Consider the following 115,343-nt stretch of genomic DNA (forward strand, 5'->3'; position numbering starts at 1 on the left):
TTGGCATAGGATCCGGCCGGCACGGCTTCAGGTGTTCCGATGGAAATCTTTTTTATGGAAGGCCTCGAAAGGTCGGTGAATGCCGAGATTTTTGTCTCTGAATCCTTGGGTACAACCAGTACAACTTCATTACCGACAAGGTTGACTCCTTCGCTCTTTTTAATCATTCCTTCCTTCACCAGCATATCAAACTTATCTTCTGCTGCGGAAAAGAATAAATCTGCAGGAGCACCTTGAGAAATCTGCTGCTGAAGGGTGCCGGAAGCTCCGAAATTAAAACGAAGCTTAACGTTTGGATGCTCTTTTTCATAGGTTTTCTGTATGCCGGTTAAGGCATCTTTAAGACTTGCGGCCGCAGAGATTGTCAGCTCTGTCGTTTTCTTGCTGCTTGCGTTTTTGTCGGGAGACTGATTCTCTCCGCAAGCAGACAAAATTGAAAATAAAAAGAGAAAGAGTACGAGATAAACCGTTTTTTTCAAATCTATGTCCCTCATTTCAACTAAAGTAGGTTTATTATAACTTATTATAATTAGTTATAATTAATTATAACTAAAATAATTAAGACGAGAGGGAATACATTTTTGTAAAAATTAGATACACTTATAACGTGGGGGGATCGTATGGATAAACCAGTATCATATACCATAGAAGAAGTAGCCGACCGCTTGCGAGTTTCAAAGCTTACCATTTATGATCTGATCAAAAAGGGCGAGCTGCCGGCTTATCGGGTCGGCAGACAGATGCGAATTGATGACCAAGATCTTGAAGCATATAAAAACAGCTCAAAGACCGTGCAGAAGCAGCAAAAAAGCAACGAGCCTCCACCAAAAAGGGAACAGCTGGTCATCAGCGGACAGGATATGGTGCTTGATTTTCTTGGAAAGCATTTAGAGCCGAAGCTTGGCACGTCTCCTTTAAGGTGGTATATGGGCAGTCTGAACAGCTTAATGGCCATGTACCAGGGACAGTGCGATATTGTGAGCGTCCATTTGTTTGATGGTGAAAGCGGGACCTATAATGTGCCTTATGTGAAGCGCATTTTAATCAGCGAACCATTTGCCTTAATCAACCTGGTATGCAGGACAGCGGGCATTTATGTAAAAAAAGGAAATCCGCTCCAGATCAAAACCTGGAGTGATCTCACAAAACCGGGTGTGACGATTGTTAACCGTGAAAAGGGAGCAGGCGCAAGGGTGTTGCTGGATGAACAGCTGAAGCTCGCCGGGCTTTCCCGTGAGAATATTTCAGGATACAGCACCGTACACACCAGTCATTTTTCGATTGCATCTGCCGTAGCAGGCGGACAGGCAGATGCCGGGATAGGAATCGAGAACGTAGCCAAAATGGCTGAAGTGGATTTTATCCCCCTGATCAAGGAACAATATGACCTGGTGGTGCTAAAAGACAACCGAAACCTTCTTCAGCACGTGAAGGATACCATCACTTCACCCGATTTTCAAACCCAGCTCAGCCAGTTAAAAGGCTACGACCTTCACCTCTCAGGAAAAATCGTATATGAATCCTAACCAAAACCAGATCTCCGTTCAACGGAATTCTGGTTTTTTTGTTTTGCTTAATGTTAAGGAAGAGTTAAGCTTGCTTCTCTAAACTGACCATAATGGTTGTTCGAGCAGGAATGAATTTCTTGGAAAGGATGGAGATGTGAATGGAAAGAGAGAGGAATTGTACCTATTCTGTTGTGGTTCCTGTGTTCAATGAGGAGGAAGTCATTGAACAAACGTATCGCAGGTTGACAGCTGTGATGGACACAACGAAAGAATCCTATGAACTTCTCTTTGTGAATGATGGCAGCAGAGATTCAACGGTTGAAAAGCTGTTGAGAATCCGGCAGAAGGATTACAATGTGAAGCTGATTGACTTTTCGAGGAACTTTGGCCATCAGGTAGCGATTTCTGCAGGAATGGATTATGCGAAGGGAAAAGCGGTCATTGTCATTGATGCAGATCTGCAAGACCCCCCGGAACTGATGTTGAACATGATTGAAAAATGGAAAGCCGGCTATGACGTGGTATATGCCAAGCGGACGGCAAGAAAGGGAGAGACCTTTTTTAAAAAACAGACGGCTTCCCTTTTTTACAGAACACTGCGCAGGATGACAGATATCGAAATTCCTGTGGATACGGGTGATTTTCGGCTCCTTGACCGAAAAGTCTGTGATGAGCTCAAGGGAATCCAGGAAAAAAACCGGTTCGTCCGCGGTTTAGTGAGCTGGGTGGGCTTCCGCCAAACCGCTATAGAGTACGGAAGGGACGAACGTGCAGCGGGTAAAACCAAATATCCATTAAAGAAAATGATCAAGCTTTCCGTTGACGGACTTACGTCGTTTTCCTACAAGCCGTTAAAGCTGGCGAGCTATGGTGGAATGGCGCTTTCGGTTGTCGGCTTTGTCTATATGCTCGCTGTTTTGTTTCAAACGTTTTGTACCAAGACAACTGTCCCGGGCTGGTCTTCTCTAGTTGTCATTCAGCTGCTGTTCAGCGGTTTTGTGCTCATGATCCTAGGCATGATGGGAGAGTACATCGGGCGTATTTATGATGAAACGAAAGACAGGCCGCTCTATATTGTGAAAGAAACCTACGGGTTATCTGCCCATGAAATGACAGGGCCCCGTTCTTTGCGCCATGGGTAAGAAAACATCAGAAATCGCCAAGTTTGGCAGTGTCGGTGCGCTGAACACGCTGCTGGATTACGGTCTTTTCAGCCTTCTTGCCTGGTCGGGGCTGGCGTATATGGTGGCACAATGCATTTCATATAGTGCGGGTGTCCTAAACAGTTATTTTTTTAACCGGACATGGACATTCAAGCAAACAGAAAAAGCTGATTTTGCTGAGTTTTTCCGGTTTGCGCTCACCAATGGAGTCACCTTCCTGGTCACCGCGCTCCTCCTTTGGCTGTTCCATGAGCAGGCAAGCCTTGGAGTCTACAGCAGCAAACTCGGAGCTACCGTTGTGGGAACACTGATTAATTTTGCAGGCACAAAGCTATTGGTTTTTCCTGAAAAAGAGTGGAAAAGAGGAGAACATACATGAAAATAAGAAAAGCAGTAATTCCTGTTGCGGGTCTTGGCACACGGTTTCTGCCGGCAACAAAAGCGCAGCCGAAAGAAATGCTGCCGATCGTGGATAAGCCCGCTGTACAATATATCGTTGAGGAAGCGGTACAATCTGGGATCGAAAGTATTTTGTTTGTCACAGGGAGAAACAAAAAAGGGATTGAGGACCATTTTGATAAGTCGGTTGAGCTTGAACAGCAGCTGTTGAAAAAAGAAAAATTTCGTGAACTGGGTGAGGTCCAGGCGATTTCCAACTTGGCCAACATCCATTTTATCCGGCAGAAGGAACCACTGGGACTGGGCCATGCTGTATTATGCGCCCGGGAATTTGTTGGAAATGAACCATTCGCAGTATTGCTCGGTGATGACATCATGATGTCCGAACCACCAGCTTTGCAGGAGTTGATTCAATGGCACAGGCAAACGGAAGCTTTTGCCATCGGTGTGCAGCCAGTGGAACGGGAGGTTCTTCACAAGTACGGGGTGATTCACCCAGCCAAAGGAAAAGGGTCCGTCAGAAAAGTCATTGACCTGATAGAAAAACCGGCAGAGCATGAAGCACCTTCCAACCTTGCTGTTATGGGCAGGTATATATTAAAACCGTCCATCTTTCCTTTGCTGGAAAAACTTGAAAGAGGAGCAGGCAATGAAATCCAACTCACTGATGCACTGAGGAAAATGTGCAGCACGGAGGACCTTTATGCCGTACAGCTTCAAGGAAGACGATTTGATATTGGAGACCATGTGGGTTATATGAAAGCGATGATCGAAATGGGTCTGCAGCGTGAACATATACGGAACGAGCTCTATCCGTTTCTGGAAACGATCATGCGTTCTGTGCCGGAAAGGAAGGGATCAGCGGTATGATGAAACAGATCGGAAAATGGAAGATTGATTATTTACTAATCTTAATTGTCCTGTTTTCTGCCGTACTGAACTTTTACAGCCTAGGAGATGCGGGCTCCAATACGTATTACACGGCCGCCGTGAAAAGCATGCTGCAGAACTTTCACGCCTTCTTTTATGGGTCACTTGATTCAGCCGGCTTTATTACAGTGGATAAACCGCCAGTGGCTTTGTGGATACAGGCATCCAGCGCTTACCTGTTAGGTGTCAGTGATTTTAGCGTCCTTCTGCCGGAAGCTTTGGCTGGTGTTATTTCAGTTACGTTGATGTATGTGTTGATCAAGCCCAAGTTTGGACGAAGTGCGGCTCTCCTATCCAGTCTTGTTCTTGCCTGTTCCCCCATTTTTGTCGGAGTGGTGCGTACAAACAACGTGGACAGTATTTTGATTTTAACATTGTTGATCGCCGCCTGGGCACTCATGAAATCGGTGGAGAAGCAGAAAGTTCGCTGGCTGATTCTGAGTGTGGTGCTCGTTGGAGTTGGCTTCAACATAAAGATGCTTCAGGCATACATGGTGTTACCGGCCTTTTATATATTTTACTTTTTAGCACGTAAAGTAAATTGGAAAAAGCGAATTCTTCATCTGGTTATGGCATCTGTTGTATTGGCGGGGGTGTCCCTGTCCTGGGCGGTTGTTGTGGACTCTGTTCCGAAAGGCGAACGGCCGTATATTGGAAGCAGCCAAACGAACTCCGTTCTTGAACTGGCTCTCGGATATAACGGACTATCGCGCCTTACAGGAAACCAAGGTCAAGGGGCAAGAGGTGGAATGCTACAAGGAAACACGAATCAATACCAGAAACCGGGCCAGCAAAGCCAATCGGGCCCGGTTGCAACAAATGGTACTCAGAATAATCCAGGAGCAGGAGCTCCTCCAAACATGAATGGCGAAATGAAAAAAATGACACAGAGTGGAGGAATGTTCGGTACAGGGACGCCTGGTATTCTGCGGCTTTTCTCCACTGAACTTTCGGGACAAATCAGCTGGCTCCTGCCATTTGTATTGTTCGGAGTCATTGGATCTCTCGTTCAGTTCAGGCGAACGATGGAATTTACGATACAGCACAAACTTACGCTGTTCTGGCTGGCCTGGCTTCTTCCCATGATGGTGTTCTTCAGCGTAGCCGGATTCTTTCATCAGTATTATTTAAGCATGATGGGGCCTGCCATTGCAGCGCTCGTCGGAACCGGCTGGGTCTTGTTATGGCAGCAATATAAAGAGGGGGAAGGAGCAGGGAAATGGCTTCTGCCTGTTGGAATCCTGATAACTTTCCTTTTTGAAGCATTGATTGTTTACCAGAATAAAGAATCGGTTTCTCTTGGTTGGGCAGGTGGTGCTGTCTTGGCGGGAATCCTGGCCGCCGTTGTGCTTATCTTACGAAAGATACCCACGTTTAAAGCCTCTCTTGCCGGATTGCTGCTCGCTTTGGTCTTACCGTTGTATTGGACTGTGCTGACGATTCAAGGCGGGAATTCGTCAATACCGGTTGCAGGACCTTCATCTCATGAAGTTGGCGGCAGTATGGGAGGGCCTCCAGGAATCTCAGCCAGAGGTGACTTGCCAGGCGGACCTTCAAACAGCAAAGGATCTGGAGTGAATGATGGGGGCAATACGGGAAGCAGTCAGAACATCCAGCGGTTCAATCGCGCGGCAATGCCTCAAATGAAAAAAGACAATCCCATGAATCAGCAAGTGAACAAAAAACTGATCAGCTATTTAAAGAAACATTATAACGGAGAAAAGTATTTGGTTGCCACAGAAAGTTCCCAATCCGCGGCTCCTATTATTTTAAACACAGATTATGCGGTAATGGCGATGGGGGGCTTTTCTGGAAGTGACCCTGCATTGACGGCACAAAAACTTGAGAAGCTGGTCAAGGGGGGAGAGATTAAATATTTCTTAATTTCAGGGAGCAGCGATGGCCGAATGGGAGGCAGAGGAAATCAGGAGGTCAACGAGTGGATCAAGAAGAATTGCGAAAAAGTACCTTCCAGTGAATGGAGCTCCAACGATAATGAGAAGAAGAGCACTATATCTTTTGGGCCATCACAAAATCAAACATTGTATGTCTATAAAGGTTGATCAATCAGTGGCCGTTTCCTGGGAAACGAGTGAAATGAACGATTAAACTGCTATCAAAAGCTGTTTTACAGCGAAGTTTTCATATAAAAATTTAATAATATCTATAGAATAAAGGAGAAAAACAAACCTGTTTTTCTCCTTTATTTTTTATACGGAAATGTTTGACTTTATGGTCCTTCTTTTTTTTCTCCGAAGGTGCCATTCCACCCATCCTAGATTAAGGGCCATTGAAAGATAGACTGACAGTGAGAACGATATAGAGAAAGGCAGGTTAGCCAGGGTAAGCAACGGAAGAAAAACACGGAATGTCACAAAGACAAGTGTGACTGCGTAACTGCGGAGCATCCATTCCTGATGGCTGGCCACCTTTTTTTCGCGGATACGCTTTAAGCCGATAAAAGCAGTCATGAACCAGGCCGCATCCAGAACAATAAATCCGATCGAAGAGGCAAGGCCACCTGTGGCATACAACGCCAGATAAATGCCAGCAGGGACACTGATGAAAATAGATATCCCATAGATTCTTCCAATGATTCTGTGGACGGAAATCACCTTCCGGCTGGACCTTAAGAATTGAAAGGGACCGGTAAGGAGAGCAATTGCGCCAGTGGCGATGTGTACAAAGAAAAAGACCTGCCACGTGCTGTATGGAAATCCCGGGATCGAGAGTTTCCCGGAAACAATCCCTGCCTGTTTTGGCCCAAAGACCAGATATTGAACTACGATATACGCAATAAATAGAGCAACGATTACATAACAACCTGCTACAGCATAATTCGTTCTCTTACGTCTAGCCACAATAGCCCTCCCTCTTTTTTGCTATAGATTACCATATAATGTATATAGGTGGAATATGCCAAAAAAAGAAAGCATTCAGCTTTGAATGCTTTCCATCGAATCAATCAACGACCAGGTAGGCGATCATAGGACCGTTGTGGGAAATATCTGGATGTGTTTTACAGATCAGCCGGTAGATGCCCTCCTTTTTAAAGCGGAGATGCAGAACCGTTTCCCTGCCTTTCACCACGTTGCCCTTCACATTCGTTCCTTCGATGTAGAAGGGGTGTGCTTTGCCATTTACACCATAAATGCTCAAGGTCACCGGCTGATCGTGCGGGATATAAATCGTTCCCGGATCCCAGCGGTAGGCTTCAATTTCTTTTCCATTATCCAGCGTGGATTTGAATTCCCCTGTGACCATGTTGATCGTCAGACGCTTTGCATTGGCCGGTGATCCTGTCGTTTCTACAGCATCGGGCTTTACAGCATACCATGTGCCGAGTCCAATACAAATACATAAAATAAACAATAAAATCCATTTTCTAGGAACAAACCATATTTTCAAAAGTTCCACCTCCATCAGCTTGTCTTTACACTATATGTGGACAGGGAGGATTTCTTGTTAAAAAAATAAAGGGTAAGAGAAAAGGACAACCTTTATAAAAGAAGAATAGTTAAAGGAATACAGAATAAAGGAATGGGATAAATGGAAGACGCGATGAAAGAACAGATGAGAGAGCTGGAGGAAAGCCATTTGCGGCCTGATGTGCGAACAACGACTGAAAAACTGGATGAGCAGCTTGCTGATGATTTCCTGGAATTCGGCAGTTCCGGTTATCCAATACGAAAAGAGGATTGCATGACAGGGGACCTTGACGTGGATGATTTATCGCTTTTAAATTTTGAAGTTCGGATGCTGGCATCTGACATCGTATTAACAACGTATATTATACGTAACCGGACAAAAGACCGAAACACATTGAGGAGTTCCATTTGGAAGCACATGGACGGGAGATGGCAGCTTTATTTTCACCAGGGGACCGTAACTCCGTTGGACCTTTCAGATTCAACTACCCATTCTCATTTAAGACCATAAAAAAAGGATGGACCTCCAGGAGGCCATCCTTTTGTCGTGCAGTTAAATTTTTACATCAATTTTGGCGTTCTTTTTCAGATCTTGAACTTTTTTAACGAGTTTTTCCTGTTGCTTTTGCTGTTCGAGCTGTTGTTTGATCTGAGGTTTTACTTCTTCAAGTTTTGGCGCTTTTTGATCTTTTCCTGTACTTTGTTTGGCATATTTGTTGTAGTAATCCTGAATTTCCTTGTCTGATACTTTGTCAGCAGGAACTTCTTTTTCAATGTATTTTTGGGAGGCAATACCATCGGCAATTTGTCCCTTAAGATCCGATTCGCTCAGGTTCGCTTGTTTAAGAGCGGCTGCGAATTTCTTTTCATCTTTATATTGCTTTTTGGTTTGAGACAGCTGATCGTTTACTTCTTTATCTGATGCTTTGTATCCTTTTTTCTCTGCATCCTGAAGGATAAGGGATTGTCCAATCAGGCTTTCAACGGTCTGATCTTTAATTTGCTTTGCAGCTTCTTTGGAGGAAGGGTCTTGTCCCATCTGCTGCATTTGCATTTGTGAAGAAGAAAGCGCCATGTTGTAATCCTTGCCGACGATTTTATCATTGTTTACCGTCGCCACTACTTTCTTTTCATCCACTTTTTGTGCATCCAGTTTCTTTTGCATATCTTTCATTTGCTCTTCTTGCTTTTTCTGATCGGCTTGAGAGGTTTTTGCTTTGTCGTTCGTATCAGAAGCCTTTTTGTCTTTATCATCTGAACCGCAAGCTGTCAAAGCGATAGCAAGCATTGCGACCATTAGTATTGAAATAATCTTTTTCATTATTTCACTCCTTTCAAAATTGCCCTTGGGGCGAATTATAACGGATTTGGAGTGAAAATGGAAATGAAACAGGAATTTGTTTTGTAAATGTAAAGAAGAAGGCTCATTCTTGGAGCCTTCTTCTTACCGTCAGATCAAGAACATGGCGACTATGGTGGTGACCACAAGCCCAATCGCAACAGGGAGCAGGTTTCTTCTGGCAAGTTCGAAAGGATTGACTCCGCAGATGGCTGCTGCAGGGATCAGGGCCCATGGCACCAGTGTGCCTCCGCCGACCCAAATGGCCGCGATTTGACCCAAGGCAGTCAAGGTCGCCGCTCCAGCACCTATAGCATGGGCAAACAATGCGGCAATCGACCCGGCAAGTGATATGCCGGAGAAACCCGAGCCGTCGAGACCGGTGATGGCACCTACACCCGTTAAGGTGATCGCGCCGATTTCCTTTGTCATTGGAACAACCGATGCGAGTGATACACCAAGGTCATTCACGATTCCGTGAGAGTGTTTGGGCAAAAGGTTCCCGATGATGGCGTTAAATCCGGCATCACCAAGGTAAAAGAAGGCAGCAATCGGGATAACGGGACCAAAGACTTTAAAACCGAACTGAAAGCCTTCAATAAGATAACTGGTGGTTTTCTCCAGCCCTTTTCCTTTATGCGCTGCCATTGAGATCAAAAGCAGAATGACAACAGAGGTTCCGCCAATCAGTGCGGTCGCATCGCCGCCCTGAAGATGAAACAAATACATAGAGACAACATCCAAGGCAAATAAAAAAGGAACGAGCAAGGCGAAAAAGCGTTTTTGGCTGGGGGAAAGAAAAGCGGTGTCACTATTTTGAAGAGTGTTTTCCTTGGTGGAAACTGCAGCTGTGGCTAATCCTGTGCTGCCTGTGAGCTTCCCGTTTTTTAAATCACGCTTTAAAAAGTAGAAGGCACACGCAGTTGTTACGACGCCCATGACAATCACAAGAGGAATGCTGGCATGGATGACCTGGTTGACGGAAAGGCCTGCAGCGTCTGCCGTCAGTTTAGGTGCGCCCTGAATGACGAAGTCGCCGGACAATGCAATCCCGTGACCAAAGAGGTTCATGGCCATGGCTACCCCGAGAGCAGGAAGGCCCGCCCGGATGGCAACCGGAAGCAGAACAGCTCCCATCAAAGCAACAGCGGGAGATGGCCAAAAGAAAAAAGAAATAACCATCATAAGGAGGCCGATCGTCCAGTAAGCGAGGGCCGGCGAGCGTATGAGTTTTGAGAAAGGAGAGATCATGACATCATTGATCCCTGTAACGGTCAGTGTTTTACTCATGGCCACAATAATCGAGATGACGAGTATCGTGGAGAGAAGTTCGGTAATAGCGTAGGCGAAGCTGTTGAAGATGCTGCTTACCGAGGCACTTAACGAGCCTGTGGCAGTGAGTGCAATCAAGAAAATTCCAAGAATACAGATGAGGGTCGTATCTCTCCTTGCGACCATAAAACCAATGATAAAAAAGATAAAAACTACATAAATCCAATGAAGCGCTGTGAGTTCAATGCCCATATCTTTTCTCTCCCTTCCGATTCGTGTACCGGGCCAATGGGCAGCCGCCCGGTGAGTACTAACAGAATATGTAGGGATGTAAAAGTGGTGAGATAAAAAGCTTTTCAAAGATAATGGAACCGATTATAATGGGCACCAAAGCGAGGTAGTTATGAAGACGAGTAAAGAAAAACGCTATGAAACTGATCTGTATGTACCTGTTCGGGGCTATTTTAGGGAAAAAGGATATGAGGTGTATGGTGAAGTCCATCATTGCGATATCGCCATGATGAAAGAAGACGAGCTCGTTATCGTAGAACTCAAGCTCACTTTAAATGTGGACCTGCTTGTACAGGCGACAAACCGGCAGCGGCTGACTGACTTTGTTTATATAGCGATTCCCAAGCCCAAATACAAAAGGAATTCGAAAAAATGGCATGATGTTTTGCACTTAATCAAACAGCTGGAGCTCGGGCTGCTGCATGTTTCTTTTACCAAAAAAGGTGCGACGGTGGAAACCATTCTTAATCCCGGGCCTTTTGACCGCAAGAAAAGCCAGCAGCGGTATAAGAAGAGACGGACGAAGCTGCTCGAAGAAATCAAAGGCCGGAATGGGGACTACAATGTCGGCGGAAGCAGCAAAACCAAACTGATCACAGCCTACATGGAAACTTGCATATACATCGCCTGCCTGCTTCAGGAATTCGGTCCACTGACTCCTAAGGCACTGCGGGGGTGGGGAACGGGAGACAAGACGCTATCCATTTTAAGCAAAAACTATTATGGATGGTTTGAAAAAATTTCCCGGGGCATCTATTCTATAAGTGATAAGGGAAAACAGGAATTGGGAATCTATCCGGATCAGGTAAGCTATTATCAAAACAAAATAATAGAGTTTCAGGAAGAAGCCGAAAAAAGCTGATCGTCTCTTTTCGGTTTTTCTATGCCTTTTTACCCATCTATTGTGCAAACGCTTTCACTTATTGCTTTATCATGGTAAAGTTGTGTTAGCAATCCAAAATTTTCATGTTCAAGGGAGGACTGGAATATGGCAGGGATCAAGATCAGACGGTTTGTGTCTCTTGTTTCCATTTTTACACTGCTGATAGGAATCTTTTTTTCATTCTATTCTGTGCAATCGTTTGCAGAAATGAATTCTGCAACTGGCAAAACAAAAGTAATCATTCATTACAAGCCATCAGATGGGAATATGAAGGACTGGAACGTATGGGTCTTTCCTGAAGGCGGAGAAGGGAAAGCCTATCCGTTTACTGGTGAGGACAAATTCGGAAAGATGGCTGAGATTGAGCTCGATGGTACATACAAAAAGGTGGGCTTTATTGTCCGTACTGACAGCTGGGAGAAAGACGGAGGCGACCGTTTCATTGATATTACTGGAGGGGAAGGGGAAGTCTGGGTCAAGTCAGGGGATGACAACACGTATACCGAGCCACCTGATGGCGAGTACCGTGATTTGCCTGCTTTTGAAAAGTTGAATGTGAAAGTGCACTATTTCCGTTACGACAATCAATACGATGGATGGAATCTGTGGACTTGGCCGGAGAACGGTGAAGGAAAAGCGGTTCAGTTTACAGAAGAAGATGAATTCGGCAAAGCAGCATCGATTCAAATGGAAAACCTGAAGGACGTTCACAAGCTTGGATTCATTGTAAGAAAGAGCATACCAGGTAATGATTGGGCAGAAAAAGAATTCAATGACCGTTATGTAACAAAGTTCAAGGAGGACGGTTCTGCAGAGGTATGGATTGCGCAGGGACAGCAGCGCATTTACTATGATAAAGATCTGGTGGATCGCACGCCGAAAATCGTAAAGGCATCCATCGATGGTTTTCGTGAGATTACATTCGAAACGAATTTTCCCTTTGATGTAAAAGAGCATGGCATCAGCCTTACCGGCGGTGCATCCATCAAACAAGTTGTTTCTGCTGACAACCAAGCGGGTGACTTTACAAACAAGGTGAAGATCATCACTGCCAATGATTTGGATCTCACAAATGTGTACAAGGTTTCCAAAAAAAACTTTGGAGAGGTTGTTGTACAAACAGGCAAGGTTGTCCGCACACCGGAATTTGACAATAAATTCTTTTACGGCGGAGATGATTTGGGCAACAGCTATTCCAAAAAAGAAACAAAGTTCCGGCTTTGGGCACCAACCGCCAGTGAGGCGAACCTTGTTATGTACAAATCATGGCAGGATGAAAAGGGCACAGAGCTTCCCTTGAAAAAAGGTAAAAGAGGAACGTGGAAAGGAACGTTAAAAGGCAATCATGAAGGGCTGATCTATACGTATAAGGTGAAAATCGGCGACCAATGGAACGAGGCGGTTGATCCTTATGCCCGTGCGGTAACCGTAAACGGGCAAAAAGGAGCCGTCATCAATTTGGACAAAACCGATCCAAAGCACTTCCATAAACGGATGAAAGCTTTCACTCCAGAAGATGCCATCATTTATGAGCTTCACGTCAGAGATCTTTCCATGCACCCGAAAAGCGGAATTAAGAATAAAGGAAAGTTCTTGGGAGTTGCCGAGGAAAACACAACTGGACCAGAAGGTGTCAAAACAGGATTAAGTCATATTAGGGATCTTGGAGTCACGCATGTCCAGCTTTTGCCGATCTATGATTACAAAACCGTAGATGAAACCAGACTCGATCAACCGCAGTTTAACTGGGGCTATGATCCGCAGAACTATAACGCACCTGAAGGATCTTACTCAACAGATCCCTATAGGCCGGCTGTCCGGATCAAAGAAATGAAGCAAATGGTGAACACCCTGCATCACAATAACCTGAGGGTGATTATGGATGTCGTGTATAATCATATGTTCTCGGCGGACGAATCGAATTTCCAAAAGCTCGTACCCGGTTATTACTTCCGGTATAACGAGGACGGAACACTGGCAAACGGTACGGGAGTCGGAAATGATACGGCTTCAGAACGCAAGATGATGAGAAAATTCATTGTGGAATCCGTCAGCTACTGGGCCAAGGAATATAATCTGGATGGCTTCCGATTCGACCTGATGGGCATTCATGATGTAGAAACAATGAACCAAGTCAGAAAGGCATTGAATAAGATTGATCCATCGATCATCGTCCTCGGTGAAGGATGGGATCTCAATACTCCGCTTGATCCGTCATTAAAAGCCAATCAAAAGAATGCCGGAAAAATGAATGGCATCGCCCATTTTAACGATGGAATCCGCGACAGTTTAAAGGGAAGCGTATTTGAAGATACGGACAAAGGATTTGTGAACGGAAAACCGGATACCGAAGAGGCGATCAAGGAAGGAATTAAAGCAGGAATCGATTATCCAAGCACAATGGCGACCTATAAAGATCCGGAACAGGTGATTACGTACGTCGAAGCTCACGATAATCATACCCTGTGGGACAAGCTTCAACTGACAAATCCTGAAAGCTCGGTCGATACCCGCAAAAAGATGCATAAGCTCGCGTCATCCATCATTCTGACATCACAGGGTATCTCTTTCCTTCATGCAGGACAGGAATTCATGAGAACGAAAGGCGGCGACCATAACAGCTACAAGTCACCTGACGCGGTCAACCAGCTCGACTGGCAGCGACGTGCCGATTTCAGTAAAGAGGTAGACTATATGAAAGGCTTGATCAAGCTCCGAAAAGGCCATCCTGCATTCCGGATGAGAACGGCTGCTGACATCCGAAGCCATATCGAGTTCCTGCCGGCACCCAAAAATACGGTTGCTTATGATCTGAAAGGCCACGCGAACAAAGACAGGTCAAAGGATCTGGTCGTATTATATAACGCCAACACAAGCGTTCAAACAATCTCTCTTCCAAAGCCCGGGCCATGGCGAGTTCTGGCGAATGGCGAAGAGGCCGGGAACAAACCCCTCGGAATCGTAATGGGCAAAACCGTTAAAGTACCTGCGCTCAGTACCATTGTTCTGGATGGGCGATAAAAGTAACTTAAAAAACCGCTGGAGAATTCCAGCGGTTTTTTATCATTCTGTAGTAAAAGATCTCCCTGTTCCTAGTCACTTTTCACAATAGATTGCAGAATATTGTTACTATATAATCCGAAGTAGAGATGGTTCTAAGAGGGAGGGACAAAATTGAAAGCGCTAAAAACGAATGTGACGATACAAAACGTATGGGAAGCAAGAAAGAGGATCCGGTCACTAATCAGCAAAACACCGGTTGTTGAATCTTTTATTCTATCAGAAAAGATGGGCCGCCCGGTCTACTTAAAACTGGAGACCGTGCATGATACAGGTGCTTTTAAGGTGAGAGGGGCCGCTAATAAAATCCTCAGCTTGAGTGAGGAGGAAAGAAAACGGGGTGTAGCGACGTATTCGACCGGAAATCATGGAATGGCAGTGGCCTATGTCGCCAAAAAGCTGGGAATAAAAGCGACCGTTTGCATCTCTAACCGGGTGCCGAAGGCAAAAGTAGATTCATTGAAGAGGCTGGGAGCTTTCATTGAATTTTGCGGCGAGAGCCAGGATGAAGCAGGCGAAAGGTGTGTGGTGCTTGAAGAGGAGCACGGTTTAACCGTTATTGAACCGTTTGATGATGTGGAGGTCATTGCCGGACAGGGAACCATCGGACTCGAGCTGCTGGAGGATATCCCTGAACTGAAGGACGTTATTGTCCCTCTTTCGGGCGGAGGATTGCTGTCAGGCATTGGAATGGCACTCAAGACAAATGACCCTTCGATCGGGGTGACCGGCGTTTCCATGATAGAATCAGCCGTGATGTATGAAAGTTTACGAGCTGGAAGACCGATAAAGATGCCGGAAAAGGATACGCTTGCCGACAGCCTGCTCGGCGGCATCGGGCTGGATAATCAGTACACCTTTAATATGGTCCAGAAATACATGGACCGGGCGGTGTTGATACCAGAAGAAGAAATCGCACAGAGTATGGCATTCATGATGGGCCACCACCGAATGATCATGGAGGGTGCAGCGGCGACCGGAATTGCAGCTTTACTGGGTCATCATGTTGAGGACAGAGATGGACCCATTGCCGTTATTATCACCGGACATAATGTGGATCTGTCTGTTGTTCAGCGGATATTGAATACGTATAATCCTTCATAATGCTCCCTGCCTGCTGCAAGTTTTGGTATAGTTTAACTATGTGAATATTTAGAAAATATATTGCAGCCAGAGGAGGAGAGCGGTTGAAGTTAGCGGTGAATGATCTATTAAGCTTAGAAATTATGGAAAATGCCAGGGTACGGACCGGGAGCTCTCATCTTAGAGAACGGCATGTCCAGTGGATTTCTGCCATTGAAATGCCCGTTGAAAATTTTGTGCGGAAGAATGAAGTCGTCCTGAGTACGGCCATTGGCTGCGGGCATGATGTTCAATTATTTAAAAAGTTTGTGGAGGATATTATCCATTCCGAAGCTTCTGCACTGATTATTGCGTTGGGGCGTTATATCTATGACGTTCCAAAAGAAGTGGTGGAGCTGGCTGAAAAATATCAGTTTATCATTATGGAAATCCCGTGGGAAGTCCGGTTTTCCACCATTATAGAAGAAGTGCTGAGGGAGCTTAACGACATTCAGTATAAAGAACGGGAGAAATCGGAAAAAGCCCAGCAGGAACTCCTCCAGCTGATTCTCAAGGAAACGAGCCTCAGGGAGATTTCCGATTATATTCAAAATCAGATCGGCTGCCCGATCATCATTACCGACCGTGCGGGAATCATCCAGGACCGTACGGAAGCGGGGGATCCGGACGACAAATGGAAGTACTATAACCTGAAGGATGGAATCTCCATAAAAAAAACATCATCCCCTTTGCCCCAGGATCCCATGTATCAAAAGTTTCAAATGATTGAGCTGGATGGTGAGACCATACTGCGGCTGCCGATCCTGAATGCTTCAGGAGATATTCAGGGATATTTATTTGTACTGTTCCCAAAGGATGGGGAGATTGAAGACTTCCTGAATCAATACCGGGTAAATGTGCTTGAGCATTCGGCTACCACGGTCGCGCTTTGGCTGTCTCGCCAAAATGCCATTGAAGAAACCGAGATGCGCCTGCGCAGCGATTTTATACAGGAATTGGCCAAAGGTGAATTTACTTCTGATGAACAAGCGGAATCCAGAGCCAAATTGCTTGGGTTCAATCTTAAGGTTCCTTATGTCTGTATTGCGGGATATCCCGAGAACATGGAGCTCTTGTTTAAAAAAAGAAAGCAGCATTACCTTTCGTACGAGCATTGGCTTGACAGTATGATCCGTTACATTGAAGAAGAAATTTATTATGCTGCGGGATCGCTTGAAAAAGAAGTAATGATGACGTATCAGGGAGATAAATTAACTCTATTTGTGCAGGCGAAAAACAATGAAAACCCAGCCCATCATTTTTTGGATCTGGTGGAAAGGCGGCTGCGGAATTTGCTGCCTGATGTGGTCATTTCATGGGGAATTGGAGGGGCACAGGAAACCATCGCAGGATTCAAAACAGGATTTGACCATGCACAAACTGCTCTTCAAATCGGCAGGAAGAAAAAAGGGGCCGGACACCGGGTATTGTATGAGAATACAAAGGTGGACCGGGTGCTGTTGACCCTGGCCCAAAACAAGGAAATGAAAGAAATCATCGTCTCTGCCATCGAACCGCTCATCCAATATGATCAGCAGCGCAACATGGACTTGATCGGAACCTTTAGTACCTACAATGAGTGCCACGGAAACGTCAGCCAGACCGCCCGCCTGCTTAACCTTCACAGACAGTCTCTATTGTACAGACTTCGCAAAATTGAAACGTTAACAGGCCTTTCTCTCATCGATACGGACGATTTATTTCTGCTCGATCTCAGCATTAAAACGTGGAAATTGGGACTCACTGAAACCGCCATTTATTCATAATGCAAAAAAGGCCTGAAAAGGTCTTTTTTTCTTAGTCATCTTTCTTCTTGTAAAAGACGTCAAACTGCTCCCAGACATCCTCCAATTTATTCAAGCGCTCCTGTGCGTCATTCATTTTTTCCCTTCCGATAAGCGCGATAAGGCTGTTAATCAGACTGAGCGGGCCTACAAACGAGTCAAAAAAAGTAGGAAGATGACTGGAAGCCAACAGAACAACATCCGCCTGCGGAACAAGCGGGGAGTAAGGGCTGTCAGTAATCACAATCGTTTTGGCCCCCTGTTTCTTCGCAAAAGAAACCATATCAATGGTGCTTTTGGTGTAACGGGCGAAGCTGATGCCTACTACGGTGTCTTTTTCACTCAATTGGTACAATTGTTCAGGAAGCAGTTCTTTGGAAGTCGCCATCTCGGCATGATCCAAAAGAAAATTTAAGTAGTAGTGAAGGAAGTTTCCAAGAGCAGCTGCACTGCGATTTGCACAGATATACACATGGTCACTTTCCATCAGATAGTCGGCCGCGTCTTTGAGCGATCGAATATCAAGACTTTCCATGGTCGCTTTAATGTTGGCAATATCGTCCTGGAAAATATCATAAGCCGCTTCATCTTCTTTTTTATATACCTCTGTCGACAGTTTAAGTCTTTCCATGGTGGTGAGCTGCTGCTGCACAGCGTTTTGCAAGTGCTGCTGAAAGTCAGGGAAACCGGAATACCCAAGAAAGACAGCAAATCGGACGACGGTTGCTTCACTGACCCCCGCTTCTTTTGCCAATTTTGAAACGGTAAAGAAGGGGACAGTGTTTGGATGATCCATTACATAATCTGCAATTTTAGAATGGGCTTTGCTCATCTTCGCCCTTTTGTTCGCCATAACATGATAAACGTGGTCTTGTTCCATACTTCATTTCCTTTTTTACAATGTAGTTGTGCAATTTCATTCTACTACCATCATAAACGAGTTGAAAAAACATTACATCCATACAAAGTTTTTGAAATAAATATTTCATTTACTGATAGTTTATTATATAATTTTTAAAAAATATAGAAAAAACGAAATGAATATTTCATATTGGAGATGAAAAGATGGATGCATTAATGGAATACACAAAAAGGACACCAAACTCCAGAGAATTTATGAACGAGGCGCGGCAGGTTATGCCCGGCGGAGTCACAGCCAATATTAAGGCCTATGATCCTTATCCGGTTATCATGGAAAAAGCAAGCGGGGCTTATTTATATGATGTGGACGGGAACAGGTATATCGATTATCTGCTTTCATACGGCGCTCTCATGCTTGGCCATGGGCACCCAGTAGTAAAAGCCGCCATTCAGCAGCAAATGGAGGAACACGGAACCTTCTTGTTTGGTACTCCGCATGAGTTGGAACTCCAAATGGGAAAAAAAATTATGGAGCTGTTTCCGAGTATGGAACGAATCCGGTATACCAATTCAGGAACGGAAGCAACGCTTTTGGCAATCCGTCTGGCTTATGCCTATACTGGCAAGAAAAAAATCGCAAAGTTTGAGGGGCATTATCATGGCGGATATGACCAGGTCCTCTTAAGTGTGAATCCGCCGATCACCGAAGCGGGACCGATTCATGAACCAAGATCAGTGATTGAGTCAAAAGGGGTAGATCCTTATCATCAAGAACATACCATTGTCCTTCCGTTTAATGATTTGGATGCCGTGTCAGACATATTGTATAAAAGAAAAGATGAGCTTGCAGCTGTCATGATGGAACCCATTCAGGGCGGATTTATTCCGGCAGAACCAGCCTTTATGGAAGGATTGCGGAAGATCACCGAGGAGCTCAGAATTCTTCTTATTTTTGATGAAGTAAAAACAGGGTTCAGGTTAGGAATGGGAGGCGCTCAATCGGTTTATGGAGTACACCCCGATTTGACGACGCTTGGGAAAGTATTGGGAGGCGGATTCCCGGTTGGAGTGGTCGGCGGAAAAAAAGACATTTTAATGTCCAGCGCTCCTTCCTCTTCATCGGATGTTTTTGACAGCAGCCAAAGCAAACATTCACGTGCAAGGGACGTGCTGTTTCACAGCGGAACGTATAATGGGCATCCAACGATATTAGCAGCAGGTCTGGCAACCATCAACGTTCTGCAGGATGAGATTGGGCACGTTCTGTCGGTGACAGATCAACTTAAATCCGGGATTCAAACGATTTTTGCTGAACGGGGAATTGCCATGAAGCCGATCGGAATGGGAACTATATTCAATGTGGTGATTACCGAACTGGAAGAAGTGAAAAATTACCGTGAGTTTCAGAAATCCAATTTTTCATTGAGAAGGGAATTGGATTTCTATCTGCTCTCACAGGGAATTTATACAAAACCTTTAAACCGTTACAGTTTGTCTGCCATGCACGGTGAGAAGGAGATCAATCATACGCTGGAAGCCTATGATTACGCACTATCCAAAATGACATAATTAAAAGAGAGGGGATCGTCTATCATGTAGACGGTCTCTTTTTATGTAATATGATAATTTGGCTAAAATTTTTACAAAAACTTCATACATTTTTGCAGATGAGAGAAAACCGTCTTTTCTTCTATACTAGAGCCATAGATTAATTATTCTTAAAATTCAAATAATAAATGCTTTGGGAGGGTGGGTCCGATGTCATTCGGAACAACTGAATATCAGGAGAGAATTTTGAAAACGAAACAAAGTATGGTGGAAAAAGGAATTGAGGTTCTGCTGATCACGGATCCCGCAAATATGAATTACTTGTCCGGCTATGATGGATGGTCCTTTTATGTTCATCAAATGCTGATCGTCATTGATGATGAAGACCAGCCAATCTGGATCGGCCGGAACCAGGACACAAATGGAGCCAAAGCCACATCCTGGCTTTATCATGAGAACCTGATTCCTTATCCGGATGATTACGTTCAATCCGATACGAAGCATCCGATGGATTTTGTTGCTGATATTTTAAAGCAGATCGGACAGGACAAACGCGCGGTCGGCGTAGAGATGGACAACTACTATTTTACTGCCAAATGCTATGAACAGCTGAGAAAGGGACTTCCGAACGCTGATTTCAAGGATGCAACGCTGCTCGTCAATTGGATCCGCCTGGTTAAATCCGATGCAGAAATTCAATATATGAAGCGGGCTGCAACCATCGTGGAAAAAGCCATGATGGACGGAATCGGGATGATCAACGAAGGAGTAAGGGAATGTGATGTCGCGGCCAAGATTTTTCATACCCAAATCACAGGAACCAAGGAATTCGGCGGCGATTACCCAGCTATCGTCCCCCTGTTGCCATCAGGGGAAAAAACATCCACACCCCACCTGACCTGGACCGATGACAGATATAAGAAAGGCGACTCAGTCATCCTGGAGCTGGCAGGCTGTTACAAACGGTATCATTCACCTCTTGCCAGAACGGTCAATATCGGACAGCCGTCTGAACGATTACAAAGCCTTTCCCAGATTGTGGTGGAAGGATTGAATGCGTGCCTGGAAATGATCAAGCCCGGCATTGCCTGTGAAGAAATCGAAGAAACGTGGAGAAAGACCATTCATAAAAGCGGGATCGTAAAAGAATCACGCCTCGGTTATGCAATGGGGCTGAACTATCCGCCTGACTGGGGCGAACATACAGCCAGCATCCGGAGGGGGGACAAAACGATCCTCCAGCCGAATATGACGTTCCATCTCATTCCGGGCATCTGGCTTGATCAGTACGGGTTTGAAGCGAGCGAAGCCCTCCGGGTAACGGCAACGGGCTGTGAAACATTCGCATCCTTGCCAAGACAGCTGGTGATTAAAGAAGGGGCCCTTGAAACCAACTTCAATTAAAGGGGAGCTGCAGATGTACATTTTTACAGAACAAGAGTTAAGGCAGCATATATCACTTAACCATGAAGCGCTATCTGTGGTGGAAGACGGATTTTCAAGCCTTGCTGAAAAGAAAGCGGTTATGCCTCCCATCATGCGGGTGGATGTTCACGACCAGAATGGTGAAGTGGATGTGAAAACGGCCTATATCAAAGGCAAAGACAAGTTTGCAATCAAAGTGTCTTCCGGCTTTTTTAACAACTATCAGCTTGGACTCCCGAGCGGAAGCGGGCTGATGATGCTTGTTAGTGCAACAACCGGAGTTCCGGAGGCTCTGTTGCTCGACAATGGATACCTCACAGACGTACGGACTGCGGCCGCCGGTGCCATCGCATCGAAATACCTGGCGAAGGAAAACATCCATACTGTCAGTGTGATCGGCTGTGGCAGCCAGGCCCGGTATCAGGTAAAAGCGCTTAAGTTGGTACGGAATTTCAAACGGGTGATCGTCTACGGAAGATCATCGGATCGAGTAGAAGCATATGTAAAGGAAATGACTAAAGAGCTTGGAGTGGAAGTTCAGGCGGCTGAAAGTGCAAAAGAGGCTGTCATCCAGAGCGATCTTATCATTACAACCACACCGGCAAGCGAACCAGTGATCAAAGCGGAGTGGCTTCATCCCGGGCACCATATCACGGCGATGGGTTCAGATGCAGAGCACAAACAGGAGCTTGAAGCCGGTGTTTTGGCGAAAGCGGATGTTCTGGTCTGTGATACGGTCGCTCAATGTGAGCGGCTGGGCGAGCTTCATCATGCGCTCTCTCAGGGTGTGATTTCAGAAACTATGTCCATAACCGAAATCGGTGAGCTCACCTCACAGCAGGCTGCAGGACGCCAAAATGATGACCAGATAACCGTGTGTGATCTGACAGGCACGGGTGTACAGGATACGGCGATTGCTCTGTTCGCTTTTCAAGAAATGGTGAACCGGGGAATGGGCCTGAAAATTGAAGATAAAAAACCAGCTCTAAAAAACTAAAGGAGGAGTCATCGTATGACACAGAATTCAAAAGCAGGAACACAATCTGTTTGGGCAGGGGAAAAAGACTATTTGGTGCACGGGGCAACTCAAGTGCCCGTGGTGTTAAGCGTAGCCTATGGCTATGACGATATGGATGAATGGTATGACGTGGCCATCGGCAAAAAAAAGGGACATATTTACGGAAGGAACACGAATCCCACCGTTCAGGCGTTTGAAGATAAGGTAAAGATTCTTGAGGGAGCGGAAGCCGCAACAAGTTTTTCAACCGGAATGGCTGCGATCAGCAACACGCTGTCTACATTCCTTGTACCAGGAGACCGAATTGTTTCCATCAAGGATACTTACGGGGGAACGAATAAAATTTTTACTGAATTCCTCCCCCGCCAGCAGGTAGAAGTGGTTCTGTGTGAAACAGGCAATCACGAGCAAATTGAAGAAGAAGTAGCCAAAGGATGCTCCATTCTTTATCTCGAGACACCAACGAATCCAACTGTGAAAATTACTGACATCGAACGAATGGCAAAAGCCGGCCGTGAAGCGGGAGCGCTCGTGGTGGTGGATAACACGTTTGGAACGCCAATTAATCAAAACCCGCTTGCTCTTGGTGCAGATTTGGTTATTCACAGTGCGACCAAGTTCCTTGGCGGACATGCAGATGCGCTTGGAGGTGTTGTATGCGGTTCTGCTGAACTGGTGGAAAAAATCTATCATTTCCGTGAGATTAACGGAGCGACCATGGATCCGATGGCAGCCTATCTTATCCTGCGGGGAATGAAGACACTCAAGCTTCGTGTCCGCCAGCAAAGTGAAAACGCAATGGCATTGGCCAAGTTCCTCGAAACACAAGAACTTGTGGAGGGCGTTTATTATCCCGGGCTTGAAACCCATCCAAACCATGAAATCGCAAAGAAACAGATGAGAGGGTTTGGCGGAATGCTAAGCTTTGCCGTAAAAGGCGGAGTGGAAACGGTACGGGACCTTCTTCCAAAGTTGCAATATGCCAACCGGGCGGCAAACCTTGGTGCTGTGGAAACAACAGTCGGGCCGGCACGGACCACAAGCCATGTGGAGTGTACACCGGAAGAGCGTGCAGCCATGGGCATCCCGGAAGGATTAATCCGGATCTCCTGCGGTATAGAAGATATTGAGGACATTATTGCCGATTTCGAACAAGCTTTTCAGTATGTGGAAAGCGGATTGAAAGTTTAAGACATTTTCCGGGTTTGAGGAGATGAGTGATCTATGAAACATCCGGAAGGTATAGGAAGCATGAAAGAAAAGCTTATGACCTGGCGGCGGCAGATCCATCAAAGGCCGGAACTCAGTTTTCAGGAGTTTGAAACGTCAAGCTATATAGCTGATGCTTTGAGAAAGATGCCGGGAATGAAGACAGAGACTGGAATAGGCTGGGCTACCGGGATAGTCGGCACACTCTCTTCCGGTGAAGGACCTGTAATCGCGATCAGGGCAGATATCGATGCCCTGCCGATTACGGAAGAAAACAAAGTGAGTTACTCTTCTGGAAACGAAGGGGTGATGCACGCCTGTGGCCATGATGCGCATACCTCGATTGTCCTCGGCGTCGCCTCATTGCTCTCGGAACAGTTTGAGCGCGGTGACATACAGGGAACCGTGAAATTTATTTTTCAGCCCGCAGAAGAAAGTATCGATGAAAACGGCCTTTCCGGCTCTCCGTATATGATCAGGGCCGGAGCCTATGATGGGGTAGATGCAGCAATTGCCCTTCACATGTGTCCGTGGCTGCCCGTCGGTTCCATGCAAGTGAACGACGGGTACAGCATGGCCAATGTCGACGTGTTTCAAGGAAGAATTACGGGGACCGGCGGACATGGGGCATATCCGGAGCAGGGTACAGACCCGATATGGATGCTGGGTCCGGTGCTGCAGGCGCTTCATGGCATCGTGGCAAGGAAACTATCGGCATTGGATTCCGCTGTTGTCAGTATTGGAGAGGTACACGCGGGTTCAGCAAGCAACATCATACCTACAGAAGTGGCGGTCACTGGAACCATGCGCAGCTATTCCCCGGAAGTGCGGGATACGCTGGCGGTGGAACTGCAACGAGCGTTTTCCATTGTTGAACCACTCGGCGGAGAGTATTCCTTTCGAATTGACCGCGGCGAGCCGGCATTGAAAAATGATCCAACAGTGAACCAGTGGTTTATCGAGGCGGCTCATCAGTTGTATCCTGACATCAGCATCACAAGCGGGCCTTTCGGAATGGGCGGGGAAGACTTTGGATACGTAACGGAACGGGTACCCGGTGCGTTGTTCTTTCTCGGATGTGCGAAACCAGGCGGTGAGCAAAGGGATTTGCACACCCCGGTATTTGACATCGATGAGGAGTGCCTGCCGATCGGTACGGCAATCCTGGCCCAAACAGCAATTAATTATTTAAATGGCGTGGCAGTTTTGCCAAGCCGCACAAAGGTGGAGGTCGACATTCATGGCACATAAACTTGCATTTATCGGGTTTGGAACGGTCGGTCAGGGGCTGGCTGAAATTTTAAAGAACAAGAAAGATCAGTTAAAGGTGAATGAACAATTTGAAGCAGAAATTGTTGCCATATCAGACTTTAATAAAGGTTCCATCTATCACCCCGGAGGACTTGATATCGAAACCGTGCTTCAAGTGCTCAAGGAAACTGGAAATCTCGAGAACTACCCTTCTGCACCGGGTCTCGTCCGGGGATGGGACAGCCTGACGACCATCCGTGAATCCAATGCGCATACAATTGTAGAAGTTTCCTATACGGATGTCCAAACCGGACAGCCTGCAATTGACCATTGCCGCACCGCGTTCCTGGCCAAAAAGAATGTGGTTATGACAAACAAGGGCCCGGTCGCCCTGGCCTATCAGGAGCTTTCACAGCTGGCTGAAAAGCAGGGCGTTCATTGGGGATTTGAAGGCACGGTGATGAGCGGGACTCCATCTTTGCGCATGCCAATTGCTGCTCTTGCCGGAAATGAAATCTATGAAATCCGCGGCATTCTGAACGGGACCACCAACTACATCCTGACAAAAATGGAGGATGAGGGCGTTACGTATGAGGAGGCACTAAAGGAAGCCCAGGCGCTTGGCTATGCGGAGGCCGATCCGTCCAGCGATGTGGAAGGATATGATGCGCGGTACAAGATTGCCATTCTAGCCAACTATGTCATGAAGGAGCCGCTTTCTGTAGAAGAAATCTCCTGTAGAGGAATCACGAATATTACCCGGCATGATATTGAATCGGCGAAAGCCGAGGGCAAGCGGTGGAAGCTTCTAGCAAAGGCACGAAAAGAAAATGGAAGAATCGTCGCTTCGATTGCTCCTGAAAAAGTGGAGGTAACCGATCCTCTCGCATCCATTAAGGGAGCGGTAAATGCAATAGCCTATGACTGTGACCTGTTAGGTACGGTAACACTGAGCGGAGCCGGTGCAGGCAAAGTGGAAACGGGATTCTCTCTGCTCATTGATTTGATCAACATTGACCGTGAACGGAAACTGGTAAACATCTAATCGAGAAAGGCGGGAAATTATGACCATTCAGCTTGCTGGCCAAAAGATGCTTTTAGGAGGCTCCTGGGTAAATCGCGAAAACGTCATTGAGGTAAGGGACCCGCAGGATAACACATTGATTGATACCGTTCCGGCGGCTTCTAAGGAAGATATGCTGTCCTGTATCGAACTGGCAAAAGAAGGAGCAAAGATCGCGGCGGCCATGCCGGTTTACGAACGGATGGCAGTCATTCACAGAGCCGCTGATTACATCGAAGAGAACAAGGAAAAGTACGCTTCAATTATCGCTCAAGAAGGTTCAAAAACCATTCGGGAAGCGGCAAAAGAGACGGCAAGATGCATTCAGACGCTCCGGATCAGTGCCGAAGAGGCAAGGCGTATCCAGGGAGAGACGATTCCGTTTGACCAGATGGAAGGCAGCCAAAACCGAGTGGGCTATTACCAGCGTTTTCCCATTGGCATCATCGGAGCGATCACTCCGTTTAATGATCCGTTGAACCTGGTGGCCCATAAAGTCGGACCTGCCATCGCGTCCGGTAATGCCATCATTGTAAAACCTGCTACTGTTACGCCGCTCAGTGCATTGCTGCTTGCCGAAGCTTTTTCACAAAGCGGGCTTCCGCCCAAGGTCCTGTCCGTGATTACAGGGCATGGCAGTGAAATTGGCGATGTGCTGGTTACACACCCGGCGATCCGCATGATTTCATTTACAGGCGGTGTAGAAGCCGGAGAAGAGATCGTAAAGAAAGCAGGATTGAAAAAAATCAGTATGGAGCTTGGTTCCAATTCCCCTGTTATCGTGCTTGATGATGCAGATATAGAAGAAGCCGTGGAATCGACGGTTTCAGGAGCGTTTTGGGCCGCAGGACAGAATTGCCTGAGCGTCCAGCGAATTTATGTCCAACGGGGTGTGATGAAGGAATTTGAAGAAGAATTCGTTCAACAGACCAACCAGTACCGTGTGGGGGACAAGTTGTCAGAACTCACGGATATGGGACCGCTCATTACAGAAAAAGAGGCCATACGTGTAGAAAACCTAGTGAATGAAGCCATTGAAAAAGGCGCTGAGGTGCTTACAGGCGGAGAAAGAAATGGTGCCTTCTATTTACCAACGGTATTAAAAAACGTTCCTGAGCATTGCTCCATTGCTAAGGAGGAAATTTTTGGCCCGGTCGTTCTTCTTTTTGAAGTGGAGAACGTAGACGAGGCGATTGAAAAAGCGAATGCTGTCAGTTATGGCCTGCAAGGAGGCATCTTTACAAAAAATATGGATCAAGCTCAAAAGGCCATTGCCCACATGGAAGTCGGAGGCATTATGATCAATGACAGCAGTGATTACCGGATTGACGCCATGCCGTTTGGCGGGGTGAAAAAGTCCGGTCTTGGAAGAGAAGGCATCAAGTTCGCCATCCAAGAAATGACAGAGCCAAAAGTCGTTTGCTACAAATTATCAAACTGATAAGTGAAAGAGGGTTTTTAAAAGAGGCAAGACTACGGTATTAAGAGGAGGTACGGTGTGGAAAGAGGACAAATCAATAAGCTGACCAAGGAAGATGTCACGGTTGTAGATACAAAAATAGCGAAGAAGTCCATATTTGGAACGTCTCTCGGTAATGCCATGGAATGGTTTGATTTTGGGATCTATTCTTATCTGGCAGTAACGATTGGCAAAGTGTTTTTCCCTGAAATCGACCCTTCTGTCCAGTTGATCTATGCTTTTGCAACGTTCGCTGTCGCATTTATTGCCCGGCCGATCGGCGGTCTGGTCTTTGGAATGCTGGGTGACCGTATAGGCCGAAAGAAAGTCCTTGCCATCACACTTATCATGATGGCCGTTGCCACCTTGAGCATCGGCCTCATCCCCGGCTATGCCACCATTGGCGCAGCCGCTCCGGTTTTACTGCTGATTGCCCGTCTGGTCCAAGGGTTTTCCACAGGAGGCGAGTATGCGGGTGCTATGACGTTTATTGCTGAATCCACCCCTGATAAAAAGCGGAGCTTTATGTCGAGCTTCCTTGAAGTAGGTACCCTTGTCGGCTTTATCGCCGGATCGGGCCTTGTAACATTGCTTACTTTTCTGCTGGGATCCGAAACCATGCTTGCATGGGGCTGGAGAATTCCATTCTTTATTGCAGCTCCGTTAGGCATGATTGGCTTGTATTTCCGTTCACATCTTGAAGAAACTCCTGCATTTAAAGAAATGAAGGAAACCACCAAAGAAAGAAAGGATCAAGCCTCCCTGAAGAAGATTTTTACAGACCATTGGCGGTCTCTGCTCATCTGCATTGGTGTGGTTTTCTTTTATAACACCGTTAACTATATGATTCTTACGTATATGCCATCCTACTTGTCAGAACAAATTGGCTTTGGGGAAATGAAAGGCCTCGTCCTTATCCTGTTTGTCATGATCGCGATGATTCCCTGTGTTTTGCTCATGGGACGCTGGGCTGACCGTATTGGGAGGAACCGGCTGATCATTGCAGGTTTAATCGGTACCATTGTTCTCAGCATTCCGGCATTCTACTTGATGGATACAGGTTCAAGCGTGGGAGCATTTATTGGTCTTTTGGTGCTGAGCTGTTTATTCACATCCTTCCAAGGGACATTGCCAGCCGCACTGCCATCTTTGTTTTTTACAGAGGTACGGTATGGTTCATTGGCACTTACCTATAATGTGTCCACCTCCATTTTCGGCGGCACCACGCCGCTAATGGTCGCATGGCTAGTGAAAGCCACTGGCGTAAATATGCTTCCTGCTTACTTTTTAATTGGTGTGTGTGTGATCGGTCTCTTTGTTGTCACTCTGTTTGTAAAAGAAACAGGGGGCCGGTCATTGAGGGGCTCCAAGCCTACAGTGGAGCACGAAAGCGAAGCAGCAGGACTTGATCCAAAAACAGCATTCTGGTGGAAAGAAGAACTGGTGAAAAGAGAAGAGCAAGCAGGTATTTCTCCTGGATTATTGGGATCTCAGCAGAAAAATGTAAGCAATCTTCAATAATGAAAAAGGCTGCCGGTACAACAGGCGGCCTTTCTGCTTTTGTTGATGGGTCATTAAGCTTGCTGAATGATTGGGTCATTAGGCTTGCCTAATGATTAATAAAGTTCGGTTTAGGGAAATGGTTTAGTAAAGTAACTAAAATTTCTATAAATTAAAAGGAGGCACGCCGTGGGTAAAGGAGTTAAAAGGAAATTAAAAAAAGGGGATATTACAGTAGTAGATAAGAAAATTGCGAAGCAGTCGATTTTGGGAACTTCACTTGGCAATGCGATGGAATGGTTTGATTTTGGTATTTATTCCTATTTGGCAGTGACTATCGGTAAAGTGTTTTTCCCGGAAGTTGACCCTTCCGCGCAGGTCATTTATGCGTTTGCGACCTTTGCTGTCGCATTTATTGCCAGACCGATCGGCGGAATTGTATTCGGAATACTGGGTGATCGTTTGGGAAGGAAAAAGGTGCTGGCCATTACATTGATCATGATGGCCATTGCCACATTGGCTCTCGGCCTGATTCCCGGATATTCGTCCATTGGTATAGCGGCACCCATTCTCTTGCTGGTTGCCCGCCTCGTTCAAGGATTTTCCACTGGTGGAGAATATGCAGGGGCGATGACGTTTATTGCAGAATCCACACCTGATAAAAAGCGAAGTGTGATGTCCAGTGTCCTGGAAGTCGGCACACTGGCCGGCTATATCGCGGGCTCAGGTCTGGTTACGTTGCTAACTTTCATTCTCGGTTCAGAAACGATGCTAGAATGGGGATGGAGAATACCATTCTTTATTGCAGCGCCACTGGGACTGATCGGGCTCTATTTCCGTTCCCATCTGGAAGAAACGCCAGCATTTAAGGCAATGGAGGAAGAAAAAGAGGAAAGCAAAAACAAGTCTTCCCTCAAAGAAATATTCATAAATCACTGGAGAGCACTATTAATCTGTGTGGGGGTTGTCCTCTTTTACAATACAATCGTTTACATGGTATTAACCTATATGCCGTCCTATCTGTCGGAGCAGCTTGGCTATGGCGAGACCAAAGGATTGCTGCTTATTCTTATCGTGATGGTCATCATGATACCGTTTGTTATTGGGATGGGTTATTTAGGGGACCGGATCGGGCGGAATAAGATCCTGATTTCAGCTCTGATTTTAACGATCATTCTCAGCATCCCGGCATTTATGCTGGCCGGAAACAGCAATGGTATCAATGCCTTTTGGGGAGTGCTGATCCTCGGCTGCCTGCTGACCGCCTTTCAAGGAACGCTTCCGGCGACACTGCCGTCTTTATTTTTCACAAATGTAAGGTATGGCTCGCTTGCGTTAACCTATAATGTGTCCACTTCTATATTTGGAGGAACCACACCGCTGATTGTCGCTTGGCTCGTTAAAGAAACGAACAATAATATGATTCCGGCCTATTACTTAATGGCTGTTTGTATCATCGGAATTATCGTCGTTGCTTTTTTCGTCAAGGAGACAGCTGGCCGATCACTTCGCGGTTCACTGCCAGTAGTGGAGGAGCCGGCCGAAGTAGAAGAAGTGTTAAAAAATCCGGAAGAAGCCCTATGGTGGGAGGAAGAAGTACCGGATCATGCTCCGAAACAAGTAAAAAGCATAATTAAATAGTGAGTAAAGGCTGCCGGCGAGTTCGGTCAGTCTTTTTTTGTCCTGATATTGGGATTTACAGACTCTTGTCCTCCTCCAAAATCCAAAAAAGGATTTACGGGAGGAAAGCAGAATACATACAAGGCTTAGAACGACTTGAAGAGAAAGGGAACTAAATCCATGAAGCTGGAAACAAAGCGATTAACCCTCATACCATGTACGCGTCCCTATGTGGCCTCATTGTCAGAGGATGAATATCCCCTGGGCGGACATATTGCTTCTCATTTGAAAAAGCTGGATCAGGATCCTGAGGAATACGGCTGGGGCGTTTGGCTGGTAGCGGAAAAAGAAACCGGCCGTATTGTTGGGGATATCGGATTTAAAGGAAAGCCGGATGCAGAAAAAAAGGTGGAAGTCGGGTACGGGTTTGAACCAGCTGCCCGTAATCAGGGATATGCGACCGAATCCGTTGAAAAACTGATCCAATGGGCGTTCACCAGAAATGGTGTCAAAAGGATTATTGCAGAATGCCTCAGTGACAATGGTCCATCGGTACGCGTATTGGAGAAGCTGGAGATGAAACGGACCGGACAAGAGGGAGATATGGTGTATTGGGAGTTAAAGGAGGAGAACAATGAGTAAATTTGAACTGTTAGTGCGTGAGATGGAGCACGCGTATGATCAAAGAGATTGGTATGCTCCCTTAAAGCCCGCTCTCGAAGGTTTGTCTGCCCAACAGGCAAGCTGGCGGCCGGAAGGGGAAGGGGTGAACACGATCTGGGAGACAGCCAATCATTTGCTGTATTACAAGCGACAGCTCCTGCATTATTTAAAAGATGAGGAGATGTCAGATTGCGTACAAACCAACAACGAAACGTTTAGAGTAGACTTTCCTCATGATGAGGAGGCCTGGCAGCGGACTGTTTCAAAGTTAGAAGACGTTCAGCAGGAATTGCTGAGTATTGTAGGAACCAAACATGACGAAGATTTTGATACCCTTCTTCCTGATGGTGAACCTATGGGAAATTATATCTCCAGCCTTATACGGCATGATTCGTTTCATACCGGACAGATTATCCAGCTTCGAAAACTCCAGGGTTCATGGCCTTCCAAACGATAAAGCGCCCGAGAAGTCTTTCTTACAGAAAGGCTTCTTTTTTTACAATATATAGGGAAATTTGTGGTAAAATGAGGAATGAAACAAGAGGACATGGGATTGTTTTGAATATTCATTCTTTGCACATCCAGTGACCGAAACGAGAAGGAGAAGTTGGTGTGAATGATAAATGGCTCATCATATTGCTTCTGGTTTTAGCTGTTCCTTCCCTTTATTTAGCTGTGGTACATTACGGATATCAGTCAAAAAGTGAGGCACTGAAAACGGCGATTAATAGGGAAGCAGAAGAACTCAACACACGAAACTATCAATCTGCACCTGGTGCAAACAGTCCATATTCGCTCGCCATCACAGGTTCCCCTCACCAAATTTATGTTTTTAAAATATCAAAGCATTTCAGCAGATATCATGCTGACCTGGCTCAAGTGAATAACCTGTATGAAAGCACCACTAAAGATTCGATGGTTTACGATAAAAATAAGCTGGAATTTGGTTTTGACAGTGAGAAACCGAGGGATAAGGATATTTGGATAGAAGGCGGGAAAATGAAAACAGTCCCGCTCCGTTCTTATTTTAAGAAAAGCCGTTATGCCTGGAACTATCGCAATCTATCATTTTATTATCCTGTACATCCGCTGCGGACCTCTGCGGATCAGCCGGAATACCATTAAAGCACATAACGGGAAATGACTTCATGTTCTTGTTCTTTTTTAAATGCATATCATGTAAACAATTGGATAAATCTAGTGCTTCTTACCTGTTTGTAATAAAGTTGTAACATTTCCGGGTGATATTCGTATGATTATCTATGAAAATAGTATAAAATTGGTGTTCAGGATAATATTAACTATTTCAGCATAGGAAATAACATGGAACAATTTAAGGAGAGTTATGATGGAAAAGAATAATTCAGCTTCAAGAATGGAAAGAAGAAAACAGAACAAAAAGCCACCAAAGCGTTTTCGAAAATTCCTAACATACACTGCAGTAACTTTTCTTGTTCTCTTTCTTGTCATAGTCGTTGGAGGCGGCATCACGGTCTTTTCAATGATCAAAAATGCCCCGGAATTGGATGCACAAAACTTAAAATATGCAAGCTCTTCTACCGTGTATGATATGAACAGCAAAAAGGTCATATCGATCAACGGCAAGGAAAAACGGGATTATGCATCAATCAAGGACATTCCACCCCGCGTGCGAAATGCCTTTATCGCGACAGAGGATGTCCGGTTTTATAAGCACTCGGGGATCGATCCAAAACGTGTAGCCGGTGCGATACTATCAAACATTACACACGGGTTTGGTTCAGAGGGAGCAAGTACCATTACCCAGCAGGTCATCAAGAACTCCTTCCTGTCACCGGAAAAAACGGTGACGAGGAAAATACAAGAAGCCTATCTCGCTCTGAAACTTGAGCGGGAATACTCCAAAGATCAAATTCTCGAATTCTATTTAAACAAGATTTATTTTGGCCACGGAGCGTATGGAGTAAAGACAGCGGCAAAAGTTTATTTTGATAAGTCACTCGATGAACTGACAACCAGCGAGATCGCGCTCCTAGCCGGGTTGCCGCAGCGACCGAACGGCTATGATCCCGTGAAGAATCCGGATCTGGCGGAAGAACGCAGAAATGTTGTTCTGTCACTAATGGAAAAAAACGGATACATTTCAGAGCAGGAAAAAGAGAAGGCGCAGGCTGAGTCAATTAAGAAGATGATTGTTAAACAAAAAGAGGAGTCAGGCCCGAGATATGAAGCGTTCCTACAGCAGGTAATTGATGACGCTGAAAAGGAAGGCATCTCTGAAAAAGATCTGTTTGAGGGCGGCCTGAAAATTTACACAACGCTGGACCCTGATGCCCAGTCACAGGCTGAAAAAATTCTGAGCACCGATGATTATGTCGTGTATCCAGACGATCAATTCCAGGCGGGTGTCGTACTTCTTGATACAAAAACCGGTGAGATCCGTGCGATCGGCGGAAACCGTCTGAGCGAAAAAGAACAAGTGTCCAGAGGATTTAACTATGCTACCGATACGCAGAGACAGCCGGGCTCGACCATTAAGCCTGTTTTGGATTACGGTCCTGCGATTGAATACTTGAAGTGGTCTACGAATACACCGATCAGGGATGAACCGCTTGAAATCAACGGCAAACAAGTGCAGAACTGGGATAAATCCTACCATGGTACGCTTACCATGAGAGAAGCGCTTGTTCAGTCCTACAATATCCCGGCCATTAAAGCCTTCCAGGCGGTTGGTGAAGATAATGCGAAGAAGTTTGCCAATAATCTGGGGCTTGGTTTGGATAAGATTTATCCATCATATGCGATCGGCGGATTTGAAACCGGTGTGTCGCCATTGAAAATGGCAGGCGCATTTTCTGCCTTTGGAAACCAAGGGGTTTATAATCAGCCGACAACTCTTCGAAAAATCGAATATCCAAACGGTAAAGTCCGCGAGATTAAACATAAACCGAAAAAAGCGATGAGCGACTATACCGCTTATATGGTAACCGATATGCTGAAGAGCGTAGTGAGCAGAGGAACAGGCCGGATGGCTCAGATCCCGGGACTTGATGTTGCCGGAAAAACAGGTACAACCAACCTGCCGCAAGGTGTGTATGGAAATGGTTCGAGTGACTCCTGGTTTGTCGGCTATACTACCCGCTATACGGCAGCCGTATGGACCGGGTATGACAAAACCGGGTCTAACACCTATGTGCGAAAAGATGATCAAGTGATTGCCAAGCTGATTTTCAAGCAGCTTGTGTCCCATGCTTCGCAAGGGAAAATGACAGCTGATTTTGAAAAACCGGGTTCAGTAGTAGCGCGAGGCTCAGAGCTGTATGTTCAGGGAACCTCGGTACCGGCTTTAGCACAGCCGAAGTACGCAAAAAGTGATGAGGATACATCGGATTCGAATGAATCTGAAGAGGCGAAAAAGGAAGAAGAGGCCGATAAGGAAAAAGATAAAAAAGAAGAAGAAAAGAAAACGGATCAAGAGAAGCCAAAAGATGATGAAACAACCACTGCTCCTGATACACCAGCTACACCGCCAAAAGATGATCAGGGAGGCAGCGATCAGGGAGGAAATGGTGACAACGGGCAAGGTGGCACCAATCAGGATGACGGCAACAACCAGGATGACGGCAACAACCAGGATGACGGAACCAATCAGGACGGAGGAACGGACCAGGGAGGAGATAACGGACAGGATGATGGCCAGCAGGATAAACCGGACACGCCAACCACTCCGCCAAAGGATGAAAACAAACCTGACAAACCCACTGAGCCAACCACACCTCCGAAAAAAGATACGATACAGTCAAATAGCGTAAACAGCAACCGCAATAAAGCCCAGTCAGATACGAGCAATTAAACGATAGAAGCAGATTTCCATTTACGGAAATCTGCTTTTTTTATAGGCTGAGCAGGGGATTAGCATGAAAAGGTTTGGGTATATACATAGAGTAGAGATGAACGATTAAAGGAGTGAGCATGTTGACAGAAAGCAGGACATTGGGATCGTATTTACTGGATTGTTTAAAGGAAGAAGGAATTCAAGAAATTTTCGGAGTACCGGGAGATTATAACTTTTCTTTGCTTGATACGCTGAAAGATTATGAAGGGATTCAGTTTGTCAACAATAGAAATGAATTGAACGCTGGCTATGCGGCAGATGCCTATGCCCGGCTGAACGGAATCTCAGCACTTATTACGACGTTTGGAGTGGGAGAAATGAGCGCATGCAATGCGATTGCGGGTTCATACAGTGAAAGCGTCCCGGTGATTCACATTGTAGGTTCTCCGAAGTCAGCCATGCAGGAGGAAAAGGCACTTGCTCACCATACGCTGATGGACAGGGACTTTGATGTCTTTCGGAAAGTATATGACAACCTCACTGCTTATACAGCGGTTTTGACACCGGAAAACGCCGCACGGGAAATACCGGCTGCCATTGAAGTGGCAAAGAAAAAGAAAAAACCGGTCTATCTAAGTGTTGCCATTGATCTGGTCACACAGCCCATCATCTCTTCTGAAAAACAAACCGTAGGTGAGAGCACAAAAGACTCTGCTTTAAAAGCGGCGATTGCACACGGCAAAACGTTACTGGCGGGCGCAAAAAATGCCGTTATTCTTACGGACATGAAAACGATTAGGTACGGCCTGCAGGATCAGGTGCAGCGGCTGGCTGAGCAATGGAACGTACCCGTCGCTTCTGCCATGCAGGGGAAAAGCGCATTTGATGAAAGCCATCCACAGTACATAGGGGTATATGGGGGGGCGTTTGGAGACCAGGAAGTTACAAAGATTGTTGAAGGTGCTGATGTAATCATCGCGGTCGGAGCATTATGGTCAGATGTGAATACATCAAAAAATACCATCAAGCTTGATCCGCTCAAAGTGGTGGAAATACAGCCGAACTCCGTTAAAGTGGGAGAAGCAAGCTACATGAAGATCCAGGCTGCTGATTTTATCCGGGAATTAAGCGATATAGGATTCAAGCAGGAAGGAAAGCTGCCTGAGACTTCGTTTCCGTATGACACCGTTACAGGAGGAGCAGAGGAACCAATCAGGGCAGCCTCCTATTATCCAAGGATTCAGCACATGCTGAAGGAGAATGATGTCATTGTAACGGAAACAGGCACCCTTTCTTATGGGATGTCACAGGTGAGGCTCCCAAAAGGGGCAACCTATATTGCTCAAGGAGGATGGCAAAGCATTGGATACGCCACACCGGCCGCTTTTGGGGCATGCATTGCGGCAAGGGACCGGCGAGTCCTTCTCTTTACTGGGGATGGTTCAATACAGCTGACGGTCCAGGAAATCAGCTCGATGCTTGAGAATGACTGTAAACCCATTATTTTTGTTTTGAACAATGACGGATATACCATCGAAAAATACCTGAATGTCCAGGTGAAAGTGGAAAAACAAACCTACAATGAAATTCCGATGTGGAAGTATACCAAACTGCCGGAGGTTTTTGGCAGAGACGTGTTTACCGCACAGGTAAAAACAAACGGAGAATTGGATGAAGTCATTTCGCAAGTGGAAAAGGTAAACGGTGAACAGCTCTGCCTGATTGAGCTCGTTGTGGACGACCCTATGGATGCGCCGGCCTATTTGCAAAAGATGCGGGAGAAGATGGAACAGTAACGCCTTGTTGGTTGCAAAATCAAAAACGAGGGTAACGTTTAAAGAGAAATTCAATGGAAAGGATGTGGAAGAATATGAGCGAACAGTCAAACATACCGAAGGAAGAAGGCTTGGACCACAGTCTGGCTCTTATACAGGAAGGGTATCAATATATTCCGAGTCGCCGGTCGAAATTTAAGTCGGACCTTTTCGAGACCCGCCTGCTGGGGCAGAAGGTCGTCTGCGTTGGCGGACAAGAGGGTGCGGCGACTTTTTATGACAAAGAAAGATTTGAAAGGAAAGGGGCTGTACCAAAACGAATTCAAAAATCCCTTTTTGGTGAAAATGCCATTCAAACGCTGGATGGAGAGGCGCATGAACACCGCAAGCAGCTATTTATGACCTTGATGACGGAAGAAAGGCTGCAGCAGCTTGCCGAGCTGACAAGAGAGGAATGGAGGCTCGCTGCTTCCGAGTGGGCGAAAATGAATCAGGTGGTTCTCTTTGAGGAAGCGCAGCAAATACTATGTCGTGTAGCCTGCCGATGGGCTGGTGTTCCGATTGATGCCATAGAGGTAAAGCCATTGGCCCGGGATTTTATGGCGATGGTTGAAGCGTTTGGTGCGGTTGGACCAAGGCATCAGAAAGGGCGCAAGGCAAGAAAAAAGATGGAAGATTATTTTAAAGGGCTGATCATTGAGATCCGCCACAGAAGAATGGAACCGATTGAAGGAACGGCGCTTCATAAAATGGCCTGGCATCGTGACCATAAGGAAAAACATCTGGATGAACATACTGCAGCTGTTGAACTGATTAATATATTGCGTCCAATTGTAGCGATCACGTACTACATTACGTTTGGTGCCCTTGCTTTGTTTGAGCATGATGTGTGGAAAGAAAAGCTGCAAAGCGGGGATGAAGAGAGCGTTCAGATGTTTGTACAGGAAGTGAGACGCTTTTACCCGTTTGCACCGTTCCTGGGTGCAAAAGTGAAGAATGAATTTGAATGGAAGGGCCATACGTTTGAAAAAGGGCAGCTTGTTCTACTGGATGTGTACGGGACCAATCACGATAACCGGCTTTGGGAAGAGCCTTATGCGTTTAATCCGGAACGATTCAGGAACTGGACCGGTGGTATGTTTGACCTGATTCCTCAGGGCGGGGGAGACTATTACAACGGGCACCGCTGTCCGGGTGAAATGGCAACGATTCAAGTCATGAAAACGAGCTTATCGTTCTTAACGAATGAAATGATCTATAACGTACCAATGGATCAGAATTTAAGCTATAGCCTTTCACGAATGCCTACTTATCCGGAGAGCGGATTCATCATTCAGGGAGTAAGTATAAAAAGCCAATCGACAGTATAAAAAAGAGGAAAAAGAGAAAACAGCCCATAGATGGGCTGTTTTCGTCTGTTTGATGAAATTGGGCATAACGGAATCTTCCAGTCCAACTCCTCATTATGTTAACTAATTATACTTGTGAAAATTCCTCGACCAGCTCTCCAAATCGATTCAGCGCATTGACGATCGGCTCCGGTGTTGAAAGGTCGATTCCCGTCTTTTTCAAGAGCTCGAGCGGATAATCAGAGCTTCCGCTTTTCAGGAACTCCAGGTACGCTTCAAGGGTTTCTATATCTCCTTCAAGGATCTTTGTCGCCAGATGAATGGCAGAGGCAAATCCGGTTGCGTACTTGTATACATAAAATGGACGGTAAAAGTGAGGGATGCGAGACCAGCCATATTTTACTTCCTCATCGAATACCACGGTTTCTCCGTTGTATTCCCTGAACAGCTGTTCATAGACCTGGCAGAAAACCTCCGCATTCAGCGGCTGCCCCTGTTCGGCAAGCTCGTGGGTTTTCATCTCAAACTCTGCAAACATGACCTGCGTAAAGAGAGTGCCCTTGAATTGATCGATAAAATGATTCAAAAGATGCTTACGGATTTGAGGATTTTCTTCTTTATTGAGCAAATAATTAATCAGCAGCACTTCATTGACCGTGGAAGCCACCTCAGCCACAAAAATGCTGTAGCCTGCCGTGATCTTTGGCTGATGCTTATTGGAATAATAGCTGTGCATGGCGTGGCCCATCTCGTGGGCAAGGGTAAACAAGCTGTCCAAATCGTCCTGATGGTTGAGCAGTACAAACGGATGTACACCGTATAATCCGAGGTTGTAGGCACCGGAACGCTTTCCGGGCGTTTCCCGAACATCAATGTACCGTGCGTTTTTAAATTCCTGGAGCTTTATCACATAATCACTGCCCAGCGGGGCGAGCGCCTTCAGCATCGTTTGATAAGCTTCTTCATATGAGATATCCAGCTTGATGCCAGCGACTAGCGGCGTGCTCAAGTCATATTGGCGGAGTTCATCAAGTCCTAGCTTTTCTTTTCGAAGCGCACTGTATTGGTGCATGGAACCGATGTTTTCTTTGGTCGTTCGAATCAGGTTTTCGTACACTTCCTTTGGAACATTATCACCGAACAGCCCCTTTTCGAGAGCGGACGGATAATTTCGGATTTCTGCTACGGCTACATTGTTTTTGATGGCCGCCGAAAGCGTCGAAGCAACGGTATTTTTAAGAGATAAGTAGGGCTTGTAGTAGGCTTTGTACGCTTCTTTCCGTACATTGCGGTTCTCATCTTCAATTAATTTGGAATACATGCCGCGTGTCAGTTCTACTTTTTCGCCGTCAGGCTTTGTGACTTCGCCAAATTGGATGTCGGCATTGTTAATCATGTTAAATGTACCGCTTGGGGAAGAGAGAGCTTCTCCGAGGCGGGAAACAACTTGTTCTTGCTCTTTGCTCAAGATATGGGATTTGTAGCGGAACGAATCAAACAAGTCTTCTTCAAAATATCGCAGTCCTTCTTCTTCTGCGATGTACGCTTTTAATTGTTCCTCGTCAAGGCTTAAAAGGAAAGGCATAAAGAAGGAGGTCGCCGAACTGATTTTTACCCCGGCATGCTTGGCCCGGTCAAGCAGGGACTGAGCTTGGGAATCACGGGTATCGACATCCACGCTCAGCATAGCGTAGACATAAACCTTGTTAAACTTGAGAGAAAGATCTTCCTGTTTTGTAAGAAACTCCAGCAGAGATTGTGCGGAATTAATGTTTCCATCATACTTCATTAATTCTTGGGCTTGTTCTTTTACCGTTTCGAAATCTTTCTCCCATTCAGGAAGAGAAGGGTAAATATCGTTCAGGTTCCATTTTTCTTGAACGGGAACCTCTTTTCTTGATTGGTAGGCTGTCATAAACATAGCTCCTTCTGCTGTAAGTTATCCTTATTCCTTTAAGTGTATTATAGGCAGGGCAAAATGAGTATCAATATATTGAATAAGTGTGTGGATATGTAAGAAAAGCCGGCCGGAACTGTAAAAATTACAGTACCGTATGAGCCGGCTGACGCTTTTCAATAATCTCTTTAATTTTTACAATGGCCTCGCTGCTGTTTTGGACACGCAGATTGATCCGCTTATTCTCATCATAATTATTTTCATGAAATTCATAGCGTGGATCATAATAATGCTCCAACAGCAGTCGGACGGCAGCATGATAGTTGCCGCTTTCCAAATCTTTTTCAATTTGGGCAGCAATCGGGGTGTGAATTCTTCGTTTAATACGCATGAAAGCTTCCAGGCATTCCTGGTGATGCTCCCATGGAAGGTAGTCCTCCAAAATATGGTTGACCCTCTCGCTCACCGGCATATCGATAAAAATATGCAAACCCTTTTGTTTCTTCTGAGTTACAAACCCGGGCAGAACCACCTTGCCGACACGTTTGCTTTCGGCTTCCATCAGGATATAAGGTGAGGATTTTAGCTTGTCCAACTCATGAAAGAGAAGGGATTCGAACATTTTTTGGTTGTTGGGCACAAGGCCGATCTCCCCAAAAATTGAACCTCTGTGGCCGGCAAGGCCTTCCAGATCCAAAATAGGATACCCTTGTTTGGCCAGCTCCTGTAGAATCAATGTTTTTCCTGTTCCGGTATTTCCGTGCAGGACATAAGCTTCGGGTGTAAAATCGATAGCGTCAAGCTGTTTGACGATCCATTGCCGATAGGTGCGAAAGCCCCCTTGCAGCCGTTGCGCACGGATTCCCATAAGATCGAGTACCGTTGCAGCTGTCCGGCTTCTCATACCCCCGCGCCAGCAAAACACGGCTTTTGGGCCATCGATCGCGGCAAAGGTTTTAATGAAATGAGGAAGCTTGGCCGAAAAGATTTCTAGGCCGCGTTCTTTAGCCGCTTCCGAGCTTTTCTGTTTATAAATGGTTCCCACTTCTGCCCGTTCTTCATCAGTAAAGAGGGGAATGTTCAAACTTCCCGGTATTGTGGAATCTTTATATTCCGATGGCGACCGCACATCGATGAGGGTTATCTCATTTTTATTATAAGCATCCATTAATTCTTCGATTGCAATATCTTGAAACACTGGCTTTTCCGCCTTTCTTTTAATACGTCTATTTCATATTATAAAATACTTTTACAAGAAATGCATAATCGCCGCACAATCATCCTTCATCTGCCAAAAAATTAAATGCTTGTGATATAATGGGGGGTATTGAAAAAAGACTGTAAATAATTAAGGTGGGAATAAAATGTCTCAAATAAATCATTCTGTTCAACAAGGGCGTTCCAGAAACAAGGAAGCCATCTGGGCTTTTGTTATTTTTTTGATTGTGGCCGCAGCAGGTCTTCTCTATGTGAAGTGGTGGCCGTACTTTCAAAAAGCGATTAGTTCATCCGTTACACATACCATTGGACCATCCATATTGGGCGATCAGTCAGCTTCAAGTTCGCCATGGGCATCTGCCTGGGATTATGCGAAGGTATATTTTCTGTCAGTATGGAAAGCCGCTGCACTCGGCATTCTTTTAGGTTCTTTAATTCAAGTGCTTCTTCCATCACGCTGGCTGCTTAAGGTATTGGGAAAAACATCATTCGGAAGTACGGTTGCTGGCGGACTGGCATCTATTCCGGGAATGATGTGCACATGCTGTGCTGCCCCGATGGCGGTCGGCATGCGCAAAAAGAAAGTCTCTGTTGGGGCAAGCATAGCTTTCTGGCTGGGCAACCCGACCATCAACCCGGCAACCCTGATTTTTATGACCTTTGTGCTCTCATGGAAATTTACGGTGCTTCGTCTGGTTTTCGGGCTCGTTCTTGTATTTGGTGTCAGTTACCTCGCGAACCGGTTTGCGAAAGACGCTGAACCCGTAAATTTGGAAGATGTACCGGAAAGTGAGACCCTTGAAGAGGAACAGGGGCCATTTTTCAAAAGATGGATGAAGAGCCTTAGAACTATGCTGCTGCATATCGGACCAGCGTATATTCTTTCCGTCCTGTTGCTGGGTGCTGCCCGAATTTGGCTGTTCCCGCAGCTTAGTGAAACAGCTTCAAACAGCTTGTTCGCGATCATTGGTTTTGCGCTTGCCGGCATGCTGTTTGTGATTCCTACGGCTGCTGAAATTCCAATCATCCAGACATTCATGCTTGTTGGATTGGGAGAAGGCCCGGCCGCAGCCTTGCTCATTACGCTTCCTGCACTCAGCCTCCCTTCATTGTTGATCGTAGCTCGTTCCTATCCAAAGCGTGTGCTTGGATTTGTTAGTGCTTCAGTAGTGGTTTTGGGAGTACTGAGCGGAATAGCAGGCATGCTTTTCCTTTAAGTTTTATTGTAATCTCTTATGCTCTTTAAAGTATTAAATTTCCGTTCCAACCTTTAGAATTGATATAAAAGGCCATCGCTGAATAAGTGGTGGCCTTTTTATGCCCGAAAAGCCCATTCACTTTTTTCTGGAAACTGTGATATACTAACAGCAACAATAAGAAGGAGGTATCCAATTAGACACGATGTGGAACTAATCCCTTTGTCGATCATGAAGTTTGATTGCACGGCAAATGAGCTCTGCGGCTGCGGAGCGGGATGGGATACGTCTGTCTATGGATATACTCGGGGTTCGATTTTTCCGCTTGTTTTATTAGGCGGAAGGTAGTCCGTTGTATTTCTTGTATCTTTTTTTCGCTTGTCTGAGACCGCAGAAGCTTCTGCGGTCTTTTTGTGTATTCAAATTTCATATGTCCACTTAAGCCTGTAAATGATGATACAAAGCGGTGATTGTATGGAACTTATTAAATGTTATGAAGTACAGAAGGAATTCGGCGAGCAGAAAGTGCTCCGCAACGTAACGATGGAAATTGGCCAACATGAAAAAATTGGTCTTGTGGGGGCAAACGGTGCAGGAAAGACCACGCTTGCAAACATTATATTCGGAAACATGCTGCAGGATGGAGGTACGGTAACAAGGTTTAAGAAAAAGCTTAAGGTCGGCTACCTTAGGCAATCCACCTCTTATACAGCAAATTCGCTGACAGACCTGGCCAATGAACAGAAGAATTTTCTTCAAATCACAAGCCGCCTCGGACTCCAAAAAGTGAACGAATGGAATGAAGAAAGGTATGAGGGGTTAAGCGGCGGAGAAAAGACGAAAATGGCCATCGCACATATCTGGTCCGATAATCCGGATATTTTAATTCTTGATGAGCCAACCAACCATCTTGATTTTCAGGGAGTAGAATGGCTGATCAAGGAACTGAAGTCGTTTCAGGGAGCCGTGCTGATCATATCACATGACCGGTACTTTCTGGATCAAACCGTGGAACGGATCGTTGAATTAACGGACGGCGAGTCACATGATTACATCGGAAACTATACCGAATATCGGAAAGAGAAGGAACGCCGATATCAGGCACAACTCCATGACTACGAAAATCAGATAAAATATGAGCAAAAAATTCAGGAAGAGATCAGCCGTCTTAATAACTGGTCCTCCAAAGCCCACAGGGAAGCGGGGAAAACCGGAAAGATGGCAGATATGCGCGGTACAAAGGAATTTTACCGAAGCAAAGCGAAGAGCATGGATAAACATATCAAATCCAGAATTAAACGGCTTGAAAATTTGGAGCTTGAAGGTGTCGAGCGTCCAAAAGAGGAAGCGAAAATCCAATTTGGGTGGGAAAATCCCGAAAAGCGAGGGAAACGGTTGGTGGCGGCATCCGATCTCTCCAAATCCTTCGGAGAGAGGCTCCTGTTCCAAAACAGTTCCTTTTATATACAGCGTGGGGAACGGATTGGCTTAACAGGCCCAAACGGGTGCGGAAAAACAACGTTCCTTAACATGCTGACAGGTAAGGAAACTTCTGATTCGGGAGAACTTTGGATCAGCCCTGCAGCAAAAATCGCGTATCTGACCCAAGATGTGACGGATCTTAACCCAGAAAAGACAGTGCTTTCCCTCATACAGGAGCTCCTTGAGATTCGGTCGGAGGCAGCCAAAGCGAGAACACTTCTGGCGAATATGGGCTTCCATGAAACTATGCTGAAACAGCCCATCAAGACGCTAAGCCTTGGAGAACGAATGCGTGTGAAACTCGCGCTACTGATTCTGCAGCAGCATGATCTGCTCATTCTTGATGAGCCGACCAATCATATGGACCTGGCGAGCCGGGAGCAATTGGAGGAAGCGCTGCATTCATTCAACGGTACTTTGTTGGTTGTGTCCCATGACCGCTTTTTTCTCGAAAAAACATGTGAGAAGCTGTTGGTTTTCCGTGACCAAACCATTTTCAAAACGGAAGAAGGATTTAAGGAATATATGGAGGGGAATCGTCAAAGCTCTCGTTTCAAAAAGGAAACAAACGATGAAAAAAAGGAAAGGAAAATGGTCATTGAGACTCGGATCACGGCCATATTGGGGGAACTCAGTGTGCTTGTGCCTGGTCAAAAGGAATATATGAAATTGGACGAGGAATTCAAAGAATTGATGGCAGAAAAACGAAAGCTTCAATAAGCCTGGGCACCTGCCCGGGCTTTTTTAATCGGACGGCAACGGCTTTTTTTAAAATGATCCGACAGTAATCACTTCATCGTGATATTCAAGAGAATATCAGCGGAAAAAAAAGAAAATGTTATGAAAATGTGACAGATAATGCAAATTATTTAATGTTACATAATCATGTGTTAAACTAGTATTAAGTAACATAGACTAAGGTGATGAATAATGGAATATGTAGAAGCATTACGGGATGTTAAACAGATCAGCATGATGAAAAGGTATTTAAAGAAACATTCGGAGAGGGATTATGTTCTGTTCGTCTTTGGCATCAATACCGGTCTTAAGATTACCGAGATGCTCGAAATTAAGGTAAAAGAGGTAATGGAGAATGGAAAGATGCTCGACTTCTTCAGGCTCCCAGACAGTGAAGCAGAAATTTATCTCAATCAAAAAGTGAAGAACGCGCTGCTGCACTACATTGAAGCCAGTGACCTTTCGGAAGACAGCTTTCTGTTCTCATCAAGAAAAACAAAACTTCCGATTACCCGCCAGCAAGCATACCGGGTCATTCATCAGGCTGCAGAAGCTGTGGGAGTCAATGGAAAGATCGGAACCAACTCGATGAGAAAGACCTTCGGCTACCACGCGTACCGACGGGGAGTAGCCATATCTTTGCTTCAAAGGCATTTTCACCATGCAACCCCCTCGGAAACGCGTAAATACCTTGGCATCAAAAAAGATGAGAACATCCGTACCACAATTGATGTTAATCTATAGTGCATCACCTTAACAGTGTTACACCATTACAAAGGAGGAATGAAATTGGATATTCGGGAGGGCGAATTACCGGGTATTGGACGGAAATTTGAAATTATTACGAAAGCGGGAGAAAAAATTGTGGTTGTTATCCACGATGACGGGCGGCGTGAACTGTACCATTTCGATTCCGATCATGAAGAAAGCATTTCAAGTGTCACCTTTAATGATTCGGAGGCACGGCAGATTGCTTCCATCATTGGTGGTATGGCCTACAAGCCACAGGCAGTCGAAAGCATGGAAATGGCGCTTGAAGGTCTGGTCATTGAGTGGTATAAAGTTGAAGCTCAAGCGTCGGCTATCGGTGAAACGATCGGCGGTATCGATATTCGAAACAAGTATAATGTTACCGTCATTGCAATGTTAAAAAAGAATATGAAAAAGCTGTTCAACCCTGGCCCGGAAACGGTTATTGAGGCAGGGGACATGCTGGTTCTGTCCGGAGAAAGGCATGATTTGAAAAAACTGATCAGTGATCGATTATCTACTTAAGGGGTGATAACTTTTGGATCATTTAGTATTTGAAGTCGGCACGGCTCTGTTATTGGTAGCATTTGCGGCCATCCTTGCAGGCAAGCTCAAGTTTTCCATCATCCCGTTCCTGATTATCATTGGAATGCTTGTCGGACCGCATGCGCCGCATATTGGTGTAATTAGCCTGAAGTTTATCGAAAGTGAAGAGATAATTGCGTTTCTTGGCCGGATCGGGGTGTTATTCCTGTTGTTCTACCTGGGCCTTGAATTCTCAGTGAAAAAGCTGGTGAAGTCAGGAAGATCCATCGTGGTCGGAGGGACCATCTACATTGCGATTAATTTCACGATGGGTATATTGTATGGAATGGTTATGGGCTTCCCTCTGCTGGAAGTTTTGATCGTTGCCGGGATTATCACGATTTCTTCGAGTGCGATTGTTGCAAAGGTTCTTGTTGATCTCCGTCGAACGGGTAACAAGGAAACCGAATTGATCCTGGGAATTATTATGTTCGAAGATATCTTCCTCGCCGTCTATCTGTCGGTTGTATCCGGGCTCGTATTGGGTGACTCCACCTCGCTCGGAGGCTCTATTATCTCCATTTTAACCGCGCTTGGTTATATGCTCTTGTTTTTCATCGTCGCCAGAAAAGCGACGCCTCTGCTCAATAAATTATTAAACATTTCCTCTGATGAAATCTTTATCATTGTTGTTTTTGCAGTATTGTTCTTTGTCGCTGGTTTTTCAGAAACCATTCATGTCGCAGAAGCCATTGGTGCATTGCTTTTGGGTCTGGTTTTTTCCGAGACCGAGCATAGCGACCGCATTGAACACCTTGTTGTTCCATTTAGGGATTTCTTTGGAGCCATCTTTTTCTTCAGTTTTGGACTGAGTATTGATCCGTTCTCCCTGGGAGGAGCGGTTTGGCTCGCGTTGGGTGCAGTTTTCATTACCATTCTTGGTAACTTTATCGCCGGAATGATTGCCGGAAGGAGAGCCGGTCTTTCGCATAAAGCTTCGGCGAACATTGGATTAACCATCGTTTCCCGGGGGGAATTCTCCATTATCATGGCCAACCTGGGTATAGCGGGAGGGCTCATGCCAATGTTGAAACCATTCTCCGCGCTTTATGTGCTGATCCTTGCCATTCTTGGTCCACTCATGACAAAAGAATCCAAAAAAATCTACCTCTTTTGCGATAAAATCTTTAAATGGAGTAACAAACAAGAGAAAAAGAAAGCAGAGCCATCCTCCTCATAAGGGAAAGGATCATATAACGGTGAAAAAGAAACAGGAAAGCCTCCAGGTTTTCCTGTTTCTTTTTTTGTGTGTAGGGTTAGAAAAAATAGGTAATTTTTGTTGTTTTAATTGTCACAATAGTGTATGATACATAGTATAATATAGTGTACGATGTACAGTATTGTTTGTCGTATAACATTAAGTAACAAAGAAATGAGGTGTCCGGTGACATTACTTCAATCTTTAACAACAGAACTGAGGAGAGGAACGCTTACACTGGCCGTTCTTAGTCAGCTCCGGAAACCGCAGTATGGCTATTCTCTTGTACAATCTTTGGAAGCATCAGGAATCAGCATTGATCAGAGCACCTTATATCCATTGCTTCGCAGATTGGAGAAGCAAGAGCTTGTCACTAGCAGCTGGGACACGTCAGAAAGCAGACCCCGCAAGTATTATGTGTTAAGTGAGTATGGGACGGAGATTTTTCTGCAGCTGAAAAAAGAGTGGAAGAAAACATCAGATGAACTTTCGATATTATTACAAGGAGAGGAAGAGGATGAATCTGATTGAGCTTTACATTCAAGAAGTGACCCGCCGGCTTCCGGAAAAAAGCAGAAAAGACATTGGGTTGGAACTTCAGTCAACCATCGAAGATATGCTGCCTGAGGATTGTACGGATGAGGATGTAAAAGTGGTATTGAAAAAGCTTGGAAATCCTGCTGTGTTGGCAAGCGGATACCGTGATCGTCCACAGTACCTCATCGGACCGGAAATCTATGATATTTATATCTCTCTGTTAAAAATGGTGCTTCCTATAGCAATAACCATTTCCATTATCGCGCTGGTGGCAGAGACGGTAATGGGGTATTCGGGCAACGAATCGGTCATGCAAGCGATCCTTGCCGTAATCGGAGTGGGGATATGGGATGCCATCTCTATCGGTATGCAAGTGTTCTTCTGGATCACGCTCGTTTTTGCGGTCCTTGAACGTACCGATACGGCAATTGCCCAATATTCCATGACAACACGGCAGAAAGAATGGAAGCCGGAAGATTTAAAGGATATCCCATATGTTCCGAAGAAAAAAGCCATCACCAAATGGGAGGTCTCGGGAAGTGTGGTATGGACAGCGATCTGGGGAAGCCTGTATTACTACGCCTCAAATTTGGTCGGTGTCTATAGAAGCGGGGATAATGGACTCGAACTGACGACTCCTATCTTTAACGAACAAGTTCTTCACTCCTTTTGGCCCCTGGTGGTTATTGCCATATTGCTGGAACTCCTTTTGGCGATCTCCAAATTCAGATCAGGAAAATGGACGATGCGATTGGCCGTTTTCAATCTGATTACCCAGCTCATCGCCTTTGTCATATTAATCATCATCTTCACAAACAACGAAATTTTTGCTACCTCGTTCATGGATTTATTGTCCATGGGTTCTGCGGGGCAGAAGCAGTTAATCGGTGCCGTTATTGCCATCTTCGGCCTATCAGCTGCGATCGATGCATTCAGCGGGTTCAGAAAAGCACGAATATAAAATAAGAAAAAAGTCAGGAGCCTTTCAGTGCTTCTGACTTTTTGGGGTTCATCGTGTGTGGTTAAAAAGGTTGTAAATAAACTTTAACGCTTTTGTTTCGCGATTTATTTAAAGGGTATAAATACCATACATCAAGTGATGAAAGGGATTCTGTTTGCATGTGGTTCTTGGGTATTTTACTCGTAATATTATCGATCTTCTTTGTTCTTTATGAGGAGTTGTTTTTAGCAGGGGCTTCTTTTTTATTTGGTTTATTTGAAATGGCGAAAAGTAAATTCAGATAAATATCTCTACAGGCAAGGAGAGGGTACCATGGAAGGTGAACAATTTGTACATAATCATTATTTAACGCGAAATGTATGGTCAGGCTTGTTTTTTGGCATTGGCCTGATTGCGTTTATTGACGAAGGGGTTTTTCATCAACTGTTACACTGGCATCATTTTTATGATAAATCCACCCTCGAAGTCGGCCTTGTCTCTGATGGTTTTTTTCATGCGTTCAGTTGGTTTGCGACCATTGCAGGGTTGTTTATGGTCGCCGATCTCCGCCGGTGCCAAGTGTGGATGGTCAAACGTTGGTGGGGAGGTGTCCTTTTAGGTGCCGGTCTTTTCCAGCTCTATGATGGTCTGATTCAGCATAAAATTTTTGGTCTGCACCAGATCCGTTATGTGGATAACGTCATCTATTATGATTGGGTGTGGAATGCGACAGCCATAATCATGACTGCAGTTGGAGGGCTGCTCCTGAAGGCCACCGGCAAAACGTCTCAGAATAAAAAGGTTAAGAAGCATGGAGAATGAGCATATGTCTCTTTGGAATACAGGAGATACACTCATTCTGTTAGTGGCAGGGATCATTTGGGCAGGCTACTTTATGGCCGGTATTGTATCGAACAGGCGCAGCCATCTGCAAAAATGGCCCCGTTACCGGTATTTGATTTGGACCGCTGGAATCCTTTGTGCCGGAGTAACGGTGGTCGGGCCTCTTCCGAAGTTTGCTCATCATGATTTCACCTTACATATGGCGGGGCACCTGCTTTGGGGCATGCTGGCACCACTGCTAATCGTGCTGGCTGCGCCAATCACCTTGATGCTGCGTACACTGCCGGTTTCTTTGGGCCGGCGTTTATCCCGGCTTTTGCAGCTTCCCTATTTTCATTGTGTTCTCCATCCTGTTATTGCTGCCCTTTTGAATGTCGGCGGACTTTGGCTTTTATATGCAACAGATTTATTTATGTTAATGCATGAGAATGTTTGGATTAATTTTGTAATCCATTTTCATGTATTTTTGTCCGGTCTTGTTTTTACGATGTCCATCATTTACATTGAACCCTTTTCCCGCCGCTTCAGTTTTAAATACCGTACGATTGTTTTAGTGACAGCACTTGCAGGACATGGCATATTGTCCAAATATTTATATGCGCATCCACCTGCCGGGGTAGAGAAACCTGATGCGGAGACCGGCAGTATGCTGATGTACTATGGCGGGGATGTGATTGATGCACTGCTGATCATCGTATTTTGTTATCAGTGGTATCAAGCAGCTCGTTCACGCGTATATGGACAAAAGGAGGCAAATACAACATGACAGCCATTACTCACATTGGATTGGCGGTGCCGGATTTGGAAGGTGCCATCAAATGGTATGAAGACGTATTGGGCTTTACGCTGATCGCGGGGCCCTACACGTTTGATGCAAAGACTGCAGGAGAGCTTAACATGACGAATGATTTATTGGGTGCACATATCAAAAAAATGAAAAACGCCCATCTATTGTCGGAAAACCAAGTGGGCATTGAGCTGTTTGAATTTGTGGAGCCCAAAATGCAAAAAACTAAAAATGGGGTTTACAGCGGTTTTTTTCATGTGTGCATCATAGCGGAAGATCTTGAACAAAAGGCGGAAGAGATAGTTGCCTCTGGAGGGAAGAGACGCAGTGACAGATGGAATACATGGAAAGGCAAACCGTACCACCTGATTTATTGTGAAGATCCTTATGGAAATATTATTGAATTGTACAGCCACAGTACGGCCGTAATGTATGCCAATAAAGACGAATAAATCCCAGCCCGCAACGTACGTAACGGGCCGGGCTTTTTTATGCGTGAATGGCTTCTGGTATTTCCATGTGAAGCGGTGGTGGGATCAACCATCCTTTTTCTTTCATGATACGAAGAAGGCGAACTCCATATTGGGCTTTTGCCATGTGAAACTGGCCGAACATGGCTCCGATATCTTCACGAATGGATTGTCCCATAATCTGGCTGCATGCAACAAGTCCGGCTGCGCCATCCTTGGCAACAGATGCTGCGATTTCTGCGTCATTAAATCGGGCACCGGCAGGAATGCTTTCCAAGGATGCAGTTGGACGTTCAGGGGGGGCTGGAGGTAGGGCAATACCGTTAGCTTTTAAGATTTTTTCCACCTGTTCAATTTCTTGTTTCATGGCTTGAACAGAATCTTCCAGAAATTTTTTTAAGTCGCTGTCACCCGTATGGTTGATCAGTGTTTCATATCCCGCGACATATCCCTTATTTCCTGCAAGATAAGTCCATAATGCGAAAACTTCTCCGTAATGCATTGGTTCGTTTTGTGGATTTCCGCTTAAAATTCCCATGATTGTCCTCCCCATAGAGATCAAATTGGTTGCACGCAATGTGGACCACCCTTTCTGTTTCGTCGTTTGGCCACATTCTTTAGATTGTCTAACTGCGGGGAAACTATCCGCAGAATCCCTTCTAAATAAAAGGTAAATTTTATGCCGCTGGCTGCCGCATAAGAATTCTTTCTCAGGAAAAATTAAGGCGTATGGAAGGAGGGAAAATCACATGTCAAAGGTAACAGCATTGGTGTGTATGCTTATGGTATCCCTATTCATGTTCAGCATGCCGGCGTTTGCCGACCGTGGAAGTAACATGGTGGACCGGGGAGACCGGATCACTACGGACCGTGGAACGGACTTGAATGATATGAACAATAATAATGGCAACCTCAACTATAATGATACGAATTATAACGACCGCGGCCCTGCGACACGCAACGTGTCCACCGCAAATAACAACGATAATGACACGAACTGGGAATGGCTCGGTCTTTTAGGGCTGGTTGGCCTTTTCGGCCTTAAGCGCCGGGACAGGGAAGAAGTCCGTTAATTAAAAATCCCCTGCAGCCGTTTAGACTGCAAGGGATTTTTCTAATTGCTCGTATAAACATGAATCGCATCTCGTAAAAATTCAGCAGTTCCTGGCTGGCTCTTGTCATAATGCTGTTTGAAACGTTCATCGTCTACATACAGTTGTGCGAGTCCTCTATGAGCTTCCCTGCTGTAGCTGTCCCAATAAAAACAAAGCCATTGCTTGTGGAGTTCTGCTGCTTTTTGTGCGAGAACTCCAGCTGGATCACCTGTTTTGAAGGCCTCACCCAATGTTTCATAAAGTTCGTCACCCAGGCGGGTAAGTTCCTCATGTTCTTGTACCGTCATACTCTTTAGTTTATCGTTGGAGCGGTTAACCGCATCCTCTCCATATTTCTCCCGGATTTCTTTTCCGTACACTTTTTCGTTCTCCTCAATGAGCTTCTCATTGAAGCCTTCAAACTTCTCCTGATCGTTCATCGTTATTCCCCTTTCCTGTGCAGCAATGGACTTCTCTACATTGACAATGAGAAGGTCAAGCTGCTCCTTTTTGTTCAGGAGGTTCTCACGATGATCTTTTAATGCCTTTGTACTGTCAAAGTTTGGATCGTTCATAATATCACGAATCTTTTCCAGATGGAGTCCAAGTTCCCTGTAAAATAAGATTTGCTGGAGCCGGTTCACTTCTTGCTGGCCATAAATACGGTATCCGGATGAATTGATCCTTGCCGGCTTTAGGAGTCCAATTTCATCATAATACCTGAGGGTTCGTGTACTGATACCTGCGAGCTGCCCCAGTTTTTGAACAGTGTATTCCATGTCATCACCTCCTGACAGTTTAACCTTACACTTTGACGCTGCGTAAAGGTCAAACCCATTTTTCAAAAAATATTAATAATCCGCTCTTATCTGGATCGGGAATAGGATATTACATGAGTTCACCGGTCATGATCGACATAAAATCATAATAGAAGGCTTCATAATTAAAATTAAAGGCGATTCTGTGTTTGCTTTCCCCATTATTAAGAGTAGCATACGGCCGGATATCGGCAATGGTCTGTCCCTTGGTAACGGTGCCATTGGGGCTTACATGAACTGGAAGCGATTGGTATGAAAACATCGAGGGATTAATGGTTGCCATCAGGGTAAGGGCATCATGTACCGGACTTCCCTTTATCGCGGGATTTCGTTTTTTATAAAACTCATAGTAAAAGTCAAGAAGGGGCTTAATGATTTTTGCCTTGCCCTTGGATTGAATATAATCCACCATTTGAGGGGTTACAATCGCGCGTTCCGTAACATTCAACGGGATGATGGTCAGGTTTCTGGCGTAACGGAATACGATATTGGCCGCGATCGGATCACCATGAATATTGGCTTCTGATACAGCAGTAACATTGCCTGGTACCCAAAACGCGCCGCCCATAACATATACTTCTTTCACTTTTTTCATCAGATCATTGAACAAGATATACATACTCGCAAGAGAGGTCAGCCTGCCAGTATTCACAATAACGAGTTCTCCTGCATACTCGTTGATTAAATTTACAACTTCATAGAAATTTTCGGTAAACCCGCCTTCTGGCAAGTCCGGTGGCTTGATGTATCCAAGTCCGTACTGACCGTGAATCTCCGGGTAGAATACGGGGTCTTCGCCCGTCATCGGTTTCTCAGCTCCGAGGATCACTTTTGTCTGATTGGCTAAATTGAAAAGATTAATTAAATATGTAATATTGCGCAAGCCCATCTGCCGCGGGACATTTCCATAATCCACCACTCCAATCAGATCGACCTGCCTGCTCAAATATCCATAAATCAGAGCGATTGTATCATCAATTCCAACATCTGCGAAAAGCAGTACCTTCCTGGCCATATTATCACCTGTTTAAAGAATTTTTACAGCATATGATTCTTCGATATGTAAAAGAATGGGAACCGTAAGAAGTGTGTCTTTTGGCCTGTATAAGGAGCACACCCAAACGTACTGTTCGTTTCGGTTCATATTACAGCACCACTATGAAAATGATAGGAATGGTGAGTAAAAAACGAAAAAAGCACCGGCGCGGTCAGCCTGTGCTTTCCTATTTCTTTCTTTAAAAAAGTGGAGAAAGGGTAAATTCTTTAAGATATTGATTCAGTGCTTTGAGATCTTGTGCGTTATCCGCAATGGCAACATAGCCGTCGGGCCTGACGAGATACGCTGCATTTCGTTTCAGGTCTGCCTCCTTCATGGATGCTTCCCATGGAAAGATATGAAGGGGGAGGCCGGCGCTTTCACAAAATCTCTTGTAATCCGGTTTTGCTTCTCCATACACGTGGACTTGCCAATCCATTGAACGAAGAGCATCGAAATTGTTTCCCTGGATGGTCCTGCACCAGGGCAAACGGTCTCCACCATGTACTTTTCCAGCTTTGCCCTTGCTTAATGCGCTGTCTTGATATTCGATTCCGAGCTGGGAAACCATGCCGAAAAAGATTCTTCGCGTCATGCTGAAGCCAAACAGAAGGGGAGCGGCGTACGGAATCAGGACAGTACGGGCCAATCTATTGGGAAAGTTCTTGCCCACCATAACCTGAAATGCGCGGTCCGTAGTGGAAATCAGCGTGCGGGCAAATGCAATCCTTTCCGTTTCATACGTATCCAGAATAGAAGGATCCGCTTTCTCCTGAAGCACCGCTGCAAGTTTCCAGGCCAAATTAATAGCATCGGAAATTCCTGTATTCATACCTTGTCCGCCGGCGGGACTGTGAATGTGCCCGGCATCTCCGGCAATGAAGCAACGGCCTTTTCTGAAATGGTCACTGACCCGATGATGCACGCGGTACGTCGAAAACCAGTTCACACCGGTCACCTGGATTCCAATTTGTTTCTCGGCGACAGGCTGGACATCCCGAAATTGAAGGGATTCCCGGTCCCTCAATTCCGGGGGCACGATGCCAATAAGCCGGATCATCCCCGTTGTCCTAACTGGCATGAAGATGCACAAGCCATTGTTGCTTAAATGAACTTTTAACGCATGTTCTTTAGCATTTACATCAGCAGATTCCACATCGGCCACGTAAAAAAGTTCTTCATAGGTTCCGCCCGAGAAACCGAGTCCGAGTTCTTTTCGGACAGTGCTGTGCGCTCCGTCACATCCACAGAGATAAGCAAACTCCGCTTCTTCCTTCACTTCATTCTTGATTAAAACAGTCTTTACGCTTTTGCCTTCATCCGAAAAAGAATACAGCTCGGTGTTCCATTCGATTGTGATTCCCATTTCGTCCAGCTTCTTCACAAGGTATCTTTCATGAACATCCTGTGCCAGACAAAGAGCGAACGGGTAGGGGCCAATGTCCTTTTTCAGATCACTGAATTTCAACTGTGCTTTTTCTTTTAATCCTTCATGAAGCTGTACCGAATCCAACGGAATTCCAAGGTCAACCACTTCATCTGAAATGCCAAGCTGCCGGTAGAACTCCAAAATACGGGAATGGACGACCAGAGCCCGGGAAGCTTCTCCGGGTCCGGAATGTTTTTCAACGATACGAAAAGGTATGCCAAAATGGGCGAGCTGCAGAGCAAGGACAAGGCCGGTTGGCCCTGCTCCGACAATAAGTATTTTTGAATTCATGATATCGCCCTCCCTCAATTTCTTTGATTCCTTTTTATGGTGATCTCCTCGTTTTATAAAACGGAAAGCTTTTCTTCGGCATCAGCCGAGATTTTTTGTTTTTCATTTTGAATCAGGGCTGACAGCAGCAAAAGTACAAGGCTTGTGATGCCGATCCCGCAAAGGACCTGCACGTGATCCCAGCTCAGTCCGTTTCCGAAAAAGAAAAGGTCTCTTAGCCCGTCTGTCATATAACGCATCGGGAGCCATGGGAAAATCCAGTTCTGATAAAATTCCGGCATGATTTCCGGTGCCATGGACAGCAAGGGAGCGCCAAAAAACAGAAGAAGCGCAAAAAGTGGAAATCCTTTCATTCCAATCCATGATACGACTGCGAGCATCATTAAAAGAAAGCTGAGATACGCAATCGATAAAAAGATTGCCGTGTCCATTTTGGAGGGGATATCAAGCTGCAGAATCCCATCGGCAAACCATGTAATTCCCCATCCGAACAATGCGGCCAAAAAGATGCCAACAAGGAACTGTTTCGTGATGAACTGGAACTTTTCCTTTCTGCTGGTGAAGACAGTTTTTTTCAACACCACAAACAATAAAACAGCGCCAATAAGGCTTCCCATCCAGAGTGGCTGAAAAAGGGAAACCGGAGAGTTTCCATTTGCACTGTGAGTACCGAATGCATTGACATTCATGGTTTCTTTTTTGATCGGTGTGGCGAGAACTGAAACAGTATCAATGGGAATTGGATCTTTTTTCTGTTTCAAACCACTGATGATTTGTTCCCGCACCTTACCATTAATTTGATCGGCCACTCCGTTCAGCAATTGGCTTGCCATGGCTGAAGCAGAACTGTTCATGCCCTGATTCACCAGAATTTGCAGCTTGGGGGAAGAGGGAGAAGCAGTCTGCAGTGAAACAAGTTTTTTGCTGAAATCCTTCGGAAGAATGAGCGCACCGTAATACTCTCGCTCGTTCATCCCTTTCATGGCTTCATTTTTCTCGTTAAGCTTAACCCATTTAACAGGTTGCTGGCCTTCTTTTTGAGAGAACGCCTTTTTTGACATGGCAGTCACCTGATCACCCATATTGATGTTGGATTTGTCAGGGAGCACAGCGCCCTCATCTTCGTTCACCAATGCAATCGGCAGTTCACGGGGTACAGGGTGAATGGAAGGGAGACTGGCAAGGCTAAACAGCAAACCCACCGCAAGAGTTATTATTGGCGACCATAACAGCAGCTTGTTTTTTAACATCATTTATTGGACACTCCTTTCATTATTGAACAGACTGTTGATTAGTTGATTTAGAGTTTATTATAATGACATTAGAACGAATAACAATAATCAATATTTCTCAACCTGTTCCATACTCAACAGATAAAGCGAATGTGTTGAGTAATGTTAAAAAAAGGAGTTGAAGGGATGTCGTTGAACAACACCGACCGGCGGATCCGGCGAACCAAACAAATGATCAGGGATGCGTTAACCGAACTGATGGAGGATGTAGGGTTTGATGCCATCACCGTCAGAGATTTAACGGAAAAAGCGGATATCAACCGGGGAACCTTTTATTTGCACTATAAGGATAAATTCGATTTGCTCGAGCAATGTGAGAGAGAAGTACTGGATGAGCTGGCACAAGTCCAGGGACACGTAGAGGGACTTCAGCTGGAGAATTTCTACGAGCATTTTAACAGAGGCGAGCCCTTGCCTTTCATTGTAAAATTATTTGAGTACTTGAAAGAAAATGGAGCATTTATGAGGGTGATTCTGGGCCCAAAAGGAGATCCCTTGTTTCAAGTGAAGTTAAAGGAAATGCTGGCTGAACACCTGCTGAAGCATATGGTAAAGAAAGCGAGAATCGAAATGGCTGTTCCTTTTGACTATTTTAAAGCGTACGTCATTTCTGCTCACCTCGGCGTCATTCAGGAATGGCTGTTCAGCGGGATGAAGGAATCACCAAAAGAAATTGCCATGACCGCGTTTAAGCTGACCTTTCTGGGGCCACGACGGGCAGCGGGCCTGATATCTGATGAACAAAATGAAAAAACCTCGCCATAAAAGAACTGACACCAGACCGTTCTTAGGGCGGGTTTTTTATTTTTTATGAACCATGGTTCCTCCAATGATAATGAGAAACACACCGGCCAAAGCACTAAGCAAAGGGTACAGGAATGGAAAGAAAAGAGTAGGATAGAATTCAACGGTGTTCCCTTTATAGCCCAGTGTTATAGGTGAAATATTGCCAGCATTAATAATATCCGTACGATAAAGTTTTTTTGTTCGTTCATTATTATTGAAGGTTTCGGCTCTGACCTTTCCATTCTCGGAAATCCATAAAAAACGGTAATTATTCCCATGTTTATCGTTAGCCTGTGCCAGAACCAGGCTTTCTTTCTTCGTCTTAAGGTTTTCAACAAAAACAAGTGCGAAATACGGATAGCGGCTTTGGTCAAATAAGTTTGGGAAAATCGTCAAAGGCAACCGATTTGAATAATCCTTGCCGTTAATTTTGATCTCAATGGGGGAGGTACCCGTTTCAGGAAAGATCTTGAGCAGGTTTTTGTCTTTTGACAGGTCGAGAGGGAAAGTATCTTTCACTTCAATTCGGTTTTTTCTATAGCGAAATTCCTGTGAAAAAGTGCCTTTGTCTTTTCCGGTCCGTATTAATTGGACCTTTTCAAGTGTAAGGCCGGGTCTTAATGAAATACGGCCTTTTTCCATTGTGTTTTGGTCCGTCGGTCCGTAACTTTCAATCCCAAAATCCTGGTTGTCTTCGACATAAAATTCAAGATTGGGAGTGAAAATGGTTTGAAAATTATAGAGTTCTTCGGATTTCTGTTCGTAGTGCATCTCTTGAACAAAGTTAATAATAGGTGGTGCTGAGAGAAGGAAAAGCAAGATTCCGAGTAAAAATGGCAAGTTTGTTTTTTTCATAAATAATTCTCCCTCTTCAGAATAAAGCAAAACCTAATAAAAGGAAATGACGGTATACGAGGAATGAGTAAACTGCAAGTACAGATGCGGCTGCCTGTACAGGATTTGTTTGTGAACTCTGCAGGCGATAACCATCAATTTAAATGTCTTTAAAGCCGCAACCGGGGAATACCTGATTGTTCCATGTTAAAAGCAGAGAAACAGGGCCGAACGGGGATCCATCCAGAATGCGAGATTTTCAACGATAAGGAGGAACCGTAGCCAAATCCAGAACCGTTTTATTCCGAAAAGTGTGTGAGCTTTTCTTTTGAAATGCAGCCACTTCTCAGCTAAGCTTCAAATAATACAAGAGTACTGGAGGCTATGAAATGAATAAATATACCAAGCTATTTGAACCCGTAACCATAGGCGCATGGAACCTCAGAACAAGAACAGCAATGGCCCCGATGACACGATCGTTTGCCGATGATACAACTGGTGCGGTCAATGACCAGATCGCAGAGTATTACCGAAAACGGGCACAAGACGGGATCGGGCTAATCATCACAGAAGGTGTTGTCATTTCTTCAAGAGCGAAAGGAAACCCCGGAGTGCCCGGAATTTATACACAAGAGCAAATCGACAGTTGGAAAAAAGTGACCAGGGCGGTGCATGCAGAGGGCGGAACCATTATCGCACAGATTTGGCATGTTGGCCGCGCGAGTCATCATGAAATTGCCGGAGGACTTCCCCCGCAGGCACCTTCAGCGATTGCGGCAGAAGGAAAAGTATCACGCTTTGGAAAACCGTTTGATACGCCTGAGGAAATGACAGAGCAAGACATTAAGGAAGTGGTGGGCCAATACGCACAAGCAGCAAAAAATGCAATAGAAGCCGGCTTTGATGGCGTGGAAATCCATGGAGCCCACGGCTATCTGATCGACCAGTTCAATTCAGACGTTTCCAATCGGCGGACGGACCGTTATGGCGGTGACTTGAAAAAGCGTCTGACTTTTATGAAGGAAGTCTTGAGTGCCGTGATTGAAGCGGTTGGAGTGGAACGTACCCTTATCAGGTTCTCCGCCTTTAAAATCGATGATCTGGCTTATATGTGGGAAGACCCCGAGGCAGCGATCCAAACGTTTATCGAAGCGTTTAAAGAGACCGGCGTCCGAATGATCCACCCTTCCACCATGGAGTTTACAAAACCGATCGCACGAGGGTTAACATTGCATGAATTGGTACGACACTATTGGGACGGTGTGATCATAGGTGTTGGAAATCTGGATGCACAGACATCTGAAGAGGCACTTGAAAAGGGAACGATTGATGTGGCGGCGATCGGCCGGCCGCTTATCGCCAACCCGGATTATCTAACACGATTGAAGCAAAACGAAAAGCTTGCAGACTATGAACCTAAGAAACATTTGGTACAGCTCGTATAAAACACAGTTTTTTCAATGTTTTCAGAAAAAGAACCTTGTGCTCAAGAAGGATTATGGTATAGTCAAACAAAAGCTTAACAGGCTTAACCAATAATGAAGGGATACGTGATCATGGCCAAACAACAAATCGGAGTAATCGGACTAGCAGTCATGGGAAAGAACCTCGCACTTAATATTGAAAGCCGGGGCTATTCTGTCGCGGTGTTTAACCGTTCCTATGAAAAAACAGAAGAATTTTTGAAAAATGAGGCAGAAGGCAAAAACTTTTTTGGTGCGGCTTCTATTGAGGAATTCGTAAATGCACTGGAAAAGCCTCGTAAAATTTTGCTCATGGTCAAGGCAGGTGCGGCAACGGATGCGACGATTGATTCGTTAAAGCCTTACCTCGATAAGAATGATATTTTAATTGACGGAGGAAACACGTTCTTCCAGGATACGATTCGCCGTAATCATGAGCTCGAAGATTCAGGTATACATTTTATCGGGACAGGTGTTTCCGGAGGGGAGGAGGGCGCACTGAAGGGGCCTTCCATTATGCCTGGCGGTCAAAAAGAAGCGTACGAATTGGTGGAGCCGATTCTAAAAGCCATTTCTGCGAAAGTAAATGACGATCCTTGTTGTACTTACATTGGACCGAATGGTGCGGGCCACTATGTAAAAATGGTGCACAACGGCATTGAGTACGGAGATATGCAATTAATCTCGGAAGCTTATTTTATCTTGAAAAATGTCTTGGGATTAAGCGCAGAAGAGCTTCATGAAGTGTTTGCGGAGTGGAATAAGGGAGAGCTCGACAGCTACCTTATTGAAATTACAGCTGACATCTTCACGAAAAAGGATGAAGAAACGGGCAAGCCTCTAGTAGATGTCATTCTTGATACAGCAGGCCAGAAGGGTACAGGTAAATGGACAAGCCAAAGTGCCCTGGATCTCGGGGTTCCGCTTCCAATCATTACAGAGTCTGTATTTTCCCGCTTTATCTCCGCCATGAAGGAAGAGCGGGTAAAAGCAAGCAAAGTGCTGTCCGGGCCAGAGCGCCAGGCGTTTGACGGAAACAAGGAGGAGCTTATTGAAGCGGTCCGCAAAGCACTGTACATGAGCAAAATTTGTTCGTATGCACAGGGATTCGCCCAAATGAGAGCAGCTTCTGATGAGTATGACTGGAACCTTCAATATGGAAATATCGCAATGATTTTCCGCGGCGGCTGCATCATCCGTGCCCAGTTCCTGCAAAAGATTAAAGAAGCGTATGACCGGGATGCGGGCCTTACCAATCTATTGCTTGATTCCTACTTTAAAGATATCGCAGAAAACTACCAGGGCGCATTGCGTGAAGTGCTCAGTCTGGCCATACAATCCGGTATTCCGGTACCGGCCTTCTCAAGTGCACTGGCGTATTATGACAGCTATCGCACAGAAACGCTGCCTGCCAATCTTTTGCAGGCTCAGCGTGATTATTTCGGTGCCCACACGTATCAGCGTTTGGACAAGGAAGGAATCTTCCATACCGAATGGCTTCAAAAGTAATAGGTGAAGGGACTGGCTTCGGTCAGTCTCTTTTGTCTTATCTTTCTTGTGGCCTATTGTAGTGTTTAAGGGAATATGCTATGGTAAACAGGACTTATTAAAGGCGTTTAATAAGTTTTTAAACACTTATTAAAGACGTTAAAAAAGTAGTGGGACAGGAAGGAGAAGCGATGAAATCCCTATTTACAACTCCGGAATCAAAGAAAAAAGCCATCCTGCTTGGGATCCGCAAGGCACTCCTGGACATGGGAAGTGCCACCAAAGCGGAACTCAGCGAGAAGCTGGGCATCAGCTTTCCGACCGCGAGCAAATTTCTTTCGCAAATGGAAAAAGCCGGCGAAGTAGTAGCCATGGGGTTGGATCATTCCAGTGGCGGAAGAAGAGCCCACCGTTACCGGTATAATCCGGAGCACATGCTCGGCCTGGCCGTGTTCCTGGAAAAAACAGAAACGGCCTATACCATTTTTAATTGTCTTGGGGAAGTAAAGGAACAGGGAACAATGGCCAGTGTACTATCCGAAAATTCACTGGAATCATTTACTCATTTGTTGGAAGGCCTCATTGAAAAGCACCCCAAAATCAATTCGATGTCGATTGGCGTTCCTGGTGCGGTTAACCAGGGGAATGTCATTTATATCCCAGGATATCGACAGTTTCAAAATAAGGATATCAAAGGATATTATGAGGAACGTTTTTCCATACCCGTTGTGGTGGAGAATGACATGAACGCAGCCGTGCTTGGATATACCATCACCAACAAAATGATCGATAATCCGTCACTTGTGTATCTCTGCTTCGGACAAAACGGACCCGGATCAGGAATCCTGATCAACGGCGATGTGGTGAGAGGCAGCACATTTTTTACGGGGGAGGTTTCATTTGTCCCACAATATGATCATCACAACTTTCTACAGGCTCTCCAGAACGAGGGACAGCCGATTGACGCGATTAGCCGGCTGATTGCTTCTTTTACTGCTATTCTTAATCCGCACAGAATTCTGTTCAGCCAGGAAGAAATGACTTCAGCCATGCTTCGTGATATTCAAAAAAGAAGTTCTGTCTATGTTCCTGGGGAGCACCTGCCAGAGCTGGCCCTCAGTGATTGGAAGCGGGATTATCTGAATGGGCTCCAAAGCCTTGGGCTAGAACTCATGATTTCTATACATTTATAGGAACCAAACCTACATAAAAGGAGGCACCACATGGCAACATTTTTCCTGGTCATCATTTATCTGGCGTTTATCAGTTTAGGTCTGCCTGATTCTGTGTTGGGCGCTGCCTGGCCCGTCATGCAGGCCGATTACGGCGTGTCCCTTGATACTGCCGGTTTACTGTCCATGTCAATAGCGGGCGGTACGATCGTTTCAGCTCTGGCGAGCGGAAAAGTTATTGGCCGTTTCGGAACAGGCAAGGTCACCTTGGTCAGTGTGTTCATGACTGCTGTTGCCCTGCTCGGTTTTCATTTCGCGCCTTCGCTTGTTTGGCTATTTCTCTGTGCAATTCCGCTCGGTCTTGGGGCAGGATCGGTGGATGCCGGACTGAACAACTATGTCGCGACTCACTATAAAGCGCACCACATGAGCTGGCTTCATTGTTTTTGGGGGATAGGAGCGACCCTTGGTCCAATCATCATGTCGCAGTTTATCTCCACACAGAATTCATGGAGAAACGGTTATCTGACGATCGCCCTCATCCAGTTTGCGCTTGTTGTTGTTCTCTTTTTAACCCTTCCCTTATGGAAAAAGGTCGGCGGTTCAGGGAAGGAAGAAAGAAAGGAAGTACCAGGTTCCGCTCCACAGGAACCGGGTGAACAGCAGAAAAAGGCAAAACCGCTGCGCATCAAGGGAGTAAAACTGGCAATGGCATCCTTTTTGTTGTATTGCGGTGCGGAAGCAGCAGTAGGCCTGTGGGGAAGCAGCTTTCTTGTAGCAGTAAAGGACCTGCCTGCAGGCGTGGCCGCACAATGGGTATCCCTCTATTATGCGGGGATCACAGCAGGACGGCTGATTACCGGTTTTATCACGTTTAAGCTAAACAATATGGCGTTAATTCGCTCAGGTTTATTGATTTCCTTACTAGGCGCCGTGCTTGCCATTTTACCGCTGCCGTCTATTTTTCTTCTGAGCGGTTTTATTCTGATGGGCATGGGATTCGCTCCCGTTTTTCCATGCATGATCCATGAAACACCTGTCCGGTTTGGAAAGGAACATTCCCAGGCCATCATCGGCTATCAGATGGCATTGGCCTATACGGGAAGTACATTCATTCCTCCTTTACTAGGCTTGATGGCTGCCCACATCACCATAGGAATCTTTCCATTTTTCATAGTCATACTGGTGGCTGCACTGTTTGCGTGTTCAGAGAGATTGAATATTCTTATGAAAAAAGGGATACTTTTTAAGGGAACAAAAAGAAACACAACCGCGATGTAGCACGTGCTGCTCGCATCAGAATGCAATTTTTACTATGATAAAAGAAGGACGAAAGAATCTCCCTCAGGAAAGGAGCCGAAGCCAAGTGAATATTAAGGTAAACCCATCCACCATCAAAGAACGGTGCGGGGCGGTCTCCTTTAAAAAGGGAGACTCTTTTTATCGCAATCGAAAAGTGGAGATTACCCGTTTTGAACCGGATGTATGCGAGGCGAAGGTAAGAGGCACGGAAGACTTTCATGTGACGGTCGAACTGGAAGGCGAGGAAAGCTTCCGTACTTCCTGCTCCTGTCCCAAGCTTGCTTCCTTTCAAAAAGAATGCCAACACGTCGCTGCCGTTCTGCTGAGTGTGGCTGAACGTCAAAAGACGGATAACAATGATAGGCTGACAGAGGATTTTCTGAATTTATTCGAAAACAAGAGAAGAATCTCTAGCGGCCAACAGCTATATTTTGAAAAAAGAAAAGTATTGAATGCGGTCTTTACCTGCAGGCCGGTAAGGATGGAGCAGGATCAGTATTTGATGGAAGTGGGGGTTAAGGTGGGACCCTACCCGGTAAAAAATATTCGTGAGGTCCTCAAGGAATGGCAGAAAGGAGTTTCAAGCCCGATTTCTCTCTCGTTCACCTTCGATCCCCATCAGCATTGTTTCGAAAAAGGGACGAATGAAGTTATCGAGCAGCTGATCCATGTCATGCAGGATGAACGGGTGTACATGGAAAGTATGGGAACAATCAGGAAGGCACTTCACCCGGACACGCTCGTTATTCCGCCGTCTTCCTGGGTGAAACTGCAACCACTGCTGGAAAAAGCGCACTTTGTAAAGCTGCAGCATGCGGATACAACGTATGAGGGGATAAGCACAGTGAGTGAGCCGCTTTCTTTATCGTTCGTTTTCTCCGAGGCAGAAGGCGGCCGGTATCAGCTGAAGATTCAGGGGTTAAAACAAATGGTGGTGTTGAGTGCCTACGGGCTCGTTTTGTCGCACGGTAAACTGTTTTCGTTAAATGAAGAGGACTGCCTGCGCCTGTCAGAACTTAAGCGCATGATGAAAGCTTCGGCGACAGAAATCATTCCCATTCCAAAACCGCAGATGGCCATGTTTTTGGAAAAAGTAGTTCCGGGGCTGAAGAGGCTCGGGGAAGTGAAGCTGTCAGACGCTCTGGCCAAACAGTTCGCCAAAACTCCTTTGACCGCGAAGCTTTACTTGGACCGGGTAAAAAACCGTCTCCTGGCGGGAGTGGAATTTCACTATGACCATGTGATCATCAACCCGCTGGAAGAAAACAGTCAAAGAGAACATTCAACCATCATTCGCGATCTTGAAAAGGAAAATCGAATCCTTAAGATTATGGAAGAGAGCCAGTTTGCCAAAACGGACGGCGGCTATTATTTGCACAATGAAGAATTGGAGTATGAATTTCTCTATCACGAGATGCCCCGGCTTCAAAAGTTTGTCCAAATTTATGCGACCACGTCGGTACGAAACCGAATCATCCGCAAAAGTCCGCCTCCGCAGATCAGGGTGAAGCATAAAAAGGAGCGGACCAACTGGCTGGAATTCAAGTTCGATTTGGACGGCATCCCTCAAAAAGAAATCAGTGATATTCTTTGGGCACTCGAAGAAAAACGAAAATATCACCGGCTGAAGAACGGAGCCCTTCTTTCATTAGAAACTAGGGAATATGAAGAAATCCAGCGGTTTTTGCATGCTGTTCCGGAACAGAAGAAGGACTTTGAGAAAGGGTTCGAGGTCCCGATAATTAAAGGGCTGCAGCTGATGGATGCCGCTGATGACTCGGCCTTTGCCCTGGAAAAATCGTTTACCGATTTTCTTCACCATCTGAAAAATCGGGACCGGGATCCATTCGATCTGCCTGAAGGATGGGAAAACGTTCTAAGGGATTACCAAAAGCAGGGATATCAATGGATGAAAACGCTGGCAAGCTTTGGATTTGGCGGTATCCTTGCGGATGATATGGGGCTGGGGAAGACGATCCAAAGCCTGGCGTTCATCGTTTCAGAATTGACAACGATTCGGAAAACAAAGAAACCGGCACTCATCGTCTGCCCGTCCTCTGTAACCTACAACTGGCTCAGTGAATGCCGAACGTTTGCATCGGATATTCAAGCGGTTGTCGTGGACGGCAGTCAACAGGAAAGAAGCCGTATCCTAAAAAACACCGACGGCAAGGACGTAATCATTACCTCATACCCGCTGCTGCGCAAAGATACCGGCTGGTATGAAAAGCAGAGCTTTCATATCGCGTTTTTTGATGAGGCACAGTACTTTAAGAATCCGATCACCCAAACGGCACGGGCTGTTAAAAAGATTGATGCGAACCACCGGTTTGCCTTAACAGGGACGCCAGTAGAAAATTCAATTGAGGACGTATGGTCGATTTTCCATGTGATTTTTCCGGAGCTTCTGGGCGGATTGAAGGATTTCAGCCACCTCACGAGGAAGAAGATGTCCCGTAGGATCTCACCGTTTTTGCTCAGGCGGGTCAAAGAGGATGTTCTTGCCGAACTGCCTGAAAAAGTGGAATCAAATGCGGCTTCGGAATTGCTGCCGGAACAAAAGAAGCTGTATGCCGCTTACCTGGCCAAGCTTCGCCATGAAACACTGAAGCATCTGGATAAAGATACCTTCCGGAAAAACAAGATCAAAATTCTTGCGGGTCTTACGAGGCTGCGCCAAATATGCTGCCATCCAGCCCTTTTTGTGGATGGATACAAGGAGTCGTCCGCAAAATTCAATCAGCTTTTGCAGATCGTGGAAGAAGCGAGGGTTTCAGGGAGACGGGTGCTGATCTTCTCCCAATTTACAAAAATGCTCGATTTAATCGGCAGGGAGCTGGATGCCAGAGGGCTTTCCTTTTTCTATTTGGACGGGCAGACTCCATCCATGACACGGGTGGAATTGTGCAACCGGTTTAATTCGGGTGAAAGGGACATGTTTCTCATTTCCCTAAAAGCTGGAGGGACCGGTCTTAACCTGACAGGTGCAGATACGGTCATTCTTTACGACCTTTGGTGGAACCCGGCGGTGGAAGAACAAGCGGCAGACCGTGCCCACCGGATGGGACAGACTCAAGCCGTACAGGTCATCAAGCTTGTTGCCAGAGGCACAATTGAAGAAAAAATTAATGAATTGCAGGATAAAAAGAAGAACCTAATCGAGGAGCTGATTGGTGAGAAACCATCAGCTTCCCTGACCGAAGAGGATATACGGGACATACTAATGATTTGACCGAAAAAGGCCGGAAGGTGGATTTAATGTCACTTTCCGGGCTTTTTTACGCATAAAAAAAGCACCCTCTAATGAGCGTGATGGTATATTGAAAGAACATACGTTCGTTTTATGTAACATTTAAACTACAAGGCCCAACCCTTGGCTTTCATATTAATAGTATAAATCATTTAAAATTATAAGTCTATTTCTTTTTGAAAAATTGTTCTATAGTATCTATACCCGGCCGGGAAAATGACACAGCATCAGAAAGAGGGAGAGTTATGGGGAACTTTATTTGGGATACTAACCTAAAAGTCAGGTTAATGGGGGAAGGGTTGTTCAACCTGTTATTTTGGATGTACTTTCCTTTCATCACTGTATATTTTGGGGAAGCATTGGGATATCATACGGCAGGTCTGTTAATGGCTGTTCCTCCTGTTTTCAGTATGCTGGGAAGCCTGCTCGGTGGAGCAATGGCGGACCGGATGGGACGGCGTCCGGTCATGCTGATCGGGACTGTACTTCAAACGGCAATGTTCGCTTGCTTTGCGCTGTCATCGTCGTATTGGATCGATTATTTCTCATTTATCGGTATCGGAATTGGAGGCGCGATCTACCGTCCAGCCAGTTCTGCCATGGTCGCCGACCTTGTACCGGCCCAGCATCTGCGCCGGGTCTTTGCCACATTTTCTACTTCGAATAATGTGGGAGCCGTCCTTGGCCCAGTGCTTGGAGCGATCTTCTTCTTTCATTACCGCCAGGAACTTTTGTGGACCTGTACCGTCGTATTACTTTTGTATTTTATCGCGATCAACCGTCTGGTTCATGAAACACGTCCTTTCTCTTTAAACAAAGAGCGTATATCAGGTTCGGTTTTACACGTTTTAAAGGAACAATGGCGGGGATACGGCATCATTTTCCGGGATAAAGTATTTATGGTTTATATTGCTGCCGGCATTTTTGCCCTCATTCCGATTATGCAGCTGGATATGTATTTGCCGGTGTATGTCATGGAGCACGTACCCTCGCAGGCTTTATTTTCGTGGAAAGGGGATTCATTTATGCTGAGCGGCAAGGAGATCTTCGGATGGATGGTAGGATTTAATGGCCTGTTGTTTGTCGTGTTCATCCTGCCTGTGACGAAATGGTTCCAGCATTGGAAAGAGCGAAATGTATTTATCCTTTCCTCTCTGCTGGCAGGTGCCGGAACATTCTTTGTCGGGGTGAACAGCAACATTTGGTATCTGTTTTTAATCACGATCATTTTTACCTTTGGGGAAATGGTCCGTTCACCGGTGACACAAAGCTTTATCAGCCGTTATGCTCCGGGCCATGCAAGGGGGCAATACATGGCAGCTGACAGCATGCAGAACACCATTGGAAAATTTTTGGCACCTATAACCGTTTTTCTCTCCAGCTGGCTTCACCCTATGGGAATATTCAGCCTCATACTAGGATTTTCATTGATTAGTATCATGCTATATATTCGGCTGTTTCGAATGAATGTAGAGCAGCAAGGAATCAGTGCATAAAATGAATGGTTTTCTGTGAACCACATGATCTTAGGAATTATAATGGAAATGAATTGAAAATCCGAGGAGGAGATGAAATGCCGGAAATAAACGTAAATGGAGTACAGCTGTATTACGAAGAGTACGGCAGCGGGGAACCGTTTATCCTGCTGCATGGGCTTGGTGGCGACCATCATATGTTCCAGAGCGAAATCAATGAGTTAAAGAAATCGTATCGGGTTATTGCCCTGGATTCCAGGGGGCACGGCAAGTCGGAGAAAGTTCCTCATTATACGCTGGATGATCATGTGCAGGACGTAATTGCGTTCATGGATGATCTGAACATTGAGAAAACCCATTTGTTAGGTGCTTCTATGGGAAGTTATGTGGCACAGGGAGTGGCAGTTTCCATTCCGGATCGGATTAAGAAAATGATTCTGGTTGTTCCGAAAGCTTATGGAAAGACATCCTCCACCGCAAGGCTCCAGGCTGAACATGCGGATGAACTAAAAGGCCTCACGCAGGAAGAACAGATGTATGCCCTCTCCAAATATATTTTTCATAAACTGGAGGTGGTCGGGGAGTGGTCACAGCGTGTAGCCGAGGATGCGCCAGTCCTTACACCGGAACAGCAGGAAGCCGCCAGAAAAGCACTGGAGAATTTCGATTTTCGCCCCCAGTTACATAAAGTTACGGCCGAAACGCTAGTAATTAATGGGAGGTATGATGGACTGAATCCGCCAAAGGAGGGCAGAGAAGTTGTAAAATTCATACCGAACGCCACCTTTGTTGAATTTGAACATTCGGGGCATGCGCCAAGTGTCGAGGAACCGGAAAGATTTAAACAAGTGGTCATGGCATTTTTATAGTTTACCAACAAAAAAAAGCTGCATTAAGCAGCGTTTTCTGTTGGATATGTATTCAATTACTTATCGGCTTTACAGTCATCAGTACTATAAAAAACACAGCCGCAAAGAGTGCCCCTTGGATAATGTAATGATTTTTCGGCTTAATACCTTTCTTCCTGTCCCCAAGATAGGAAATGAACGGAAAAAGAATACCTCCAACGATCGCTGTAAAAAGCGTTAGCAATATGACCATGGACTCTCCTCCTTTCACGAAGAACGCTATAGCATTGTATCACAGATTGAACAAGAGGAATGTCGGTTCGATCAAAAAATAAAAAAACGAGACCATTACGGCCTCGTTTTTATTGTTCGTTTATTGGGTGGGGCATTGAATGAAGGAGCGGACCTCATCGAGGCTCAGTCCCATCTGTTTTGCTTCATGAATGAGTTTTACCCACTCCTGATCCAAAAACAACTCAGGTTTTTTTATTATTTTATAGGCTAACAATCTGGAATGCTGTGCAGTAGGTTTTTTCATTGACAAAAGGCGATGTGATGGTTGGGTGGCCACGATTAACTTCTTATGTACAGCTTTTGTTTTTGCAATCATATTCTGTTGTTTCATCACTGATTTTACTTCCTTTCGTTTTAAAGGATTAGATGTTTTATTAGGCCTTGCTGATGATACGTGACTCCCGAAATCTCTCTTTAAAACTGGTTTCTCAGGCACTTTCGTCAATCTTTGCAAATTCTTAATAGGACTTTCTGCCTTTTCTAATAATAGATTAGCACATTTGGAATGTTTTTGAAACTATTAACTTTATATGTAAAAAATAAAATTGATCGTTTATACCTATAAAAGTCGGGTAAGTTAGGTATATAGAGTTATTTCGGTGTGATTTACGGATAAATTAATAGTAAATTAGACCTATTTTAACTGCTGTTCTCTGTTTTTAAATAATATGAAAATTAGGAATAAATTTACGTAATTAGCCAATAAATGAACAATTTTATTCAACTTTACGTCTCCGTTAAACATAGAATATTCTAAAAAATTAATCAGAAAGACCTACAGGCCGACAAATATAGCTTTTTATGTAAAAAGAAGGGAACGGAAGAATTCGAAGCGAATGTATATGAGTTGTGGTAATAAAGGAGGGAGCAGAATGAGAGATATATGGGGCAATGTGGATGAGTATTTCATATCCAGTCTCCACCAACAGGACAGGGTTCTTGAACATGTCCTGCAAGCCAATCATGAAGCGGGTCTGCCGGCGATCGATGTTTCACCTACCCAGGGAAAGTTCCTATATTTGCTGGCCAAATTAAAAGGAGCAAAACGTATCCTTGAGATTGGCACACTTGGTGGTTACAGCAGCATTTGGATGGGAAGAGCCCTTCCTGAGGACGGGAAGCTGGTTACGCTGGAATACAGCCAGAAACATGCAGAAGTGGCCAGGGGAAACATCAAAAAAGCGGGATTGGAAACCAAAATTGAAATCATGGTGGGTCCTGCTCTTGAATCGCTGCCCATGTTAAAAGATAAAGGATATAGCTCTTTTGATTTTATTTTTATTGATGCGGATAAATCAAACAATCCCCATTACCTAAAATGGGCTCTTGCTTATTCCGAGCCTGGTACCGTTATTATTGGAGATAATGTTGTTCGAAACGGAAGAGTGGCAGATCAGAAAAGTGAGGATGTAAGTGTACAAGGATCCCGGGCCCTCATTGACCTATTGGCCAAAGAGAACAGGATGGAAGCCACAGCCCTGCAGACGGTTGGAAGCAAGGGCTATGACGGTTTTGTGATGGGAATTGTGAAATAAAAGATTACCATCCTTCTCGTATACAAAGAGAAGTAATATGGGAAATATGATGCCTGCCGTGCCAGGAATAAAGACCAATATTTTGGGCGAGTGTTACCACACCTGAATCCGGATGAGTAAATGTTTTGGACAGATCACATGGTGATAGTGATTTAAGAAGCTCACCCCACCGGGCATGCAGGTTTTCAAGTAAATGCAGCGAGATTTCTATGGGAAGTTTGGAGTCAGGAAGTTCCGCCCATAAAGCCTCCCCGTAGGGCTTAATCACAGGATTCTCTTCTGTAAGTGCGAGCTTGAAACGGATATAGCTGTTCAGGTGGCTGTCTGCAAGATGGTGAACGACTTGCCTTGCCGTCCAGCCGCCGGGACGGTAGGGAGTATCCAATTGATGGTCGTTCAGGTTTTTAACCGCTTTTCTCAATTCTCGGGGTGCGGATTCGATGTCAGAAATCCACTGGTTGATCTCTTTTGAAGTGATTTCCTGGTTCATGTCAAACCATCCTATCGGATAGCGCAAATCCATCATTTGAACGTCTCCTTTCACTGACCAAATATACATTTTCCAAGGGCCAGCCGTGGTGAACGGCTGGTTTTTTGATGTTTACTTGCGGTCCAATCGATATCATTAGTTTATCATTAAGTTTTTTAATTTTGTTGTCTATCTTGAATGGGACAGAGAATTAAGGTTATCGAGGGAAGTGGAAGAAACAAAAGCAAATATTGATTTCTAAATCGACTAACGAAAAAACCAGCGTACATCAACGCTGGTTTTGTTTATTCAGCCAGGAGAGAAGGGTTTTAACAATCTCATCCTGCTGTTTTTGATTTGAAATCCTGGCTTTTTTGTCACCGGCCTGAGTACCGTACATTCCGAACTGGGCATGGTTTCCGCCTTTTATTACATGGTAGGTGGTATCGATGGGATTGAATTTTTTGCTTCCCTTAATTTTGGCCGGGGTACTGAGGCCATCCCGTTCTCCAGTAATGGAAAGGAGAGGGAATTTGGCTTTTGATAAATCCGAGCTTTCAGTCGTGTATGAACCTAAGAAAATCAGGCCCTGGATCTTCTCCTGATGCTTCAGGCTGTAGGTGGCGGATGCAGGACCACCGAGAGAGTGGCCGCCTATGTACCACTTATTGATGGAAGGATACAGTCTCATCGCCTCTTCAGCTTTATTTTTCCCCAATAGCGCGAGATTCAGTGGCATTTCAGGGATGATGACGAGATAACCTTCGTCAGAGAGTTTTTTCGCCCAATAGGAATAAGCTTCAGGCTCTACCTTAGCTCCGGGATAAAAGATAAAGCCGTCTTTGATGTCTTTGGATTTCGGCTTGTAAATATAGAGATCGTCTTTATGCTGTACTTCCTGCTTTATGTTGACCAGATGGTTTAGCTGCGAAGTCGGTTTAAAGGTCTGTTGTGACCAAATTAAAAAGCCGCCCGCATAAACCATAAGCACAACCAACACAATAATGAATGCAAATTTTACCTTCTTATTCAAGATGAATCCTCCAGATGTTCTTTCGCTAAGTTATGTTCTACTACTCCTTTTTAGTATGGACAAACTTTAACCTTCTGACAACCAAAGAGGCATCCTCTTGGATTCTACACTAACTTTTTTCCTTTTCATTGTTCTCACTTTGTAATATAATTTCAGAAAAATAAGACAACTTGGTGATAAAATGAGAAAATATCTATTTTTAGCAGCTATTATTCTTTATTTGCTGTCGGTCTTCTATCCGACTACCGCTGTAAAGGTTGCTTTATCCATGGTTTGTATCCTGATTGTCGGAGTAACGTTCACCAAGGTCAGCAGAACGGTTCAAGTCATCAGCAGTATTTTTATTAGTAGTGGGATTGTCATGCTGGCGAGAAGCGGAGCAGACGAATTAGATTTTATTCAATCGGTAGGTCCCATGATGAACTTGCTTGCTCTTTTTGCGCTGGTACCTGTCCTCGCAATTCCGATCCAGCTTGGCAATTATGCACACTCCATCCAGAGCATTATCTTGAGGAAAATTCATAATTCCAAACAACTCTATTTTTTAACGTCAGGCGTTTCGTATTTCTTCAGCAGTTTTATGAATTTGGCAAGTCTTCCGATGACCTATTATTCTGTTCGTCCATCTGCCTCTACCTATCACATTCATCATGAGGAACGGTTTATGAGCAGAGCAATCACCCATGGATTTGCCATGCCGTTATTATGGACGCCTGTCACTCCCATTGTTGGGATCGTTATCAATATGACTGGTGTGTCATGGGGAGAGATGCTTAAATACCTGATTCCATTAAGTTTCGCAGGCCTTCTCATAGATTGGTTGCTGGCTGCTTTAATTTTTAAAAATAGACGGCGGACAGCAGTTCTGGGTGCGGATGAAATTGCAGCAGGAGCGGTAAGAGGTGAGAGCAAGGGCAGCAGTGGAAAGTTGCTGCAAATCCTGCTGGCGATTCTTGTGTTTAACAGCCTGGTCATGTTTACAGAGAAAAAGCTTCCGTTTGATTTTTTGTTTATTGTCACCCTTTATGTGGTTCCCTTTGCTTTTTTATGGAGCTTTATTCTTCATAAACAAAAAGGGTTTATCCAAGAAGTGAAACACCATTTTTCCTCCAGTATTGTAAAATTAAGCGGACAATTTATCATTTTCTTATGTGCCGGGTTCTTTATTTCAGCCATGAAGTTTTCAAATGTGGATCATGTACTTAATGAGGGGCTACTAATTGTAAAAGACGGGGTGGGGAGCCATGTCTTTTTACTTTTAATTCCTCTTGTACCGCTTGCTTTGGCATTTACAGGTTTGCATCCGGCAGTTGGACTAGCGCTTATGGCTGAAGCGCTCGACCCAGCGTCTCTTCAAATCGCAACACCGCTTCTGACAGTGGCGATGCTGGGCGGTGCAGTAGGCGCTTTCCTGATGGGGCCTTTTAATGCCACCATTGGTATGATGGCTTCAATTACAAACGAAAGCCCTTACCGGATATCCAATTGGAACGCAGGGTTTACCGTTAGTTATATGCTGCTTTTGATGAGTTTTTTGTTGGTGCTGCAATTGGTGTAACGTAAAAAAGGACTTCCAATTAGGAAGTCCTTTTTAAGGTGTATTAAGATACAGGTTCAGCCAATACCAATTTAGAATACTTTGAGTCGGGTCCTGAACCGGAAGCTGCTACCAGTTCATTCAGTTCCTCTCTCGCTGCTTCCACAGTATCGAAGGTTTCAAAGAATTTTACCCGAATTTGGTTAACATATTCCTTGCCCTCGTAGTTCTCATACAGCTCAATCCTTAGTTGATCATTGGTGACTTTAGCAATGGTGTACGAGGCTTTCACCTTATCAAAAAAGTAAAAATCATAGGTTTCCACAGGTTCCAGGCCATCACCTTTAACGGTAGTCTGATAGGTTTCTTTGTTTGTAAGAACGATATACTTCTCCACAACATCACCTCAACTAATAAATTGTATTTTGTATACCATAATCACATCATAACTCACGCGCAATGCAGAAATCAAATATTTTTAGAAAATAAAAAATATTTAGTAAAATGGTTAGAATTTTAAGGTTTCTGTCTTTTATTGCTTTGATTTGGCATTTACATTTAAAAACTCGTTCGCTATAATCAAAAATAAGTTTCAGAAAATTGGAATATTTTAAATTTCTTAAGAGAGGTGAAGTGTATGCCATTCGTACGATTGCTTCAGGATGGCCAGATCATTGAGCAAGAGGTAAAGGAGAATAGTAATCTAGTTGTTTTGGCGGGTACGAACCAGTTCCCGAAACTGCGTTATGGCTGTGGGATGGGTAAGTGCACCAAATGTGTATCGAAAATCGTAAAGGGTGAAGAAGCATTGAATCCGCCCAATTGGAAAGAAGAAAAAATGCTCGGTCATTACCTTGAAGAAGGGTATCGGCTGGCATGCCAGCTAACAGTAACAGAGGATTTGGAACTCATTCAGGAAAAAAATTTTAAGGTAAAAGGTATACAATATTCCAAAACGGCCGAGCGATAATTTTTCTTTAGATGGGAGGCAGCTGTCTTGAATGCTTATGTTTTAGCAGAAATGACGTATCCGGAAGTAGAGGAAGCATTAACAACGACCGAACTGGCGATTATTCCTGTCGGTGCGCACGAGCAGCACGGTCCGCATTTAACAGAAAATTGTGATGGCATGCTGGCGGAAAGGATGGCAATACGCCTGGCGGAAAGGCTTTATCCGCAGGCATTGGTTGCACCAACCATTTCAATGGGTGTGTCTTCGCACCACATGAATTTTGCAGGAACAATAGCACTACAGCCTTCCACCTTAATTTCCATTATCCATGACATGGTTATATCTCTAAAGCAGCACGGCATCAGCCATTTCTTACTGCTGAATGCCCATGGCGGCAATCAGTCCACTCTCAGTGTAGCCAGCACAGAACTGTCCCAAAAGCTCGGAGTGAACATTTATTATGCTAAAACCACCGCTTCTGCAAAAGAAGCCATCAAAAGAAATATACACTCTCCGCTCTTTGGACACAGCTGTGAACGTGAAGTGTCAGAAGCCCTCTATCTGGCACCATCTATAGTCCGAACGGGCAAACTTGAAAAAGGATCTGTACAAGAAGGAAGATGGAGGAACCTTCGGCCAAGCAGCCCGGTGCAGGGGTTTTATACCTATGATGAAATGACCGTCAATGGATGTATTGGGGATGCAACGCAAGCGAATGAGGACATCGGCAAAGAGATTGTTGAAGAAGCATTGGACAATTTAGAACGAACGCTAAAAGAACTGATCAGCACGGCAGTAAAAGCTTAATAGATATACCTACTTATAACCAAAAGGGGTGCTAGGTATGACATTGACACTTGCGCATGGAATGTATGCCCTGGTCACGGTGTCCGTTATTGTTATTATGCTTTTCAGAAAGGGCATTGTTTTACCTACGCTGCTCGGCACGCTGGTTGTTGCCGGTACCTTTACCGGGTCCTTTGTCGGCGGGCTGAAAGCGGTCTTTAATGCCAATCTTGTTGCTGCAAAAGAGTTATTCAGTATCTTTCTAATCATTACGTTTATGGTTGCGCTTCTTAAATCGCTGAAAGATCTTGGAGCAGATCAAAAAATGATCGCACCGGTACAGAAAGTTATGGTGAATGGCCACGTAGCCTTCCTGTGCCTTGCGGTAATTACGTATGTTGTCTCCTTATTTTTCTGGCCGACACCGGCCGTTCCATTAATTTGTGCTTTGCTCGTTCCTGCTGCAGTAAGGGCCGGCCTTCCTCCGATGGCAGCGGCTATGGCCATTGCAATGGCTGGACAAGGGATGGCACTTTCATCCGATTACATTATGCAGGTAGCTCCAATGCTGAGTGCAAAAGCAGCTGGGATCAGTACAGCTTCTGTGGCACCAAAAGCACTGTTCCTTTCTTTTATGACTGGTGTCACTGCATTGGCAATCACGTATGTCAGGGAAAGGAAAACCATTCAGCAGCCTGACCAAACAACTAATTTATCCTTGCTGGACAGTGTGTCAGAATACCAGATGAATATGGAGGCAGAAACAGCTTCTGAGGTTTCAGCTGCTGCAGACTCCTATGTATCTGAAACAGAAAGGAACCGCTGGGGCAGCATCTTTGCTGTGGTTGTTCCACTATCCATGCTTGCTGTTATGATCTATATGTTTTCTATGAAATTTTCGGGAAGCAAGATGACTGGCCTTGAAGGTGGGGATGGTGCTGCTTTTATTGGTGGAGTTGCTATTGTCCTCCTTGTTCTCGCAAGTATAGCCTTTGGCAGGATGCATGCCTTTGATAAAATCAGTGATCATATTACAGATGGTTTTGTCTTTGCGTTTCGGGCGATGGGACCAGTTATTCCGATAGCAGGATTCTTCTTTTTAGGAAGCGGTGATTTTGCTGCCAGTATCCTTTCCTTGCCGGCCGATGGGGCAAAGCCTGCATTCTTGTTTGATATCGTTCAATCTGCACAAAATTATATTCCACAAAATGGACTCATAACAGGGTTCGGTATTTTAATTGTGGGTATCATTACCGGACTGGATGGAGCTGGCTTTGCCGGTTTGCCTTTAACCGGAGCATTATCTGGTGCCCTCCATCATGGGACAGGGGTGGAGCCATCAACACTGGCTGCAATAGGTCAAATGGGAGCGGTTTGGACTGGAGGGGGAACGCTTATTGCATGGTCGTCCCTGGTAGCAGTGGCCGGTTTTTGCGGTGTGTCTGTGATCGAACTGGCAAGAAAGAATTTTTTCCCGGTGATTATCGGATTATGTGTGGCTACGTTAACAGCTTTACTTATGTGGTGAAAAAATAGTAAGAAAATTCAATAAACAGGTTGACACCCATTCCGGATCAGAGTTAGTATTAAGACAGTTGGTATACCAAATACAAAATGCCAAGTAGTGATGTACATTTAAAAGGAGGAGTTCATAATGGCTGAATTATTATCGAAGGACGAGTTTCGCAAGCAGTTGGAAGAGGCGATTAAAGGGAATCACAGTCAGAAAGCAGCTTTTACTGAAGCATGGGCAACTGGAAAGCTAGCTCGTGAGCATTTTGCCAGATGGGCAGAAAATCATTATCACTATGTAGGACCATTCGCTGATTATCTCGCTTATATTTACGCTCATACCCCTGAGAAATATACAGAAGCAAAAGACTTCACCCTTCAAAATATGTACGAAGAAGAACTTGCTGCAGACCGACATACCGATCTTCTCATCCGGTTTGCAGAAACTTGTGGAACCACCCGTGAACGGGTAGAAGATCCGAACAATATGGCGCCTACTACCTTAGGATTGCAAAGCTGGTGCTATTCTATTGCGATGAGAGAGAATTTTGTTGTTGCGACGGCAGCTCTGGTTGTTGGTTTGGAATCCCAGGTTCCGGACATTTACCGAAAGCAGACTCCTATTCTTCGAGAAAAATATGGATTTGACGATGAGCAGATCGAGTTTTTTGATCTACATATCGTGTCAGATGAAATTCATGGAGAGCGCGGGTACAAAATCGTTCTTGAATGTGCAGACACGGTAGAACTGCAGCAGAAATGCCTGGAAGTGGTTCGAACCGGAGCCAAGATGCGGAGAATGTATATGGACGGGCTGTATAACACTTATGTAGCCAAGGACCTTGAAACCGTACAATCCTAATCCGTTTTTTAAAGCGAACAAGCAAATATCAGGCAGTTTCTCATTGAGAGGAACTGCCCTCATTTTTCATTAGATGAAGCAGGGAGGTACGTCATGCCAACAACCACAGCAGTAAAGTCCTTTGGAAACTATATCAATGGCGAATGGGTAGAAGAAGAAAACGTGTTTTCCAGTATAAATCCTGCAGATCGCAGCGATATTGTCGGTCATTTTCAGTCATCCAGTGAGGAAACCGCAAAAAAGGCACTTGAGGCAGCAAGGAGTGCCTTTCGTTCCTGGTCCAAGACATCGCCTTCCAAGCGCGCTGCCATATTAACAAAAGCAGCAGATCTTCTCAACAGCCGATCCAAGCAAATCGCGGAAGAATTAACCCGTGAAGTAGGGAAACCGATAGGCGCAAGCTTAAATGAAGTTAAGCGTTCCGCCGAAACGCTTCGTTACTATGCGGTGGAAGGCATAAGCTACACGGGAGAAACCTTTCCGAACGATGATCCGAACTTACGAGTGTATACCATAAAGGAGCCTTTAGGTGTCATTTCTGTTATTACACCATGGAACTTTCCGCTATCCATTCCCGCGCGTAAAATCGCCCCCGCCCTGATAACAGGAAACACGGTTGTTTTCAAGCCATCCTCTGATTCTCCGCTCGTCGGTTTCAGGCTGGCAGAAGCTTTACATGAAGCTGGCCTTCCTAAAGGAGTGCTCAATTTTGTTACAGGTTCATCAAATGAAATTGGGGATATTCTTGTCACACATCCAGCGGTAAGAGGAGTCACATTTACAGGTTCAACAGGGGCAGGTGAACAAATTCACAGATCTGTTGCCCTGACAACGAGGACCCAAATGGAGCTCGGAGGAAAGAATCCTCTCATCGTTATGGAGGATGCCGATTTAGATGAAGCGGTCAAACTGACTATCAATGGCGGTTTTGGTTTAAGCGGACAGGCTTGTACAGGAACCAGCCGGGTGATTGTCATAAAAAGCGTCAAGGAAGAGTTTACAAACCGTCTTATACAGAAGACCAAAGAGCTTACAGTTGCAAATGGCTTTACCAAGGGTGTCTTCATGGGGCCGTTGGCCAATGAAAAACAGCTAAAGAATGTTCTTGATTATATAAAAATCGGCAGGAGTGAAGGCGCCGAATTATTATGCGGGGGAGAGCAGCTGACGGGTACTGGTTATGATGACGGGTACTTTGTAAGCCCGGCCGTTTTTACCAATGTGAAGCCTGGAATGAGGATTGAGCAAGAAGAGATTTTCGGCCCCGTGATCTGCCTGATTGAAGCAGAAAATTACGAAGAAGCGGTTTCGATTGCAAATAACGTGGAATACGGTCTTTCTGCTGCTATTGTCACCAACCAGGTCCATTATATCGAGCGGTTTCTAAAGGAAGCGGAAGCCGGAACCGTCAAATCCAACCGTACGACCACGGGGAATCTTATGAATGCCCCCTTTGGCGGTATCAAAAAATCCAGCACATCCACCTTTCGTGAATCAGGAAGAGTGGGCCTAGAATTTTTTACACAAACGAAAACCGTTTATTACGGACATTAAAAAGGGGAGGGGGCAGCATAATGAAAACGGCACTCAAACTTGAAATGAAAGAAGCTAGAATCTTGATGGAAGCCGCTGTAAAAAAAGCGGAGGAAATTAACGTGCTGGAAACCATCGTTGTAGTCGATGACGGCGGGTATCCGATTCTTCTCGAGAGAATGGATGGCGCAAGAATTACCGGTCCGGAAATTGCCATAGCAAAAGGTTTCACCGCTGCAGGCCATAAACGTTCTACGCATCTATTTAACAAAGAGCCGAATGGGCCAGCTTTGCCTGGTAATGAGGCGTTTGGGATTCAGCACATGCTGGATGGAAAGTTTGCAATATTTGTTGGCGGATTTCCCATCGTTGTTGACGGAGAGGTCATTGGGGGCATTGGGATCAGCGGAGGCAACGGCGAACAGGATACAGCGGTCGGAGTGGCTGCGCTGCAAGCATTACGGGAGCATCTTTCAAAAGAGGGGCATGAAGTTGCAGCAGATGCCGATATAAAACGATAACAGATAAGGGCTGCCACGAATATGACGGCGGCCCTTTGGCCATTAGCTGCCAGTTCTAAAGGGGGATTGAGTATGAGAGCTTATTTAGATCTATGTATTGGCTTTGCGAGGACCGGTGTCACAGGGTATGGCGGCGGTCCCTCCATCATTCCACTTATTGAATATGAAGCCGTTAAAAAGTATAAGTGGATGAACGCAGATGAATTCGGGGACACACTGGCATTGGCCAACACCCTGCCAGGACCAATCGCGACGAAAATGGCTGCTTATATCGGTTTTAAAGTGAAAGGTTCCATTGGAGCGCTTGTAGCAATTGTTGCACATATCCTTCCGTCAAGTATTGCGATGATGGTTCTACTGGGCTTCCTGTATTCGTTTAGGAATTCCCCGGTTGTCAAGGGGATGGTAGCGGGGGTGAGCCCTGTTATTGGTGTGATGCTTGCTGTTTTAGCATTTCAATTTTTGGCGAAAAGCAGAAAAACGATGGGGACCAAGTGGATGGGAGTCTTTGCTGTTCTGGCTTTCCTTCTTCTTCAAATTATTTCCTTGCATCCTGGTATTGTCATTGGCTTGTTTTTGTCAGGTGCATTTATTCTATCAACCTATAAAATCAAGAAAGCAGACGGATGGAAACGCCCGGTCATGCAGAAAAGGGAACGGCAGCTATGATCTATTTACATATTTTTTGGGCATTTTTTGTCGCTAACTTGCTTGGTTATGGTGGAGGACCTTCAACGATTCCTTTGATCCAAAATGAGGTGGTACAACATTATGGATGGATGACAAATAAAGAATTTGGAGATCTGTTAGCCATGGCTAATGTTCTGCCAGGTCCGATTGCAACAAAAATGGGCGGCTATGTCGGCTACGAGGTTGGCGGTGTACTGGGTGCTGTGCTAGCCCTTCTTGCGACCATTGGACCTTCAGCTATTGCTGTCATTTTATTATTTACGTTTGCCAACCGTTTTAAGGACGCCTTGCAGATCCAATGGATGACAAGGTCAGTTCAACCCGTCATTGCGGTGCTTCTTGCTGTTTTGGCATACCAATTTTTATTATCCGCATTTGAGGAAATGGGTTGGATTCACCTGATTCTACTTGGAGCAGGCAGCTATTTTGCCATGGAGAGAATGAAAATTCACCCGGCAATCGTCATTGTCGCCTCCCTTTTTTATGGAGGGTTCTTTCTCTCCCACATATGAAAACAATGGAAACATTGTTTCTGAACAGAAAACAAGATATAATTGGTATACAATTTTCAGACAGTAGGTGGGTTATACATGCAGAGCAGGTGGGCTGAAGAAGACTTACTTTCGATTCGTGAACGTGCATACCGCTATTTAAAAGATATGATTCTAAATGGGGAGTATCAGGCAGGCGACCGGCTGGTTGAACGGGAACTGGCTGATAAGCTCCACATTAGCAGAACCCCCATACGTGAGGCGCTCTTCCGGCTGGAGTCACAAGGGTTTGTAAAAACAGTACCCCGTAAAGGAGTCGTTGTTGAACGAATCAGTGAGGACGAAGTAGTGGAAGTTTTTACGATATTATCTTCTTTGGAAGTACTCGCTTCAAAGCTGGCAGCTCAAAAAATGGATGAAAAAACACAGCTGGAATTCGACAAGGTCATCGAGAAACTTCAGAATTTGGAAGGTTTGTCTGAAGAAGAAGTATCCGACCTTCACCTGGACACGAATCAGATTTTGCATAAAGCAGCAAAAAGTCCAAAACTGTACGAGATGCTCACGGGATTAACGGACTACATCCGAATTTTTTCAAACACGAGTTATGAGACTCCCGGAAGAAAAGAAGAATCCATGAAAGAGCATCTGGAAATTATGAAAGCTGTGCGAAACAAAGATGTTGAAATGGGCGAGTATCTAACCAAAATCCATATCGAAAACTCAAAGAGAGCTTACATTAATTATGTGGAGCAAAATAAAAAAGGGTAGAAAACGAAGGTGATTTCGTTTTCTGCCCTTTTTTATATACCAATCACAATGGGGGAAAACAAATTTTCCAATGCTTTGATGACACTCATCGAAACGATATAGCTCGATTTGGGGTTTTCAGGAAACGGTGTATTCTGAACTTCCAGCGTTATGCTGCCGAAATTACCTACGGCTCTCACCTCATGCTTGTTTTTCTCTATCGTTGGGTCTGCATAAACTTTTACTTTTGTTTCGTTGAACCCTTGGCCTGCCAAACTAAGTGCAGCTGAAACGTTTACACTTTCAGGAAAAAGCCGGGCAGACTCATTGGCATTTCCTTCAAACACACAGACCGGTTCCACAAGTGCTGCAAGATCGATCTTATCCTCAACAAAGGTTCCCTTCCAGGCCTGCGGTGGTTTCCTCGTAGTGAGTGTCACACTGTCCAATCGTCCGATTGATGCAGCGGTGATCCTGTCGAGCCCGCCAATAGCGGAGGAAGGAATAATCAACTTTGATTGGTTTGAATTAGCCGTTTCCTTTAGTAATTGAAGAAGGTGTCCATCACGTAAAGCCCCCACAGAAACGATGATCAGATGAGCTCCAGTTGAAAGGGCCTGGACTCCATAGGTCTCCAAAGCATGATGGCCGGCTGCTTCAATAATGACATCATATTTGTTGGCAAAGAATTCATCCGGTTGGTGGGTAATCATCCATTCCTCCTGTGAGAGATTCCGCAATTTGTCTGGAGAGCGAACCAGAATTCCTTTTAATCTTGCACCTTTTAAATAATCCTGAAAATAGGAAGCGATATCCTGCCCGATTGCTCCATATCCAATGAGGCCGACATTCAACACAACAACACCGTCCTTTGCAAAATGGTATTTGGTATACTAAATGTATAACGAAAGAAAGAGAAGGGTCAATATAAATCGTTAAAATAGTAAAAATATTATAAAAACTTATTGTTTAAGATTACCTTTAATGGTATATTGTATACCATAAGAGAATGAGGAGGTAATAAAAACATGCCAAAACTCCATTTTATTACGAGTAATAAAGAGTTTGAAGTTCCTGATCATTCAAGTGTACTTAGAATGTCCCTGCGATATGATGGGGACCTTCCCAACCGCTGTGGCGGGGGAACATGCGGAACCTGTGTATGTAAAATTGAAAAGGGTTTGGAAAATGTAGATAAAGTGAAGCCTGCGGAGAAAAAAAAACTAGGTGAGGAGCTTTTGGAACAAGGCTACCGATTGGGCTGCCAGACGTTTGTAAATGGAGATGTATCTCTGTCGTGGGATCCAGAGATTACAAAAATGGTCCAAAAAAGAAAAATAGTGAAATTGACTGCAGCCAAATAATCAATCTGTGAAAGGGATGAAAAAGCGGTGCTAGTTTGTAAAAAACATATAGTGGATGGTGTGGGTAAATTGGATGCTCCGCATGTCAAAAAGATATTACCATTGCAGCCATGCTATTTTTGCGGGAAACAAGCACAATACAAACTTTTTTATTCTCACTCCTTTACTTATAGAAACAAAGAAAAATCCGCCATATAAGAGGCGGGCAGCAATTATGCCCGCTCTCTAAGAGGCGGATTGTTTTTTAATCCGCCCTGGCGGATTTTTTATTTAATGAGTCTATATAAATTCTGAAACTTCCTATCCGCAAGTTGTTGAACTTTTTTTGAGTAAAATAAATAACGAAACATGTGAATTCCTCCCACCAATTGATTACTTACAGTATACTTTGATTCTAATTGATTATCAATATCATTTAGTGAAATGGTATACCAAAATTAATCTTTTTTTATTAATAAATAAGAAGATTATAGGTTTTATAAACGGATTGTATACCAAATTGGTATTTTCATTTAAATAAATGTGATTAAATGTTTCTTTTCTCAATACAAATTCTAAAGTCATTCTCAAAAAGCAGGCTTTTGTTCAAACACCAATATGACTCAGTTTCTCTGGATTTAAAACAGAATAGATGTTCTGTATTTTATTATCTCTGACATCAAAGGAAAGAACCGAATAGACGTGTTTCTCGGAGGAGAGAACGACCCCGGGCATTCCATTGACGGAGGTAAAAGAAAACGTAAGATTTGCCGGCAGCTTTGACCGGATTCCAAGATAAAAACGGGCGATTCGGTCGGCACCTAAGATTGGGAAAATGGCCGCTTTTACTTTGCCGCCGCCATCTGTCAGAAGACTCGCATCTGCAGTCAGCAGGTTAAGAAGTTTACTTGTGTCGCCTTTCATAAGCGCTTCAAAGAATTGCTCTGTGAGCAGCTTTCCTTTTTGAGTGATTTTGTGTTCCTGGGGTGGTGGACCGATGCTTTTTTTCGCCCGATGAAAGATTTGCCGGCAATTGGAACTGCTTTTTCCAACAATATCAGCAATGTCCTTGTAACTGTAATCAAGGACTTCCTTCAAAAGAAAAACGGCCCGTTCGGTCTCTGACAATTGCTGCAGCAGCAACAAATAAGCCGTGGATACAGATTCCCGCATTGATACGTAATCAGAAGGATTTTGGCTCGTGTTGTCCGTAAGCAAAGGCTCAGGCAACCACGTTCCTACATAGTGTTCACGTTGATTGCGGGCCGATTTTAACTGATCGATGCATCGGTTGGTCACCATTTTACAGAGATAGGCCTTCTGATTTTGAATGTGCCCGGTATCTTTGTCATTCAAAGCAATGAACACATCCTGAATGATATCCTCAGCATCCTGTACACTGCCAAGCATACGGTAGGCCAGCGAAAAAAGCAGTGGCCTGTGATCGGTAAAAAGTTGTTCTGATTGTAATGGCTCCACGTTAGGCCTCCTTCCGAATTCTTAGATTGCCATACTTTTGAATAATTGCTGAAGCGGCTCTTTTTGCACTGGCGAATGCCGCATCTACTAGCATTTCGGTGTGGCCAGCCCCGTCTCCTGCTACATAAAAACCAGGCAGCTCTGGAACTGAAGGACCATAAGGAACATAATCCATCATTGCACAGGAACCCTGTACGACAGCGATGCGGGGTAAAAATTGATAAGCACCCAATTCATTTCTCCAGCCAGGCTGCATCAGGTCCATGGTTCTCTCAAGCTCTAGTTTATCCTCCTCAGGGTCGTGAGTTGTCTCTGTACCCAAATATTTAAGTACACTGATGACAGAAGAGCCATCTTCGCTTACTGTTGCTGCCCGGGATTGATTGGTAAAGAGAATATGCTGATCGATACCAATGGCGAACTGTTCGTTGGGCTGTGGAAGGTGACGCAAAGAGACATCGAGACAGGCCGCATAAACGGGTTTGACACGTTTCCTCCAGGTATCCAGTGAAGTATCTTCAGCGCCCTTCATCAAGGTGTACGTTTGTTCAGGACCAGCGGTTGAAATCACGTAGGAAGCCTCAAGTTTCTCTCCGTTTTTAAGCGAAAGCATAAACTGGTTATCCTTTTTTACAGAATCAACGGATTGATGCTCTATAACGGTTGCTCCAGCATCAACGGCTATTGTTTTTAACGCGCCAACCATGGTCTGCCATCCGCCATCAATGTACAGCACCCCTCTTAATCCTTTTTGGACCTGGGCCAGCACATTTCGGGCACTCAGCTTTTCGGGTTCAATGCAATAGGTGGATGTTCTGCACAAAGCGTAAAAGGTATGCCTGACCATGGGGTCGGTAATTTCATTCTCTGCCCATTCACGCAGGTTTACCGAGCCGACAGCTTCCGGATTTAATTTAGTAAGTTTCATCATCACTTTGCCAAATTCCATTTTGCCGCTCCAGGAAAAGAGCTTTGTGGAGAAAAGAGAGGAGAGGTGATGGGGCAGAGGACGGATGGACTGATTCCAAATGGCGCTGCCCTTTGTCCCTGGTGTTCCTCCTTGAGGTTCAATTCCAAGCTCATGCAATATCGCCTCCGCCTCGCCTCCTTTATAAAGAGCATGTGCCCCAAGATTAAGATAAGCTCCTTTTTTCTTAACGGTTTGTGCCCGGCCTCCCACTTCTTTTCCCTTTTCAATAATGACGGTTTGAATACCGGCTTTCGCCAAGTAAACGGCTGCCGTCAGCCCGGAAAGCCCTCCGCCAATAATGGCTGCTTCATATTTTTTCATTATAAATCCCTTCTTTCTGTTTTATCAATAAGACGAGAAAGAAGGGATCGCTGTGACATAAGCAAGGAAACTTTTTTCGAGGAAAGGGTAAACTATACTCAATCAATCAAAGTGAACGGAGTGTGAATCATGGAGATACACGGAAACATTCTTTTTGGAGATCTGGATCAGGGGACAAACGAATTTTCACTGCAGCAGGTGAAACACTTTATGACGCAATCTACACTATCATCCTCCCAGCTCGAGAAACTGTACAGCTATTTGAAAAAACACCAGAATGATACAGAGGGCCAGGTGGTCTCGCTGTACGATTCCTTGCTGGTGAGATTAAGCCAGCAGGAAATCAGCATGCTGTTGAAGGATTTGGAGAACATACAGTCGCATTATCATTGATAAGCACTTCTGTTGGAGGTATCCTTCATTTATTGTATAGTAATCCTATGATTTAACTATGAATAGTGGAGGGAATTAAACTGAAATTATCAACAAGAATTCTTGCCGGGCTGGTGTTGGGCATTATTGCAGGTGCTCTGTTAAATGCCTTCTTACCCGGACAAGTGAAAGCAATCGATCATTATGTCCTGTCACCGGTAGGACAAGCATTCATCCGTATCATTCAATTTATTGTTGTGCCTGTCGTTTTTACATCCTTGATCATCGGATTGACAAGTCTGCAAGGCACAGGAAAAATCGGCTCATATACTCTTAAGCTGTTGCCCTTATATATCATTACAAGTGCTGTTGCGTTGGCGATCGGTATGGTTACTGCGTATCTTTTAAAACCCGGTACTGGTGTTTCGATCACCGATGTAGGGCAGGGGCCTGGAAAAGTACAAAAAGGGCAGTCGTTAGTGGATTGGCTCATCAGCATCGTACCGACCAATCCATTTGAAGCATTGAGCACAGCCAACCTGTTGCAGGTGATTATTTCAGCGATACTCATCGGGGTGGCCATGAATCTTGTAAAAGAGAAAGCCAAACCATTTTTGGCGCTCGTTGAAAGTGTTTATTCGATCGTTGAGCGAATTCTGCAAATTATTTTAAAGGTGGCGCCGATCGGAGTGTTTGCGCTCATGGCTTCAGTGATCGCTACACAGGGTTTTGGCGTTGTAAATAAACTTTTTATGTATATTCTGGGCCTGATTCTTGCTTTGGCTATCATGGGAGTGGTTTATTATTTAATTCTTCTCATGGTTGGAGCTCGGCCAAACAACTTCTTTAAAAGCTTCTTTCCATCGTTTTCTTTGGCGTTTGGAACAGCGAGCTCGAATGCCGCTCTTCCTGTAGCGATGGACAATGCCGGTAACCGTTACGGGATGAAACGGGAGATTGCCAGCTTTGCCCTGCCGTTTGGAACCGCCTTAAAACGGGATGGAGCAGCCATATTGCAAGGCTTCAATGCCTTGTTTGTTGCCCAATTTTTTGATGTACACATCACGGCTTCACTCATTATTGCTGTTTTTGTCAGTGCACTTTTGGTTTCCTTTAGCACAGCAGGTGTACCGGGAGCGGGCATTATCATGATGACAACCGTGTTATCCGCAGCTGGTCTCCCGCTTGAGGGCATTGCGATCGTTGCTGGCGTTGACCGGTTAACCGACGGGTTCAGAACGGCGCTGAATGTCATCGGAAATGTGGCCAATGCCGCAGTAATTGACCGATGGAATAAATAAAGTCATTGAAAAAAGGCCTTTTTAGGCCTTTTTTTTGCACATTCAGGAAACTTTTCCTATTACTTCAGGCAAGTCAGAATCCCCGGTTTCTGTCACGATACAGTCTTTGAGCATACGGCATAAAAAGTGAAAGAATGAATCCGTTACAAAGAGCTGCCAACAAGGTACCGAGCCCAATCGGCCCGTGGAGGAAATAAGCGAAGGAAAGCACGATCATACTAATCAGGAGGCGGGAGGTGCTAAGGGTGAGGCTGAGTTTTTCCTGAAGAATCAGCATTAACCGGTCCAGCGGGATGGGTGCAATATTTCCCTGTAAATAAAGGGCCGTGCCGATACCGATCAAAAGCATGCCCAATACGAGCAAAAGGAGCTGGAAAACAACCGCATCTGTCATCAGCCAGCTCCTCAGGGAGAAGTACCAGGCATCAATCCCTGCACCCGTTATAACGGCAGTACCGAGCGCGAGAAATTCCGGTCGTTGTCGCAAAAGAACGCCGTTCAGGCCCATCATTCCCAAAGCGATAATGATCTCCCAGGAACCAACAGTGAGACCAATGGTCCTGAAAAGACCAACCAGGAAGGCATCATAAGGGGAAGTACCGAGATTGGAAATAATGGATAAGGTAATCCCAAGCGTTAAAATTAAAATTCCGATGAAATAAAAAATGAAGCCTTTGAAGGTCATGGGTCCGCTCCTTTAAGGAAGAAAGACCCTGAAAATAAATGTCCAAGGTCCTTTACCTCAATCTATGCAAATAGCTGTCGACCCTCACTCATCAGATGCGGATTTATTAACCCAAAATTGATACCGTATAATTAAGAGGATTATGATTCAAAAGACTATCCTGATTCTCAGCGTCTCATGCTAAAATATGATTGATGTTTAATTTGAGGGGACGGGGAAGAGGGGAAGCAAGATGTGGGGCAATAAAAACTTTTTATTATTAATGTTTGGGGTAGCGATTTCAAGCACAGGGTTATGGGTTGGGATTATCGGCAACCTGGAATTTTTGCAAAAGAACGTAGATTCCTCATTTTTACAGGCGCTGATTTTATTATCGGGATTTCTTGTCGGCGTGTTCTTAGCTCCGATGGCAGGAAGGATCATTGACCGTGGAGACAAAAAGAAAATCCTCATCTATTCTGGTTTTGCCAGGTGTCTCGCCATTGGTTTCATGTATTTGGCAATCGCTTACAACAATGTATGGTGGATGCTGATCTACACGTTCGTGATCGGTATCTCTGGAACCTTTTCCAATCCGGCGATGCAGACACTCATTCCGTTGATCGTGAAAAAAGAGGATCTGCTGCAGGCGAACGGGGTATATATGAACCTGTTTACAGGAGCAAGAATTGCAGGGACGGCACTGGGGGGTGTTATGCTGGTTGGCATGTCACTATCTGCTCTATACACCGTGACACTCGTTTCTTATGTTATCCTGCTCATTGCCACGTTCTATATGAAAGTGGATGTAACCCCGAGAGAGAGAACGGAAGATGGCAAAAAGGAAAGCTTCTTCGGCACATTGAAGGATCTGTATCCGATCGTGAGGGACCAGCACAAAGTTGTGTATAGCATCTTTCTATTAATTCCTCCCTATTTGTTTCTTTCTGGATTCAATCTTATGGTGATCGAGATCAGCCAAATCCAGCATTATCCGGGGATTAAAGGGATTCTTTACACCACCGAGGGTTTGTGCGTATTTCTGGGGACGTATCTCGCCAAGAGGTTTTTGAAAGAAGCGAAACTGCCTTATTTATTTGGGATTGTTTTTATAAGTGCTCTGGCCCATATTTCTTTGTTTATGGCCAGCCATCTGATCATGTCGGTCATTTCTTTCGGTTTCTTTGGCTTGGCAATGGGGCTGCTGTTTCCGGTCACAACCACGATTTTTCAGACCGATATTCCGGCAGAATACCACGGCCGCTTCTTCTCAATTAAAGGAATGACGGATAACATTATTTTCCAGATTTTAATGCTTTTAACGGGTCTGTTCCTTGATACGATTGGATTTGAGAAGATGGTCATCACGTTTGGCGTTTGTTCGTTTATCATAGCTTCACTCATCTTTTTGCAATACCGAATACGCGAAAAGCAGAACAGCAGAAAAACGGTTGCCGCCGCAAAATAAATTTGTTTGCAAGAAGGAAGATGAACAAAAAGAGAGAAGATTATTAATGCAATAAAAGCAATAAGGTAATAGGAAGTTGGGGCAGCATGAAATTTTTGGGGATATTTCTTGGAATGACTTTTTTAGGTTATTTTTTGTTGTTTCTTACCACTCACTCTGAGTTGGGAATCGTTCTTTGTTTTGCGTTCTTTTCAGCCTTGCTCCTTCGCATCATGATCATGCTGTCAGATATCAAAAGAGAGATAGGCAGACAAAACAGTATGCTGGATATAGCCAACAAACGAAGAGTGAAGGTAAGGAAGAAGTTGAACCAGTAGTTTTCAGGGAGTATCGTTGCATCAGCTTAAGAAACCAAGCGTATACCGCTGCCCGGGGACTCATATGCATGTTTAGTAGGAACATTATAATTGAGGGGGTATTCTTATGCTTTGGTTGTTGCTATTGTTGGTTGCCGCTGCGGTTATGGTCGGAATTTTGGTGCATATAAGTAAAAGCCACCAAGACTCGGAAACTGAAACCCGATCTACTCCATTGCTTGAAACTGAAAAAATAGAAAGCAGCAGCACGCTGAGCGGAGGACCGATGTAAGATCGGTTCTCTTTTAAAGGAAAAAATGAAAAAAATGGTTGCTTACATAGTGAGGGTGTAGTAAACTGATATAGAACATGCGTTCGTATAAAATTTAAAATGAGGTGTCGTGATGATTAAAGGTATTTATCCTTATTTGGTGACGAATGGAAACGGTCAGGAAGCAGTAAAGTTCTATGAAAAAGCGTTAAACGCAAAGGTGCTTGGAGTCCAAACGTTTGGTGATATGCCGGATAACCCAGAACACCCAACACCGGAAGAAGCGAAAAATCGCGTAATGAACGCCCATCTTAAGGTAGGCGATACAGATTTGATGCTATCCGATACATTCCCTGGAATGCCTTATCAAACAGGAGACCAGGTAACGATTGCCTTGATCACCGACGACATCCCATCATCGAAAGAAATTTTTGAAAACCTGCGTGAAGGCGGAAACGTCATCATGGAAATGCAGGAAACCTTCTGGAGTCCTTCATACGGCCAGATCAAGGATAAATATGGAGTCACTTGGCAAGTTTCAGCCATGGGCTCAAATCAATAAATCAGTATAAATAAAGAAGCTGCTTCGGCGGCTTTTTTTATTTGAGAAGAGGAAAGGTGGATTGTGCTGAAGAATGTTTTTTGGAATTAACTACTTTCGCTGCTTTTCAAAAATCTGGTAAGCTAGAGAAAGAACGAAGTAATAAGGGAGTGCCTGATATGAGTCATCATGTAAAGGAAAGTGCAGAAGGACTTGAAGTGTTAAAGGCTGATTGTGACCAGTGCTTTGGGCTATGCTGTGTGGCCTTGCCTTTTGCCAAGTCTGCTGATTTTGCTCTAAACAAAGACAGTGGAACGCCATGTCCCAACCTGCAGCACGATTTTCAATGCGGCATTCATGAAAATCTCAGGGAAAAAGGCTTTAAAGGCTGCACGGTGTATGATTGTTTTGGAGCAGGACAAAAAGTCTCCCAATTGACCTATAACGGGTTGGATTGGCGTAAGGACAAGGGACGTGCTCAGGAGATGTTCGACGTTTTCCCGGTTATGCAGCAGCTTCATGAAATGCTCTATTATTTAAAGGAAGCCATGAACAGGGAAGAAGCTCAACTAATTAAAGCAGATTTACAGGGACTATATGAAACGATCGAAAGTCTTACGAAATTAGAGCCTAAGGCTTTGTTGTTCCTGGATGTACGGGTTCATCGAGCTCAAGTGAACGATCTTCTGCTTCGTACCAGTGAACTGGTAAGGAAGAACCAAAATAGATCAAAAAAGACAAGCAGCAGCTTTTTGGGTGCAAAGCTACGAAAAGCGGATCTTAGAGGAAGTGACTTTAGAGGTATGCTGCTCATTGCCGCTGATCTGCGGGAAGCGGATTTACGAAGATGTGACTGGATTGGTGCAGACCTCAGGGATACAGATCTGAGTGGTGCAGATATAAGAGGAAGTATTTTTCTTACGCAAATCCAGATTAACGCAGCAAAAGGAAGTCGTAAAACCAAGCTTCCCCCTCACTTAAAGCATCCAAAACACTGGGTGTCTTCCAAAATTTGAAACTTTTGGATGAACTCGTTCGTTATAGGAGTAGAAGGGAAAAAGAGAGGAGACGATGTATGGTCACCCCGCTTCTGGAACAAAAACTTCTAGCTTACCGTGATACATATGAACAGTTAAAAGGAGCACTTAAATGGAGGGTCAGTGATCAGCGAACGCTGATGATGGTCGCTTCGATGTATGTGGTCAACAACAAGCCTTTTCACATACAACCATTTTTAAAGATTAGTGACTATATTAAGGAAAACGTCGGCGCTTTTAATACACTAAAATCATCACCCCGGTTTACCATTGGAGCGATGCTGGACGTGCATTTTGACGAGCCGGAAAAAAAGTTCCATGAGCTGATCGGTATTTACGAGCAAATGGTCAATGAGCAATTTAGCCGAGGAGCTTCCACCTACCTGGCAGCACAGGTGCTGCTTGATGAAAAGGAAGAAGGTAATTCCATTCCCATTGATCGTGTGATGAAGGTGTACAAAGGGATGTCATCCCATCATTTCTTCCTCACCTCAAACACCGATTACCCGCTTGCGGTCCTTTTGGCCGGAAGAGATGGAACCGTGGATGAAATAATGGATCATGTCGAGCATTTTTATAAGGAGCTCAGCAAGAACGGCTTTTCAAAAGGAAATGACCTGCAGTTCTTAAGCCATATTTTATCTATTGATACTGAAACAAACCCAGACGAATTGGTTCGGCAATCCATAAAGGTATACGACACCTTTAAAACGTTATGGAAAAGACCCAAGGGAATGCATTACCCGCTGGTCGGTCTTCTCGCTCTGTTAAAAGACGGTGAAAATGAAGTGGCGACCGTATTGGAAGCCACGGACCGTTTAGGCAGCGAAAAACCGTTCAGGTGGCATAAGGATATGAACCTGATTATGGCGGCCAACTTAACCATGAGTGAAAAGCTGGATAACCCTGCATTACTCGGAACAGGTGTCTATGCTGCCGTGGATGCGATCATCCAGGCCCAGCAAGCCGCATTGATGGCCACCATTTCAGCTGCAACGGTGGTGAGTTCCTCTGGTGATGGAGGGAGTTAAGAGTGGAGGAGTGGGCGATATGGGCAGTTTTAGTTTGAACTATGATTATAAACACAAGGAAAAGAAAAACGGGAACCGTTTTGTTTCTGTTAGAGATAAAGGCGAAAATGCTTTACTGGAAGTTGAGAAAAAGGGAAATCAAATTGAACTGGTCACCTACTGGCAGAATGATAAAACCACTAAGTTTAAACTCCCGTTGGAACTGTTTGAGAAAATGTACAAAGACATGATTCAAGACCGTGACTAGATCACTTTTTCTCTAAAAAAATGAAAGGGAACCCGAATTCATTCAGGTTCCCTTTCACCATTCTCTAAACCAGTTACTTGAGTAAAATGGAGACGGGCACATTTGCGGAGGCGCTCCATGAAGGTTACTTCAAATTACTCTTCTGTAGGGTTTTTAGGCCCGTTAAGTTCCAGTTGATAAAACGCTAAATCTAACCATCTATTAAATTTAAATCCTGCCTTTTTTATTGTACCAGCATGAACAAAGCCGAAGTTTTTATGTATTGCGATGCTTTTTTCATTGGCTGCATCAATTCCGGCAATTAAGGTAATATACTCTCTTTGCCTGGCAATAGCGATTAATTCTTTCAGCAGGGAAGTCCCGATTCCTTTTTTTCGGTGCTCTTTATCCACATACATAGAATGCTCAATTGAATATTTGTAAGCTGGCCAGGCTCTGAAAGGACCGAATGTGGCAAATCCGACCACTTTGTTATCTTGTTCGTAAACAAGTATCGGGTAATTCTCATCTCTTTTTTGTTGATACCAAATTTGCCTGTTTTCGAGTGTTTGAGGTTGATAGGCGTATACTGCGGTAGTATTGAGAATGGCGTCATTATAGATAGCTAGAATATCCTTTAAATCGTTCGAAGTTGCTTCCCTGATCATTCTTTTCTTCCTTTCCTGCTAAGAGATCGTTCTTCTGTTTTTCTTACCGTAGATTTTCTACTCCCTTTTTAATCATGGTGCAATAATGTACTACATGCCATGAAGTTTCAAGATGTATATTTAGATGAAAACATTGAAAGGAGAGTTTTCATCATGAATATTGCATCTTTCATCATTTACTGTTTTATAGTGACTTTTACCCCGGGGCCAACTAATATCGTCATCTTATCGACAGTGCATAATTATGGTTCAAAAAAAGCCATTGAATATACCTATGGAGCAACAATTGCTTTTGGATTGCTACTTGGTTTATCTGCTCTGTTGAATACGATGCTGATCACTGTCCTGCCAAAAATTTTAATTGGGATGCAGATCATCGGAACCATTTATATGTTATATCTTGCTTATCAAATATACAGAATGGATACATCAAAGCCGGCTGACAGCCATGCTGGCACTTTTATTTCAGGCTTCCTTATGCAGTTTTTAAATCCGAAAGTGGTGCTATTTACAATGACGGTCATTCCTAGCTTTATTTTACCCTACTATACCGACATGCGGGCTGTGACAATAAGTGTTTTTGTTATAACGGTCATTGGATTCCTGGCATTTCTTGCCTGGATTCTTTTCGGTACAATCTTCAAGGGTTTTCTACAAAAGCATGATAGGATTGTCAATGTAGGAATGGCGCTTTGTCTTGTTTATGCTACACTGATGATTTGGAAATAGGCAGTGCTGAAGAGGTGAAATAAATGGATAAATTTATCTATAAAAAGGCAGCAGGTATTACGGCGCTGTCAGCGAACATGACTGATTTTAAGTATAAAAAGCATTATCACAAAGAATATGCAATTGGCGTAACATTGCGTGGTGTTCAACATTATACTTTAGATGGAAGTTTACAGTTATCCTATCCAAATGGAGTAATGCTCTTTAATCCTGAACAAGCACATGATGGTATGGCACATAATCGGGCAGGACTTGAGTATGTGATGGTATATATTGATCCACAATTGCTTTTAGAGGTCTCCGGGAAAAAGGATATTGTATGTTTTTCAACCCCTATCGTGTACGATTATGAACTGAAAAAAAGAGTATTAAATCTAGCTAATGCAATCTTAGGGGAAAAAGATGAGGCTTTCTGCAGCGAACAACTCTTAGCGCTTTCTGATGGCCTGATTCAAACGGACTTATCATTGGAAGGTAAAACGGATAATGTCCTAATCAGAAAAGCAAAGGATATGCTGCATGCAAATCATATCCTTAAACTTGACGAGATTAGTATGGAGCTTAATCTATCAAAATTCCAGTTTATCCGATTTTTCAAAACCCACACTGGCATTACACCATACCAATATCATCTTAACTGCAAAATTGAACGTGCGAAGCACTTAATCGATAATCGTCGAGATATTTATGCAGCAGTAGCTGAATGTGACTTTGTTGATTTGACTCATTTAAATAAACATTTTAAGAGAGTGTATGGAATAACAGCGTTTGAATACATGTCATATTTAAATTGATAGGGAAAGGATTTAACACGGAGCCGGCAGCACGGCAGGATTCTTAAAACTTATAGATAATATAATGGATTGAGCGTTCAATCAATTGAAGGAGGATGGATTATGAAGAATTCCAAAATTATATTCTTTGAGAGAGAGTTTCCAAGTGCAAACATGGTTCTGATTAAGGATCAGCACTCCATCCTTATTGATACTGGGTTTGGGAGTGACGCCAAAATAACAGAGCAATTAATTAAAGCAGAAGGTGTATCACCAGAGGAATTACAACTTATTGTGAACACGCACTATCATAGTGATCATGTAGGCGGAAATTTTTATCTTCAAAAGAATTATGGAGTAAAGATTGCTGGTCATAAATGGGATGCTGATTTAATTAATGCATGTGACCCTGAAGCATGTAGTGCTGAATGGTTAGATCAGCCTGTGGAACCGTATCAAGTCAATTTGAAGCTGTCTGATAACGATGAAATTTATACAGGAAACAAAACGTTGAAGGTGGTTCACACACCGGGACATACGCTCGGACATATATCTCTCTATGATCCTGAGGAAGAGATATTCTTCAGTGGGGATCTCTTTCACAGAAATGATGTTGGCTGGTTAAACATCTTTCGAGAGGGAGTCTCATCCATTCAACGATCTTTAGAAAGTATCGATCGTGTGTCCAAGCTGCGAATTAGGCATGCGTATTCGGGTCATGGTCCTGAAATAGAGAACCCGCTTAGTTCCATTGATACAGCAAGGAAGCGGCTGGAGAAGTGGTTGAAAAGCCCGGAAAAAGTAGCATGGCACGCATGTAAAAGGATATTTGCATTTACACTTATCATGAAAAATGGATTGCCTAAACAAGAAATTGATAAATACTTATTAAATTGTGGTTGGTTCCAAGATATTTCACGGTACTCGTTCCAGCTTCAACCAGAAGAATTTATTAACCCCCTGATTGATGAAATGATTCGCTCCAAAGCAGCGGAATGGAATAATAATTACTTAATGCCAACCATTACATACCAGGCGCCACAAGAGGAATGGATGAGTAAGAACATAAAGCCAAAAGGTTGGCAGTCTCAAGATTTTCACTTGTAATTATACATTTAAATATTCGATATCGGAATTAGGAGGAGGTATATGTCTTTAAAAGCCGGAGATATCATTAGGTTTGAGCGGACTTTTACGGTAAGGGATGTTGAATTATTCACAGAAGTTTCTTGTGATCAAGGGATTCATCATATCACCCCCGATGAACAGGGCAGGGTTGTTATCCAAGGGTTACTAACTGCAACGCTTCCAATAAAAATTGGAGGAGAGCATAACGTCCTGGCCCGTACGATGAATTTTGAGTTTTTAAGACCTGTGTTCACAGGAGACACCATCAGTTGTGAAGTTAAGATTGAAGAATACAAACGAAAAGAAAATAATAAAACATCTATTGCTGCATCCTTTTTATGTGAAAATCAGAACGGAAAAGAAGTACTAAAAGGTATTTTTTCAGGAGTAATCCTATAAAACTTTTAACTTTCCCAATGATTGGGCGCCTATCCATAACAAGATATGCGCTTTTTTGATGGAATAAAAGCTTTAACAAGGATTGTCCGAGCGTAATGAAGAAGGGATATGTAAAAATGGCTAGAAAAAGGAGAAGAACTCACATGGCGATTACGTATACTCATTTTGATACATACCCCGATCGTAAGACAGTAGAGGGGATCATCCAGTTACATAATAAAATCTTTGGCGGGTCGGATGACTTGGCTGGCCGAATGAAGGAAAAACCTGGCTTGCAAATTGATGTGGCAATACATGGAGAAAAGATGGTCGGCTATAAGATAGGATACGCGCTTAACCGGGAGCAGTTTTATAGCTGGTTGGGCGGGGTTGATGCTAACTACAGGAAACAGGGGATTGCCTCAACGCTAATGGACCAGCAGCATCAACAGGTTAAAGATAGTGGGTACAAAGCGGTGCAGACAAAAACCAAAAACAAGTGGCGGAGCATGCTGATTTTAAATATTAAATCCGGCTTCGATATCATTGGAACGTATACGGATGAAGAAGGTGAACCGAAAATCATTCTTGAAAAGAAACTTTGGAATGAAATGGGAGGTTCCAAATGCTAAAAAAGGCGACAGTACGGGAAGCAAAAGAAGAAGCTGACCTTGCTCTCCGGCTTTGGCCAAACCATATGTTAGAGGATTCAGCCGAGAAATGACGAATCTGATTGCTCAGCAGGATGCAGCCCACGCATCTTAGGCTTGGGTTTACTGAAACGAATCGTATGATTTGTTTTAAAAAGATACTATAAGCGTGCGCATAAGGAAAAAAGCGTGATGGGTGGAAGCTGTGGTATATTAAAAACTTGGGAACACATTGGAACAAATTCCTGCTATAGGACAAGGAACCTGGAATTTGGGCGAGAATAAGTCCATGGAAAAAGAGGACTTAGAACAGATCAAGCGTACTTTTCCAATTAACAAGTAATTAACAGGTGGCAATTGCTTATCAGTAGGAGGAGGATGAGGATGGAAGTTTTCGAAAAATATTTAGCCGGCATTGATCACCCTGACCATCGCAGCCGAACAAAGGAAATATTGACGTGGGTCGCGAATCAATTCCCCCATTTGGAACCGCAGATCAAGTGGAATACACCGATGTTTTCTGATCATGGCACCTTTATCATCGGCTTTTCCACAGCAAAGCATCATTTGAGTGTGTCACCTGAAGAGGCAGGCATTACTCACTTTGCCGATAACATTGTACAAGCGGGCTACAGCTTTACCAAAGGGTTATTTCGAATTCCGTGGAATGAGCCGGTCAATTTCGAATTGCTGAAAACAATGATCGAATATAATATTCAGGATAAAGCAGAACATACAACCTTTTGGCGGAAATAATATACTCAATTTCAGCTATTGGGCGCCTATCTCTATGAGATAGGCGTCTTTTTTATTTTATTTTATTTAGGATGCAACGGATATTTATTTAGCAATAATAATATAATAAAAAACAATAATGATTTATTGTAAAACGATAAATAATATGTTAAATTCAATTTGACAATAAAAAAGTGAGGTGTCTTTTTATGAAACGGGTATCAACACTCTTTTTAAAAATAGCTGTTTTTCTGATTGGAATGCCGGTTCTAGCCATGTGTATCTTTTTGGTGCCTGAAATTGCGAAATATTTAGCAGAATTGTATCCAGCACATTCATATTTGAAATATCTCGTTTATATCGATTTGTACGCATCAGCGATTCCGTTTTACTTTGCCCTTTATCAAGCTTTCATGCTTTTAAGTTACATCGACAAGAATAAAGCCTTTTCTGAATTGTCTGTAAGGTCTTTAAAGAAGATAAAATATTGTGCAATCACAATTAGCGTTTTGATCGGGTTGGGTATGCCGCTCTTTTATCTTATGGCGGAAAGAGACGATGCCCCAGGAATCATATTAATCGGATTGATCATAATTTTTGCTTCAATCGTGATTGCAGTATTTGCTGCTGTTCTTCAAATGCTTTTAAAAGATGCCATTGATATAAAATCAGAAAATGACTTAGTAGTCTGAGGTGACTAATATGGCAATTATAATCAATATTGATGTGATGCTGGCAAAACGGAAAATGAGTGTAACCGAACTTTCGGAGAAGGTTGGAATCACTATGGCGAACCTTTCTATTTTGAAAAATGGAAAGGCAAAAGCGATTCGATTAACCACTTTGGATGCGATTTGTAAAGCGTTGGAGTGTCAACCGGGAGATGTTTTGGAGTACCGAAATGATGAAGATGCTCAGGATTAGTAACGTAGACATGAAGTCTTCAAAAATCGAGGTGCAAATTGTGGGAGCACTAAAACAAGTCATTCGTTTTGGCTGGGAGCAAGCCCTGTCATGTTTGTTTCCAGTTGTTATTTTTGCCTCATTGGCTTTTACAAAAATCGTTCCACTTCCCCTACTGGCAAGGTATGACTGGCTGTTGATCATCTGTCTTGTGATGCAATGGTGGATGGTGCGCTCCGGGCTTGAAACTCGGGATGAACTGAAGGTGATTACCTTGTTCCACTTAATTGGGCTTGCTCTTGAACTTTTTAAAGTACATATGGGTTCATGGGCTTATCCAGAGGAAGGGTTTTTCAAAATTTTTGGAGTGCCTTTGTATAGCGGATTCATGTACGCAAGTGTAGCAAGTTATCTTTGCCAGGCCTGGAGAAGACTTAAGGTTGACCTGGTTAAGTGGCCGCCGTTTTCAGTGGTTGTATCTCTGGCATCTATGATTTATTTAAATTTTTTCACCCACCATTATTGGATGGACATTCGCTGGTGGTTATCTGGACTCGTGATTATCGTCTTTTGGCGGTCATGGGTAACATATGAGGTGAATGGAACGCGGTACCGTATGCCTCTTGCACTATCCTTTGTACTCATTGGATTTTTTATCTGGATCGCTGAAAATATCGCAACGTTCTTTGGAGCCTGGCAATACCCAAATCAAACCGAGGCATGGAGTCTCGTTCATCTGGGAAAGGTGAGCTCGTGGCTCTTACTCGTGATCGTTAGCTTTCTCATCGTCGCAACGTTAAAGCAGATTAAGGAAAAACCACCGGTGGGTACTGGTCAATCTGTTAAGACAACACATTAAATGTAAATTCTCACATAGAAGAGTTGATAAAATCACTGAAATACTTTCACTTTAGTCATGGCACCTGGGGCCCATTTTATCAATACCGTATCGGAGAGGAATATAGTACCATTTAAATCATGTGGGTTATAGAAATCTCGGCAATAAATTGAGGCGATGTAATGAGTAAATGTGATAAGAGTTCATTTTGCATGTCTTGTTCAAGAAGTAAGTTTGAGGTGAAGTGTTTATCGCCTGTTTATGCAAAAGAACGGTTAATTGGTTACTATTGTGAAGATCATTATGAAGAGGCAGTGTTGTTTCAAAAAAGACAGCATCCAATCAGCGATACAAACAGGGTCAAGTTATGGTTTTAAATGAACGTGATGAGGTGAGGATTTGGCTCATGTAAGAATACGATGTACAGGTCTGATTATCGAAAATAATTCAGTGCTTTTGGTTGAGTTTGATGATAAAGGAATCCATTATAATTTGCCTGGTGGAGGACTGCAGCCAGGCGAAACGATAGTAGAAGGCGTTGCACGAGAGGTGTTAGAAGAAACAGCAGCAGAAGTGAAAGTTGGGCCGTTGGCATTGGTCTATGAATTGGCACCGCATAAACAGTCTGGAGATTATAACAGGAATGAGAACCACGGCCTCCATCTCATTTTTGAGTGTACATTGAAGAAAAACTCCACACCGCAACTGCCTCCTTGTCCAGACCCCCGCCAAACGGCGGTCAAATGAATTCCTCTAAAAGAACTGGACTCTATTTTATTGATACCAAATATTAATCAGCAGATTAAAGACTATGTGAGCAGCAAAAGGAATATAGAGCTGATTGAGGATCACCAGCTGGAGAGACTTCGTTTAGAGCATTTGGTATAAATTTAAAAAATGAAAAAATACAAAAAGAAGAGGAGCTATCCTTAAGGGAGCAGCTCCTTTTTTGCTTTATTTACGTCCGATTTTAAACCGGGACACATAGTCTTTTTTCTCTGTCGGCTGGATATCATCCAAACCGGTCTGCCGCTTGGGCAGCTGCTTCAAATTCGGTGCATTGGTCACCCAGGAATAGGGCTCGATCGCCAGTAGATTCTCATTGCCGCTCGCTGTGAATAACACCCATTGGGTGAATCGGTTGGACACAGAATAGATTATTTCAAGGCCAGGCAAATCAATTGCCGCGGTCTTGTTATCCGTCATGACGAACACATCATCCAGTTTCACTCCGGATAGCGGAGTTCCTTGTGAAAATTCTTCTTTGTTTTTCACGTTTTCCATTTCGCCTGTTGGGAGGTGCCGTTCATTTAAACGCCATCGTTCCTTAACATCAATCCGTAATTTTGCTGAATCAGGAAATTGGAAGGTGGTATGGTAGCCGATCCCGCATGGCATGAGGCTGTCCCCATTGTTTGTAATCTCTGTCGTTTGAATCACTTCGGTCCCTTGAATCTCAATCGTCATCGTAATGGTAAAGTCATGTGGAAACTGGCTCAAAATACCTGGATGCTCTGACGAACGGATCGCTGTTTTGATTCGCGGAATAGTGTCATCTGTCTCCAGGACTGTCCATTCCTTGTCATGCACAAAGCCATGAATGTGAACATTCTCTTTGGCCCTGTTCATTTCCAGTTCGTAGACCCGGCCATTGTATTCAAAGGTGGCATCTTCAATGCGGTTTGGAGGAAAGAGCACCGGTGTTCCGAATACCATTTTCCGCTTTTCATAGTCCTCTTTCGTTTTCGGTGTTCTGAGGACCTCGGTATCGGTCTTTTTATCACGGATGGAAATCATGTTGCTTCCTTGAGAGGGGAGGACAATTACTTCTAGTTCTTCATTTTCTAGTGAGTAGGCAGCTTCATTCAGGAATTGAATTTTTTTCACGCTCATTTTAAGTACCTCCATTTTTTCATTACAGCATCGATTTTAAGTATTCCCCCAAAGGTTACAATGCAAGCCTTTTATTTAAAAGGTTGAGGTAACATATTTACTCTCGCACAAAAAGAGGAGACTGCCTATAAGACAGCCTACCCATAATTTGATGTTACCTCTAACGATTGCCTGGCGCTGGCTGGTCAACGCCCCGCACATGATGACGGTGACCATCGTTTTCAGTCGTGTAAAAATCATAATAATGCACATGCATACCATTCCCTACGGGTATGGCGGGTCCGGAGTAAGCCTTGTAGTGGTGAGTATGCCCATCCTCAAATATCACATAGCCTTCTGTATAATGGATGTGGCCTTGTTCGTGCTGGATAGGAGGGGAGGTTACATCCAGACATTGATGGACGTGTCCGTCAGCTATTCCGGTGTAATCCACTGAACCGTGATTATGGTGGGGTACAAAGCCGTTTACAAAATCATCTTTACCTACTTTGGCCATTCTTTCACTCCTTTTTAGACAATATATTTTAAGGAGAGTAAAAATATGTAACAAGTACAAAAAAGCCATTTGTTCTGAACATCCTACAAATGGCTTATTTTCCTTTAATTTAGAGTCGGAGCTAAACGCTGTTTGCCTCCGTGGACTACTTTCACTTCCACGTTCACAACGATGGAGTTTTTATCCAATGGGATTCTTCCTTGTTTTTGCACCTGTTTCCAGGCCGTATTGTTCTTTTTGTAGAGGACATGAGAAAGATGGTAAATATCACTATGGATGTCCAGTCCTTTATTAAAAGAAAGTAGGACTTCCTTTTTAATTTGCCGTTCAACTGCTTTCTCGATGGTTGAAAGTTTTGTATATTCTCTTACATCATCAATGTAAGCCTTGGTTTTGATGTTGATTTGGAATGTAAGCCGTCCATTTAATACATGTGGAACGATTTTCACCTTTTTCTTTGTTATCACTAGATCAATCGGTGGTCGGTCTCTTTTATTTACTGTCAAGATATCACGGACAAATTCATTTTGCACCCACCGAAAACCGGATACTTTTTTCCCCGTGAGATTGCCTTTTAGGGCAGTAGAAGTGACAATCGAGATACCTTTAGAGGTCAAAGTAGGCTGCGTTTTAATGTCTGTCGCCCACTTTTTAAGACTGATTAAAGGAATTCCAGCTTCGTGGCCGGGTTCGTTTAAAGAGATAATCAGTTCTCTCATATCTTCAGGTTTAATATAAGAACTTTGTTTGTATGTTTGCTTTGGGTCGCTTAATCGGGAAAGCGCGTTGGCCATTTCAAACAAAGGTGTGGCTAACAGTATCTTATTCAGAGGTTCTTTTGTACCATATACATAAATTTGGTATCGTGTCTCCCGGTAACGATCCAGCAGGTCCACAACCGATTTTATGGCCCCATGCCTCAATGCCCGATCAGTCAGTATGACGAAGGCAAGGTGTCCGAAAAACACTTTTCTCTGGGAACTATGGTATAAATCAAAAACAGCATCGTCGATAGTTTTTCCAGTACCGTGGCCAACTTCCAGCTTGACCTGGTCACCGCCTCCGCTCGCTTCCGACTTGGCCAGCAGGCTTAAGCTCATAATTTGAATGTACACTGTATAACTGCCATTTTTATAATCAATCCCCATCCCCTGAGCATATACTAGACGCTCAGGTTCATTCGTATCCCAGCAGCCTGACAAAAAGATCAGCATGCAGATGATCCCCCATAGGCCAGCCTTCCGCTTCAAGAGGAGCCACCCTCTTTCCTTGTTGAATCCTGTGGGTTCAGCATATTAGGACGTTTGTCTTTTTTCGTTTCCGGCAATCGGAAAGCCGACTTTAACATGTTCGTAAGATCGATTCGTGTGACCAAGCCGAAGTATGGTAATCCAAAGGTACGAATGTTTCCAATATAGGTGAGCACGAAAAATATAGAAATAAAAAATCCGAAAAAACCAAGGAAGCTAACACAGATAATGACAAAAAAGCGAATAAGTGACACGGTGCCAATTAATGCCTGATTGGCAAGAGTAAAAGTGGCAATTGTTGAGCCGGCAATGACAACAAGCATGGCGGGACTTGTCAACCCGGCCCGGATGGCCGCATCTCCAATAATGAGTCCGCCAATTACACTCAAGGTTTGTCCTACACCCGTGGGAAGCCTCATTCCGGCTTCCCGGAACAATTCAAATAAAAGCAGCATGAATATAGCTTCCAATGTAGTGGGGAGCGGAACGCCTCTTCTGGATTCGACAACAGTCGCCAGCAACGTTAAGGGCAGCTGGTTTTGATGAAATGCGGTTAGAGCTACCCAAAATCCAGGAAGGAAGGCAGCGCTGGAAAGGCCGATAATTCTGATCATACGTTCAAAAGAACTGTAAATATAGGTTGTCTCCTTATCTTCAGACCCTTTTAATAAATAAAAAAGGTTAATCGGCGTAATAAACGCATAGGAAGTTCCATCGATTAAAATGATGAATCGTCCGTTTAACAGGGATTGAACAGCAAAATCAGGCCTTCCGGTATAGGCGTGCCGGGGGAATAAAGCATAGGGACTCTTATTGAACAGTTCTTCCAGCTGAGTTCCGCTGAAGATCCCGTCAATATCAATAGTGGTTATTTTATCCATGATTTGTGCCAAAATATCTTTATTCGATATATCCTCCATGTAAAGTAAAGAAATCTTTGTTCTTGTCCTTCGTCCGATTTCAAATGATTTTGTCAGGAGGGTAGGGGTTCTGAGCCTTTTGCGTATAAGTGCCATATTGACAGTCAAATCTTCAATGAAATTGTCACGGGGTCCCAGCACCGTAAGCTCATTTTTAGTTTCTTCCGGATTTCGCTGTGGTTTGTCCGAAATATCGATGGACAGAACTGTGTTTTCCAGACCGGCATCGATAAACAATTTTCCAGCGAAAATTTCCGAAACGGCCTGATCTTTGCTTTTGATGGTAGTTACAGAAGGGAGATGAAGCCGTTTTGCAAAATCCTCCTCTGTAGGATCTCCCTTCACCTCATTAAAGAATGCTTCGAGACGGTCCGGAACTACTTTGTAAAGCATTTCATTACTTATCAAACCCTCACAATAAATTAATACGACTTTTTGTTGATTGAAGAAGAAAGGAACGAACTGAATATCTTCGCACTTCCCTAGCAGAGTTCGTAAAACCTCCTCGTTGATGGCTTCTGAAATCGTGCTGCCTGTTTTATTTTCTGAACTCGTTGGGAGATGGGAAGGCTTCTTAAAAAACCCCATGTTTAGACCTCCTCTTCTTTTTGGAATAATAAGCGACAAATCCCCCTAACACGAAGGAAAAGCCTAAAAAAAACCAAAAGGTTAATGGCAAAATGGTAAAAAACATCAGATTGGAGTAAGTAAAGTCACTGATCGGATAAAGCGTTAAACCAGTCACTATGGCAAAAACAATCAGCAGAAACCAATTTTGTCCTTTTTTAAAAGGGATGATTTCTTTCATGATATAAAAGAATACCGAAAGTCGTATAAATGTTCCTGAAAGCCATTGATATATCGAGAGAAAATCGACATGTTCCACAAACTTTCCAAGTGAAGCCAGTCCCCATTCTTCGTATGCGGGAAATCGCTGCCGTGCTCCCTCAAGTGGACCGAATTCGACGATAGATCCAATTAATGGTCCGATTGTCAAACCGCATAGCAGAAAAGACAATATGGCGAGATGCTTAAATTTCAGGGGATGTACGATTTTGTGCTGTAAAAATAAGAGAAGAAGAAGCTCAACCATTCCGGAACCTTGGTAAATCGTCGCTTTTAAAACCGGGATTAACCCATGTTCAAGGAACGGTTGCAGCAAGGAATAATCCTTATATTGAATGTTGGTGAATGAGACAAAAAAGCCAAGAAGTACGATGAAGAACAACAGAATAATATTCGAAACACTGACCGTCCTCATACTGGTTCCCGCTAAAAACAAACACGCCAGCCCAAATACGACGGTAATAAACAGTAAGGGTGTTTCCTGAAGAAACGTAATATTGATAAATGTAATGGTCTCCCGCATGGTGATGCTTTCTGCTAAGGTCAGGTAACAAAGAATCAAAATGAGGATGACATTTGTAAATCCCCTGCCGGCTCGTTCCCTCATCCATTGAAAGAGATGCTGGCCATTGGTTTTTTTATTGATAAACAAGAGCAGTGGAATCCAAGCCAACGTTAGAATAAAGGTAATAAGAATGCTTAGCCAAGCATCTCTGCCAGCTGTTCTGATCATAGGTTGAATTAGGAAAACATGACATTTCAAACCAATGCTGGTTATCGCTAATAAGGACAGCTGAAAGATCGTAATGGAATCGGAATTTTTCATGAAATCATCCTCTGCATGAAGGGCTAAAGGTATTTTGTCCCAAATTGTATATGATATGATTGTCCATGGTTTTAAAAAATAGAAAAGGAGAAGTCCTTTGCATGATACATATACTAATTGCAGACGATGATCCTCATATTCGTGAATTGCTGCAGCACCATCTAGGGCGGGAAGGCTATATGGTTCATGTGGCAAAGGATGGGGAAGAAGCTTCGTCCTTGCTCCAAACCATACAAATCCATTTGGCTGTCGTCGATATCATGATGCCCGGCAAGGATGGGTATGAGCTGTGTGAGGAAATCAGGAACGTCTATGACGTACCCGTTATTCTGCTGACAGCCAAGGATCAGCTGTTGGATAAGGAAAAAGGCTTTCTGGTAGGAACGGACGACTATATGACCAAGCCGTTTGAGCCGAAAGAGCTGATCTTCCGGATCAAAGCACTTCTCAGGCGGTATCAAATGGTGAACTCGGAAAGAACCGCGCTGAATCACACGGTCATTGACCGAAAAAGCTATGAAGTTTACAGCAATGGGAAGCTGATCATGCTGCCGATGAAAGAATTTGAACTTCTGAGCCAGCTCGCGAGCTATCCTGGCCGTATTTTTACGAGAGATGAACTGATCCAGTTGATTTGGGGAGCGGATTTTGAAGGAGATGACCGGACGGTGGACGTGCATATTAAACGGCTGAGGGAGCGATTCGCTTCCCGAACGGATGATTTCTCAATCAAAACCGTCCGCGGTGTCGGCTATAAGCTGGAGGTCGCCGAGAAATGAAGACGTTGTATGTCCGAATTGTGGTGACCACCATCGCCGTCATGATCATCAGCAGTTTGTTTGCGTTTGTCTTATCCAATGCGTATTACCAGAAGAGTTTGAAACCATATAATGATCAAAAAGTAACGAAGATCGCGAAGAAGACCGTGGATTATTTTGAAAGGAATCCACAGCTGGAACTAAAGAATTACCTGAACCATGTGGCAGATACAGGCTACCAAATTTACCTGGTGGACCACAACGGCCGTGAATCCTTTTATGGCGGAGACTTTCGGAAAAAGGAGATTGACCGCTCTGCTGTAAACAAGGTACTGAATGGCGGCGTCTATCACGGAATAGCCGAATTTCCGTCTGCACCATTTGTTACAGGATTCTTTGATAATGTCTTGAAAAATACGATCGGAATGCCCCTGAAGGAATCCGGCCACACCTATGCATTGTTCATCCGTCCGAATATAGAACTGCAATTCGGCGAGATGCGCTTGTTCTTTTCCGTCATCTTGCTTCTGATGATCATCCTCAGTATTGTTCTGGTGGGAATCAGCACGCGTTATCTGGTCAAACCGATCATCAAGCTGACTGAAGCCACGAAAAAAATCGCGACCGGAAACTACAACATTAAACTCAACGAAAAGAGGAGAGACGAGATCGGAAGTCTGGCTTCCAATTTTTCCGAAATGGCTAAAAGCCTGGAGCAGCTGGAGGAAATGAGGCAGGAATTCGTTTCAAATGTATCGCACGAGATCCAATCTCCCCTAGCTTCTATGAAAGGATTTGCCCAAACACTTCAGAACGAACAACTGACACCAGAGAAACGAAAAGAGTATTTAGCGATTATCGAGAAGGAAAGCGTGCGCTTATCTCAGCTCAGTAAGCAGCTGTTGATGCTGGCTTCTCTTGATAAAGAGGAAGCGTTTATTGAAAAAAGCACATTCGATGTGGCAGCCCAGATCAAGGAGGTCGTCCATATGACCGAATGGAGCTGGCGCGAGAAAGAGATGGCGATTGAAATGGATTTGCCTCAGATGTTCATTTATGGAGATAAGAAACTGCTCCATCAAGTGTGGATGAACCTCATCACCAACAGCATTAAATACACGGAACCTGGGGGAACGTTATCAATTACGCTGGAAAAATCCGACCGTGAATGTCTGGTTTCAATTTCAGATACCGGGATCGGCATCTCTCCAGACGATCTCCCAAGCATCTTTGACCGCTTTTATAAAGCAGACAAGGCCCGAGAAAGAAAAGAAGGCAGCAGCGGACTCGGTTTATCGATTGTGAAAAAGATCGTAAGGCTGCATCATGGAGAAATAAAAGCGGAAAGTGAGCCTGGCAAGGGATCGACCTTTACGGTGAATCTTCCAAAAATGTAACCTGCTGTTCATCTTCCGTTCATACTTGCTTTCTATGATGGATTTGTATCACGGTACAAACCAGATAGAAAGCGAGTGAAATCTTATGTTTCTGGCATTAAGAGAGATGAAGCATGCGAAAATGCGATACGTGCTGATTGGATTGATTATGGTGCTGATTTCCTTTCTTGTCCTTTTTGTTTCCGGGCTGGCGAAAGGCCTGGCATCAGATAATGCATCATCCATTCAAACCATGAACGCCGATTATGTCGTATTGGATAAACAGTCCGATCAGCGGATCAACCGGTCTCAGCTGACAGATGAACAACTAAAGGAAATTTTGCATTCAACCAATCAAAAACAAAGGACGGAGTTCGGGCTTCAGATGACCACCGTCCAAAAAAACGGAGAGGCCAAGAAAACCGACAGCACGCTTTTTGCGGTGGATCCAAAAGGATTTATCGCACCGCAGTCGATCGATGGACAATCGCTGAAAGAGGGGAATAAGAACGAAGCGGTTGGCGACCTTTCCTTAAAAGACGAAGGTTTTCAGATTGGCGACCGATTGAAGGAGGAAACGACGGGAACGGTTTTAACGCTTATTGGTTTTACTGAAAACCAGTCCTTCAGCCATTCCCCAGTACTTCATGTTTCCTTAAAAACGTGGGAAGCAATGCACGACGGAAAGCAGAGTGTGAACGCTGCTGCGTTAAAAGCGGACAGCGGGAAGGCAAAGGAAATTGAAAAACTCGTACCCGGGGTTGAAGTGATCTCAAAGAACGATGCACTGAAAAGCATCCCGGGCTATAAGGAAGAGCAGGGCTCATTGCTGATGATGATCGTTTTTTTGTTTGTCATCGCAGCCTTTGTCCTCAGTGTGTTCTTTTATGTGATTACGCTTCAAAAGGTGAATCAGTTTGGTGTCTTAAAAGCGATGGGAGCGCAATCGGGCTATCTGTCACGAACCGTCATGTATCAAGTATTATCTCTCACAGTTGTGAGTCTGGCCATTAGTATCCTGCTAACCTTTACCGTATCCCAATTGCTGCCAGCCAGCATGCCATTCCTTCTCAATGTGCCGCTTGTCGCCGGCTGTTCCGTTCTCTTCTTAACAGTCTCAGTCATCGGCTCACTCATCTCGCTGTATCAGGTGATCAAAATCGATGCAACAGAAGCGATAGGGAGGGCGTCATGAAGGAAAATAAACTCACGTTACAGGATGTTAAGAAGACGTTTGGAGACGGCGATCAGCAGGTGGAGGTTTTAAAAGGAATCACGCTTGAGGTCAAAGCAGGAGAATTTGTCGCGGTGGTTGGGCCTTCCGGTTCAGGAAAGAGCACCTTTCTGTCAGTGTCAGGGGCGCTGTTGTCCCCAACGAGCGGACGCATTATGATCGGAAACCAAGACATCAGCACCTTACACGCCAAGGAATTGAATCAGATCCGTCTGAAGAACATCGGATTTGTGTTTCAATCCGCTAACCTTATTCCATACCTGACCGTACGGGACCAGCTCCTGCTGCTCTCTGAACTGGAGCACCAAACTCATAAGGAAGCAGAGAAAAAAGCAGATGGACTGCTTGAACGCCTTGGGCTGCTTCATCGCAAGAATCACTATCCAGAACAGCTTTCAGGTGGGGAACGGCAGCGAACCGCCATCGCCCGGGCATGGATGAACGATCCAGAGATCATTTTAGCGGATGAACCAACCGCAAGTCTGGATTCCGAGCGGGGCCGGACAGTCGTGCAGATGCTTGCGGATGAAGTAAAGCTAAGGGAAAAAGCAGCTATCATGGTCACTCACGACCAGAGGATGCTGGACCTGTGTAATAGAGTGGTCTATATGGAGGATGGCCAGCTGATTTCAAAGCCATCGGTGTAAATATGATTTTACTGAGCGAAATATACAATTAGAGAAAAAAAGCTGCCAAAGAAGGCGGCTTTTTTGTTGAAAGGAAGCCATTTTTTTGCTTAATTAGGGATAGCATGGTGACGGGTGTACATAAACCAAAGAGGTGTTGGGAGGAAGGGAAATGAAAATTATTGAACTTCCGATTGAATTTGAGTTCAATCGACAAAAAAGTTACATCTTTCCCAGTTTAATCGAATTAAACAATGAACTCACTTTGGTCGATACGGGATATCCAGGATTTTTACCTTTAATCGAAAGTGGAATCATGAAAAATGGATATGAAATGATGGATTTAAAGAAGATCATCATTACGCACTATGATGATGATCATATTGGTTCCTTACTAGACTTTAAAGAGAAATTTCCTTGGATTCGCATAATAGCCAGTGAAAAAGAGTCAAGGTACATAAGCGGTGAACAAAAGGCAGAAAGATTAATCCAAGCCGAAGACATGCTGGAACACATGAGAGAGGAAGAAAAGGAATTCGGAAAGTGGTTTATCCAGCAATTAAAAAATGTAAAGCATGTGTCCATTGATGAAAAAGTGAACGATGGGGAGATGATTTTGAACAACACATGTATGGTAGTAGCCACACCAGGTCACACCTCAGGGCACATCTCGTTATATTTTCCAAGGTTAAAAAGTGTCGTTACAGGTGATGCAGCTGTCAATGAGAATAATGAATTAGCCATTGCTAACCCGCACTATTGCTTAGATGTGGAGAAAGCCGAGCAGTCGCTGGCAAAGATAAAAAATCTGAAAGCGGAAACCTACTTTTGTTATCATGGTGGAAAACTAAAAATAGAATCTCAGAATTTTTAGGCATGACACTAATAAAAACATGCATTTTACGTCATCCATTTATAGGGAGGGAGTCAATATATGGCACGTGTTTTGTTTATTAATGCTGGGTCTGAAGGACATATCAATCCGACGGTCGGAGTGGTGCAAGAGCTGATTTCGCGCGGAGAAGAAGTTGTTTATTTTACAGTAGAAACCTTTCGGGACCGTGTAGAGAAGACTGGAGCGACTGTCCTGACATTTGACGGAGAAGCGTTCATCAAAGCCTTTCTCTCGGGAGGGCGAACGTACTTGCTCGAAAGAATCAATGGCCTTTTGCAAACGGCAGATGTTGTAATCCCAAGCGTATTAGAGCAAATTGAAGGGAAGCATTTTGATTACATGATCCATGATTCCATGTTTGGCTGTGGGCGGTTCCTCGCACAAATTCTCAAACTTCCCGCCATTAGTTCATGTACGTCTTTCGCTCATTCAAAAGACTCCTTCGAGCGAATGCTGGAACACCTTTCGAAAGATATCCCACCAAAAACACTGGAAGCGATTCGCGAGGACTGCCGAAACATAACAACTAAATTGAAGGAAAACTATGATGTTGAAATTGGCTCGCCATATGAAGTGTTTTGTAATCCTGCACCATTGACTATTATTTATACGACCAGGGAGTTTCAACCCTCCGGGGACACATTTGATCCTTCTTATAAATTTGTGGGTCCATCCATTTCTCTTCGGTCATCGGAAGAAACCGTTGGCCTATCTGCCATCAAGGGGGAGAATCTCATTTACATATCTCTGGGTACGGTTTTTAACCAAGCCACTGAATTCTACAAACTTTGTTTTGAGGCCTTTGGAGACAGTGCGTATACCGTGATCATGTCCATTGGTCAAAGAACGCAAAAGTCTGCTCTAGGGAGGATTCCGCAAAACTTTACCGTGGAAAATTACGTTCCCCAGACCGAGGTGTTGAAAGAAGCTGATTTATTCATCACCCATGGAGGAATGAATAGTGCCAACGAAGGCTTGTACTACGGAGTACCGTTACTTGTCATTCCACAGAGCGCGGATCAGCCGATGGTTGCTCAACAAGTGGTCAAGAGTGGAGCCGGAAAGAAACTGCTAATGGAACACTTAACAGTGCCTCAACTGCGTGAAACCGCAGATGCCATATTGAAACAGCCCTCTTTTCGCCAGCAGGTCAAGAAGATCAGCGCATCTTTTCAAAAGGCGGGAGGGTATCAGCAAGCGGTAGACGAGATCTTTAAATTTAAAAATGAAAAAGGGATATAACGTTCCAACCGCAATAAAGGCTGACACCAAACTACTCACTTTAATTATCGTGAGCGTTTGGGTCAGCCTCTGTTTTTAATACCATCACACTATCTCGATATAACCTTCCGTTCCATTCACTCGAATGCGCTGTCCATCCTTAATCAACTTCGTGGCATTCTCCACCCCGACCACTGCAGGCAGACCATATTCGCGCGCAATTACGGCTCCATGGGTCATCAGTCCGCCAACTTCGGTGACAAGACCTTTTATCGATACAAACAAGGGAGTCCAGCTGGGATCAGTAAAAGAGGTGACTAAGATATCTCCTTCTTCCAAATCAGCATTTTCCATGCTTATGATAACACGAGCGCGACCCTCGATTACTCCGGTAGAAACAGGCAGACCGGCAATCGCATCGGTCGGGAGATTTTCTCGTTTGTAGTGTCCTGCAGGGATTTCACCATCAGACGTGATCACACGAGGGGGAGTCAGTTTCTCAAATAGTCGATACTCCTCTTTTCGTTTGCGGATGATCTGGTCATCCAATTGGTTTGTGCGCACCACTTCGGACAGTTCTTCAAACGTGAGATAGTAGATATCTTCTTTTTCTTGAAGGACATTCGCTTGTACGAGTTGATCCGCTTGTTTTAGCAAAGCCTGTTTATAAATAAAGTAGCGGTTGACCATGCCATATTTCGGATATTCACGATAACCAATAAAATTCCGGAGGATACGAATCTTTTGTTTTGTCTCTTCTGCCTTTTGTTGACCATCTGTCAGTTGTATCAATCGTTCTACTAACTCTTGTTCTTTTTTCAAGGCTTCCTGTCGTCCTTGCTCAAATCTCCGGCGGCTCTCATTTGGCTCAAAGTTTTTAATATTACTGAGAATCAAGGGGAGAAGTGAAGCAGGTTTTTCGCTCCATCGGTCTCGTGTAATATCGATTTCACCGGCGCATCTCATTCCATACTTACTCAGAAAATCCTGAATGGCATGCCGGGCTTGCTGTCCTCCTTCAACCCCAACCAGTTCATCCAAAAAATCCGCATCTTTAACATGCTGTAAGAACGCAGTGACCTCTGGATAAGGCCGAATTACATCGGCGACATCCAATAAAGCCAGACCCATTTCAGAAGTGACGTTGTGTTGTACAGATTGAGAAAGTGTGTCAGATGCGTTTTTTTCACCCAGCCACTGATCCAATTGCTTATTGAGCCAAGCTGAAGCATCGAAAGCTGCCATAAATACAGCTGTACTTTGTGGATCAAATAAGATTCTCTTTAATTCCTGAATATCTTCCAGAATAAAATCCATTAAATCTGGTCCGGATTTGGCCTGGATGGTGTGTTTTAAATCTTCGATCGATGCCTGGTTTTTCTTGATCAGCTCCGTAACAACGGTCGGGTCATTTTCGTTGGGTGCTGGAACAGGTGGACCAGGTTTCCTTTGACCTTGTGCATTTTCGTCATCTGGTACCGGTTTTATGAAATGTTCCCGCTCGATGACGTTCATCAGGGCATCTTTTAACAACGGATCGTGCTGCCCCATGGCCTGTAAGAAACCATTTTTGCTGCCAGGTGAAGCCAGACGTTGGGTCACATCAACAAATAACCTTCCGCCAGCTTTACGCATCGGGGCAGGAGTGACTAACAGGAAAAACGATAATCCCAATGGTTTGATGGCATCGGTCATCATCTGCTGATGGCCGACCGATATATAGACGCGATTTTCATCATTATCCTCTTCTGGGATGGGGTAAAGCGTCGTAATGGGCCGGCTTTGAACGATGTAGAATGTGTCACCAGCCAGGCACCATTCGATATCCTGCGGGTATGAAAAATAAGCTTCTATTTGTCTGCCAATGTGTGAGAGTTGTAAAATTTGTTGATCTGTAAGGGTTTGAAGGATTTGCTGCTGAGGAGCTATTTGCCGTATTTCTGTTCCACCTTTCTCCAAGGAATAGATGGCCAGTTTTTTTGTTGCGATCATTTTATCCGTAATCTTATCTTCTTTTACTTTATAGTTATCCGCAGATACTAAGCCGGAGACCAGTGCTTCCCCAAGTCCAAAGCTCGCATCAATGGATAACACCTTTCGATTCGATGTGACGGGATCGGCCGTAAATAAAATGCCGGAAGCCTGCGGAAAAATCATTCGCTGCACGATGACAGAGAGAGAAACCTGGCTGTGATCGAATCCGTTTTGCATCCGGTAAATAACGGCACGGTCTGTATACAGAGAGGACCAGCACTTACGGATGTGCCTGAGAATTGCATCACTACCAATGATATTTAAATAGGTGTCATGCTGCCCGGCAAATGAGGCATGCGGGAGATCCTCAGCTGTCGCGCTCGAACGTACAGCATACGCATGATCTTCACCAAACTCGGAAAGACTGCGATGAACAGCTGCTGTCACTTCAGAAGGAATTTCAACTTCCTCAATGATTTGCCGGATGTTTTGGCTGATCTCACTGATATTTTCCTGGTCATTTATTTGAATCAGTGTGAGTTGCTGCAAATGGGTGTGAAACGCTTCGTTTGATTCGAGAGCTTTTTGAAAGGCCTCTGTGGTAACACAGAATCCTTCTGGTACTTGTATTTCTGGGATGTTCGATAATTCCCCTAAATTTAATCCTTTTCCTCCAACGAGCAAAAGCTGGGTTTTTTCGATTTCCTGAAAATTGAGCACATAAGAACTCATTCACATCTCTCCTAACGTCAACGTTTCTTTTAATTTCTTACATCCTTGCTCTGATTATTTTATAGAAAAAATAAACGAATAACAGTCTTATATTATTTTCCTTTATATGGTATGATAAAGATGGGAGATAACATTCAAATATTGATTTGAAGAAAAAACCATACATAAAAACATCTGAGCAGCGAATCAAAATAAGGTTGGGAGCATTTCTTCAATAAGAAGGGATGCTTCCTTTTTGTTAAATGACTTTGTTACA

At 44.4% G+C, this 115,343-nt stretch carries 111 protein-coding genes (1 of these 111 only partly in view); 81 read left to right on the forward strand and 30 right to left on the reverse strand.

Translation table 11 applies throughout. From position 1 onward, the window contains the following. Nucleotides 1-494 carry the 5' portion of a molybdate ABC transporter substrate-binding protein gene (gene modA / locus BLT53_RS01135; protein ID WP_090232134.1) on the reverse strand. It extends 319 nt beyond the left edge of the window, so only the first 494 of its 813 coding nucleotides appear in the window; its start codon is at nt 492-494; the stop codon falls past the left edge of the window. A gap of 126 nt (nt 495-620) precedes the next feature. On the opposite strand from modA, the gene BLT53_RS01140 reads away from it, so the two are divergent. The 5 genes from BLT53_RS01140 to BLT53_RS01160 all read left to right on the forward strand — a co-directional run bounded on the left by BLT53_RS01140 (nt 621) and on the right by BLT53_RS01160 (nt 6,063). Continuing rightward, nucleotides 621-1,526 carry a substrate-binding domain-containing protein gene (locus BLT53_RS01140; RefSeq protein ID WP_090232136.1) on the forward strand — a complete coding sequence of 302 codons (906 nt, stop codon included), beginning with the start codon at nt 621-623 and terminating at the stop codon, nt 1,524-1,526. 140 nt (nt 1,527-1,666) lie between these two features. Then, on the forward strand, nt 1,667-2,650 hold the full coding sequence (locus tag BLT53_RS01145) for a glycosyltransferase family 2 protein (protein ID WP_090232137.1): 984 nt from the start codon (nt 1,667-1,669) through the stop codon (nt 2,648-2,650). Then, on the forward strand, nt 2,643-3,050 hold the full coding sequence (locus tag BLT53_RS01150; RefSeq protein WP_090232139.1) for a GtrA family protein: 408 nt from the start codon (nt 2,643-2,645) through the stop codon (nt 3,048-3,050). The genes BLT53_RS01145 and BLT53_RS01150 overlap by 8 nt, the downstream gene beginning before the upstream one ends. Continuing rightward, nucleotides 3,047-3,940 carry a UTP--glucose-1-phosphate uridylyltransferase GalU gene (galU, locus tag BLT53_RS01155; RefSeq protein ID WP_090232140.1) on the forward strand — a complete coding sequence of 298 codons (894 nt, stop codon included), beginning with the start codon at nt 3,047-3,049 and terminating at the stop codon, nt 3,938-3,940. The genes BLT53_RS01150 and galU overlap by 4 nt, the downstream gene beginning before the upstream one ends. Further along, on the forward strand, nt 3,937-6,063 hold the full coding sequence (locus tag BLT53_RS01160) for a glycosyltransferase family 39 protein (RefSeq protein WP_342027836.1): 2,127 nt from the start codon (nt 3,937-3,939) through the stop codon (nt 6,061-6,063). The genes galU and BLT53_RS01160 overlap by 4 nt, the downstream gene beginning before the upstream one ends. Nucleotides 6,064-6,210: 147 nt before the next feature. Here BLT53_RS01160 and BLT53_RS01165 read toward each other — a convergent pair whose 3' ends face one another. Next, nucleotides 6,211-6,861 carry a DUF2306 domain-containing protein gene (locus tag BLT53_RS01165; RefSeq protein ID WP_170834189.1) on the reverse strand — a complete coding sequence of 217 codons (651 nt, stop codon included), beginning with the start codon at nt 6,859-6,861 and terminating at the stop codon, nt 6,211-6,213. Between the two features lie 100 nt (nt 6,862-6,961). Further along, on the reverse strand, nt 6,962-7,408 hold the full coding sequence (locus BLT53_RS01170; RefSeq protein ID WP_244520324.1) for a cupredoxin domain-containing protein: 447 nt from the start codon (nt 7,406-7,408) through the stop codon (nt 6,962-6,964). Nucleotides 7,409-7,549: 141 nt separating this feature from the next. Between BLT53_RS01170 and BLT53_RS01175 the strand changes: the two genes are divergently transcribed. Further along, nucleotides 7,550-7,939 (forward strand): nuclear transport factor 2 family protein, encoded by a 390-nt coding sequence (locus BLT53_RS01175; protein ID WP_090232145.1) that lies wholly within the window; start codon nt 7,550-7,552, stop codon nt 7,937-7,939. 42 nt (nt 7,940-7,981) lie between these two features. On the opposite strand, the gene BLT53_RS01180 is transcribed toward BLT53_RS01175, so the two are convergent. Continuing rightward, nucleotides 7,982-8,749: a SurA N-terminal domain-containing protein gene (locus tag BLT53_RS01180; RefSeq protein WP_090232147.1), complete on the reverse strand. Its 768-nt coding sequence runs from the start codon at nt 8,747-8,749 to the stop codon at nt 7,982-7,984. A gap of 129 nt (nt 8,750-8,878) precedes the next feature. Continuing rightward, the gene (locus tag BLT53_RS01185; protein WP_090232149.1) at nt 8,879-10,291 is read right to left on the reverse strand and encodes a hypothetical protein; all 1,413 of its coding nucleotides are present in this window, start codon (nt 10,289-10,291) and stop codon (nt 8,879-8,881) included. A gap of 151 nt (nt 10,292-10,442) precedes the next feature. Between BLT53_RS01185 and BLT53_RS01190 the strand changes: the two genes are divergently transcribed. The 4 genes from BLT53_RS01190 (at nt 10,443) to BLT53_RS01205 (ending at nt 17,161) form a co-directional block, all read left to right on the forward strand. Then, complete coding sequence (locus tag BLT53_RS01190; protein WP_090232151.1) at nt 10,443-11,192, forward strand: DUF2161 domain-containing phosphodiesterase; 750 nt, start codon at nt 10,443-10,445, stop codon at nt 11,190-11,192. Nucleotides 11,193-11,318: 126 nt separating this feature from the next. Continuing rightward, on the forward strand, nt 11,319-14,234 hold the full coding sequence (gene pulA / locus BLT53_RS01195) for a type I pullulanase (RefSeq protein ID WP_090232152.1): 2,916 nt from the start codon (nt 11,319-11,321) through the stop codon (nt 14,232-14,234). Nucleotides 14,235-14,387: 153 nt separating this feature from the next. Continuing rightward, nucleotides 14,388-15,377 (forward strand): hydroxyectoine utilization dehydratase EutB, encoded by a 990-nt coding sequence (gene eutB, locus BLT53_RS01200; protein ID WP_090232154.1) that lies wholly within the window; start codon nt 14,388-14,390, stop codon nt 15,375-15,377. Between the two features lie 83 nt (nt 15,378-15,460). Beyond that, nucleotides 15,461-17,161, forward strand: a complete 1,701-nt coding sequence (locus tag BLT53_RS01205; protein WP_090232156.1) for a PucR family transcriptional regulator — start codon at nt 15,461-15,463, stop codon at nt 17,159-17,161. A 31-nt stretch (nt 17,162-17,192) separates the two neighbouring features. On the opposite strand, the gene BLT53_RS01210 is transcribed toward BLT53_RS01205, so the two are convergent. Then, nucleotides 17,193-18,059, reverse strand: coding sequence for a MurR/RpiR family transcriptional regulator (locus BLT53_RS01210; RefSeq protein WP_090232157.1), 867 nt, complete (start codon nt 18,057-18,059; stop codon nt 17,193-17,195). A 185-nt stretch (nt 18,060-18,244) separates the two neighbouring features. Between BLT53_RS01210 and BLT53_RS01215 the strand changes: the two genes are divergently transcribed. The 15 genes from BLT53_RS01215 (at nt 18,245) to cypC (ending at nt 37,755) form a co-directional block, all read left to right on the forward strand. Beyond that, entirely contained in the window at nt 18,245-19,609 is a 1,365-nt protein-coding gene (locus tag BLT53_RS01215) for an aspartate aminotransferase family protein (protein WP_090232159.1), read from the forward strand. A gap of 189 nt (nt 19,610-19,798) precedes the next feature. After that, on the forward strand, nt 19,799-20,992 hold the full coding sequence (locus BLT53_RS01220) for a M24 family metallopeptidase (RefSeq protein ID WP_090232161.1): 1,194 nt from the start codon (nt 19,799-19,801) through the stop codon (nt 20,990-20,992). A 13-nt stretch (nt 20,993-21,005) separates the two neighbouring features. After that, nucleotides 21,006-22,010, forward strand: a complete 1,005-nt coding sequence (locus BLT53_RS01225; RefSeq protein WP_090236614.1) for a cyclodeaminase — start codon at nt 21,006-21,008, stop codon at nt 22,008-22,010. A gap of 15 nt (nt 22,011-22,025) precedes the next feature. Then, a complete protein-coding gene (locus BLT53_RS01230; RefSeq protein WP_090232162.1) occupies nt 22,026-23,222 on the forward strand; it encodes a cystathionine gamma-synthase family protein in 1,197 nt (398 codons plus the stop codon). A gap of 33 nt (nt 23,223-23,255) precedes the next feature. Continuing rightward, on the forward strand, nt 23,256-24,491 hold the full coding sequence (locus BLT53_RS01235; protein WP_090232163.1) for a M20 metallopeptidase family protein: 1,236 nt from the start codon (nt 23,256-23,258) through the stop codon (nt 24,489-24,491). Beyond that, on the forward strand, nt 24,481-25,536 hold the full coding sequence (locus BLT53_RS01240) for a homoserine dehydrogenase (RefSeq protein WP_090232169.1): 1,056 nt from the start codon (nt 24,481-24,483) through the stop codon (nt 25,534-25,536). The genes BLT53_RS01235 and BLT53_RS01240 overlap by 11 nt, the downstream gene beginning before the upstream one ends. 19 nt (nt 25,537-25,555) lie before the next feature. Further along, the gene (locus tag BLT53_RS01245) at nt 25,556-26,995 is read left to right on the forward strand and encodes an aldehyde dehydrogenase family protein (RefSeq protein WP_090232170.1); all 1,440 of its coding nucleotides are present in this window, start codon (nt 25,556-25,558) and stop codon (nt 26,993-26,995) included. A gap of 57 nt (nt 26,996-27,052) precedes the next feature. Further along, on the forward strand, nt 27,053-28,534 hold the full coding sequence (locus tag BLT53_RS01250) for an MFS transporter (protein WP_244520325.1): 1,482 nt from the start codon (nt 27,053-27,055) through the stop codon (nt 28,532-28,534). Between the two features lie 168 nt (nt 28,535-28,702). Beyond that, nucleotides 28,703-30,154 (forward strand): MFS transporter, encoded by a 1,452-nt coding sequence (locus BLT53_RS01255; RefSeq protein ID WP_244520326.1) that lies wholly within the window; start codon nt 28,703-28,705, stop codon nt 30,152-30,154. 159 nt (nt 30,155-30,313) lie between these two features. After that, nucleotides 30,314-30,775, forward strand: a complete 462-nt coding sequence (locus tag BLT53_RS01260) for a GNAT family N-acetyltransferase (RefSeq protein WP_090232171.1) — start codon at nt 30,314-30,316, stop codon at nt 30,773-30,775. Continuing rightward, a complete protein-coding gene (locus BLT53_RS01265) occupies nt 30,768-31,253 on the forward strand; it encodes a DinB family protein (RefSeq protein ID WP_090232172.1) in 486 nt (161 codons plus the stop codon). Before BLT53_RS01260 ends, BLT53_RS01265 begins: the two co-directional genes overlap by 8 nt. A 155-nt stretch (nt 31,254-31,408) precedes the next feature. Continuing rightward, entirely contained in the window at nt 31,409-31,921 is a 513-nt protein-coding gene (locus tag BLT53_RS01270; protein ID WP_090232174.1) for a hypothetical protein, read from the forward strand. A 223-nt stretch (nt 31,922-32,144) separates the two neighbouring features. Beyond that, nucleotides 32,145-34,628 carry a transglycosylase domain-containing protein gene (locus tag BLT53_RS01275; protein WP_170834190.1) on the forward strand — a complete coding sequence of 828 codons (2,484 nt, stop codon included), beginning with the start codon at nt 32,145-32,147 and terminating at the stop codon, nt 34,626-34,628. Nucleotides 34,629-34,747: 119 nt separating this feature from the next. Next, entirely contained in the window at nt 34,748-36,406 is a 1,659-nt protein-coding gene (locus tag BLT53_RS01280; protein ID WP_090232177.1) for an alpha-keto acid decarboxylase family protein, read from the forward strand. 74 nt (nt 36,407-36,480) lie between these two features. Continuing rightward, a complete protein-coding gene (cypC, locus tag BLT53_RS01285) occupies nt 36,481-37,755 on the forward strand; it encodes a CYP152 family fatty-acid peroxygenase CypC (protein WP_090236619.1) in 1,275 nt (424 codons plus the stop codon). 106 nt (nt 37,756-37,861) lie between these two features. On the opposite strand, the gene pepF is transcribed toward cypC, so the two are convergent. Both pepF and mnmH read right to left on the reverse strand, forming a co-directional pair. Next, nucleotides 37,862-39,649 (reverse strand): oligoendopeptidase F, encoded by a 1,788-nt coding sequence (pepF, locus tag BLT53_RS01290; protein WP_090232179.1) that lies wholly within the window; start codon nt 39,647-39,649, stop codon nt 37,862-37,864. A gap of 127 nt (nt 39,650-39,776) precedes the next feature. Next, nucleotides 39,777-40,829, reverse strand: coding sequence for a tRNA 2-selenouridine(34) synthase MnmH (gene mnmH / locus BLT53_RS01295; RefSeq protein WP_090232181.1), 1,053 nt, complete (start codon nt 40,827-40,829; stop codon nt 39,777-39,779). Between the two features lie 166 nt (nt 40,830-40,995). Between mnmH and BLT53_RS01300 the strand changes: the two genes are divergently transcribed. The 10 genes from BLT53_RS01300 (at nt 40,996) to BLT53_RS01345 (ending at nt 50,357) form a co-directional block, all read left to right on the forward strand. Next, entirely contained in the window at nt 40,996-42,066 is a 1,071-nt protein-coding gene (locus BLT53_RS01300; protein ID WP_090232182.1) for a permease, read from the forward strand. A 453-nt stretch (nt 42,067-42,519) separates the two neighbouring features. Then, nucleotides 42,520-44,247 carry a ribosomal protection-like ABC-F family protein gene (gene abc-f, locus BLT53_RS01305; protein WP_090232184.1) on the forward strand — a complete coding sequence of 576 codons (1,728 nt, stop codon included), beginning with the start codon at nt 42,520-42,522 and terminating at the stop codon, nt 44,245-44,247. Nucleotides 44,248-44,457: 210 nt separating this feature from the next. Then, nucleotides 44,458-45,009: a tyrosine-type recombinase/integrase gene (locus BLT53_RS01310; protein WP_090232186.1), complete on the forward strand. Its 552-nt coding sequence runs from the start codon at nt 44,458-44,460 to the stop codon at nt 45,007-45,009. A gap of 45 nt (nt 45,010-45,054) precedes the next feature. Next, the gene (locus BLT53_RS01315; RefSeq protein WP_090232187.1) at nt 45,055-45,540 is read left to right on the forward strand and encodes a cation:proton antiporter regulatory subunit; all 486 of its coding nucleotides are present in this window, start codon (nt 45,055-45,057) and stop codon (nt 45,538-45,540) included. A gap of 13 nt (nt 45,541-45,553) precedes the next feature. Beyond that, the gene (locus BLT53_RS01320; RefSeq protein ID WP_090232189.1) at nt 45,554-46,780 is read left to right on the forward strand and encodes a cation:proton antiporter; all 1,227 of its coding nucleotides are present in this window, start codon (nt 45,554-45,556) and stop codon (nt 46,778-46,780) included. Between the two features lie 204 nt (nt 46,781-46,984). Then, entirely contained in the window at nt 46,985-47,329 is a 345-nt protein-coding gene (locus tag BLT53_RS01325) for a PadR family transcriptional regulator (RefSeq protein WP_244520327.1), read from the forward strand. Beyond that, complete coding sequence (locus BLT53_RS01330; RefSeq protein WP_090232192.1) at nt 47,316-48,296, forward strand: hypothetical protein; 981 nt, start codon at nt 47,316-47,318, stop codon at nt 48,294-48,296. Before BLT53_RS01325 ends, BLT53_RS01330 begins: the two co-directional genes overlap by 14 nt. Nucleotides 48,297-48,608: 312 nt before the next feature. Continuing rightward, on the forward strand, nt 48,609-49,097 hold the full coding sequence (locus BLT53_RS01335) for a DUF2243 domain-containing protein (RefSeq protein WP_090232193.1): 489 nt from the start codon (nt 48,609-48,611) through the stop codon (nt 49,095-49,097). 4 nt (nt 49,098-49,101) lie between these two features. Continuing rightward, nucleotides 49,102-49,884 carry a cytochrome c oxidase assembly protein gene (locus BLT53_RS01340; protein ID WP_244520328.1) on the forward strand — a complete coding sequence of 261 codons (783 nt, stop codon included), beginning with the start codon at nt 49,102-49,104 and terminating at the stop codon, nt 49,882-49,884. Beyond that, on the forward strand, nt 49,881-50,357 hold the full coding sequence (locus tag BLT53_RS01345) for a VOC family protein (protein ID WP_090232197.1): 477 nt from the start codon (nt 49,881-49,883) through the stop codon (nt 50,355-50,357). Before BLT53_RS01340 ends, BLT53_RS01345 begins: the two co-directional genes overlap by 4 nt. Before the next feature lie 37 nt (nt 50,358-50,394). On the opposite strand, the gene BLT53_RS01350 is transcribed toward BLT53_RS01345, so the two are convergent. Beyond that, the gene (locus tag BLT53_RS01350) at nt 50,395-50,913 is read right to left on the reverse strand and encodes a DUF3231 family protein (RefSeq protein WP_090232198.1); all 519 of its coding nucleotides are present in this window, start codon (nt 50,911-50,913) and stop codon (nt 50,395-50,397) included. Nucleotides 50,914-51,124: 211 nt separating this feature from the next. Between BLT53_RS01350 and BLT53_RS01355 the strand changes: the two genes are divergently transcribed. Continuing rightward, a complete protein-coding gene (locus BLT53_RS01355) occupies nt 51,125-51,448 on the forward strand; it encodes a WGxxGxxG family protein (protein WP_090232199.1) in 324 nt (107 codons plus the stop codon). Between the two features lie 41 nt (nt 51,449-51,489). On the opposite strand, the gene BLT53_RS01360 is transcribed toward BLT53_RS01355, so the two are convergent. The 4 genes from BLT53_RS01360 to BLT53_RS01375 all read right to left on the reverse strand — a co-directional run bounded on the left by BLT53_RS01360 (nt 51,490) and on the right by BLT53_RS01375 (nt 56,293). Next, the gene (locus tag BLT53_RS01360; RefSeq protein WP_090232201.1) at nt 51,490-52,248 is read right to left on the reverse strand and encodes a MerR family transcriptional regulator; all 759 of its coding nucleotides are present in this window, start codon (nt 52,246-52,248) and stop codon (nt 51,490-51,492) included. A gap of 109 nt (nt 52,249-52,357) precedes the next feature. Further along, nucleotides 52,358-53,302 (reverse strand): nucleoside hydrolase, encoded by a 945-nt coding sequence (locus tag BLT53_RS01365; protein ID WP_090232202.1) that lies wholly within the window; start codon nt 53,300-53,302, stop codon nt 52,358-52,360. A 220-nt stretch (nt 53,303-53,522) separates the two neighbouring features. Beyond that, entirely contained in the window at nt 53,523-55,043 is a 1,521-nt protein-coding gene (locus BLT53_RS01370; RefSeq protein ID WP_090232204.1) for an FAD-dependent monooxygenase, read from the reverse strand. Nucleotides 55,044-55,096: 53 nt separating this feature from the next. Then, nucleotides 55,097-56,293 (reverse strand): YhgE/Pip domain-containing protein, encoded by a 1,197-nt coding sequence (locus tag BLT53_RS01375; protein WP_090236620.1) that lies wholly within the window; start codon nt 56,291-56,293, stop codon nt 55,097-55,099. Nucleotides 56,294-56,461: 168 nt separating this feature from the next. Between BLT53_RS01375 and BLT53_RS01380 the strand changes: the two genes are divergently transcribed. After that, the gene (locus BLT53_RS01380) at nt 56,462-57,100 is read left to right on the forward strand and encodes a TetR/AcrR family transcriptional regulator (protein WP_090232205.1); all 639 of its coding nucleotides are present in this window, start codon (nt 56,462-56,464) and stop codon (nt 57,098-57,100) included. A gap of 36 nt (nt 57,101-57,136) precedes the next feature. Here the strand turns inward: BLT53_RS01380 and BLT53_RS01385 are convergent, their stop codons facing one another. After that, on the reverse strand, nt 57,137-57,976 hold the full coding sequence (locus tag BLT53_RS01385) for a hypothetical protein (protein ID WP_090232207.1): 840 nt from the start codon (nt 57,974-57,976) through the stop codon (nt 57,137-57,139). Between the two features lie 368 nt (nt 57,977-58,344). Between BLT53_RS01385 and BLT53_RS01390 the strand changes: the two genes are divergently transcribed. The 7 genes from BLT53_RS01390 (at nt 58,345) to BLT53_RS01420 (ending at nt 68,974) form a co-directional block, all read left to right on the forward strand. After that, nucleotides 58,345-59,400: an alkene reductase gene (locus BLT53_RS01390; protein WP_090232209.1), complete on the forward strand. Its 1,056-nt coding sequence runs from the start codon at nt 58,345-58,347 to the stop codon at nt 59,398-59,400. Nucleotides 59,401-59,511: 111 nt separating this feature from the next. Continuing rightward, a complete protein-coding gene (gndA, locus tag BLT53_RS01395) occupies nt 59,512-60,927 on the forward strand; it encodes an NADP-dependent phosphogluconate dehydrogenase (protein ID WP_090232210.1) in 1,416 nt (471 codons plus the stop codon). A 170-nt stretch (nt 60,928-61,097) separates the two neighbouring features. Next, entirely contained in the window at nt 61,098-62,099 is a 1,002-nt protein-coding gene (locus BLT53_RS01400; protein WP_090232212.1) for an ROK family transcriptional regulator, read from the forward strand. A 30-nt stretch (nt 62,100-62,129) separates the two neighbouring features. After that, nucleotides 62,130-63,359: an MFS transporter gene (locus tag BLT53_RS01405; RefSeq protein WP_090232214.1), complete on the forward strand. Its 1,230-nt coding sequence runs from the start codon at nt 62,130-62,132 to the stop codon at nt 63,357-63,359. An 85-nt stretch (nt 63,360-63,444) separates the two neighbouring features. After that, nucleotides 63,445-66,612, forward strand: coding sequence for a DEAD/DEAH box helicase (locus tag BLT53_RS01410; protein WP_090232215.1), 3,168 nt, complete (start codon nt 63,445-63,447; stop codon nt 66,610-66,612). Nucleotides 66,613-66,875: 263 nt separating this feature from the next. Continuing rightward, nucleotides 66,876-68,126: an MDR family MFS transporter gene (locus BLT53_RS01415; RefSeq protein WP_090232217.1), complete on the forward strand. Its 1,251-nt coding sequence runs from the start codon at nt 66,876-66,878 to the stop codon at nt 68,124-68,126. 77 nt (nt 68,127-68,203) lie between these two features. After that, nucleotides 68,204-68,974 carry an alpha/beta fold hydrolase gene (locus BLT53_RS01420; RefSeq protein WP_090232218.1) on the forward strand — a complete coding sequence of 257 codons (771 nt, stop codon included), beginning with the start codon at nt 68,204-68,206 and terminating at the stop codon, nt 68,972-68,974. A gap of 52 nt (nt 68,975-69,026) precedes the next feature. Here the strand turns inward: BLT53_RS01420 and BLT53_RS01425 are convergent, their stop codons facing one another. Both BLT53_RS01425 and BLT53_RS25310 read right to left on the reverse strand, forming a co-directional pair. Continuing rightward, nucleotides 69,027-69,206 (reverse strand): hypothetical protein, encoded by a 180-nt coding sequence (locus BLT53_RS01425; RefSeq protein ID WP_090232220.1) that lies wholly within the window; start codon nt 69,204-69,206, stop codon nt 69,027-69,029. A 120-nt stretch (nt 69,207-69,326) separates the two neighbouring features. Continuing rightward, nucleotides 69,327-69,578, reverse strand: coding sequence for an anti-repressor SinI family protein (locus tag BLT53_RS25310; RefSeq protein WP_280138816.1), 252 nt, complete (start codon nt 69,576-69,578; stop codon nt 69,327-69,329). A 541-nt stretch (nt 69,579-70,119) separates the two neighbouring features. Here BLT53_RS25310 and BLT53_RS01435 point away from each other — a divergent pair. Further along, entirely contained in the window at nt 70,120-70,782 is a 663-nt protein-coding gene (locus BLT53_RS01435) for an O-methyltransferase (protein WP_090232223.1), read from the forward strand. A gap of 4 nt (nt 70,783-70,786) precedes the next feature. On the opposite strand, the gene BLT53_RS01440 is transcribed toward BLT53_RS01435, so the two are convergent. Further along, nucleotides 70,787-71,308, reverse strand: coding sequence for a YfiT family bacillithiol transferase (locus tag BLT53_RS01440; protein WP_090232224.1), 522 nt, complete (start codon nt 71,306-71,308; stop codon nt 70,787-70,789). Between the two features lie 232 nt (nt 71,309-71,540). Then, on the reverse strand, nt 71,541-72,284 hold the full coding sequence (locus BLT53_RS01445) for an alpha/beta fold hydrolase (RefSeq protein ID WP_090232226.1): 744 nt from the start codon (nt 72,282-72,284) through the stop codon (nt 71,541-71,543). A gap of 181 nt (nt 72,285-72,465) precedes the next feature. Between BLT53_RS01445 and BLT53_RS01450 the strand changes: the two genes are divergently transcribed. Continuing rightward, the gene (locus tag BLT53_RS01450; protein WP_090232227.1) at nt 72,466-73,842 is read left to right on the forward strand and encodes a hypothetical protein; all 1,377 of its coding nucleotides are present in this window, start codon (nt 72,466-72,468) and stop codon (nt 73,840-73,842) included. A gap of 43 nt (nt 73,843-73,885) precedes the next feature. On the opposite strand, the gene BLT53_RS01455 is transcribed toward BLT53_RS01450, so the two are convergent. After that, entirely contained in the window at nt 73,886-74,218 is a 333-nt protein-coding gene (locus BLT53_RS01455; RefSeq protein ID WP_090232228.1) for a hypothetical protein, read from the reverse strand. A 240-nt stretch (nt 74,219-74,458) separates the two neighbouring features. Between BLT53_RS01455 and BLT53_RS01460 the strand changes: the two genes are divergently transcribed. The 9 genes from BLT53_RS01460 (at nt 74,459) to BLT53_RS01500 (ending at nt 81,939) form a co-directional block, all read left to right on the forward strand. Further along, nucleotides 74,459-74,791, forward strand: a complete 333-nt coding sequence (locus BLT53_RS01460; protein WP_090232230.1) for a 2Fe-2S iron-sulfur cluster-binding protein — start codon at nt 74,459-74,461, stop codon at nt 74,789-74,791. Between the two features lie 27 nt (nt 74,792-74,818). Next, entirely contained in the window at nt 74,819-75,580 is a 762-nt protein-coding gene (locus BLT53_RS01465) for a creatininase family protein (RefSeq protein ID WP_090232232.1), read from the forward strand. 37 nt (nt 75,581-75,617) lie between these two features. After that, nucleotides 75,618-77,087, forward strand: coding sequence for a hypothetical protein (locus BLT53_RS01470; protein ID WP_090232233.1), 1,470 nt, complete (start codon nt 75,618-75,620; stop codon nt 77,085-77,087). A gap of 126 nt (nt 77,088-77,213) precedes the next feature. Beyond that, nucleotides 77,214-77,933, forward strand: coding sequence for an iron-containing redox enzyme family protein (locus tag BLT53_RS01475; protein WP_090232235.1), 720 nt, complete (start codon nt 77,214-77,216; stop codon nt 77,931-77,933). 93 nt (nt 77,934-78,026) lie between these two features. After that, the gene (locus BLT53_RS01480) at nt 78,027-79,487 is read left to right on the forward strand and encodes an aldehyde dehydrogenase family protein (protein ID WP_090232237.1); all 1,461 of its coding nucleotides are present in this window, start codon (nt 78,027-78,029) and stop codon (nt 79,485-79,487) included. A gap of 20 nt (nt 79,488-79,507) precedes the next feature. Next, a complete protein-coding gene (locus BLT53_RS01485) occupies nt 79,508-79,987 on the forward strand; it encodes a GlcG/HbpS family heme-binding protein (protein WP_090232238.1) in 480 nt (159 codons plus the stop codon). Between the two features lie 72 nt (nt 79,988-80,059). Next, on the forward strand, nt 80,060-80,656 hold the full coding sequence (locus tag BLT53_RS01490; RefSeq protein WP_090232239.1) for a chromate transporter: 597 nt from the start codon (nt 80,060-80,062) through the stop codon (nt 80,654-80,656). Continuing rightward, complete coding sequence (locus tag BLT53_RS01495; protein ID WP_090232241.1) at nt 80,653-81,189, forward strand: chromate transporter; 537 nt, start codon at nt 80,653-80,655, stop codon at nt 81,187-81,189. Before BLT53_RS01490 ends, BLT53_RS01495 begins: the two co-directional genes overlap by 4 nt. A gap of 78 nt (nt 81,190-81,267) precedes the next feature. Beyond that, a complete protein-coding gene (locus BLT53_RS01500; protein WP_090232242.1) occupies nt 81,268-81,939 on the forward strand; it encodes a GntR family transcriptional regulator in 672 nt (223 codons plus the stop codon). A 32-nt stretch (nt 81,940-81,971) separates the two neighbouring features. Here BLT53_RS01500 and nadX read toward each other — a convergent pair whose 3' ends face one another. Continuing rightward, nucleotides 81,972-82,775 (reverse strand): aspartate dehydrogenase, encoded by an 804-nt coding sequence (nadX, locus tag BLT53_RS01505; protein ID WP_090232244.1) that lies wholly within the window; start codon nt 82,773-82,775, stop codon nt 81,972-81,974. 171 nt (nt 82,776-82,946) lie between these two features. On the opposite strand from nadX, the gene BLT53_RS01510 reads away from it, so the two are divergent. Beyond that, nucleotides 82,947-83,282 carry a 2Fe-2S iron-sulfur cluster-binding protein gene (locus tag BLT53_RS01510; RefSeq protein WP_090232246.1) on the forward strand — a complete coding sequence of 112 codons (336 nt, stop codon included), beginning with the start codon at nt 82,947-82,949 and terminating at the stop codon, nt 83,280-83,282. A gap of 585 nt (nt 83,283-83,867) precedes the next feature. On the opposite strand, the gene BLT53_RS01515 is transcribed toward BLT53_RS01510, so the two are convergent. Both BLT53_RS01515 and BLT53_RS01520 read right to left on the reverse strand, forming a co-directional pair. Further along, nucleotides 83,868-84,740: an RNA polymerase sigma-70 factor gene (locus tag BLT53_RS01515; protein WP_090232248.1), complete on the reverse strand. Its 873-nt coding sequence runs from the start codon at nt 84,738-84,740 to the stop codon at nt 83,868-83,870. Nucleotide 84,741: 1 nt separating this feature from the next. Continuing rightward, nucleotides 84,742-86,031, reverse strand: coding sequence for a phytoene desaturase family protein (locus BLT53_RS01520; protein ID WP_090232249.1), 1,290 nt, complete (start codon nt 86,029-86,031; stop codon nt 84,742-84,744). A gap of 129 nt (nt 86,032-86,160) precedes the next feature. On the opposite strand from BLT53_RS01520, the gene BLT53_RS01525 reads away from it, so the two are divergent. Next, nucleotides 86,161-86,424, forward strand: coding sequence for a hypothetical protein (locus BLT53_RS01525; protein WP_090232250.1), 264 nt, complete (start codon nt 86,161-86,163; stop codon nt 86,422-86,424). Between the two features lie 65 nt (nt 86,425-86,489). Then, entirely contained in the window at nt 86,490-87,704 is a 1,215-nt protein-coding gene (locus tag BLT53_RS01530) for a dicarboxylate/amino acid:cation symporter (RefSeq protein ID WP_211516903.1), read from the forward strand. Between the two features lie 73 nt (nt 87,705-87,777). Here BLT53_RS01530 and BLT53_RS01535 read toward each other — a convergent pair whose 3' ends face one another. After that, nucleotides 87,778-88,389 (reverse strand): YczE/YyaS/YitT family protein, encoded by a 612-nt coding sequence (locus BLT53_RS01535; RefSeq protein WP_090232252.1) that lies wholly within the window; start codon nt 88,387-88,389, stop codon nt 87,778-87,780. 232 nt (nt 88,390-88,621) lie between these two features. On the opposite strand from BLT53_RS01535, the gene BLT53_RS01540 reads away from it, so the two are divergent. The 7 genes from BLT53_RS01540 to BLT53_RS01565 all read left to right on the forward strand — a co-directional run bounded on the left by BLT53_RS01540 (nt 88,622) and on the right by BLT53_RS01565 (nt 93,259). Next, nucleotides 88,622-89,836, forward strand: coding sequence for an MFS transporter (locus tag BLT53_RS01540; protein WP_090232253.1), 1,215 nt, complete (start codon nt 88,622-88,624; stop codon nt 89,834-89,836). Between the two features lie 86 nt (nt 89,837-89,922). After that, nucleotides 89,923-90,153 (forward strand): hypothetical protein, encoded by a 231-nt coding sequence (locus BLT53_RS01545; RefSeq protein ID WP_090232255.1) that lies wholly within the window; start codon nt 89,923-89,925, stop codon nt 90,151-90,153. A gap of 106 nt (nt 90,154-90,259) precedes the next feature. Continuing rightward, nucleotides 90,260-90,424, forward strand: coding sequence for a hypothetical protein (locus BLT53_RS24895; protein ID WP_170834191.1), 165 nt, complete (start codon nt 90,260-90,262; stop codon nt 90,422-90,424). 112 nt (nt 90,425-90,536) lie between these two features. Continuing rightward, nucleotides 90,537-90,965, forward strand: a complete 429-nt coding sequence (locus tag BLT53_RS01550) for a VOC family protein (RefSeq protein ID WP_090232257.1) — start codon at nt 90,537-90,539, stop codon at nt 90,963-90,965. A gap of 158 nt (nt 90,966-91,123) precedes the next feature. Beyond that, nucleotides 91,124-91,960, forward strand: a complete 837-nt coding sequence (locus BLT53_RS01555; RefSeq protein ID WP_090232258.1) for a pentapeptide repeat-containing protein — start codon at nt 91,124-91,126, stop codon at nt 91,958-91,960. Nucleotides 91,961-92,019: 59 nt separating this feature from the next. Then, nucleotides 92,020-93,012: a DUF4003 family protein gene (locus tag BLT53_RS01560; protein WP_090232259.1), complete on the forward strand. Its 993-nt coding sequence runs from the start codon at nt 92,020-92,022 to the stop codon at nt 93,010-93,012. Between the two features lie 19 nt (nt 93,013-93,031). Continuing rightward, nucleotides 93,032-93,259, forward strand: a complete 228-nt coding sequence (locus BLT53_RS01565) for a hypothetical protein (RefSeq protein WP_244520329.1) — start codon at nt 93,032-93,034, stop codon at nt 93,257-93,259. Nucleotides 93,260-93,393: 134 nt separating this feature from the next. Here the strand turns inward: BLT53_RS01565 and BLT53_RS01570 are convergent, their stop codons facing one another. Beyond that, nucleotides 93,394-93,906 carry a GNAT family N-acetyltransferase gene (locus tag BLT53_RS01570; protein WP_090232261.1) on the reverse strand — a complete coding sequence of 171 codons (513 nt, stop codon included), beginning with the start codon at nt 93,904-93,906 and terminating at the stop codon, nt 93,394-93,396. A 153-nt stretch (nt 93,907-94,059) separates the two neighbouring features. Here BLT53_RS01570 and BLT53_RS01575 point away from each other — a divergent pair, with 153 nt between their 5' ends. The 10 genes from BLT53_RS01575 (at nt 94,060) to BLT53_RS01620 (ending at nt 100,787) form a co-directional block, all read left to right on the forward strand. Further along, entirely contained in the window at nt 94,060-94,635 is a 576-nt protein-coding gene (locus BLT53_RS01575; RefSeq protein WP_090232262.1) for a LysE family translocator, read from the forward strand. Nucleotides 94,636-94,658: 23 nt separating this feature from the next. Further along, nucleotides 94,659-95,429 carry a helix-turn-helix domain-containing protein gene (locus tag BLT53_RS01580; RefSeq protein ID WP_090232264.1) on the forward strand — a complete coding sequence of 257 codons (771 nt, stop codon included), beginning with the start codon at nt 94,659-94,661 and terminating at the stop codon, nt 95,427-95,429. A 102-nt stretch (nt 95,430-95,531) separates the two neighbouring features. Continuing rightward, on the forward strand, nt 95,532-96,515 hold the full coding sequence (locus tag BLT53_RS01585; protein ID WP_090232266.1) for an MBL fold metallo-hydrolase: 984 nt from the start codon (nt 95,532-95,534) through the stop codon (nt 96,513-96,515). A gap of 42 nt (nt 96,516-96,557) precedes the next feature. After that, entirely contained in the window at nt 96,558-96,935 is a 378-nt protein-coding gene (locus BLT53_RS01590) for an FAS1-like dehydratase domain-containing protein (RefSeq protein WP_090232267.1), read from the forward strand. Nucleotides 96,936-97,078: 143 nt separating this feature from the next. Beyond that, nucleotides 97,079-97,546, forward strand: a complete 468-nt coding sequence (locus BLT53_RS01595; RefSeq protein WP_090232269.1) for a GNAT family N-acetyltransferase — start codon at nt 97,079-97,081, stop codon at nt 97,544-97,546. A gap of 402 nt (nt 97,547-97,948) precedes the next feature. Beyond that, complete coding sequence (locus BLT53_RS01600; protein WP_090232270.1) at nt 97,949-98,320, forward strand: iron chaperone; 372 nt, start codon at nt 97,949-97,951, stop codon at nt 98,318-98,320. A 188-nt stretch (nt 98,321-98,508) separates the two neighbouring features. After that, complete coding sequence (locus BLT53_RS01605) at nt 98,509-98,991, forward strand: DUF2975 domain-containing protein (RefSeq protein ID WP_090232271.1); 483 nt, start codon at nt 98,509-98,511, stop codon at nt 98,989-98,991. 10 nt (nt 98,992-99,001) lie between these two features. Continuing rightward, nucleotides 99,002-99,223, forward strand: coding sequence for a helix-turn-helix domain-containing protein (locus BLT53_RS01610; protein WP_090232273.1), 222 nt, complete (start codon nt 99,002-99,004; stop codon nt 99,221-99,223). 40 nt (nt 99,224-99,263) lie between these two features. Beyond that, complete coding sequence (locus BLT53_RS01615) at nt 99,264-100,061, forward strand: DUF817 domain-containing protein (RefSeq protein ID WP_090236625.1); 798 nt, start codon at nt 99,264-99,266, stop codon at nt 100,059-100,061. Between the two features lie 378 nt (nt 100,062-100,439). Beyond that, nucleotides 100,440-100,787, forward strand: a complete 348-nt coding sequence (locus BLT53_RS01620) for an NUDIX domain-containing protein (protein WP_342027837.1) — start codon at nt 100,440-100,442, stop codon at nt 100,785-100,787. Nucleotides 100,788-100,994: 207 nt separating this feature from the next. Here BLT53_RS01620 and BLT53_RS01625 read toward each other — a convergent pair whose 3' ends face one another. From BLT53_RS01625 to BLT53_RS01645, 5 genes are all read right to left on the reverse strand, one after another. Continuing rightward, the gene (locus tag BLT53_RS01625; RefSeq protein ID WP_170834192.1) at nt 100,995-101,933 is read right to left on the reverse strand and encodes an aldose 1-epimerase; all 939 of its coding nucleotides are present in this window, start codon (nt 101,931-101,933) and stop codon (nt 100,995-100,997) included. A gap of 160 nt (nt 101,934-102,093) precedes the next feature. Further along, nucleotides 102,094-102,429 (reverse strand): YmaF family protein, encoded by a 336-nt coding sequence (locus tag BLT53_RS01630; RefSeq protein ID WP_090232277.1) that lies wholly within the window; start codon nt 102,427-102,429, stop codon nt 102,094-102,096. A 104-nt stretch (nt 102,430-102,533) separates the two neighbouring features. Continuing rightward, nucleotides 102,534-103,679: a Ger(x)C family spore germination protein gene (locus tag BLT53_RS01635; RefSeq protein WP_244520330.1), complete on the reverse strand. Its 1,146-nt coding sequence runs from the start codon at nt 103,677-103,679 to the stop codon at nt 102,534-102,536. After that, a complete protein-coding gene (locus BLT53_RS01640) occupies nt 103,676-105,187 on the reverse strand; it encodes a spore germination protein (protein WP_090232278.1) in 1,512 nt (503 codons plus the stop codon). The genes BLT53_RS01635 and BLT53_RS01640 overlap by 4 nt, the downstream gene beginning before the upstream one ends. Beyond that, a complete protein-coding gene (locus tag BLT53_RS01645) occupies nt 105,174-106,271 on the reverse strand; it encodes a GerAB/ArcD/ProY family transporter (protein WP_090232280.1) in 1,098 nt (365 codons plus the stop codon). The genes BLT53_RS01640 and BLT53_RS01645 overlap by 14 nt, the downstream gene beginning before the upstream one ends. A 101-nt stretch (nt 106,272-106,372) precedes the next feature. Here BLT53_RS01645 and BLT53_RS01650 point away from each other — a divergent pair, with 101 nt between their 5' ends. The 6 genes from BLT53_RS01650 (at nt 106,373) to BLT53_RS01675 (ending at nt 112,402) form a co-directional block, all read left to right on the forward strand. Further along, nucleotides 106,373-107,050 (forward strand): response regulator transcription factor, encoded by a 678-nt coding sequence (locus tag BLT53_RS01650; protein WP_090232281.1) that lies wholly within the window; start codon nt 106,373-106,375, stop codon nt 107,048-107,050. Further along, entirely contained in the window at nt 107,047-108,426 is a 1,380-nt protein-coding gene (locus BLT53_RS01655; RefSeq protein WP_090232283.1) for a sensor histidine kinase, read from the forward strand. The genes BLT53_RS01650 and BLT53_RS01655 overlap by 4 nt, the downstream gene beginning before the upstream one ends. An 85-nt stretch (nt 108,427-108,511) precedes the next feature. Next, complete coding sequence (locus BLT53_RS01660) at nt 108,512-109,600, forward strand: ABC transporter permease (RefSeq protein WP_090232285.1); 1,089 nt, start codon at nt 108,512-108,514, stop codon at nt 109,598-109,600. Then, the gene (locus BLT53_RS01665; RefSeq protein ID WP_090232286.1) at nt 109,597-110,286 is read left to right on the forward strand and encodes an ABC transporter ATP-binding protein; all 690 of its coding nucleotides are present in this window, start codon (nt 109,597-109,599) and stop codon (nt 110,284-110,286) included. The genes BLT53_RS01660 and BLT53_RS01665 overlap by 4 nt, the downstream gene beginning before the upstream one ends. A 151-nt stretch (nt 110,287-110,437) precedes the next feature. Beyond that, nucleotides 110,438-111,139 carry an MBL fold metallo-hydrolase gene (locus BLT53_RS01670; protein WP_090232288.1) on the forward strand — a complete coding sequence of 234 codons (702 nt, stop codon included), beginning with the start codon at nt 110,438-110,440 and terminating at the stop codon, nt 111,137-111,139. Between the two features lie 60 nt (nt 111,140-111,199). Beyond that, complete coding sequence (locus BLT53_RS01675; protein WP_090232290.1) at nt 111,200-112,402, forward strand: macrolide family glycosyltransferase; 1,203 nt, start codon at nt 111,200-111,202, stop codon at nt 112,400-112,402. A gap of 84 nt (nt 112,403-112,486) precedes the next feature. On the opposite strand, the gene ppsA is transcribed toward BLT53_RS01675, so the two are convergent. Beyond that, nucleotides 112,487-115,087: a phosphoenolpyruvate synthase gene (gene ppsA / locus BLT53_RS01680; RefSeq protein WP_090232292.1), complete on the reverse strand. Its 2,601-nt coding sequence runs from the start codon at nt 115,085-115,087 to the stop codon at nt 112,487-112,489. Between the last annotated feature and the right edge of the window lie 256 nt (nt 115,088-115,343).

The organism is Fictibacillus solisalsi (assembly GCF_900103485.1).
Lineage (GTDB): Bacteria > Bacillota > Bacilli > Bacillales > Fictibacillaceae > Fictibacillus_C > Fictibacillus_C solisalsi.

Coding starts and splice junctions, on each gene's coding strand:
- BLT53_RS01605 (WP_090232271.1), top strand. CDS start 98,509: ATGAAACGGGTATCAACACTCTTTTTAAAAATAGCTGTTTTTCTGATT.
- BLT53_RS01310 (WP_090232186.1), top strand. CDS start 44,458: ATGGAATATGTAGAAGCATTACGGGATGTTAAACAGATCAGCATGATG.
- BLT53_RS01650 (WP_090232281.1), top strand. CDS start 106,373: ATGATACATATACTAATTGCAGACGATGATCCTCATATTCGTGAATTG.
- ppsA (WP_090232292.1), bottom strand. CDS start 115,087: ATGAGTTCTTATGTGCTCAATTTTCAGGAAATCGAAAAAACCCAGCTT.
- BLT53_RS01555 (WP_090232258.1), top strand. CDS start 91,124: ATGAGTCATCATGTAAAGGAAAGTGCAGAAGGACTTGAAGTGTTAAAG.
- BLT53_RS01365 (WP_090232202.1), bottom strand. CDS start 53,302: ATGGCCAGGAAGGTACTGCTTTTCGCAGATGTTGGAATTGATGATACA.
- gndA (WP_090232210.1), top strand. CDS start 59,512: ATGGCCAAACAACAAATCGGAGTAATCGGACTAGCAGTCATGGGAAAG.
- BLT53_RS01175 (WP_090232145.1), top strand. CDS start 7,550: ATGGAAGACGCGATGAAAGAACAGATGAGAGAGCTGGAGGAAAGCCAT.
- BLT53_RS01420 (WP_090232218.1), top strand. CDS start 68,204: ATGCCGGAAATAAACGTAAATGGAGTACAGCTGTATTACGAAGAGTAC.
- BLT53_RS01640 (WP_090232278.1), bottom strand. CDS start 105,187: ATGGGGTTTTTTAAGAAGCCTTCCCATCTCCCAACGAGTTCAGAAAAT.
- BLT53_RS01280 (WP_090232177.1), top strand. CDS start 34,748: ATGTTGACAGAAAGCAGGACATTGGGATCGTATTTACTGGATTGTTTA.
- BLT53_RS01180 (WP_090232147.1), bottom strand. CDS start 8,749: ATGAAAAAGATTATTTCAATACTAATGGTCGCAATGCTTGCTATCGCT.
- BLT53_RS01500 (WP_090232242.1), top strand. CDS start 81,268: ATGCAGAGCAGGTGGGCTGAAGAAGACTTACTTTCGATTCGTGAACGT.
- BLT53_RS01580 (WP_090232264.1), top strand. CDS start 94,659: ATGGATAAATTTATCTATAAAAAGGCAGCAGGTATTACGGCGCTGTCA.
- BLT53_RS01645 (WP_090232280.1), bottom strand. CDS start 106,271: ATGAAAAATTCCGATTCCATTACGATCTTTCAGCTGTCCTTATTAGCG.
- BLT53_RS01655 (WP_090232283.1), top strand. CDS start 107,047: ATGAAGACGTTGTATGTCCGAATTGTGGTGACCACCATCGCCGTCATG.
- BLT53_RS01355 (WP_090232199.1), top strand. CDS start 51,125: ATGTCAAAGGTAACAGCATTGGTGTGTATGCTTATGGTATCCCTATTC.
- BLT53_RS01440 (WP_090232224.1), bottom strand. CDS start 71,308: ATGATGGATTTGCGCTATCCGATAGGATGGTTTGACATGAACCAGGAA.
- BLT53_RS01350 (WP_090232198.1), bottom strand. CDS start 50,913: ATGGGAATTTTAAGCGGAAATCCACAAAACGAACCAATGCATTACGGA.
- BLT53_RS01675 (WP_090232290.1), top strand. CDS start 111,200: ATGGCACGTGTTTTGTTTATTAATGCTGGGTCTGAAGGACATATCAAT.
- BLT53_RS01475 (WP_090232235.1), top strand. CDS start 77,214: ATGGCTGAATTATTATCGAAGGACGAGTTTCGCAAGCAGTTGGAAGAG.
- BLT53_RS01495 (WP_090232241.1), top strand. CDS start 80,653: ATGATCTATTTACATATTTTTTGGGCATTTTTTGTCGCTAACTTGCTT.
- BLT53_RS01480 (WP_090232237.1), top strand. CDS start 78,027: ATGCCAACAACCACAGCAGTAAAGTCCTTTGGAAACTATATCAATGGC.
- BLT53_RS01435 (WP_090232223.1), top strand. CDS start 70,120: ATGAGAGATATATGGGGCAATGTGGATGAGTATTTCATATCCAGTCTC.
- galU (WP_090232140.1), top strand. CDS start 3,047: ATGAAAATAAGAAAAGCAGTAATTCCTGTTGCGGGTCTTGGCACACGG.
- BLT53_RS01625 (WP_170834192.1), bottom strand. CDS start 101,933: ATGAGCGTGAAAAAAATTCAATTCCTGAATGAAGCTGCCTACTCACTA.
- BLT53_RS01660 (WP_090232285.1), top strand. CDS start 108,512: ATGTTTCTGGCATTAAGAGAGATGAAGCATGCGAAAATGCGATACGTG.
- BLT53_RS01460 (WP_090232230.1), top strand. CDS start 74,459: ATGCCATTCGTACGATTGCTTCAGGATGGCCAGATCATTGAGCAAGAG.
- BLT53_RS01140 (WP_090232136.1), top strand. CDS start 621: ATGGATAAACCAGTATCATATACCATAGAAGAAGTAGCCGACCGCTTG.
- BLT53_RS01550 (WP_090232257.1), top strand. CDS start 90,537: ATGATTAAAGGTATTTATCCTTATTTGGTGACGAATGGAAACGGTCAG.
- BLT53_RS01210 (WP_090232157.1), bottom strand. CDS start 18,059: ATGGAACAAGACCACGTTTATCATGTTATGGCGAACAAAAGGGCGAAG.
- BLT53_RS01490 (WP_090232239.1), top strand. CDS start 80,060: ATGAGAGCTTATTTAGATCTATGTATTGGCTTTGCGAGGACCGGTGTC.
- BLT53_RS01190 (WP_090232151.1), top strand. CDS start 10,443: ATGAAGACGAGTAAAGAAAAACGCTATGAAACTGATCTGTATGTACCT.
- BLT53_RS01570 (WP_090232261.1), bottom strand. CDS start 93,906: ATGATCAGGGAAGCAACTTCGAACGATTTAAAGGATATTCTAGCTATC.
- BLT53_RS01525 (WP_090232250.1), top strand. CDS start 86,161: ATGGAGATACACGGAAACATTCTTTTTGGAGATCTGGATCAGGGGACA.
- BLT53_RS01360 (WP_090232201.1), bottom strand. CDS start 52,248: ATGGAATACACTGTTCAAAAACTGGGGCAGCTCGCAGGTATCAGTACA.
- BLT53_RS01375 (WP_090236620.1), bottom strand. CDS start 56,293: ATGTTAAAAAACAAGCTGCTGTTATGGTCGCCAATAATAACTCTTGCG.
- BLT53_RS01405 (WP_090232214.1), top strand. CDS start 62,130: ATGGCAACATTTTTCCTGGTCATCATTTATCTGGCGTTTATCAGTTTA.
- BLT53_RS01470 (WP_090232233.1), top strand. CDS start 75,618: ATGACATTGACACTTGCGCATGGAATGTATGCCCTGGTCACGGTGTCC.
- cypC (WP_090236619.1), top strand. CDS start 36,481: ATGAGCGAACAGTCAAACATACCGAAGGAAGAAGGCTTGGACCACAGT.
- BLT53_RS01335 (WP_090232193.1), top strand. CDS start 48,609: ATGGAAGGTGAACAATTTGTACATAATCATTATTTAACGCGAAATGTA.
- BLT53_RS01390 (WP_090232209.1), top strand. CDS start 58,345: ATGAATAAATATACCAAGCTATTTGAACCCGTAACCATAGGCGCATGG.
- BLT53_RS01520 (WP_090232249.1), bottom strand. CDS start 86,031: ATGAAAAAATATGAAGCAGCCATTATTGGCGGAGGGCTTTCCGGGCTG.
- BLT53_RS01185 (WP_090232149.1), bottom strand. CDS start 10,291: ATGGGCATTGAACTCACAGCGCTTCATTGGATTTATGTAGTTTTTATC.
- BLT53_RS01560 (WP_090232259.1), top strand. CDS start 92,020: ATGGTCACCCCGCTTCTGGAACAAAAACTTCTAGCTTACCGTGATACA.
- BLT53_RS01510 (WP_090232246.1), top strand. CDS start 82,947: ATGCCAAAACTCCATTTTATTACGAGTAATAAAGAGTTTGAAGTTCCT.
- BLT53_RS01665 (WP_090232286.1), top strand. CDS start 109,597: ATGAAGGAAAATAAACTCACGTTACAGGATGTTAAGAAGACGTTTGGA.
- BLT53_RS01160 (WP_342027836.1), top strand. CDS start 3,937: ATGATGAAACAGATCGGAAAATGGAAGATTGATTATTTACTAATCTTA.
- BLT53_RS01240 (WP_090232169.1), top strand. CDS start 24,481: ATGGCACATAAACTTGCATTTATCGGGTTTGGAACGGTCGGTCAGGGG.
- BLT53_RS01245 (WP_090232170.1), top strand. CDS start 25,556: ATGACCATTCAGCTTGCTGGCCAAAAGATGCTTTTAGGAGGCTCCTGG.
- BLT53_RS01595 (WP_090232269.1), top strand. CDS start 97,079: ATGGCGATTACGTATACTCATTTTGATACATACCCCGATCGTAAGACA.
- BLT53_RS01575 (WP_090232262.1), top strand. CDS start 94,060: ATGAATATTGCATCTTTCATCATTTACTGTTTTATAGTGACTTTTACC.
- BLT53_RS01150 (WP_090232139.1), top strand. CDS start 2,643: ATGGGTAAGAAAACATCAGAAATCGCCAAGTTTGGCAGTGTCGGTGCG.
- BLT53_RS01540 (WP_090232253.1), top strand. CDS start 88,622: ATGTGGGGCAATAAAAACTTTTTATTATTAATGTTTGGGGTAGCGATT.
- BLT53_RS01380 (WP_090232205.1), top strand. CDS start 56,462: ATGTCGTTGAACAACACCGACCGGCGGATCCGGCGAACCAAACAAATG.
- BLT53_RS01345 (WP_090232197.1), top strand. CDS start 49,881: ATGACAGCCATTACTCACATTGGATTGGCGGTGCCGGATTTGGAAGGT.
- BLT53_RS01385 (WP_090232207.1), bottom strand. CDS start 57,976: ATGAAAAAAACAAACTTGCCATTTTTACTCGGAATCTTGCTTTTCCTT.
- BLT53_RS01230 (WP_090232162.1), top strand. CDS start 22,026: ATGACACAGAATTCAAAAGCAGGAACACAATCTGTTTGGGCAGGGGAA.
- BLT53_RS01400 (WP_090232212.1), top strand. CDS start 61,098: ATGAAATCCCTATTTACAACTCCGGAATCAAAGAAAAAAGCCATCCTG.
- BLT53_RS01220 (WP_090232161.1), top strand. CDS start 19,799: ATGTCATTCGGAACAACTGAATATCAGGAGAGAATTTTGAAAACGAAA.
- BLT53_RS01670 (WP_090232288.1), top strand. CDS start 110,438: ATGAAAATTATTGAACTTCCGATTGAATTTGAGTTCAATCGACAAAAA.
- BLT53_RS01535 (WP_090232252.1), bottom strand. CDS start 88,389: ATGACCTTCAAAGGCTTCATTTTTTATTTCATCGGAATTTTAATTTTA.
- BLT53_RS01265 (WP_090232172.1), top strand. CDS start 30,768: ATGAGTAAATTTGAACTGTTAGTGCGTGAGATGGAGCACGCGTATGAT.
- pepF (WP_090232179.1), bottom strand. CDS start 39,649: ATGACAGCCTACCAATCAAGAAAAGAGGTTCCCGTTCAAGAAAAATGG.
- BLT53_RS01225 (WP_090236614.1), top strand. CDS start 21,006: ATGTACATTTTTACAGAACAAGAGTTAAGGCAGCATATATCACTTAAC.
- BLT53_RS01260 (WP_090232171.1), top strand. CDS start 30,314: ATGAAGCTGGAAACAAAGCGATTAACCCTCATACCATGTACGCGTCCC.
- BLT53_RS01585 (WP_090232266.1), top strand. CDS start 95,532: ATGAAGAATTCCAAAATTATATTCTTTGAGAGAGAGTTTCCAAGTGCA.
- BLT53_RS01565 (WP_244520329.1), top strand. CDS start 93,032: ATGGGCAGTTTTAGTTTGAACTATGATTATAAACACAAGGAAAAGAAA.
- BLT53_RS01590 (WP_090232267.1), top strand. CDS start 96,558: ATGTCTTTAAAAGCCGGAGATATCATTAGGTTTGAGCGGACTTTTACG.
- BLT53_RS01330 (WP_090232192.1), top strand. CDS start 47,316: ATGAATCTGATTGAGCTTTACATTCAAGAAGTGACCCGCCGGCTTCCG.
- BLT53_RS01425 (WP_090232220.1), bottom strand. CDS start 69,206: ATGGTCATATTGCTAACGCTTTTTACAGCGATCGTTGGAGGTATTCTT.
- BLT53_RS01300 (WP_090232182.1), top strand. CDS start 40,996: ATGTCTCAAATAAATCATTCTGTTCAACAAGGGCGTTCCAGAAACAAG.
- BLT53_RS24895 (WP_170834191.1), top strand. CDS start 90,260: ATGCTTTGGTTGTTGCTATTGTTGGTTGCCGCTGCGGTTATGGTCGGA.
- BLT53_RS01415 (WP_090232217.1), top strand. CDS start 66,876: ATGGGGAACTTTATTTGGGATACTAACCTAAAAGTCAGGTTAATGGGG.
- BLT53_RS01450 (WP_090232227.1), top strand. CDS start 72,466: ATGAGAAAATATCTATTTTTAGCAGCTATTATTCTTTATTTGCTGTCG.
- BLT53_RS01370 (WP_090232204.1), bottom strand. CDS start 55,043: ATGAATTCAAAAATACTTATTGTCGGAGCAGGGCCAACCGGCCTTGTC.
- BLT53_RS01485 (WP_090232238.1), top strand. CDS start 79,508: ATGAAAACGGCACTCAAACTTGAAATGAAAGAAGCTAGAATCTTGATG.
- pulA (WP_090232152.1), top strand. CDS start 11,319: ATGGCAGGGATCAAGATCAGACGGTTTGTGTCTCTTGTTTCCATTTTT.
- abc-f (WP_090232184.1), top strand. CDS start 42,520: ATGGAACTTATTAAATGTTATGAAGTACAGAAGGAATTCGGCGAGCAG.
- BLT53_RS01275 (WP_170834190.1), top strand. CDS start 32,145: ATGGAAAAGAATAATTCAGCTTCAAGAATGGAAAGAAGAAAACAGAAC.
- BLT53_RS01545 (WP_090232255.1), top strand. CDS start 89,923: ATGAAATTTTTGGGGATATTTCTTGGAATGACTTTTTTAGGTTATTTT.
- BLT53_RS01145 (WP_090232137.1), top strand. CDS start 1,667: ATGGAAAGAGAGAGGAATTGTACCTATTCTGTTGTGGTTCCTGTGTTC.
- BLT53_RS01215 (WP_090232159.1), top strand. CDS start 18,245: ATGGATGCATTAATGGAATACACAAAAAGGACACCAAACTCCAGAGAA.
- BLT53_RS01235 (WP_090232163.1), top strand. CDS start 23,256: ATGAAACATCCGGAAGGTATAGGAAGCATGAAAGAAAAGCTTATGACC.
- BLT53_RS01600 (WP_090232270.1), top strand. CDS start 97,949: ATGGAAGTTTTCGAAAAATATTTAGCCGGCATTGATCACCCTGACCAT.
- BLT53_RS25310 (WP_280138816.1), bottom strand. CDS start 69,578: ATGAAACAACAGAATATGATTGCAAAAACAAAAGCTGTACATAAGAAG.
- BLT53_RS01610 (WP_090232273.1), top strand. CDS start 99,002: ATGGCAATTATAATCAATATTGATGTGATGCTGGCAAAACGGAAAATG.
- BLT53_RS01340 (WP_244520328.1), top strand. CDS start 49,102: ATGTCTCTTTGGAATACAGGAGATACACTCATTCTGTTAGTGGCAGGG.
- BLT53_RS01630 (WP_090232277.1), bottom strand. CDS start 102,429: ATGGCCAAAGTAGGTAAAGATGATTTTGTAAACGGCTTTGTACCCCAC.